Source organism: Arthrobacter sp. SLBN-112 (assembly GCF_006715225.1).
Taxonomy (GTDB): domain Bacteria; phylum Actinomycetota; class Actinomycetes; order Actinomycetales; family Micrococcaceae; genus Arthrobacter.
Map to the genome: position 1 here is coordinate 3034288 of NZ_VFMU01000001.1, position 115343 is coordinate 3149630.

Genomic DNA, 115343 nt, shown 5'->3' on the forward strand with positions numbered 1-115343 from the left:
CAGGATCCTGTCGGTCGGGCCGATCGGCCAGCTATTGACCGCCGGGCATCCCGTGAGGAACATGAGGATTCTGGCAGGTATGGCCGATTCCCCCGCGCAAATGCCGGCAGGCACAAAAGGATCTGATGCCATGGTGGGATTACGGCTTCAGGCACCGTTCCTGCGGCTGGTGGCATTCACGGCCGCAGCGGCGATGATCGTTGGTGCTGAAGGCTGCACACCGGCTCCGAATCCGCCCGAGCAGCCATCTGCATCCCCCAACCCCTACTTGGAACTTGAAATATTCGGCAAGGCGATGATCGAACGCGGCGCACCAGCCGTTCTGATCCACGTCAGGAAAGACGGCCAGGAATGGTCCCAGGCGATCGGTGTCCGAAACCTGGAGAGCAAAGAACCCGTGCAACTCTCAGATCCTGTAGAGATCGCCAGCGTCACGAAGTCCATGGTTGCCGTGACTGTCCTAAAACTTGCTGAGGAAGGCAAAATCAAACTAGATGACCCGGTCGGCAAACATTTGGCCGACTTCGATGGCCTCATGCGTCCTCCCGGGCCCATCACCATCCGCCAACTCCTGAACCACACATCAGGGATGCCGGAGTACACCCCGGACGTGTTCGCATCCAAGCCCCTGAACGAGGTACTTGGCACGAGGCTAAGCCTCACTGAACGGCTTTCCGCGGCTGCAAAAACGCCGTGGACGAACGGCCCTGTCCCGGAGACCGATTACTCGCACTCGAACTACGTTGCGCTGGGAATGCTGGTGGAAAAGCTTCGGGGGCGACCCATCGGCGACGTCATTAAGACGGATATCATCGAGCCACTGGGATTGAAGGGGACGTCCATGACATTGGATGGACCGCCACCCCCGAACATGGCCCACGGTTACCTACTCATAGACGCCAAGCTAGTGGATGTTACATACCCCGCGTACCAGATTGGCTCACCGTCGGGCGGTATCGTTTCCACCGTTTCGGACCTCAACACGTTCTACAGGGCACTAATGCAGGGCGAACTCCTGAAGCCAGCCACCGTTGACGAGATGAAAGGAGCCGACGCTTCCTTCTACGGATTGGGCCTGTGGCGCTGGAACGACGCCTGCACGAACGGCTTCGCCTTCGGCCACCCGGGCGACATCCTCGGATACGGCACCGCCTCCATGACCAGCACCGACGGCAACCGCCAAGTGAGTATAGCCATCACCTATCCGCCCGCCCCGTACGTCGAAGGCGGAGAAAACCGGTTGGACGCGGAAATCGTGGATATCGCGCAAATGACCCTCCGCGACATGTGCTGATCCGCTGGTCGGAGGGCACTTACAGGACAACAGGACCAGGGTCTCGACCGATTCGTGCTCAACGTCGACCATGGTCGACGGAAAGAACTGCACGTTAAGGTTCCTCAAACTGACATCCGCCCCCCAAGTCAGAAACGATCCTTGAATCCAATTGACCAAGAGAAGATCGCCGGATCCACGCGCGCTGTGGCCTGATGCTCGTTCTGAACCAAACAGGTCCGAAAACGACCGATATCTTTAGTCCCTCTTCGTCGGTGCCTCGATGCGCGGCACATCCGATGTGGAAAGTGTCCACGACACATCTCTCACAGGCCCGCGTGTCCGAGGAGCAAACTGAAAATCGTGACACGTCCGATGCTTGATTGCTGAACGGCTGCAGCCTCAGCGTCGTTTTTTGAAGTCGTTTGCAGTGGCAATTGCGGTCTCTCCGCCAGTAAACGGTTCCTTTGCGGCTGGAAGCGTCTAATGGCCCGACTGCTCCACTATTCCCAGGTATTCGGTGACGCGACGGCCGCACAACATCCTGATCAGTTCGGGTCGTCGGATCCAGTGGGGGACGTGGAGGTGAGGAACAAGCCGGTTTGGTGGAACTGGCGGGCCGTAAGACTTGAGAGCACAACCATGGCCAGCAGCAGCACGATCATCATGACGTCTAGGAAGGAGTGGATGCCTCGAGACAGGGATTGCCCGGCGAAGTAAATCAAGAGACCGGGCGACCAGAGCAATTGCTTGGCCAGACCCACCCGGATCTGAACTGCCGCACCTCTGAGGACCGATATGTGGTTGATGTCGATCGGCTCTTTGCCCAGAACCTGGCGTCGGACGTGCTTCACTTCCTCTGCCGTCAAGCCCAACGTGACTCCGATTGGGTGGTCCCGGACCATGGGGGACACCTTCTTGCTTCCATAGACCCAGCCAACAACAAGAACGCCGAGGCCTCCCAGTAGCGAGCCTAGATACAACCCGGACCGAAGGAAACCCTCGGCGACGTCCGGCCAAAGGGAGGCCAGGGCGAATCCGACGACAAGTCCAGCCAAAACCGTCAATGGGAAATGCACCAAAAAGTACCGGCGGACCGCTCCACCTATCCCAAGGTCAGTCAAGCCCTCCGCCCTCGACGCTGCTTTAGTCCAGCGTGACTCCGCCCCCGCATCCGCTTCTTGCATTTTGAGTCCCCCGCTCACTTTTGTCTCTGATGCAGAAAATACACGTCCAGCAGAACCAGGTACAGCGTTCGACACCGGGTTCCCTTAGGGTCCGCTGGTGTTCCGACTCCGCGAGTGTCCCAGTGCAAGCGCCAACTGGTGTCTGAGGTGCTCGATTTCTGTGGAGAGCTCGCGGTTCCGTTCCAGCGATGCGCTGAGTCGGGCGCGCAGGGAGTCCGTGCTGGCACTGCTTCGGCGTGCGCGCGGTTGTTGTGGGCGGTCATCAGCGCGTAGACCGATAATGACGGCGCGGAGGTCGGGCTGGGTGTAGAGCCAGGAGCGGGATACGCCGGCGGCGGCGGCGACGGCTTCGAAGGTGACGGGGCCGCCCTGGTTTTGGAAATCGCGGAGTGCGGCGACGGCTTTGGAACGGGTGAGTTCGTGCCGACGCTCCGCCGCCAGCCGGATGTGGCGGCTGTTATCTGCCCGCACGGTTGTCCTCCTCGAGTAAGTGGCTGGGGCCTTCTCGCGTTCCGTTGTCGAGTGTTTGGATGATCCGGTCCAGGTTGCCGAGGACTCGTGTGTTCATTTCGGCCAGGCGCTGTTGCCCGCGGGCTTCGGCTGCGGAAATGATTTGAACGACCTGGGTGCGGTGTTCGCGGTGTTGCGGGAGGAAGTCGGCGGTGGTGATGAACATGGGACAGGTGAGGCAAGCGTTGGCGTGTGGGCAGGTCTTCTGCACCGGCAGCCCGCAGTAGCCGTTGGGGAGTGCCTGGGTTGTCCTGCCCAGTCGCTGTTTGGACCAGGCGGCCTCGGCCAGGGGGCCGTCGGGATCAAGCTCGACGACACTGCCCGATGCGTTGACTTTCCGTGCGGCTTCCCAGTGCCGCCGGATGGTGGTGTCGCTGAGTCTGGCGTAGTGGGCGGTCATCTGGTGTGAGTCGTGGTCCAGGATCCGGCGCACTATCTCCTGCGGGACATCGAGGTTGATCAGTCTGGTGCCCAAGGTGTGACGGAAACGGTGCGGGCTGACCACGGCAGGGTTGCCGCTTTCATCGGTGATGTTGCAGTCCCTGACCCATCGCCGAAGAGCGTTAGTGTATGAGCTTGCGCTGATGTGTCCGGCGCCGTAAACGTCCACCCGGTCATGGGCGAAAAGCGGGTTTGTCCCGGAATTGCCCGTGCCGTTGACGTAGCTGATCTGCTCCGCGATGGCCCGTTCGAGTTCTTCATCGATGGGGACGAGGGCCTCGCGTTTCATCTTGTGGTTCAGATAGCGCAGGTACGGGGCGCCGTCCTTGTCGCGCGCGATGCAGTCCTGGGTCAAGGCCACCGTGTCACTGATCCGCAGCCCGCACCGGATCAGAATCAGAGTGATCAGTCGGTGATCCGGACTGGCCATTTTGGCAAGATTTTCCGGGTTTTCCAGCTGGGCCATGACGTATTCGCTCAGCGCCCGGGGTTGCCGGACCGTCTCTTTGGGATAGTCCTCGGTGTAGATCTGGGCCGTACTGGGCAGATCGGTCACCCATCCGTGACGGCGCATGGTGAGGAGAAACGTGTTGAACTGGCCGATCCGCATCCGGCGCGTCGTCGTCCCGGCCGTATGGGTGTGCAGGTATGCCAGGAACCCTTCGATCACCTCCCGGTCTATATCGGCGGTGCCGGTGACCGGGATCCTCGTTGAATCCAGAAAGGCATTGAAGCTTTCCACGGCTTTGGTTCCCAGCACCGCGGATTCCACTGTTAGTCCGGTCGTCAGCCGCCAGCGGGCCCATCGTTTGGGCCAGCTGCTTCAACCAGGGCCGGGTGATGTTTTCGAAGTGGACCGTGACCTGGCTACGGGCGTTGATACCGAGGTCTCTCGCATGCCAGACGTCCTTGGGAAACTCGGTCTCCCAAGGCGCGGCATCCAGGTAAGCCTTCCCCCGGGGGCCCGTCCGGACCGGCAGTAGGTCGTTTCGTGCGGGCACGGGATGCAGGGTCGTCATAACGTCACCTTATTGGAGGCGAACCAGCCCGCATCGGCCAGCGCGCGGCGGGCGTCATGGCTGGAGATATGGGCGTAGGTGTTGACCGTCGTCGTCAGGCTCGCATGGCCCAGCAGCTTAGAGACCACTTCGATCGGGACGTTCTCCCGGAGCATCCGAGTGGCATAGGTGTGCCGGAACCAGTGCGGATCAAAGGCGATGCCCGTCTGCCGCCGGAGCCGCCGCACCCGTGGACGGCGGCATATGTCATTGCCTGCCCGTAGGGCCGGCCCCACAGGTTGACGAAGACGTAGTCGGAATCCAGGTCACCGTATTCGACGTCGAGGTAGTCGGCATACAGCCGGATCAGTTCGGCGGTGACGGGGACGGTTCGCGAATGGGGCGACTTTGCGCGCGCACCGTTGGTGTTGTTGCGCCGGCAGACAGTGACTTCCCGTTCGGCTACGGCGATGTCCTCATGTCGGAGCCCCAAAGCCTCACCGATCCGGATACCGGCGTCATGGAGCAGCGCGAACAGCAACCGGTCCCGGAGATGCTCACACGAATCCAGAATGCTTTGGACCTCGTCGTGGGCCAGCAGGCGGGGAATCCTTGCCGTCACGGGAAGCTTCACCACCCGGCGCTGTTTCGCGGCACCCTTGCTCATGTGGTGCAGGAAGGGTTTCCAGCCACCCTGGCGGGCGGACGGATCCCAGCACGTGATCAACTCGCCGAGGTCAAGGCCATGGCGGGCGGCATGCTGATAGAAGATCGATACGGTGGAAAGCTTGCGGTTCACCGTCGCCTCACCGCAATGGTGCCCGATCGTGGGAAGCGCCGAGAAGACCTGGCCACGCATGTCCGGCGGACGTCGCAGCCACCGGATGAACGCCCCCACGTCTTCCAGCTTCACCGACTGCCAGTCGAGCCCGTATTCGTCCAGGAAAACGAACCAGTCCTTCAAATCGTGGGCGTGGGCCTTGATCGTGTTCGGTGACCGCTCCGTCTCGGCCAAATACCGGAGGTAACGCTCCACCGGTTCTACAACACCGGCCACGCCGACCACTGTGTACGACACCGCATTGCTTGCCGGATCCAACACCTTCGATACCCGCATCGCCGCTCCTGTCAGCTGCCTCGTGGACGGACAAGACGCTAACCCATCCACAACGAAGCAACCAGAGCTCCAAACCCACGTGAAATACATGACGGACGGCCCGCAGACGACTAAAGATATCGGTGGTTTTTGACTCCCTCAAAAGGCCCCTAACGACATGCAGAGGTATGTTGAGTCAATGTCAGCCCAAGCCCCCGATCTACTTCTTCTAGTTCAGCGCATCCTGGAGCAGCAAGGAGCAACTGTCGCGATAGCCGCGACGTCCGAGCAACGGTTTCCAACGGGGGAATCGTCCCACGGCGTGAGCTTACGCAGACGGCTTGGGGCTGGACGAGGTTCAACGGTGGGAGCCATTCGTCTCGCAGTCGAACTTCCAGGGCGTGTGCTTCTTCTGGGCCTTCGAAAGCGATCCATCCCAGCTCACAGGAAGGAAGCCACTGATTGACAACTGCTATCTGGTCGGCATTCACCAGGCTCGGGCCCTGACGGGCGACCGAACGGCCGATGCCCAGTTGCGCCACTGCAACGCTCGCTCTGAGAGTACTGCGACTCAGGTCAGCGCCTTTACTGAAGTGAGAGCTCAGTCGACGGCGCAGCCCCTTTGCCCCAAGTCCTTCACCTACATATATGGGCTGGCCGTCGCGGAACCAGATATAGATTCCAGGGTCGGTCGGGATTTCGGCACGTGGGACAGGTAATGGAAGGGGTTTTACTTGCGATAAAACCAGTTTCCACTCATCCCCATATGAGGTTTCTCCCCGCAGCGTTTCCATTTCTCATGTTAGGCCGACCGAGCTCCAGGTTGCGCGGCCTTTCGCAGCAGCCTGGCGACCTCCGGCGTCATGGAGTATCGCTCACCATCCCAATCCCAAATGTAATGCCAGAAGCATCCTCACCATCGAGGAAATTGTGTTTGTGAACCTAAACAGCGAGGTAGGCCCGAGCCGCACGGCTACACGGAAATAACCTACGACAGAGGCAGAATTCCCACGCACCACCTGACGGAAACGCCATATCGTCTAGGGACGGCGAACTCGGCCTTTAAAAGGTGCACGGCAAGCCCCCTGGTAACAGGGTCTTCTTCCGTCCCTTGTAGGCTCTGTGCTGCTCCGCCAAGGCAATTCCCGCTCCGTTCCCTGATCAGGGAACGTTCGAACTCTGCGAAGGCACCCATGACGGAGGGCATCAGAATGGACATGGGGGAGTCCTCGCCGGTGGAGACCAGGCTTTGCTTCACAAACTCGGCACGTACCCCTGGCCTGAACTCACTCCGCGGCGGCGACCCCGAGGTCCGCTGCGTGGCGGCTGATAGTGCGGGCCAGGTCGATGTCGCGGCTGGTGATCCCGCCGACATCGTGACTTGAGAGCGTGACGCCGACCTCGGGGTAGGTGAGCGTGAGGTCGGGGTGGTGGTTGGCCTCCTCGGCGGAGGCGCCGATGCGGTTCACAAGCTCCAGCCCGGTGGAGAACTTCCGGGTCCTGAAGGTGGCGGTGAGGGCCTCTCCGGTCAGACGCCAGCCGGTGAGCCCGGCCTGGGTGAGCTCGGCGGTGGACAGCTTCCGTTGGGGATCAGTCATGGTGCCATCATGGCTCCGGAGGGCAGCCGTGGGCTACCCCTCCAGGCACCACGCCTTCAAAAGTGATGGCGCCGCCGCCGGCGACTGCGGGTAAACGTCCGCGCTGCGCGGGGATAACGCTGTCACGCCCTGGCGGATGAGGGAAAGGCCCAGCCACGATGCCAGCGCTTCCTTCTCCTAGCTCCCCCCGGGACCAAATTCAAGGGGCGGATAGGGCGCAGAGTTGGTTCTGCAGCAGCACGCGCGCCGGCGCGAAATCAGCCAAGGCCTTTATTTTGTGATGAGTCATGACGCTGATCTGCTGAAGCGACTTGAGGACGCGTGACAGCGTACCTGGACTCTGAGGATGCACTTCAGGTAGTTGACCGTACGGCTTCGTGATGTCGGGTTGTTGGGCCTCAACATTGGCCAGGCCGGGTACCAATGTCATGGGCGCGGGAGCTTATCCGGAACTAGCCGTGAAGGCGGCAGCCTTGTTGGAGTCGGTCGCCCGGTTCCATCCACACATTGATGGCAACAAACGGATCGCCTGGACGCTCATGATGCTGCTGCCGTGGATCATCGGATACCGCCATGGCTTCAGCACGGATGAAGGCTTCGACCTCGTGTCGGAGTCGCCGCGGGCACTATCGACTTGCTGAGCGCTGCCCCCGAAATTCCAGGCATCTCGCGGAAAATGGCCTCAGGTGTCGACTCCCGCTGTCCGCTGCTCAAGGCTCACCATCAGCTGCTCTGGACACCGGATGTTCGAGCAGACCCCGGCAAAAGGTTGACGTTCGGCAGTGACGCCATCACGAACTCCTACGCCGAGTGGGGGAAGCCGAGGGCCTTGGAGGCTAAGGCTGAGTTGAGCGAGGAGCAGAAGCACCGCTATTTGAACCCGCCGTTCAGGATCGGCAGTGCCGTGATCTGGCCCGTCAGGAAAATACGCCGGCCCACCTTAAACACCGCCAGGGGAATGAGATTACCGATCGCGGACCGGTTGGACCTGACCCTGGAATGCAGCCGACGCCACTACGCCGAGGAGCCAGGCAGTTCCCTCGCCGATGTCACCACTAACTACCGGTTACCCGTACATTCCCTCTTCAGCTGATTACCCCTGTGGCAAATCATGGGGTGTCACCGGGTTGTGTGGGTCCCAGCGATAAAGGCCCGGCATCGGCCTCCATTGGTGGTGATACGAAGCATTCATTCAAATAACGAAGTCGAAAATGCAGCCATAGCTGTGACTTTCGACGCTATTTGGCGGGGTTCGGGGATCGCTAAATTGCGTGGAGAGCCACCGACGATTCCCTTGGCTTCAGCACGTCTTCTTCGCGAACGTCCACCGTTGCTTACGTTGCGGCTTTCGCGGGACTTCGGACTCTGCCTGCCCAAATTACGCCGCTCCTATCCTGTAATGAGACTGACAACCCGGACTCTTCAAGGAGCGTGTCGATGATCAGGCCCAGTGAGCATGCGTGATGAAGGGATCCGTCGGCTGACTGGATGGGCTGCTGCGGGCATGGTGGTGTTCTCGCTTGCCCAGTTTCCGCTTTATCTCCTTCAGGATGCCTCGGTGGGGATCTACGACGGGGCCGCCGGGGCTGCCGAGGCTTTGCGCATTCACGATGCGATCTTCACTCGGGTTCTGCTGGACTTGTGCCTCTACGCGGCCGGGATGGTCTTCGCGGCAGGATTGGGGCACTTGATCCGCCGTGCGGATCCGGACTACGGATGGGCCTCTTCCCTGGTCGTGTCCTCCATGGCGGTGTGGCTGGGAGTGACGCTGGTCGCGAACGGGTTCGAGGGCGGTCTGGCCCTTGACGCCCAGGCCCCGGTCCCTGACCCGTCTGTGAACCGGGCACTGACGTTGGGTTACCTGTTGATCTACAACAGCTCCATTGCCTTCGCCGTCACCGCGCTGTTCGTCGGCGCGGCCGGCTATGCAGCCGCGGCCACGGGGGTTCTGCCGTCCTGGACCCGGTGGGTCGCCTACGCCGCGGTGGCTCTTTGCGTGGCCGCTGTGCCGTCCATGTACGGCGGGCCGGCGGACCCAAGTGGCTTCTACAATGCTGCCGGCTGGGGACCGATCATCGCCGCGAACTTCCCGCCCCTGATGTGGATCGTGCTCCCAGCAGTGCTACTACTCCGCCGTCGAGCGCGCCAGCCAAGCCGGCGCCCGTCCTCGGAAGGGCGTCCCGGCAGAAATATGCCCTCGTGAATGCTCCTACGGCTGCCGTTCAGTCCTGGTGCGGTCGCTTCTGGGAGGGGGACCGTGGAAGCAGGACCGGAGGGGGTTCCCGAGAGGACCAGGAGTGGCTGTATCTGCCGGATCATGCAGGCATGTCTGACGATTCCTCGCCGCGGGTGCCGGGGCTGCTCCTCGTGTCCTCTTCGTGTGGGTGATGGCCCTGACCCTCGCGTCGGGCCTGTAGACCCGGCAGGGGCCAGGACCAGCCGGTCGCCGACGTCCCGTCTGCGTCGATGAACGTCACGCAGATCTTTGGCAAGGCCCTCGCACGCTTCGTCGATTGGCCTTGCTTGCCGCTGAGACGACGGGCGGGCTCGGGGCGACGGTCTGCTCAGGCCGCAAGGGGCACTTTGAGGAAGTCATCGAGTGCGGCACGAGTAAATGCGCTTTGTCCGAGGCCGAGGTGGCCGCCGGACTCCTGTGCGGCCAGGACGCATCCGGGGATGCGATGGGCCGCCTGCTCGGCGGGGGCGAACGCGCACATTGGGTCGTCTTTGGCTTGAACGATGATTGTCGGGACGGCGATCTTTTCGATGGGAAGGTCGTTCACCGCCGGGTTTGAGATGTAGGCGTCATACACGGCACCCGCTGCCCGCGGGCCAATTGGGAAGATGCTCTCCATCATCTCGTCCATCTCTTGCGCTTGCTCGGGCGTCTTCGGGAATCCCGGCGGGACCCCCATTAAGCGCGTGAATTGTGCTGGTGCGGCCTTCTTCATGACCCATAGCGGCAGGTCGGCGTAGAGCAGCCTGGCCCAGGCCGGTGGGGCGACTGCTGTCGGATCGCCGGGGAAGCTGCCGGAGAGGACAATGAGGTGTTTCGTTCGGTCCGGATGGCGCAAGGCGAATTCGAGCGCGGCGGTGGTACCGGCGGAGATTCCGATGATGTCCACTTGGGGGACATCGAGGTGGTCGAGCAGTGCGGCGAAGGCGTCGGCCTGGTCCCGCGGAGTTGCCCCGGCCGGAAGCGCGGAGCCGAGATAGCCGAAGCGCGATGGGGCGATGATCCGGTGTCCGTGCAGGATCGAACGGACGGAGAGCAGGCCTCCGTCGCAGCCGTGGAAGATGCCGTGGCTGACGAGGACGGGCTCACCGGCACCGGACTCGGCGTACTCCACAGTCCCGAAGTCCGTGCTGTCGTAGTGGCGCGGGACGGCCGACAACCGGATCTGGGCGTTCATGAAGTCCCGCCGGTAGGCTCGGATAACCCATGTGGCGAGCCCCGCTACTGTAGAGGTCATCGCTGAGACGAGTATCCGGGTGGTCAAGGTTGTCATGACTTCAATGATGTTTGCGGGAGGAAGGGTACTCCCAGAGCCAAAGGTCCCCATGGGCGACGGCAGACCGCTGAGCCCATCCACTCCTGCCTTGGGCTGGACCACGTGATTTCCGTCTTTGACCACGTTGATCGCTCGTGCGTCACTGCTGGATTCGATCCTTACGGGGATCAATCGGGGTGAAGATGCCCAGGCGTTCTTCAAGCGCCGCTGCTGCATCGAGGCAGAGGTCCTCCCGGTAGCGGGGCCCGATGAGCTGGATCACCTGGGGGAGACCGCCGGCAACACCGACGGGAACCGCCACCGCGGGCAGGCCAAGGGCATTGACGGCTAGGGTCATGCGCAGGTTGCGGATCGTCCTGGCCACCTGATCGTGATCCAGATCGGAGTCGTCGGCTTTGAACGGGATGTCTGTTGAGATTGGGGCGAGGATGAGGCTGTGCGTCTCCTGGAACTCGCCCCATGCCCGGAGGACTGTCTGCCGGGTTACGAATGCCGAAAGTGCGGCCACGGGGTCCGGTCCGCCTGCCAGGCCGTAAAAGGCGGAAAGAAACTGGCGGGTGTCTGCGGGCAGCATGTTAAGCATTGGCAGGATGACGGCCCGGCACTCCGGAGTGTTGAGCATGGCCAGGGCGGCACGGGCCGCCTCCTCGATCGAGGGCGGCTCCGCTTCCTGGACGCTGTACCCGGCGTCGTCCAGGGCCGCCGCCGCCTTCCGTAGGCCGTCGGCTACCTGAGGGGCGACACCCCTGGCGGCGGGGTCGACGACGAGCGCGACGCGGACCGGCTTGTCCGGCTCTGGCCCTTGAAGGGGCGCAGGCACGCACCACGGGTCCCGCCAAGTGGGTCCGGCCGTCACTTCGAACGCGGCGCGGAGGTCGGCCACCCGGCGGGCCATCGGGCCGACGGCGACCAGCAGTTGCGCACCAATCGGCTCACCCGCCGGCTCGACTGTGCTGGCGTTGGGAATGCGGCCCAAGGTGGGTTTGAGCGCACTGACGCCGCAGCACTGGGCCGGCCACCGGAGCGAGCCGAGCCCGTCCGCCCCGATGCCCAGCGGGGTCATCCCGCTGGCCAGTGCCGCCGCCTCGCCACCGGTGGAGGCGCCGGGGGTCAGGTTACGGTCCCAGGGGTTGATCGTCGCACCCCACACTTCGCTGACGCAGTGCCAACGCACGGCCAGGTTGGCCAGGTTTGTATGGCCGAGGGGGATCGCTCCCGCGGCCCGGAGCCGCTCAACAGTGGGGGCGTCCCGGGTGGGATAAGCGTCGGTGGATACCTTGAGCCCCTGGGTGGTCGGAGCATGCAGGAGGTCGATGTTTCCCTTGACTGTGAAGGGCACACCGAGGAGCGGCGGGAGTTCTCCGCCGGCGGCCAGCAGCCGGTCCGCAGCGTCCGCTGCATCAAGTGCCTCCTCAGCCAGAAGGATCGTGACGGCGTTGATTACGGGGTTGACCGCCTCGATACGGCGAAGATGGACCTCGATGACCTCCCGGCTGGACGTCCTTCGCGAGCGAATGGCCTGAGCCAACTGTGTAGCCCCCATGCGCCAGAGACCCGTTGCAGTCTCCATGCCCGCCCCGGCGATTACTGGTGGCACGTCCGCCGGTTTATGCCAGACCATGACGCAGACGACGACGGGCGGCGGGCTGGGAGGGCGGGCGGCGTTCCGCGCGCAGCAGCAGCGCAAGAGCCGCGAGCATGACGGCCGCATAGCCGGTGAGGAACCACGAGAAGAACAGCGCGAGGGCAACATGGAACACGATGGCGCAGGCAAGCCCGACCTGGGCCAGCCTTCCACCCCAGAGGATCAGCAAACCGACGACCGCCTCGAAGGTGATCAGAAGACCGATGAGCAGCATGTAGCTGGCGGGCATGACCGCTTGCCAAGTCTGGGTCACCCACCCGAACTTCGCATCGTTGGCGAAATCACCGTAGTCGTAGCCTGAGGCAAGGAACGATGCGTTCACTCCTGCCCCTCCAAGCAGCATCGTCAACCCTGTTCCGATGCGCCCGATATACCTGGCCCGCCTGCTCAGCCCCGCGAGCACGTCCCCAATGAACGCCGGGACAGCCAGGACGAAGAAAACAATCATCGAAACTTGGACAAGCGTGTTCATGACGACTCTTCCCTGAAGCTGCGGTCAGTCACTCGTCATTCAGGCTCCATCGCCACTTCTTGGGCGGGTAGAGCCATAAGTCCCGCCGGAGGGACGTCTCCCGGCGCAGGTCTTTCGGCACTGGAGGGGTGTCCGGTCCGGGACAGATTATGGAGCCGAGCCCAGGAGGCGACGGCCATGCGTACCCTTGGAATTGTTGAATCAGGTGGGTTGAGCGGATCAACGCTTGTGCCTGCTTTCCGTAGCTCATCGTGCTCGCCGAGATGGTGACGCGCACCCCCGGGGAACTCGGGCCCATCGACGAGGATGCCTTGCATGCGAAGGTCGCCGCGGTGCTGGACACCTGGCCCTCCGCTGGTCTGGCGGTCGCCGTTGTGCGTGAGGGGAGGTTGGCGTCGTTCCACGCGCATGGTGTTGCAGACGTGGCCACCGGGGAACCGGTCACCGAAGACACTGTGTTCCGGGTCGGCTCGCTCACGAAGACAGTCACGGCGGTCGCGGTCATGCAGCTGTGGGAGCGGGGGCTGGTTGATCTGGACGCGCCGGTGAACGATTACCTCACCACCTTCCGGCTCGCGCCGGTTCGACAGGGCCTCCAACCCGCGACAATCCGGCACCTGCTCACGCACACGGCCGGAGTGGGCTACTGGCGCCGGCTCTCGGATCTGCTCCGTCCGGCAGTCGGATCGGGTGTTCGCGGAACCCATGTGTTGCCTCTGGGCGAGTATTACCGCCGGGGGTTGCCGCAGGAGATCCAGCCCGGCACCAAGTGGGCTTACAGCAACCACGGCTTCGCTGCGCTGGGCCAGATTGTCGAGGATGTCACCGGCCAGATGCTGGCGGATTACATGCGCGGGCACGTGTTTGACCCGCTGGGAATGGACCGCACGGACCTGGTCCGCTCCGACCGCGTGCGTTCCGGCCTGGCCACCGGCTACGTCGTGCGTGCCCGCGGGCTCATTCCTGTCGGCGACTATGAGGTGCCGACGCCTGGCGGTGGCGGCTTGTACTCCACGGCGGCCGACATGGGCCGCTTTGCCGCCTCGCTGCTCCGGGAAGGAGCAGCGGACCGGAGTCCGCTGTTGAAGCGTACGACGGTGGCGATGATGTTCCAGCCACACTTCCAACCCGACCCGCGGGTGCCTGGAGCTGGGCTGGGATTCAGCCTCGGTTCCGAAGGGGGACACCGCACGGTCGACAAAGACGGCATTGTGAGCGGGTTCCTGTCAGACCTGGCCATCGCACCCGACGAAGGCATCGGCGTCGTGGTCCTGACCAACACCGGCGCCTTGAGCGGCCAGGGAGCAGCCGTCCCGCTTGGCAGGGCGGTGCTCCGCCAGCTGCTCCGCCTTCCCGATGAAGCGGTGCGGACCGACCTCGCACCGCATGCAGAGGTGTGGGCTGATCTTTGCGGTTGGTACGCCCCTGCCCCGGGCCCCGTCACAAACCTGTTCACTCGACTGCTCCTGGGCGCCGGCGCTGAAATCGTCGTCCACCGCAACCAGCTGTTCATGAAGCCCCTCACGCCGCTCCCCGCCATGCGCAAAGGCATGCGCCTGCACCCGGACGACCCGGACGACCCGTACGTTTTCCGCGTCGACATGTCCGACGTCGGCTTGGGCACCCTGCCAGTCGTGTTCACCGGCACGCCGGACACTGGCAGGAGGCAGCTCCTGATGGACGTGATGGCATTCGAGAAGCGCCCTGACGTACGAAATCCCAGGCGGCTGGCCGCCGGGGGCCTCGCCGCAGGTGCGGCCACGCTCGCGGTCCGCCGCGGCTTGCGCCGTGCACACTCCTGCAGCCGGACCCCAGCTCGCACTGAGTACCCCTACAACTGATGTCACCTGCAAACTCAAGGAGATCCGCAAAATGGCTAGAGTTCTGATTCCGTACGGGACAACCGAAGGACAAACGGCAAAGATCGCCGATGTCATCGCGGACGTTATCCGGGACAGAGGCCATACGGCCGACGCCGTTGACATCAACGGAGCATCCCACACCGTGCCCGCCGGATATGACGCTGTGATCGTGGGTGCATCCATTCACATGGGCAAGCATGACAAGCACGTGGTCGAGTTCGTACAGAAGAACCACGACACTTTGGAACGCCTCCCTTCGGCCTTCTTCTCCGTCAGCCTCGCCGCCCACGGCGACACCGGGCAGGCCGAGACATATGTGGACGAGTTCGAAGAAGAGACCGGGTGGCGGCCCGACCAGGTCGCCTCGTTCGGCGGTGCGCTCCTGTACACCGACTACGGCTTCATCAAGCGGCACATGATGAAGAAGATCGCGCAGGACAAACCAGGCAACCTTGGACTCGACCTGTCACGGGACTACGTCTACACCGAGTGGGACGCGGTCAAACGGTTCGCAGAGCACTTCGCGGACAGGCTCAAGTCCACCTCTCCGTGACTGCGCGGCCACGCCGCGCCCGAAAGGGGCGAAGATGCCGGACAGACTGACGGCGGATGACCAGCTGGTCCTGTGGTCAGACGACACATGGCCGCAGGACATTGGTGCACTCATGTTCCTGGACGGCAGCAAGCTGCTCGACGCCGACGGGCAGCTGAGGATGCAGGCGATGCGGGAAGGAATCGAGGGCCGCCTGCACCTTCTGCCCCGGCTTCGCCAAGTGCTCTACTTCCCCGGCCGCGGTCGGGGTCGGCCACTGTGGCTCGACGCGCCCGCGTTCAACCTTGACGAGCATGTCCACGTTATGGCGGTGCCTGCTCCTGGTGATGACCGGCAGGTCCTGGACACGGTTGCGAGGATGCGCCGCCGCCGTCTGCAATTGTCCCGGCCGTTGTGGGAGATGTGGTTCCTCACCGGGATTACCGGCGGGCGGGTCGGCCTGTTCATCCGCCTGCATCACGTCATGGGAGATGGCATGGCCAGCGTGACCAGTCTGGGGGCGTTATTGGACACCACTCCCGAGGCTGATGAGGGAATGCCGGCGCCTGAGTGGGTTCCATCCCCATGGCCATCCAGCGCTGCCCTGCTGGTGGACAACCTGCAGCACATTGGCCACGAGCTCGCCCAGATGCTGGTGGCGCTCACACATCCCGTGCGGACGGTCCGTGGCGCTGTCAACGCCTGGCCCACTCTTCAAGGCTTACTCGCGGCCGAGCCCGGACCGAGCACCAGCCTGAACCGGCTGCTGGGACCGGACCGGAAACTGGACCTGATCCGCGCCCGGCTCGATCCAGTGCATCAGGCCGCCCAGGAGCACGGTGCCACCGTGAACGACGTTCTGCTGGCGGTGATCGCCGGCGGGCTGCGTGGGCTGTTGATGGGTCGAGGAGAGCCGGTCGACGGCGTGTCCGTGCCGGTCTACGTTCCGATGTCGCTCCGGGCAACAAACCCCACCGCGGGCGATCACCAGGGAGGGAACTTCATCAGCCAGATCGCCGTGCCAGTTCCTTTGGGGGACATGGACCCTGCCTCCAGGCTCAGGCGAATAGTCGGGGAGACCACAAAGCGCAAAGCAATGCCCCACACCCCTCTGGGCGCCATGTTCGGTAACAGGTTCATCAGCAGCATCATGATCAAGTTCGTTGCGGGACGACGCGTCAACGTTCTCAGCGCCGACCTGCCAGGGTCAAGGCAACCCTTGTACTTTTGCGGCGCGCGGATCCTGGAGGTGTTCCCGCTGTTGAACCTCATCGGTAACGTCTCTCTCGGGGTAGGAGCAATGTCCTACGCAGGAAGTCTTGGCATGTTGGTGGTCTCCGACGCAGACGCTTATCCCGACCTCGATGTCTTTACCGACAGTGCACGCCGAGACCTCGAGGCGCTCCTCCGGGTCACCCAGAAACGACAGGTCAGGTTCAATACGCTGGAGGAGGAGTAACAGAAGTCAGATTCTCGGCCCGTTGCCGGATTCCCTGGAGCATCTTGCGCTCCATCATGAACCAGCACACGTCGATCAGCGGCGCCAGAATCCAGAGGGCAGCCCGTGAGTAATTCCGGATGCGCACCCGGCTCACGAGCCGCGTGGTGTTCCCGTCCGGGTATAGGCCGAAGCACCAACTGACGCGGCCGGACACGGGCTCCAGTACCATGGCTTGTTCGGGTTGGAGGACCGCAACTGGCCAGTCCGGGCCTTTGCCCAGCGGTATTACGTCCCCCAAGGCCAGCCCCTGGAACTCGGGAAGCACCATATCGCTGCTTGGGCCGCTGAGGATCCCGAAAGCCTGATCCAGGAAGTCGTAGCTGTAGAGGCCCCCGCGACCGTCACCCATTTGCACAAGCCATGGCCAGATGCTGCCCGGGCCCGCCGTGATGGACACGGCACGCGTCGTTGTCAGATAGGGAGCGTCCACGATCCCGTCACCCGGCATTGTACGGTTCGCCTCCTCCCTGCTGGCTCCCCAATGGAGATGGAGCGGTCGCAAGAAGCGGTGGTAGGCAGCCACCGCAGCGAGGACACCTGCGGCAGCCCGGAGGATGCCCCGAGGCCAGCGGGCCCCATGGACCGCACCATGGGTGGCCGTCATGGAACACCTGCCCTTCTGTTAAAAACTGCTTACCAGCATCCGGCGGCAGGGCAGGTCGCTGTCAGAGGCAAAGGTCCCTTCGCTTGAACCAGCGGGTACGGGGTCAGGGGCGGTCATCCACAGACAGGTTCCCCTGCACTGAGTGGATGGTCCGCAGTGGTTCCCCATCGATTCTTTCGCCGGCCTGGCAATGGAAACAGGGACAAGGAAGGACTACCGGGTCAGCGCGAACTTCCTAGGGGGGTGGAGTGTGCTCCAGTATCGATGGGTCTTGAGCGCGTCGGCAGTTGGCCGTGCGGCCGCCGCCTTCGGGGTAGCTGCGAGCCGGTGCGCGGGTGTATTGGGGCGGCGCCAGGCTGCGGGAAAGGGTGCAGCCGCTGCTTAGAGACGGCCTCCTTCCGGCAGCTCAGTCCATGTCCACCCAGACAATCACCACCTCGCTCGTATCCAGGACGTATGGCCTTGGCTGGCTCAAATGGGTCACGGCCGCCCTGCCGCATTCTACAAATCGTGGGCAGTTGATCAGGCGGCTTGTGCCGAGTGACGTTTACTGCTGGCGAGGAACTGTTCGTGTTCCACAGGGGTGATGTAGCCCATTGCGGAGTGGAGCCGGGAGTGGCTGTCGAACTCCTCGATCCAGCGTCCGGTTTCCCGGATCGCGTCCTGCCTGGTGACCCACCGGCGGCGGTCGTAGAACTCGGTCTTCAGCGTCGACCAGAGGGACTCCTGTATCGCGTTGTTCCAGCACACGCCGGTCCGCGCGACCGACTGCATGATGCCCAGCCCGACGCAGACATCGTTGAGCTGAGCGGAGGTGTACTGGGTGCCGCGGTCTGCATGGAACACGACACCCGCCGGTCCGCCGCCGCGCAGGACGTAGGCCATGCGCAGCGCCCGCTCGACCAGGCTGCTGGTCTGGACCGAGTCCATTGCCCACCCGATCACGCGGCACGAGCAGACATCCCTGACAGCACACAGATACACCCAGCCCTCGCCGGTGCGCGCAGGTATGTGATGTCCGAGATCCAGACCGCGTCCAGCGCCGCGGTGTCCCACTTCCTGGCCACCAGATCCGGGGTGGAAAGCACCCGCACCTCACCGATCGGCGCTAGGGGCCGGAAACGCCGCGGCGGGATCACCTACAGGCCCTGCCGGCACATCGAAGACAACCGCTCCAGCTCAGACGTTTCCATCTCCACCGCCGCGAACTCCTCGGGAGCCGCCAAACGGGCCCGTTCCTGAGCAACACACCGGCCCAGCAACTGCTCACCCAGCCCCAACTCCCAGGCCACCCGCAGTACTGGCCTGCCCGTATCGATGACAAGACGCGCGGCCTTCCGCCGATACTCGGGAGTGAATTTACGTCGTGTCGTGCTCACAAGAACAACTTCCCGCAGAATCCAAGGATCCCGCTACTTCAGGTGTCCACCAACAGAGGTTAACCCCAGCTGTATGAGCTCAGCGGCTGGGAGATAGTAGAACACCGCCGCAGCCAGGATGACCGCAGCCGTGGGGCACATCCACCCGTCCGTCTGAATACAGACCACCGCGGCGAAGCCGGCGGCCGCCCCAGAGGTCACCGTGCCTTGGTCCGTACGAATCTAGTCAACATAAGGCCAGTAGAAGTTGGAGTAGCAGTTGCCGAGCTCCGGCGTCGCGTTGGCCGCCACGCCCGTCCTAGGACAAGGCCTAGGGCAACCATTATGGCTAATAGAGGTTTCTCATATTCCGAGGTTGGCACCGGGGGATGCGGGGGCAAATAAATGCATGAGGGGCAGAACCTAAAACGATTCTGGCCCTGATTTGTCCATTTGTTGGGTGAGATGAGAGTCACCTATCATCAAGAGAGCCGGTACCAGTCGATGTCCCCCCATGTCTGGCTGGTACCGGTCTTAGTGTGCCGCTTGGTACTTCTCCAGGATGTCCTGCTGGATTCGACCGCGGGTGTTCACCTTGAACCCGTTATCCAAGGCCCACATCCGGACGGCCCTGGTATCAATACCGGAACCGCCGGATTTCCGACCCGACGGATGACCGCGGCCGCCGGAGGTCTTACGAGCAGCATTGGTAAAACGCTCTAGAGCGCCACGAAGTTCATTGGCGTGGTCGTTATTCAAATCGATTTCGTACTCAGTTCCATCGAGGCCAAACTTGATGGTTTCATTAGCTTCCGAGCCGTCGAGGTCGTCGGAAAGAATTACTATTGTTTTCTGGGCCATGCAAAAAGGTTAGCAGCTAAGTAGTCTTAGCAAGTTACTCCCGGATTAGGGAGCTTCGCCGGCCAGGAAGCGTTGTACCTCGATAGAACTGAGCCATGAAGTTAGGCCAAGAGAGACAATGCAGCAAACCAAACACCAGCTTGCCCAGGAAACTTACGGGCGCAACAAGCACTGCTATCAAGGACGCTCCAAACAGCAGAAGGTCGACGACCATTAGTCGCACTGTCATGCTGGTGGCGCCGGGATCGAGATCTGTCGGGACTGGCAGGGGGATTGCTGACTTCATCACTTGCCCTCCGCTAAGGCGACTCCCCAGCCGTTCCGCGGTGTCTTTCAACGTTACGGAAAGCTCGGCAGTGCGTTCTAGTGGGTTTTGGGCAGAAATTGGGTGGAAGCTCTGGCGCGATTACTTTATGGCCGAAATCTCGATCCCCATCATGTTCTTCCAGGCAGCTTCCACCGCTATACCGACCCTCCTGATTGCAGTGGCAGTGGGCATCAAACAGGGAGCAACGTTCGCGGGCTTTTACGAGCGCGCTAAGACCGGTGGGCATAAGCGGCATCTAGTGTTGATGACCGTTGGCTTGCCAGTTGTGACCGTCCTCGGCCAGATGGCCCCCTCCCGCTGTGCCGCGCGGCTCCGGCAACATACTTGAGGCATTCATGACATGGAGAGAGCTTTGATGAATTACCTGCTGCTCATATTCGTAGAGTTCATACTTCCCATCGCCTACAAGTTGAGCTTCAGAGGCTTTAACCAGTTGTTCAAAGGGGTTTCATATGGAGGAATGGCACTTGTGCCGTCTACGTTCTGCTTATCGTCGCGGGTGTTGTACCGCTGTAAGGATGAGCTGTCTGCGAGGATTACCGAATGACCTCAGTTCCTCTCGCATTCTTCCAAGTTGCCGCAGCTGCCATTCCCACGCTCTTGGTATGCGAAGTAAGACGCTCAATGCGCGCAGAATCATTACGCCCTGTCGAGTGAAAGTGCTGTTTAAGAGCGGCGGCACCTGGCAGCATGGGCCATCGGACCGCGGGTCCGCGACCAGCGCAGCTTGCTGAGCTATGGCGCTGCGCCTGCCCGCAACGGGGAAATAGTCCTGGATCTTTATAGCCAGCACCAGGGAGACACACACGCAATACGGCAGGCGCCATGGATCGAGGTACACCAGCTGTCCATAGCTCTCCCAGAAGTGAGCTTGCGCTAAACAGGGCGACTCTCGAAACTCGAGACTAGGCAGCTTTGGAACCGATATTCGAAGTCGAGGTCATCAATGAACATGAAACCGGAAGTCGGCAAACTTGATGCGGGACCGTGGCAAGCGGAGTCGTTGGAAGGGTTGGTGGGGCGGCTGCTGCCGGCAGCAGGTCAACGTCCGAACCGTCCCTGGATTGTAGCGGTAGATGGAAGGAGCGGGGCAGGCAAAACCAGCTTGGTCGATCGTCTACTGGCCCAAGTGCCGGACTCAGGTGTCGTTCACACGGACGATGTAGCGTGGCATCTCTCGTTCTTTGACTGGGCGGATGAACTCCGTGACGGTGTCCTCGAACCCTTGCTTAAGGGCGAGGAAGTCCATTATCGTCCGCCGGGCTGGGTGACCCGAGAACGTCCAGGTGCCATAGCTCTACCCGCGGGGCGTTCCGTGGTGTGGGTAGAAGGGAGCGGATCATCACGCCAAGCGCTCTCGAATCCAATCGATGCTTCGATCTGGGTGCAGTGCGACAACACTGAAGCCCGACGTCGCCTCCGGGCACGGGATGGCCAGGAAGAAGAAGACTTGCACAGGGAATGGGAAGAACAAGAAATTCCCTTCCTACTTGAAGACCGGCCATGGGAGCGGGCCACAGTGATCCTGGCCGGAAGGCCCGCCCTGGAGCACGATCCGAATACGCAGGTAGTAACCACTCAGCCGGCGCCAGCACGCGCGGAGATCACCTAACGCACGAACTCACTATTCCGGCCTCCACTGCCGATGCGACAAGATTGAGCCACTGACACTGCTGGCCGGCCCAGTAGTTTCAAATAGATTCAAGCAGTGCCGTCGCCCCCCGGCGGGGCGCATCTGGGCGCGAGAGAAGGCTTCATAGAGAGAAGCCTTCGGCGCTGGTGTGTAACTTGCAGCCCCGGAATGGGTAGGAAGGGATCAGATCGCCTCTGGGCCAGCGGTACTCGGTAAATCCGGGTACGGGTGTCGGGCAGAGATTCATGCAATAGGCGAAAGAAGGGGTGTGGACGTTGTCCACACCCTTGGCGTCGGATCGGGCTTTACAGCCCTCGAACTGCTTCGGATTCCTTATGTTCCCGCGGGTTCCCAGTCTTTGCAAGGCCTGGAATGCAGTTCGAGTCCCACCTCGGGCACGACGTATTCCCTCGTCAGGAGCGATTTTGCTTTGACGTGTTGACAAAGCTTGTGCTCGCGTCGCTCTGACGGGTTGGTTCGCGGGCTGTGGCCTGGCCGCCGCGGTGGCCTATTCAGATGTGGGGTGACGGGTTCAGGACCTCGGCTGGTGGGTCCTCCGCCTGCTGTGACTGGCTTCTTACGGTTCCTCGTTCCGGTTTTCGCGATAGGACCGGGTGTGGCCTACACATATTCATGAGCCGGGGGCGGGGGACGACATGAAGAAACCTCTGTGACTCGGAACGCTCTTGGGAGGCCGCTATTGTTGCCCGGGGGAGTTGCGGTGAGGAGTTTGTCCTGCCAAATGAGGTGTGAAAAGTGACCACACTTATGTCTTCCTTATTGGAGCGGCTGTAGGCCCCGGTGAATTGTCAGGTTGGGGCATACGACCTTCTGCCACCCTTGTCAGAAAAGAAAGAAACCGTGCCCAGTCCGCACCCCTCACACCACTGTCTGTCGTTAGGTCCGTCACCGACAGGTGTACCTCTGGCCCGCGCACCTCCACCCCCGGACGCGGGGTGCCCTATGCCAGGCGGGCGTTATGGGCGGAACGCGAAGACCTCTTAGTCGCTGGCTGTGTGTAGTAGCCACCAAACTAAGAGGTCTTCACGTATTCACGATGTAACGAACGTCCTGACCCGTACAGCTAGTTCGCGATCAGCTCGGGGGCGATTACCCGTCACTTCTGCATCCCAGGCTAACCAGCGAGACCGCGCACAGCCGTGCCCGGGGACACGGTCGCGGCCGTGAGGACGGCCGTCTCCCGCTCGCTCTGCTGCACCTCGTCGAGTTCCTTGAGGGTGTACTTTTTGGTTTCCTTGGCGGTGAGGGCTGAGATTCCTGCCAGGACCATGAACCCGAGCGCGACCATGGACGGGCCGACCCAATCTTTCAGATCGGGGCCAGCGAGTGCTGTTGAGAGAACGGGGCCGATGACGCCCGAGATGGCGAAGCCGATCTGGGTGCCCAGGGCGAGTCCGGAGACGCGCAGTCGGCCGGGGAACATCTCTGCGAAGAACGAGGGCCAGGACGCGTTCACCATTGAGTAGAAGAGGGAGTAGTTGATGATGCCAAACAGGAAGATCAGCGACCAGTTGCCGGTCGTGATTGACCACAGGTATGGCACCATTGTGATTCCTGCGCCGCCCGTTGCGATGAGGAACATCGTTTTGCGGCCGATCTTGTCCACAAGGAATCCTGCCAGGGGCGTGATTCCGAGGGCGATCACTGCCGAGACTGTGGTCGTCAGGAGCATGGTCGGCTTATCCAGCTTGTATCCGGCGGTCCCGAATGCCACGGAGAAGGTTTGCATCATGTAGCTTGTGCCCGCGATGAGCGCACAGAATACGATCCGCAGCACCGCGCGCCAGTGGAAGCGCAGAAGGTGCCTGAGGGGGGCGACGTTCACCTTGGCGGCCTGGACCTTTACGAACTCGGGTGGCTCCTGGATGTGACGGCGGATCAGGTATGCAGCGACGACCACGACGGCGGAGGCCCAGAACGGAAGCCGCCAACCCCATGTCAGCAACTGCTCCGAGGGCATAGCGGCGATCGGGATGAAGACCAGCAGTGTGAGCAGCGTGCCGGAGGAGGATCCCAACGTGGTGAAGCTCGCAAGGAACCCGCGTCGACCCTCGGAAGCATGCTCCAGGCTCATGGTGATGGCACTGGGCTGCTCGCCGGAAAGGCACAGTCCTTGGATGACGCGGATCAGCACGAGCAGGATCGGAGCAAGAGGGCCGATTTGGGCGTACGTGGGCAGGCACCCGATCAGGAAGGTACAGCCGCCGATGCCGAACAGTGTGATCATCATGACGAACTTGCGGCCGCGGCGGTCACCCAGCGGCCCCAGGATGAGGGAGCCGAGCGGGCGTACCGCGTAGCCGACCGCGAAGGTGATCATGGCGAGCAGTACGCTGATGCCCTGGGGCAGCTCGGGCGAGAAGAAGAGGACGTTCAGAATCAACGCGGACGAGGTGCCGTACACGGCGAAGTCGTAGTACTCCAGCGTCGTGCCGATCCAGGCCGCGACTGCGGCCCTGACCGGGGTCTTCTTCGGAAGTAAGGTTTCAGTCATTTCGTCTCCGTTGGTGATTGGGTGAACACCGGCTGCCGCTACACCTGGGCTCTGGGAAAGAGATTTCGAGTGGAATATCCGGTTGGTCCTGCTGTGAGCTCTCTCGCAAGTCGTGTTTACGACTTTGCGGACCGGCCCCAGACATCAAGTTAACGTTTGCGGTGTGGGTCACACAAAGTCCGCTTTTATGTACCTACATAACGATTCGTTATGGCATAGAGGCGAAGAACGGGGGCCTTGGACAACAGGAAGCTCGACGTAGTTCCCTAACCAAGAAGGTTTTACGTGGGGCGACTATTTCCACGACGCCGGACCGCTTCCTCAACCAGTTCGGACATCCACGGTCGGTGTCCCCGGTGAAGGGCCATCTCCGGGGGTAGTCCTTGGATGGACGGGACGGAGCCGGCGATGTCGATGGTGATGCGGCCATTGCCAAGCGGGGCGTTGGAGATGTGCAGGTCCCCGAAGGACTGGGGGAGGACGGGATCGAGCCACACGCCGCCGGCAGACACGACCGGGTCGTAGCGCATCAGGCTGGACACGATCTGGATGGGTGCGGTGGCTGCCCACGCCTGAGGCGAGCAGGCGGTGGGGTACGGAACGGGAGTGGCGAGGTGGTCCCGGCTGAAGCCGCAGAACAGTTCCGGGAGGCGGCCGTCGGAGAACTCTGCCGCGTCCATCATCCCGGTGGCGATTTTCTGCGCTTCGGCGACGAAGCCGTACCGGAGGAGCCCGGCCGTGATGATGGCGTTGTCGTGGGGCCAGACGGACCCGTTGTGGTAGCTGGCCGGGTTGTAGGCGCCCATGTTGCTGGCCAGGGTGCGTACGCCCCAGCCGCTGAACATTTCCGGTGACATCAGGTGCGCGGCGACTTGCGGGGCTTTGTCTTCGTCGATCAGACCTTGAAGCAGGCAGTGCCCCATGTTCGAGGCACAGGCATCAACCTGCCGTTTCCTGCCGTCGAGCGCGATGGCGTAGTACCCGCGCTCCGGGATCCAGAATTGTTCGTTGAACTGCTTCTTCAGCCGGGCAGCGCGATCGGTGAGGTCGTTGCCCAATGCCCTGTCACCGGCCTCGTAGGCCAGCCATGCCCGTGACAGGTAGGCGACGTAGACGTAGGCCTGTACCTCGCAGAGCGCGATTGGTGGCTCGGCCAGGGTGCCGTCGGCAAAGTTGATGCCGTCCCAGGAGTCTTTCCAGCCTTGATTGATCAGCCCCTGGTCGTTGAGCCGTTGGTACTCGACGAAGCCGTCGCCGTCCTTGTCGCCGTAGTTCACAATCCAGTCCAGTGCGCGGTCGGCGTGGGGCAGCAGGGCCTTGATGGTGTCCGCGGCGAATCCCCAACGGCTCACCGCCCCAAGCACCATCAGGAACAGGGGAGTGGCATCCACGCTGCCGTAGTAGTTCGACTTGCCGCCCAGGGACAGGCCGCTGGAGACGTCAAGCCGGACCTCGTGGAGGATCTTGCCCGGTTCCTCTTCCGTCATGGGGTCCACCACGGTGCCCTGGCGGTCGGCGAGGGTCTGGAGTGTGCCCAAGGCGAGCGAGGGGTCCACCGGCATCGCCATCACCGAAGCCCACAAGGAGTCCCTTCCGAACAGGGTCATGAACCAGGGCGCACCGGCGGCGACGACGACGCGCTCCGGATGGTCGGGGTCCTCGATCCGAAGAGCGCCCAGGTCGTCGTAACTGCGGCGCAGGGTCCGTTCCACGGAGCGGTTGGCTACCTGCAGTTCGGGAATCTTCGCAACCCACTCCCGGCGGCGACGGTCTCGGGGGGACAGGCTATCCCCCTCGGAATGGGCGAAAGCCGGTGCGTGGGCTCCATCGTTGGTGGGCAGAACGGTCAGGACTGTGCTCCATTGCCCATGAGCGGGGACGGACACCCGATATTGGACGGTGTTACCGGAAATGTCGGCACCAGGTACATGGATAGAAGTGCCTTTGCGGACGTCCTGCCAACTGCCTCGAATGGTGAGCATCCCGTCGTCGGCTTCTCGTGTTTCCTCCCACCGTCGCCGGACACGTGCCTCCTTCACCTCGAAGAGGTCCGCGTAGTCGGCCCCCGTTTCCAGAACGATGAGGCACTCAGCCGGCTCCTGGGAGTAGTTGTGGACGGTGAGCTGCTCCTGGAGGCCGGCCCCGACTTCCCGCAGCCGTTCCACGATAAGTGGGCTGTCCGCGTAGCCATCGGACCGGGGGATCCTTGCAACAAATGCGGCACGGAACGGCTCCTTTGTCTCCGCTGTGAGTGGTTCAAGCCCCTGTCCATCCACTGTGAGCCGCCAGGTTGAAAGGATCCTGACGTCGGCCACGAAGAGGCCGTGCGGACGGTCGGCCTGAATATCCCCGTTGGACGACGAAATACAGAAGGATGAGCCCTCGACCAACGTCACAGAGCCAGCCCCTAGTGGACCGGCCGCCGTATCCGCATTCCACCCCGCCATTCTGGCCTCCTCGACGACTTATTGGAGCGCCGTACAAGCAGACACCGTGCTTGCCGCGGCCTCTTCGAAAAGACGCTACGCTTGGTTGCCAGTCGCCGCCAGAGCGGAGGCGTGAGCTAAGGCGGAACTCGTCTACGCCGGCGTCCGCAAGGGACAACGGGGCGAAAGACGGCGGGCAGCGGATCAGCCGGGATGATCATTGTGGCTAGGCCACGCGCAAGCCCACGCCCCTGGTCACTTTGCGGATCTCGTCGGACTTCAGCCCGCTTGCCCCGGCAAGTTGGTAGTCGTCAAGCAGTCGGGATTTCCTGGCCAGGGCCAGTACCTGCGTGCGTTCTTCTTCTGCGGCACTCCGGGTGCCCTCGGCTGCCGCCAACTCCGCGGCCAATCCTGCAATGAGGTCCAGATGGCGGTTTCGGGTTTGGCCCGACGGGTACAGCTCGCCGCGTGCCAGCGCGGCAGACCTGATACTGGCGGCAGGCAGGCCCGCGGCCTTTGCGACGGCGGCAACCTGCACGCCGTCGCACACGGCCTGGGCAACGCAGTCACCCAGCTCGGCGGTCAGGGCACGCACCCGGCTGGACCGGAGCGCGATAGTCGTCCGCAGCTGGGCCAGCATGGCCAGGGCTTGTTGGGCGCGGGCAGTGGCGGGGTCCGGCTTCGGCACGCCCCGGTACCGGTAAGCGGCCACGCCGGCCCCGCCCGTCCCGGTGCCGGCCGTACGCGCAAGTATCCGTTCCTGAATCTCTCTACCGGGCACCTTTGCTCCCTGTCTTTCGTTGGTGTTTCCATGTCAACGCGGCTTCCCAGCGGCAGGGGCACCTTTCCCGCGGTTCGTCCCGGCGGCCTGGAAGGAACGTGCCGGGGGCCGGCGCTGTGCCTTCCTCAGGTCTGTCCATCCTGCAGGTTACGCCGCGGGCAAGCCCGGGGGGCAATACCGAAAGTGCGTGGAGCAATACGCGAAAGTTCTGGCCTGCTCCGTCATAAGTGCTGCTTATCTGTCCACGCACTTTAGGTCTTATCCAAGAGCACGGCTCCTTCCCTAGGCTCGAATGAACCACCCTCATCCGTACCGGAAGCCTGGAAGAGAACATGCCTGAGTTCGTGCCCGCATCACGCGTTACCCGTATCAAATCCTCACCCAGCGTCGCCGCGGCAGCCCGCGTGCGGGAGCTCAAGGCCGAGGGGCGCCGGATCCTGGACCTGACGGTCGGCGAGCCGGATTTTGATACACTACAGCACATCAAGGACGCTGCCATCGCAGCCATAGGCCGGGGTGAAACCAAATACACGTCGGTGACCGGGACGCCCGAATTGCAAAAGGCCATCCTGCAGACGCTGCAGCGTAAAACCGGCCTGCAGTACACGCCGGGTGAGATCACCATCGGCGGAGGCGGCAAGCAGGTCATCTTCACCGCATTCATGGCAACACTGAACCAGGGCGACGAGGTTGTCATCCCCGCACCGTACTGGGTCTCCTACCCGGACATGGTGCTCGCCAACGAAGGAACCCCCGTCGTTGTCTCCTGCGGCGAGGATACTGGCTTCAAACTCACCCCTGGCGCCCTGGCTGGGGCACTGACGGAGCGCACCAAGTGGGTCATCCTCAACACCCCCTCCAACCCCACAGGAGCGGTGTACTCCCGTGAGGAACTGGCCGGACTGGCCGCCGTCCTCAAGGACCATCCGGCCGTCTACGTCCTCACGGATGAAATCTACGACGAGATCCACTTCGGCGAAGAGCCCATCACCAGCCTGGTGGCCGTTGCCCCTGAGCTCAAGGACCGTGTGCTGGTTACGAATGGCGTCTCCAAGGCCTATGCCATGACGGGCTGGCGCTTGGGCTATGCCGGTGGGCCGGGGCCCCTGGTGGCTGCCATCAACAAGCTGCAGTCCCAGATGTCCTCCTGCCCGTCTTCCATCAGCCAGGCAGCTGCTGCCGCGGCACTTATCGGAGACCAGGCATTCGTCCACGAAAGCGTGGACGTGTACCGCGAACGGCGCGATGCGGCAATCACCGGGCTGAACGCCGTCAAGGGCCTGCAATGCGCGACGCCGGATGGCGCCTTTTACGCCTACGTCAACTGCGCCGGGGTCATCGGCAAGACGACGCCCGACGGTAGGCAGATCACCAACGACGAGGACTTCACGCTGTACCTGCTTGAAGCAGCGTCTGTTGCCGTCATCCAGGGTTCGGCCTATGGACTGAGCCCTTACTTCCGGATCTCCTACGCCACCGGGCTGCCGGTGATCGAGGAATCCATTGCCGCCATCGAAAAGGCCGTCACGGCGCTGGCCTGACCCAACCATCCCTTCCAACAACAGGAGCACCCCATGATCCACGTCAAAACGAAATTCGACCGGCCCTCGGAGGACGCCATTCAGCGCCTTTCCAAGTTCTCCTCCGCCACAGTGCATGAAGCACAGGGCCGCAAGGGCGCCTTGAGCTCCAGGATTAAGCCCATCGACCGCAGCATGTCCTTCTGCGGACCCGCCGTCACCGTGGTTTGTGCACCACGGGACAACCTGATGCTCCAAGTGGCCATCCACTACGCCCAGAAGGGCGACGTTGTCCTGGTCTCCGCCGGTGAGTACGAGGAAGCCGGGACGTTCGGCGACGTGCTGGGCAACGCCATGAAGGCGAAAGGCCTGGCGGGTATGGTCACGGATTCAGGTGTCCGCGACACCAAGGACCTGATCGAACTCGGCCTGCCCGTGTTCTCCGGCAACGTCTGCATCAAGGGGACCGTCAAGGAAACCATTGGCCCCATCAACCATCCCCTGGTGTTCGGTGACGAGATTGTCTACCCGGGCGATGTCCTGCTGGGCGACGCCGACGGCGTCGTGGTTGTCCGCAAGGACGAGATTGAGGAAGTCATCAAGCTGTCCCAAGCACGCGTCGACGCGGAGGACGACCTCATCCGCCGTTACAAGGACGGCGGCACTACCATCGAGCTGTGCAAGCTCACCGATGTGCTGAAGGCCAAGGGCCTGCTGGTCGAGGATGCTGAACTGCAGCCTGCGATGTAGCTCCTTCGTTGCTGCCTAACTGCCGTCATGACTCCTTCGTTGTGACGGCAGCTACGCAGCAACTCTCTGTTAAAACCAAGAGGCCCGGGTTCCTTTCGGAACTCCGGGCTTTGCCTCTTGCTGCCCTCGTGCGGCTTAGTTCATGCCGGGCAGGAGGTAGGCCGGCGGACCCACCTGGGAGTCGTCCAGGTACCACATGGTGGAGCCGCTCTTGCCCGGCGGCATCATGCTTCCCTCGAACACGAACACCGGCTCCGCGGAGGGGCCGTCCTCCGGCCGCCAGAAGCCGTTGGTGGGGCAGTGCGAACCGGTGCTTGCTTTGAGCTGGATTCTTCTTTCCGCAGTTTTCCGGTATTGCAGGCTGGTGATCTTTTTCATGGTGGGCTCCGGGAAATTTATTGCCGAGGTGAACGCTGTTTGAGCGGACCTTTATGGCTTTTATCCTAGGACTTCGGTTGTGCCCTGAATAAGACAAAACAAAAGTGCCCTGATAAGCCTCCCTTATGATGCCGTCCGGTCACTGACCGGGAATGGGCGGGTATTTGCTGCGGAGCATTTCCTGGAGCATTTCCTTCAGTACCAGCAGGACCGCTGAACCGGCTTCGGACAGGGGTTCATGGTCGGGGGTGCACAGTGCGATTTTGCACTGCAGGGCGGGTTCGACGATCCGCAGGACCCGGAAGTCCTCCTCGTGGAACAGGGCATCCGCGGCCGACTTCGGCAGGATGGTTGCCCCAAGGTCCGTGCGCAGCAGCCGGGTGAGGGAGGGGACCGATTCCACTTCGCCTACCAGCTTCAGTTTCATGCCCTTGTTTTCGATGCCTGCCTGCACCACCTGCCGCAGCGTGTGGTTCTGTTCCGGCAGAAACAGGCCCAGAGTTGCCACCTCCCCAAGGGTGATGGATTCAGCGTCCGCCGCTACCGGAAGTTCCCGGCGGGCATTCACGATCAGGTACAGGTCCTCCACGATCAAAGTGGTGAACTGCACCCCACGGATGGGTCCGGGCTCGTAGATGAGCGCCATGTCCAGGCGCCCGTTCTTGATGGCCTCGCTGAGCACGCCGCCATAGATTTCGGTGACGTGGAGGACGATGTCCGGGTAGCGCCGGCCCACCTCGCTGATGATCCGCGGGGTAAGGCTGGACGCCATGCTATATGGCGCAATGGCAATGGAGACGCGGCCCGAGGGGGCAGCACCGGAGGCTGCAACGTCGATTCTGGCCTGCTCTACCAGCCGCAAGATAGTCTGCGCGTGCCGGTACAGGGTATGGCCGGCCGCCGTGGGCTCCACGCCCTGCTTGCTCCGGATCAGGAGCCGCTGCTTCAGTTCCGTTTCCAGGGCCGACACCTGCTGGCTCAGCGCCGGCTGGGCCACGTGGAGGGCGGCGGCCGCCTTGGTGATGCTTCCTGAGTCGACAATCTTGACGAAGTACGCCAGCTTCCGGGTGTCCATAGCGCTCCTCTTTCAGCGGGGACGGCACAACATGCGGGGTCATACGTTGGCGCTATGGCGGGACAGGCATTACGTCTTTGTGTGATCCGAGTCTCGGGCATAGGTTAATTGCAGATGACTTTCCAATGACCAGAACATTCTATCCCGCCAAGCCATCGCCCTTTTTGATGACGGCATATGCTTTCTGCATAAGTAGGGAAAGAGCTTATTGGCCGCACGATTTTTACAGCTACGAAACAAGGGCGTAGATTCTTTGGGCAAGCGCCAATAGCGCCGACGAAGGTCATAACTGTTCCCTATCCCATGACATCGGATTCGTCTTTGTGTGAGGCAAATCCCAGTGCCACACTCATTTACACCACGCGTTACCCAGCACCAGCAGAGGAAGGCCCGTAATGCCCACAGTCGATCTCGTAGCGGATCTTGGTGAAGGTTTTGGCGCCTACTCGATTGGCGATGACAAAGCCCTGCTGGAGATCGTGTCCAGCGCCAACATCGCCTGCGGCTTCCACGCAGGGGATCCGGACATCATGGATGCCACTGTGGCCGAATGTATCCGAAGAGGAGTCAGCATCGGTGCGCATCCCAGCTTCCCGGACCTCCGCGGCTTCGGCCGCCGGGCCATGGACCTGACAGCTGACGAAGTCCGCACCGACGTCATCTACCAGCTGGGAGCCCTGTCAGCGTTTGCCGCCTACCATGGCGGTTCCGTCTCCCACCTCGCCCCGCATGGCCGCCTGGGCAACCTGGTGGCAACACGCGCCGATTATGCGGGAGCCGTAGCGGATGCCGCCGTGCGCGTGGATCCCGCCCTGATCATCTTGGCGCAGGACGGTGAACTCGCCACCGCTGCGGCGCATCGCGGCCTGCGGGTGGCCATCGTCGGCATCGCGGACCGCGCCTACCAGGATGACGGCACACTGGTGCCGCGCAGCCAGCCCGGCGCCGTGATCCACGACCCCTCCGTCGTCGTCGAGCGCACCGTCCGGATGGTCTGTGAAGGACTGATCGAGACTGCCTCCGGCAGGGACATCGCCATCCAGGCAGACACGGTGCTGCTGCATGGTGACAACCCTGGCGCCGTCGACCTGGCCCGCCTGATCCACCGCGAACTCATTGCCGCGGGCGTCACCATCGCCCCGTTGGCAGAGGTGCTCGACGCAAAGCAGAAGGTTTCCTGACGATGGCCGCAACGACAACGCCAACAGCGCTGGATATTTTCGAATCCGGAGACGCCGCCCTGCGGGTGGTGGCACGGTCCGGTGATGCGGAAGCGAACTGGGCCACTGTCCACTCCCTGGCTGGCTGGCTGGCCACGGCCGGCGTCGACGGCATTTACGGCGCCGTTCCCACCTACGACTCGGTCCTGGTGGAATTCGACCCCTACGTCACCTCAGCGCGGCAGGTCCGGGCGTTCGTCCTCCTGGGAATGCGCCAGCTGGACTTCACCGGCCCCGCTATGCGGGAACCGCGCCGCTTCGAGGTTCCCGTGGTTTACGGCGGGGAATACGGGCCCGACCTGGAACGCGTGGCGGACCACCAGGGCCTGGACGTTGAGGACGTGATTGCCAGGCACACCGCAAAGACCTACGTCATCCGTTGCCTCGGGGCGCCGGCAGGTTCTCCGATGATGGATGGGCCGGACTTCCCGGTCCCGGTGCCGCGTCTCAAGGACCCGCGGCTGTCCGTTCCCGCGGGCGCGGTGTCAGTTGCCGGACGCCAGGCAGTGATCGCGCCCGCAGTGGCTCCGGGTGGCTGGTGCGTCATCGGGCGGACCCCTTTAACAGTCCTGGACGCGGCACGCGAACCTCTGGTGCCCTATGTTCCGGGTGACGAACTGCGCTTCTATAGGATCCCTGCAGGGGACTTCGAAAACTTCACGGGGAAGTTCCTGGAGGCCCGGCCATGACCGGCTCGCTGATTATCCTGCAGCCTGGCCACTCCGTGGTCACCGACCTCGGCCGGACTAAAGGCCCGGCGTTCGGACTGCCCGTTAACGGGGCCCTGGACCAATTCTCGGCCAAGGCCGCGAACATCCTTGCCGGCAACGAAGACAACGACCCCCTGCTGGAACTCACTGCCCTGGACTTCCGGATGCGCGCCACCACCGACCTGCTGATCGCCGTCACCGGAGCGCCCATGGACCTCACGGTGGGTGGACGCGACTGCCCCCAGTGGGAACCGGTATCCGTCCGGGCCGGCGAAGTCGTGGCCGTACGGGGAATCCGGACCGGACTGCGCGCCTACATCGCCGTCCACGGATCCTTCACAGTCCCCAGCCTGCTCGGCAGCTGCGCCCCGGACACTGTGGTGGGCTTCGGGTTGAAGCTCGTGGAGGGCTTCCGCCTGGAAACCCGGAAGACCACAGCGCCCATCACCCAGCCGCACTTTGGCCTGCCGCTGTTCCGGCTGGGCCTCACCGAACCCGCCTTCACTACCAACCCGGTCGTCGACGTCACCGACGGGCCGGACGTAGCGGAATTCGGGGAAACGGCAGGCCTGCTGTTCAGCACGCAGTACACCGTGAGCCCCCGCAGCAACCACATCGGGCTCCGGCTCGGTGGTGCCCTGCCCGAACGCCAGCTCACGTCCGAAGTGCTCTCCCGCGGTGTCCCGGTCGGGGCCATCGAGATCCCGTCCCGGGAGGAGTTGCTGGTCCTGCACCGGGGACGCGGCGTGACGGCGGGCTATCCGGTCCTGGCGGTGGTCACGAGCCGCTCACTGGACGTCCTGGCGCAAGCCAGGCCTGGACACACCGTCACCTTCAGAAAGACAACCGTGGCTGAAGCAACAGCCATGCACCGGACAGCCTGCCTTGAACTGGACAGGCTCCGGAACACAATCAACACTGTCTTCGGACTCCTCGGCATCGGCGCCGGCCAGCGCTGGCATGAACTCAGCCCAGCGTCAGGAGCCTGAACATCATGAATGCTTTTCCCGCCGCCAAGGACCGCGCGCACGAACCGCTGCGCGATCCCTAACCCCTGCCAACCCGGGGCTCTGACGTCCGACCCATTGCCGGACGCAAGAGCCCGCCCGAATTCCACCACTTTGGAGTACCAATGCCTTTTTCCGACTACACCACCGCCCTCGTCACCGGTGCATCCACCGGCATGGGCGCCGCCATCGCCGAGCGGCTGGCCAAACGCGGCCTCACCGTCCACGCGGTGGCCCGCAATGAGGAACGCCTCGCTGAACTGGCGGACCGTACGGGAGTAGTCCCGCACGTGGTGGACCTGACCGACACCGCCGCCCTGGCCGCCGTCGTCAATGACCTGAAAGTGGACGTCCTGGTCAACTGCGCGGGCGTCTCCCGGCCGGGCAACATCCTGGATTCCTCCGAGCAGGACATCGACGAACTTATCGACGTGAACCTCCGCGGTCTGCTGCAGCTCACCCGGCTGGTCCTGCCCGGCATGGTGGAACGGGACCTCGGCCACGTGGTCAACATCAGTTCCATCGCCGGTATCTACAACTTCTACGGCCACACCGTCTACCACGCGACCAAGGCCGCCGTGCACCAAATTTCCCGGCAGCTCCGCAACGACACGGTGGGCAAGCGGATCCGTGTCACCGAAATCTGCCCCGGACGCGTGGAAACTGAGATCTTTGGCCGCAACATGGGCGGCAGCCCCGAGGCCATGGAAGAAGCCTGGCAAACGTACTACGAGGGCTACGAGTCGCTGACCACCGACGACATCGTCAACGCCCTGGACTACGCCATCGAAACCCCGCGCCACGTCAACGTTGGCATGCTGGAACTCATGCCTACCTTCCAGGTCCCCGGCGGCCTCACCTTCGACCGTCGCGGGGACTCCGACTAAAGCCGCCCCCGCGGCGCCCAAACCCGGAACTACCTTTCCACCGCCCAACCGATAGGCCCTCAAGATGCAGTTAGTACGAACCGTTAGTTTCCCCGAACCCCAGCTCCTGGCTGACCTCTCGCCACTCCCCGAAGGGCTACGGGGCGTCGTGTGGGACATGAAGGACGAACCGGGGGAGGAGCTGGGTGGCATCGACGGCGTCATCCTGCCCTACATCGACGCCGGGGCAGTGCTGGGTTCCCTGGCCAAGGTCCCGGACCTTAAATTCGTGCAGACGCAGTCAACAGGGTACGACGGCGTCCGCGAGGCTGCCGGGCCGGGCGCCGCAGTGGCAAACGCCTCAGGCGTCCACGCAGCTGCCACGGCCGAACTGGCCGTGGGGCTCATCCTGGCCAAGCTGCGCGGCATTGACCAGGCCGTCAAGGACCAGCAGATTGAAAGCTGGAAGCCGCAGCGCCGTCAGTCTCTGGCAGACCGGAACGTCCTGCTGCTGGGCATCGGGGGCATCGGCAAGGAACTCGCCCGCCGGCTCGAGCCCTTCGAAGTCACCGTGACCCGGGTGGGAAGCTCAGCCCGGACGGACGCGGACGGACAGGTCCACGGCCCGGACGAACTGGTGGAGCTCGCCGCCGGCCACAACATCCTGGTCTCGGTCCTCCCTCTGAACGACAAGACCCAGCACCTGGTGGGCCGGGACGTCCTGGCAGCCCTGCCAAACGGGGCCCTCGTGGTGAACGTGGGCCGCGGCGCCGTGGTGGACACCGACGCCCTGACCCGGGAAGTGGTGTCCGGCCGCCTGCAGTGCGCCATCGACGTCGTCGATCCCGAACCGCTGCCCGCAGGCCACCCGCTGTGGTCCGCGGAAAACGCACTCATCACCCCTCACATTGGCGGTAATGCCTCAGCCTTCGAACCACGGATCCTCAAACTCCTGAAGCGCCAGCTCGAGGCCCTCGCCGCCGGGCAAACCCCGGCCAACCTCGTGCAGCAGGGGCCGTTCGCATGAGCGCGCTTTTTGATTTGACCGGCAGGGTTGCCTTGGTGACGGGTTCCAGCAGGGGCATTGGTTCGTCGTTGGCACGGGCGTTGGCCGACGCCGGAGCAACGGTAGTGCTCAACGGCGTCAACGAGGAACGGCTGAAGGACGCAGCCGCTGCCATGGCAGCGGATTTCCCGCCTGGCCGGATCCACAGCATTGCCTTCGACGTGACCGACGACGGCGCTGCCGCCCGCAGCATCCGCTGGATTGAAGAGAACGTCGGCCCGCTGGAGATCCTGGTCAACAACGCCGGGATCCAGCACCGGGTCCCGATGCTGGAGCTGGACGTGGCTGACTGGGAACGGGTCCTCTCCACGGACCTGACCAGCGCCTTCCTGGTGGGCCGCGAAGCTGCCCGGCACATGATCGAACGGGGCAGGGGGAAGATCATCAATATCTGCTCGGTCCAGACCGACCTGGCGCGACCCACCATCGCCCCCTACATCGCGGCAAAGGGAGGCCTGCGGAACCTCACCCGCGCCATGACCGCCGAATGGGCGGCCTCAGGGCTGCAGATCAACGCCATTGCGCCGGGCTACATCCACACCGAAATGACGCAGAACCTGGTGGATGATGAGGAGTTCAACTCGTGGATCCTGGGCAGGACACCCGCGCACCGCTGGGGCACCGCCCAGGACCTCGCCGGACCCGTGGTGTGGCTGGCATCTGACGGCTCCAACTTCGTGAACGGGCAGACCATCTTCATCGATGGCGGAATGACGGTGGTGGTCTGATGGCTTCAACATCCCTTGGCGTGGCGGAGCTCCCGGCGTCCGGCCCGGCGCTGGTGGCCCACGGGGCCGGTGACCTGCGCATCGACGAGGTCCCGCTGCCCCGGCCTGCCGCGGATGAAGCGGTGGTGGAGGTCCGATACGGGGGCATCTGCGGCTCGGACCTGCACTACTGGCTGCACGGCGCGGCGGGGGAGTCCATCCTGAAGGCCCCGCTGGTGCTGGGCCACGAAATTTCCGGGGTCGTGGTGCGCGCCGCAGCCGACGGGTCCGGCCCGCAGGTGGGCAGCGCCGTCGCGGTCCACCCGGCCACACCCGGCCCCGGCGCGGCGAAGTATCCGGCGGACCGGCCCAACCTGTCGCCGGGGTGCACCTACCTGGGCAGCGCGGCCCGCTACCCGCACACGGACGGGGCGTTCAGCCGGTACGTGAACCTGCCGGTGCGGATGCTGCGGCCCCTGCCGGCTGGCGTGGACCTGCGCACCGCGGCCCTGATCGAACCCGCGTCGGTCGCGTGGCACGCCGTGTCGCGGGCAGGGGATGTCCGTGGAAAGACCGCGCTGGTGATCGGCTCGGGGCCCATTGGAGCCCTGGCCGTCGCGGTCCTCAAGCGTGCGGGCGCAGCTCGGATCACCGCCGTCGACCTGCACCCCAAGCCGCTGGAGATCGCCCGGGCCGTCGGTGCCGACGCGGTGATCAACGCGGCGGGCACCGCGGCCATCGCCGCCGTGGAGGCCGACGTCGTGATCGAGTCCTCCGGGAACCACCACGGCCTCGCTTCCGCCATCAACGGCGCGGTACGCGGCGGAACAGTGGTGATGGTGGGCCTGCTGCCCACCGGCATGCAGCCGGTGCCCATCTCACTGGCCATCACCCGCGAACTGGACCTCAAAGGCTCCTTCCGCTTCAACGACGAAATAGACCAGGTGGTCGCCGCCCTCGCGGACGGCTCCCTGCACATCGAGCCCGTCATCACTCACGAATACCCCCTCGCCCAGGCATTGCACGCCTTCGAAATTGCCAAGGATTCCACCATCTCCGGCAAAGTCCTCCTCAGTTTCGGGGCAACGGGGGAAGACCAGTGAGCGGGAAGCTGCCACCACTGGTGGTGATGGGCGTTTCCGGGTGCGGCAAATCCACTGTCGGGACTTTGCTGGGCCAGCAGCTGGGGATGCCGTTCTACGACGGGGATGATTTCCACCCTGCAGCCAACAAGCAAAAGATGGCCGCCGGGGTTCCGTTGACGGATATGGACCGGGAGCCGTGGCTTGCCCGGCTGGGGGAGTTGCTTGCAGGAAAGGACGACGGCGGCGCGGGAGTCCCGCCGATAGTGGCCTGCTCCGCGCTGAAGCGCCGGTACCGGGACCTCCTTCGCAGTTATGCACCGGACGTTGTCTTCGTCCACCTCGCCGGCACTGCGGCAACAATCGGCGCACGGATGGACGCCCGTTCCCACGAGTTCATGCCGCGCACGCTGCTGGACTCCCAGTTCGCCGCGCTGGAGGACCTGGAGGCGGACGAGGCCCATGTGCTGGGCGACGTCAGGCAGCCCCTGGACGTCCTGGTGGAGTCGCTCGAGCTGAAGCTGAAGTCTGCGGATGCAGTCATGACTGGGGCCGAAGGTGACGCTTCCGGAAGTGCCCCAACTGCGTGAAGTAGGAGAGGGGCTCCTCCCCGGCTCAAGCCGCGGAATCCGCGCCTCACTTCGCGCCGCTACCCCCTCTCGAGCCTCGCTGGACCTGGAGGCCGATTTTCCGGGGTCCGAGGTCCACCAGGTGAACGCCCAGCGTGCAAATGCTTCATCCTCGTCTTCGTGGCCATCGCCTGCCATGAACGAGGGCCAGTGGTGTGGAGCATGAGGCCAGCTGAGTTGGTACTCGCCTTCTGTGTGCTCTTGACGCCCGAACGACTCCGTTCGTTGCGTGAAGAGCAGTGGCGGGCTGACCTGCGGGATGGGCCCGGTCTGGGTATCTCTCAGTTCTCACTCCTGGTAGGGGCACTTTGTCGGGTTGGTTGGGGTGGCCAAAACCTGTTCATGGTTCGGGATTACGGATACGACATGACGGTGACGTCTTTGGTGCGGAACTTGTTCGGAATGCTTCCTTCGGTGGTCAGGTGGAGCTTTGGGTCTGCGTTTGTCCTGCCAAAGGAAGTGTGGACACCGTCCACACTTTACGTCTGCTTTAGGTGTGCCCATGCTGGGCACCGGCGACGGGTATCTCCGTAATGCGCGGCGCGTAACTTCCGGGTTGGACAGGGCCGCGGGACCCTTGAGGCAGCACGACAAACAGTGCACGTGCGCCGTTGCGATCAAGCGTAGGGGAGCGCGGCACGATGACGGGCGGGAGCCTCAAGTACTGTATTGATCGCACAAATCAAAAAGCGACTGGGCCCAGATTGACATTCTCAACCCAGATAGAGCCTTGCGTTTGCGCTAGCGGTCGGCCGAGTCGATTAAGAGTATTCGCAAGCCATTGTCAGAAAAGAAGAATCAATTTCTACTCCGACCACCCCTTTGAACCTGACTGACGTCAGGTTGGGGTGTGGTTTAACTGGACAATTTCGCTTGAGTTGGCTCCGGACCTGCGTCCGGTCACATAGGGGGTCGCGTACCTGTGGACGTAGTTGCCCTGCACTGCGCTCACTGGGAGGGGGAGCCTACTGGCCGCCGACCTGGTGCGGCGGTGGACTCTCTTTCCAAAAGCTGGGGTCGGACGGTTGAGTCAGCAATTTCCTCCGCTCCGGACAGCTGCTGTTGGAGCAAACGGAAGGCTCTAACACCGAGGTCCTTGAAGTCGGGGGCGACTGTGCTCAGGGCGGGCCATGTGAACTCGCTGAAGGGCTGGTTGTCCCAGCCGATTATGGATACTTGGTCCGGAACCGCCACTCCCTTCTCGGTGAGTGCGCGGAGGGCTGCGAGAGCGAGTCCGTCATTTGAGCAAAAGACTGCTGTTATTCCTGGATCGGCGGCGATCCGAAGTCCTTGTTCGTAGCCCGATCTCGGAGCGCGAGAGGCTTCAAGTACAGGGGGCGGCTTAATGCCGGCATCAGAGAGCGCATCGAGCCATCCTTGGTATCGCCCCGAGAACTGGGTCAGAGGATAAAGGCCCAGGTGATGGACGGTTGAGTGTCCCAGGTCGAGCAGGTGTTGCGTGGCCTCGCGTCCGGCTGCGTACTCATCAATGAACGCGTAGGGAAAGCCGGGCTGGCCAGCTGAGAACCCGGATGCGGCGACAGTGGGTATGCTCTTCGGCAGTTGCTTGAGCACTTCTGCGCCTGATGGATCGAAGTCGAGGACGATGATCCCCGCAAGCTGCTGTTGCAGGGCTATTTCGAGCGCGGCTTTCACATCTTGGTCTTCCGAAGATTTCACAGCCGATATCACCACGGAGTAGCCTGCTCCCTGCGCCACCTCCTCGATGCCGGCCAGAGTGTTGGCGTAGCCATAGGTGGAGGTGCTGGCCGCAAAGATCGCGATCATCGATCGTTCGCCGCTTTTCAGCGCTCTGGCTAGTGAGCTCGGTCGGTAATTCAGCTCTTCGATTGCAGCCAGCACTCTTTGCCGACGCTCCTCGCTGACCGGGATGTTTCCGGTTAAAACGCGCGAGACTGTTGGCACGGAGACACCCGCGAGGCGGGCCACGTCGGCGATCACCGGTTGGCGGGAATCTTTCGTAATTCTCATGTCAGTCCTTGCCGTTCCAATTTGAGCTCTATGGGGAAGGTTATCCCGAAGCGCTGTTGCGGGCGCCCATTTGTTGGCGGACGAGCAGCCAGGCGAGAAAGGCAGGGACTAATCCGCTACCTAGCGGAATCAAGGTCGGCAGGCGGAAGGCCAGAAGCAGCCAGGTGCTCAAGACAACCACGCAGCCGGCAAGGGGTAGGGACTTAGCCAGCATTAGACCCCGAACCGATCTCACAAGCTCCGGGCCGGTGACGTCATCCTCGGCAACCATGGACACGGCCAACAGTGCCACGTAAGCCGCGCCCCCTATGCCACAGATCGGGATGATTATGCACAGTGCCAGCACGCCCGCAGCCCCTGGTGTTGCGAGCCAGAACAGGATGGAAAAGACAGCTGCAGCCATGGCCACCGGCACGGCCAAGCCCAGATAGCCAACACGGGACCAGGCCCAGGAGAACTCCCCGAAGAAAGATCGGGCCACCCCGGGACGCTCTTCGATGACCGTTTTGCGCAACGCGCGCTGTAAAGCGACGGCCGCAGGAACAATAGTAAACAGCGGAAGGCTGACGAGCAGGAACAGGACCTGCAGCAGGAGGGTGTCTCCGACAGTTTCCAAAGCAGCCATGACTGCCGCACTTCGGGGCCTGCGCCTTTGCTGTTCCATAACTTCCATTCACTGTCTGCAGCATCATTTCCGGGGAGCGGAGCCGCTTCACGTCTCATCATCCTATGGAATGACGGTTGTGACTTGCGCCTCTGATATCGATATCATACACTCGATGCAGCGCCACCCAACGCCGGGTGGCTACATCAGGAGGATTTGATATGGCACGTCGACGTGCAGGATTTCTCGCGCTGGCAGTCGCCGGCACCTTGGCTCTGGGAGCCTGCGGCTCCGGCGGTGCATCTACTGCCCCCGCTTCGAACCCCGCGGAACTGACAGGAACGCTTCGGGTCCTGGTTCCGAGCTACCCCGCCAGCAACGAAGGTAAAGCCGAGCTTGAGAAGGTAGTGGCTTCCTTCAAGACCAAATATCCGCAGGTGACTGTCGAACCTGACTTCGCAACCTTCGACACCCTCAACCAAAAGATCTCCACTTCCATTGCTGGAGGCCAGGGTTACGACGTCCTGGTGACCGGGATCGGCTGGGTGCCTCCGTTCGCCGCCAAGAACGTCTTTGAGGACCTCTCAACGTTCGGCGCCACCGCCGAATCGCTTGGCACATCGACGAACCCCGCCCTCGTCCCGGCTTCGGAATACAAGGGCAAGGTTTACGCCGTTCCGTTGATCGCAGGGCCCAAGCCTTTGGCCCTGCGCAAATCACTCTTCGAGAAGGCGGGTCTTGATCCGTCAAAGCCGCCGACAACCATGGCCGAAATCAAGACCGCTGCTGAGAAGCTCACCGTCAAGGATGCCGCCGGGAACATCACCCAGGCAGGCTTTGACTTCTGGGCGGCGCCGGGTGGCTACCGCCAGGACTTCGTTGCCCTGCTCGGGTCACTGGGCAAGCCCCTGTACAACACCGACGGCGAAGCAGAGTTCTCCGGTTCCGAGGGCGTGCAGACCCTTGAATGGATGAAGAGCATGGTGAACAACGTGCAGAAGTACGGTGCACAGAACGCCGCGAAATCCCCCCTGGTCAACACGGGCGAAGCTGCCCTGGGATTCACCGGCGGATACATTGACTGCTCCGATAAGGGCGTAGGCAAGGCCGTCTGCGATGACCTCGTCTACTTCAACGTCAAAGACAAGGAAGGCTCCATGTTCACCGGCGGCCAGCTTGCCTCAGTAGGTAAGAGCAGCAAGCTTAAGGCAGCGGCGTGGGACTTCATCCAGGAGCTCAACAAGCCGGAGGCTGAGGCCGGCATCGCGACCCTGAACTTCGCGGTCCCGGCAGGCAAGGACGCCGCGGATTCGCCGGTCGTAAAGTCCAACCCCGCGAGCACGTTCGTGGCCGCAAACCTTGGCGACGCCAAGTTTGAGGGCGGAGCCGCGAACTGGCTCGAATTGCGTGGGACGTTTGGAACAAGCCTTGACGATGCCCTTCTGGGTAAGAAGTCAGTCGAGGAAACCCTCAAGGCTCTGGAGCAGCAGTCAAAGTGAGCACTCTCAAAGAGGCCAAACCAGCGGTGCGTGCGGCGGGGGCGGCTAACACCCGCGCCGCACGCCCTGCGGGGCGGAAGTCACGTCTTACCCGACAGCAGTCCCGCGCCGGTTGGCTGCTCCTGGCACCGGCCCTGCTGCACTCGACATTCTTTCTCGCCGTGCCCGCCCTCGCCGCAATCTTCCTGAGCTTCACGAACTACGATTTTTCCGGCGCCTGGCAGATGATCGGCACGGAAAACTACGTCGAGCTGTTCCAGGACGCCCGCTTCCAAGCGGCGTTCCGCAACACCATCCTTTACACCCTCGCCGTCGTTCCCCTGTCCATGGTTTTGGCCCTTATCATCGCGCTGGGACTAAACCAAAAGATCCGAGGCCTCGGTTTCTTCAGGACGGTCTACTACCTGCCCGTCGTGACCGCGACCGTGGCGGTCGCCTCGGTATGGCTCTGGATCTACCATCCCAGCGCCGGCCTGGCCAACGCCGTAGGGAGCCTCTTCGGGCTGACCCGCTCCGAGTGGCTGAATGACCCCGCCACAGCCCTGCCTGCTCTGATGGCCGTCGGCATCTGGCAAGGACTGGGTGCCAAGATGATCGTCTATTTGGCGGCTCTTCAGGGCGTCTCCAACGAACTGCTGGAGGCGGCGAACCTGGATGGCGCCAATCGCTGGCAGGTTTTCCGCAACGTCATCTGGCCCGCCCTCGGCCCGGCCCACTATTTCGTGCTGATCACCGCCATCGTTCAGACGTTCCAGGTCTTCGACCTTGTCTTCGTCATGACCAAGGGCGGTCCGGTCAATTCCACCACCGTGCTGACCTTCGACATCTACAACAACGCCTTTGAAGGCCTCCGCCTCGGTTATGCCTCGGCCGAAACGGTGATCATGCTCGTACTCGTCGCTGCCTTCATCTACCTGGGTGGTCGTTCGCAAAGGAAAAACCAGGATGCGCATTAAGAATCTCACGCCGGGGCGCGTAGTCCTCTATGTCGTACTCTCACTGGGCAGTCTGCTCATGGTCGGCCCGTTCATCTGGATGATCCTCACCGCGCTCAAATCAAACAGCGAAGTTGGCACGTTCTCCTGGCTGCCCACGGAATTCCACTGGTCCAACTTCGTGGAGGCAATGGACGCAGCACCATTCCTCCGCTATTTCTGGAACAGCCTGGTCCTTACCCTTGGGGAAACCGCGCTGACGCTGGTTTTCTGCACCATGGCCGGATATGCGTTGGCAAAAGCTCCGATCCGCGGTGCAAACGGAATCCTGAACTATTTCATCGCCTTGATGATGGTTCCCTTCCAGATCATTCTGGTGCCGTTGTTCCTGCTGGTGAAGTCCATTCCCCTCTTTGGCGGCAATGACATCCTCGGGATGGGCGGGACCGGGTGGCTCAACACCTGGTGGGCTCTGATCATTCCCTTGGCGATCGCACCGCTCTATACCTTCCTGGCCCGCCAGTTCTACGTCACGCTTCCTTCCGAGCTGGCCGACGCAGCGCGGGTGGACGGACTTGGAGAGTTCGGGATCTTCTTCCGGATCATGACGCCCCTGGTCAAGCCGGCCCTGGTCACCATCGGTGTCTTCCAGATTGAAGCGGCGTGGAACAGCTTCCTGTGGCCCCTCATCGTCACCAACTCAGATGAGCTTCGACCCCTGCAGGTGGGACTCGCGATCTTCTCGCAGGATCCTCTGAACGTGCAATGGCCGTACCTCATGGCCGGCGCTACGCTCGCCACGCTGCCCATGATCATCCTGTTCATCTTTGCCCAGAAACGTTTCGTTGAAGGCATGGCCAGTGCAGGCCTCAAGGGCTGACCCTTCCAAACAAGAGGAACAACATGATCACGCCGTCAGCCTCAACGCTGGGCGCACCCGGAGTACCCCTGGACGTCGTACTCTCATGGTTGCAGCAGCACCGCATCCACGGCATCGAACTGCGGCTCGCACCGGGGGAAATCGCCGACCCGGGCTTGGGTACTGCGGCCCGGAATGACCTCCGGCGCCGAATTCAGGCAGCAGGTGTGCAGGTTACAGGCATCGCTAGCTACGTGAAAGTGGCGGCCCCAGGTGCCAATGTATCCGTCGTCGCCGAGCTTATCCAGGCAATCGACTTCGCCAGGGACCTCGGGGCACCAATGGTCCGGGTATTCCCCGGCGCAGACACCCGGCCTGCCGCCTTCACCGAGGTCCCACCCCTGGTGGAATCACGTGCAGAGGTGGATGAACGAGCGGCACGAAGGCTCAGTGCCATCACCCCCTACGCGGCTGACCTCGGCGTCCTGCCGGTGCTGGAAACCCACGATTCCCACCCCACGGGAACGGACGTCGCAGGGATCCTGAACCAGGTGGACGGACCCGTGGGAGTGGTGTGGGATGTACTGCATCCCTGGCGCGTCGGCGAACCGCTGGACGAGACGTGGAAAACGCTCGAGCCCTGGCTGACAACCGGCCGCGGCTGGGTCCAGATCAAAGACGCCAACATGCCCGCCAGCAGTACGCCCCTGCCCATCGGCAAGGGTTCATTGCCAACCGAGGAGTTTGGCCAACTGTTGGTCCGCAACGGATACCGCGGCCCGGTCACTCTTGAATGGGAAAAGGCCTGGTATCCGCAGGCGGCGCAACTGGACGTCGCACTGGGTTCCGTCCGGACATGGTTCGACAGACATTGGGAAAAGGACATCAATTGAGTGCAGCACTGCACAGCACCACCGCGTCAGGAACGCCTGTGTTCCGGCCCAAAGCGGCCCTGGCAATGCAGGACGCCGACCTGCGGGACGCCCTGTTTTCCAAACGCCTCCGCAGGCGGTTCGAATCGATCTGCGACTGCGACTTCAGCATGGTCATCCAGGACTTCGGCACGACGACCGACGAAGCCATCCGGGACATCGATGTTCTCCTCACCGGCTGGTTCTCCCCTCGCATCGACGCAACGGTTCTTGCCCGGATGCCACGGCTCAGGCTCATTGCCCACGCAGGCGGAAGCGTCAAGGGCCATATCCTGCCCGAGTGCTGGGAGCAAGGCATCATCGTGACAACGGCTGCAGAAGCCAACGCCTTGCCCGTGGCCGAATACACCCTCGGGCTCATCCTTCTGGCGGGGAAGTCAGCGATCACTGCCAGCCACCTCTACAGGCAGCGCCAAACCAAAATTGACCGGGAGCAGGAGTTCCCGGACACCGGCAACTACGAGCGCGCCATCGGAATCGTCGGAGCCTCCACCATTGGAAGGCTGGTCCTTGAACGTCTCCGGCCCTTTGATTTTGATGTCACCGTCTATGACCCAACGATCAGCGACGCGGAGGCGCTGCGGCTGGGCGCCCGCCGGGTTAGCCTGGATGAGCTTATGAGCTGCAGCGACATCGTGTCCCTGCACGCGCCGGTTCTGCCAGAGACCCTGCACATGATCGGCCCCGCCCGGCTTGCCGCCATGAAGGACGGCTCGACCCTGATCAACACAGCCCGAGGGGAACTCGTGGACCAGAAGGCACTGGTTGCTGAGCTGGAAGCAGGCCGGCTCAATGCCTTCCTTGACGTCACCAGCCCGGAGCCCTTACCCGCCGGCCACCCGTTGTTTACCCTCCCCAACGTCCTGCTGACACCCCATATTGCCGGTTCGATGGGTACCGAGCTGCACCGCCTGGCAGCTTACGCGGTAGATGAAATTGAACGCTACGCCGCAGCTGCCCCCCAGAGGTTCCCGGTCAGCCTGAACGACCTGGTGAGGATGGCATAGCAATGGAAAACAACAGCTACATGGAATGGTCAAACGGCGCCCTGCACGTGGCCCTGCGCATCGGCAGGGACAGCCCGGTCGGCGTCGCATACCTGCATCCTGCCGAAGCCCCTTCGGCACCGCTGGCATCCGGTGGTGCGCTGGTGGAAATCCTCACCGTTGAGGAGGGCAGGGCCAGAACGAGCCAGCGGTACGCTGAATCCGCCATTGGTAAACGCCTCAGGTATGTCGGGCACACAACCACAAGAGATGGCCAATGGCACATCCTCACCGTGCTCCAGCGTGACGAGGAAACCGGATTGGAAGCAGAAGTTGTCCTTCGTGCCGCCACCGGTGCCGCGACCGTCCAGGCCGTGACGACCCTCCGTAACAGCGGAAGAAAACCCGTCTGGCTCCAGGCCGTCTCGACACTGGCCCTCCCGCTTCTGGCCGGACACCACTCCGTGGACGCCGCCACCTTGCAACTGGCCTCGGCTACCTCGCAATGGCTGGGTGAAAACCAATGGACCCTGGAAGAATTACGCCGAAACCTGCCTGATTTGAACCTGAGCCTTCACGCGCAGGACCAACGGGGGCACCTGCTGCGCTCTTCGACCTCATCCTGGTCCACGGGGGGGCCTCTGCCTACCGCTGCCCTTGTAGATGCCGATGCCCAGTGGTGCTGGATGTGGCAGGTCGAACACAACGGGGGATGGGCCTGGGAGCTGAGCGAGACCCGCGGCGCCCTCGGCCTCGCCCTGCTCGGTCCTACAGATGATCAACACAGCTGGCTGCATTCCCTGCAGCCCGGCGAGGAGTTCTCCACGGTGCCGGCCGCCCTGGCCATCAGCCAAAAAGGTCTGCACGGGGCGCTTGCTCAGATGACCTCACACCGCCGGGCGCTCCGCGCTCAAGCTCTCCAGGGCCGACCGCCCGTGATCTACAACGACTTCATGAACACGCTGATGGGGGACCCCAGCACCCATAGGCTCCTTCCGCTGGTCACAGCTGCCGCTGACGCCGGTGCTGACATCTTCTGCATCGATGCTGGCTGGTACGACGACACAACCGACTGGTGGGACGCTGTGGGGGAGTGGCAACCCTCAACTGCACGGTTCCCCAACGGTCTCTCAGAGGTCACCGACGCTATCAGCTCCTCCGGCATGGGCGTCGGGCTCTGGCTTGAACCGGAAGTGGTGGGCGTCCGAAGCCCCATGGCCGCATCTCTGCCCGAAGAGGCATTCCTTCAGCGCCGAGGCGTCCGTGTAGTAGAACACGGCCGGTACCACTTGGACTTCAGGCATCCGGCAGCGAGAGACCACCTCGATGAGACCGTGGACAGACTCGTGGAGGACTTCAACACGGGCTATTTCAAGCTCGACTACAACATCACCGCCGGTACCGGAACTGATCTCGGCACCAGCTCCTCCGGCGACGGCCTGCTCGGACATAACCGGGCCTACCTTGACTGGCTGGACGGCGTGAAAGCCCGCCATCCCCAGGTAATCATTGAAAACTGCGCCTCCGGCGCGATGCGCCAGGACTACGCGCTTCTGGCACGCCTTGACCTTCAGTCGACCTCCGACCAGCAGGATCCGATGCTGTACCCGCCCATCGCCGCCAACGCCTTCCTCAGCGTCCTCCCCGAGCAGGCAGCCAACTGGGCCTACCCCCAGCCCGAAATGGACGACGAGGAAATACGGTTCACCATGGCCACCGGGATGCTCGGCCGGATGTGCCTCTCGGGCTTCCTCGACAGGATGACAACCAGCCAGCTGGCATTGGTACGCGAAGCCGTATCAGCACACAAGGAAGTACTGCCGGAGATCCAAGCCTCCACCGCGTTCTATCCGTCAGGAATACCTCTGTGGAATGACCAGTGGTTATCCGTAGGACTCCGGGCTTCCGAAAGGGACCTGGTAACCGTCTGGCAGCGCGGTCATGCACAGAACGAACTGACCCTGCACCTACCCCGTTGGACGGGACAGGAAATCACACTTCGCTGGCTGGGATCCGGCAAAGGCTTCGAGACAAAGTGGGACCCCTCCGGGTACTTGTTCCTCTCCGCCACACCACGGAACGGACACCCTTACGCAGCGACCTTCACCGTACAAGCTGCGTAGGGCACGACTGAACGGGTGAAACCCAATAGTTGACGACTCCCTCCCACCGCTGATATGTCCGAGCCATTTGCGGTTCCTGGTTCCGAGAGAAGAAGCCATGTACAAACTGAACAACCCGATCAGGGATTACGCCTGGGGTTCCACGACACTCATCGCTGACTACCTTGGCCGCACACCCTCAGGTGCCCCTGAGGCGGAGATGTGGATCGGCGCCCATCCAGGAGCGCCGTCAGTGGCAGTCCTGGACACCGGCCGCGAACGCCTGAATGAGTTGATTGGTGCTGATCCGGAAGGCCTGCTGGGGCCGGACAGCCACGCCGCCTTCGGGAGCACACTGCCGTTCCTGATGAAGGTGCTGGCTGCTGACTCTCCACTGTCACTTCAGGTACACCCGACACGGGAACAGGCCGTGTCCGGCTTCGCAGCCGAAGATGCTCTCGGCGTCCCGAAAGATGCCCAGGCACGCAACTACAAGGACCCTAACCACAAGCCCGAGATGATTCTGGCCCTCACGGACTTCGAGGCTTTGTGCGGGTTTCGCCCTGCAACTGAGACCAAAGCGATTTTCGACGCGCTCGTGACCTCTTTCAGGGAGACAGGGGCCGGAATCCCCGAGGTCCTGCAACAGGCCAGCTCCACTCTTGCCGGCGCCGACGACCCAACTGTTATCCGGCAAACCTTCGCCGGACTGATCAGGGGCGGCGATGAAGTCTCCCGTGCCGTTGACGCCGTGGCGGCGCTGCTGGGCTCGACGATCCCCGAAGGTCCCCATACCGCCGCTTTGAAAACCGCACTGGAGCTCGGCGAAGCGTATCCAGGGGACCCTGGGGTTTTGATATCCCTGATGCTGAACAGGGTTTCCCTTCGTCCCAACGAGGCCGTGTACCTGCCTGCCGGGAACATTCACGCCTATCTGCACGGTTTGGGCATCGAAGTCATGGCTTCCTCCGATAACGTGCTGCGCGGCGGACTCACCGCCAAGCACATTGACGTTGAAGAACTGTTGAGAACAGTTGACTTCACGCCCCTGCCCGTTCCAAGACTTGCCGCCACGTCTCCCGCAGGAGGCCACCTGATCTGGCAACCTCTCCCTTCGAGGAGTTCCAATTGCAGCGGATCGAGCTGGAACCCGGAGCCCCGAACATGGAGCTTCCGGCTCGTGTTCCAGTGCTTGTCTTGGCGGCCTCCGGCAGTGGCGTGGTTGACACCGGACTGCAGACATTGGAACTGGGGAAAGGCAACACTGCTTTTGCCGGAGCCAATGAAAACCCTGTGACGTTGCGGGCAGGCACCACGGAGCCGCTGGTCGCCATTGTCGCCACCACGGGGGTCCAAGAACCCAGGCCACGTTGACGACTTGGCTTACCTTTTGACCGTTTCCTTTACGACCACGTCAGGCGCGATATGACCAACTCAACAAACTCCGTGTTCACAGCCGAGGGGATCCATACGGCCAGTGGCGCAACGGGAGCCTTGATCGGTTTGGATATTGGTGGGACCAAGACCCACGGCGTACGGTTCGAAAATGGCGTGCCTGTCGCTGACAGTATCGCCGGCAGTGCCAACGTCCAGAACGTCAGCCGGGAAGGTGCCCACGCCCACCTCGCAGAGCTTTTCGCGGATATTGGCTACGGAAACGTTGTACAGGTATACGCCGGCGCCGGAGGAATCGACACGGAAGCCGATGCCGAAGCCCTAAAAGCTCTCATTGCCCCTTTCGCACCGAAAGCCCTGACCACCGTCGTCCACGACTCGCGGCTGCTGTTGGCAGCAGGCCGAGTCAGCAGCGGAGTCGCCGTCATCGCCGGGACGGGGTCGGCGGCCTGGGGACGCAATCCGCGCGGAGTCGAGGCACGGGCAGGGGGCTGGGGATACCTGCTGGGAGACGAAGGAAGCGGATACTGGCTCGGCCGGGAAGCCGTCCGCCACAGCCTGCGCAGAATGAACCAAGGCTACGAAGCGGACGCCCTCACCCGGAATCTCCTCCGCGCATGCGATCTGGATCATCCGAATCAACTGATGGCGCTGTTCCATTCGGCGGGCACAGGACGCCGGTACTGGGCGCAGCAGGCACGTCTGGTAGTAGAGGCCGCCGACGCTGGACACCTTCCCAGTCAGAAGATGCTTGACCGTGCCGGGCAGGATCTCGCTGATATGACAGCGCAGACACTGTCTCAATTGGGCATCGCGGGACCCGTCGTCCTGGGAGGAGGGCTCGGCATGCACGTACTGCGGCTTCAATCAGCCTTCCGTGAAGCCTTGGCCAAAGACGGAATAACTGATGTCCGCCCGGTCACCCAAGACCCCGTCTACGGTGTCACCCAGCTCGCCGCGGAACAGCTGGCGCGACCGGCCTAGCCATACCGAAGTTTCTCTCTCCTCAAATATTGTCGAAAATCCCGCCCGCCGCCTTGCGGCGGCATATGGAGGCCCCATGAAATCCGTTTACGTCCCCGCAGCAAAAACTCTCCCAGTCGCCCCCTCGAGAGGTGCTCTTTCGCCACTGCCCCTGCCGGCTGTATCGCTGTCGGGAGGCTTCTGGGGGGAACGCCAGGAACTAAACCGCGCCGCCATCATTCCCCATGCCGTCTCCTGGGTCACCCGGCTTGACTGGTTGGGCAACCTTGAGAAGGCTGCCGGAAAGGACAAGTACGAGCACCGAGGACGGGAATTCGCCGACTCGGAAATCTACAAGCTGATCGAAGCCATGTCTTGGGAACACGCCCGCTCCGGCGAAACGGAACTCAGTGAGGTCATGGAAGCCTTCATCGACGAGTTGGCTGCAGCCCAGGAGCCGGACGGCTACCTGCACACGCTGTTTGGCCGGCCCTGGCAGCAGCCCCGCTACTCCGATTTCAAGTGGGGCCATGAGCTGTACTGTTTCGGCCACCTGATCCAGGCTGCAGTAGCCAACCACCGCGCCACCGGGGCGGTAAAGCTCCTGGACGTTGCCCGAAAACTTGCTGACCACGTCTGCATCATGTTCGGGCCAGGCGGGCTGGATAAAGTATGCGGGCACGCCGAGATCGAGGTAGCCCTTGTGGAGCTGTACCGGGTCACCGACGAACGGCGCTACCTGGACCAGGCCAGGACCTTCATCGAGCGCAGAGGCACCGGAACGCTGCCCCTCTTTGAATTCGGCCAGGCCTACTGGCAGGACGACATGCCCGTCCGCGCGGCCACGGTCCTGCGCGGCCATGCCGTTCGCGCCCTGTACCTTGCCGCCGGCGCCGTCGACGTTGCGGTTGAAACCAACGACACCGAACTCCTCGATGCCCTGAAGCTCCAATGGCGAAACACCGTCGCCCGCCGCACCTACATCACCGGCGGAATGGGCTCACATCACATGGACGAAGCCTACGGCGAAGACTTCGTGCTCCCGCCGGATCGATCGTACTGTGAAACATGCGCCGGAGTCGCTTCCAACATGTTCAGCTGGCGCCTGCTGCTGGCCACGGGGGACCCACAATACGCGGACCTGATCGAGCGGACGCTCTACAACATTGTGGCCACATCGCCCTCCGCCGACGGAAAGTCCTTTTTCTACGCCAACACCCTGCATGAGCGCACCACCGCCGGGGAGGCGCCACTGAACGAAGACGGCGTCTGCATCCGGGGAGGCTCCAGCGGCCGTGAGGCGTGGTTCGAAGTGTCCTGCTGCCCGCCCAACGTCGCCCGGACCCTGGCAAGCCTCAGCTCCTATGTAGCAACCACGGACGCAGACGGAGTACAGATTCACCAGTATGCGGCTGGACGCATCCGCGCCGAACTGGCCACCGGCGCCCTGATCCTGGACGTCGAAACCGACTACCCAGCCACAGGACGGATCAAGCTGACCGTGGCCGAAGCGCCCGGTACGCCCGTCAGCATCAGTCTGCGGGTCCCCGCCTGGGCCACCGGCGCGACGCTGAATGCCGGCGAAGGGGCGAGGCCTGCCGGCCCCGGAACAACCACACACACCGAGGCTTTCCGGCCCGGCCAGGAAATTATCCTCGAGTTTCCCATGACCCCAAGATTCTCCTGGCCCGATGACCGCATTGACGCTGTCCGCGGCTGCGTTGCCGTCGAGCGCGGCCCCGAAGTCTTCGCCCTGGAATCCGTTGACCTCCCGGCCGGGTGGGAGCTCTCCGACGCCCACATAGACACAGCGGCCGGCCTCCGCGAGAAGGATGGCACCGTCACCGTACAGCTGGTCGGACTGAACCGAGGACCGACCGGGCCCGCCTGGCCCTTCACAAACAAAAATGACACGGTGACCGCCGACAGGGCCCAAGCGGCGCTGGTCCCTTACCACTCCTGGGCCGAACGCGGCAGCTCGACCATGAGGATCTGGATTCCGGTCCGTACCCCGCACCTCCCGTAGCACTTCAAAGCCCCGGTTGTGACTTGCATCGTCGCCGCAACGAACGGGCACCGGTCCGGACTACCGTCTCAGCCCGTGCCCTGTCAGGCCCTGCCCAGCGGGACATGGTCCCGTTTCTTCGGGGTCGACTCCGGCGGCCGGCTGGTCCTGCGCACCCGCACCCTGGACACCCGCGAGGATTTCGGCGCAGGCAACCCGGGTGACGATGCCGGTGGAGGCCAGACCCGCAGCCCGTACCTGCGGGACCTCAGCCAGGTGGACATCGGAGACCGGCCTTGGTTGCGCCTGCAGCGTGACGCCAGAAGCCACCTCAGCACGGCTCTGGTTTCCGCTGACGGCAGGGCATGGCAGTCGGTGGCGCGGGATATCGTCCCATTGCCGGAGACCGTGCACGCCGGTGTCTGCACCACCGGCGCCTGCGCCTTTGAGGACGTCGACGCGAAAAGTCTGGACCCGGATATTCCAATGCTGTCGATTCGCTATCAGGGGGCACGCGCGGAACTCGCCCGCACCAAACCGAGGACCGTGACCGTTTTCGACGTCCTTGACGTCAGCGAAGATGCCGACGGTGTCGTCGTCGCGGAGGACCTCTTTCAAACCAGGTTTACGTTGCCCGAACCATCCGGCGACCGGACGTACAAGGTGGTGGGCAAGCGCCCCGACGGCGGCACGGTCAGCAGCGCCGAAATCGATGTGGAAATCCCGGCGGCATAGTCCGGCCGAAGGGAAGCGGTCAGCCAACTGGCGACCTGACCGGGCTGGCCCTGGTTTGCCGCCGGGCGCCGGAAGGGCCGGTGGTGATGGCGCGTATAGCCATTGCCACCGGCCCTTTCCATGCCCTGAATGCCGGGTGCCATCATGCAGACGGCTGAGACGGACCGGCAGGCCCGCCTCAGCCGTCATGGGACCGAGCGTTCCTTTTACGGGGTCTTCATGAGCACCAGCGCCTGATGGGCGCTTACGCTGACGCTGGCCCCATTGACCGACCCATTCCCGGAGGGCGTCGCAGCACTCCACGAACCGGCCAGGCCGAGGTCAGTCTCCGCAGGGGCATCACCGCTGTTGAGGACGATCATTGCTCGCTCTCCGCTGGCGGTGACGAGCTCGAAGGCCTTCAGGGAAGTCGACCCTGTGGCGTGCTCGATGGTTTCAAGCGGCTTCGCATCCTTGGCCCTGGGCTGGAGCAAAACCGTGTGGTCTGTTCCGGCAGGTTGGCCAAGCTGCAGCCACTGCTGGTTCTCCTGCGGCCAATCACCGGAGACCCTGCCCTTGTCCAGGGCAATTGAGGGTTGTGCCGATCCGAGGAGGTGTACATCCAGGTCCACTCCCTGATAGCCGTGGGCTACGAGCAGCCCGGGCGTCTGGTCCATTGAGGTGGTCAAGGTATGAAGGTTGAACCTGCTGGGGTTGGTTGATTTGATGCGGTCCCAGACAAGGTAGGCGTTAAATCCGCCCTTGAGCTGGATCATGTTGCGCTGGTAATCGGTAGCGCCCGGCGTGGCCCCGCCGGTCTGAACCAGGTCGAGTTTTTCGGAATAGTAGCGGACGGGCGTCTGCACGAAGGGGGCTGTGCCCTGCCAGGAGCCGTCGGACTGGAATTGGACGACGTTGTGAGCCGCGGCGCTGTTAAACCAGACGTTGTCACCGTTGAAGTAGCCTCCTGTTCCGGAGTCAAGCGCCAACGGAACAGACTTCCCCCAGAGCGAGAATCCGGAGCGGTCGTCGTGATTATGGCCCAGGGTGCGGGGTGTGTCAGACATGATGAGGTAGTTCTCGTCGGGGGTGCCAACTTTGTTCCGCAGGATGTCATAGCCAACGCTGGTCACTGCTGATGAGGTCAGGCCAGGGTCCTTGGCAGGCAGCGCAGGGTCAGTGTTCAGAAGCGGTGGAAGCGTCCAGGGATTCGCCCCGGTATCCGTGATCGGAGAACCTGCCCGCTGCCAGGTCCATTCCATTTCCCCGGAAAGTGCCGGGTCGGAGTCCTTGTAGAGAGCGGCATTCCATCCCAGGATCCGGTAGGGCTTTTCGTTGTAGTCGGCATCGCCGATGGCCGGCATCAGGACCGTTCCGGGCGCTTTGGTGTTCGTTGAATCCACTGGTGTTTGAATGTCCACCAGGAACGTGAACATTTTCTTCAGCTTGGGGTCGTTGACCAGGTCCGCGCCGCCTGCCCGTTTGAGGGCTTGAACGAACGGGACGAGCCGCACGAGGGGAGCCGCGTGATACCGCACGGTCTCGGGGAACGCGCCGTCGTCGCCGACGACGTTCTGAAGGGTCCATTCCACTTCACCTTGAGCGTGGGCTCTGTAGGTTTCAGCGGAGGTTAGGTTGGGCAGCGCCATGCTGACCAGCCCGACACCGATAGCCCTGTCGAGGTTCCAGTTGGAAATCCGTCCGGCCTCGGTTGAGCGGTCGTAGTAGGTTTGATTCATTTGGGTGTCCTGCATCCAGCCGAGGCGGTCCGTGAGCCAGGCGCGGTCGGTGTCACCCATCGACTTGGAGTTCATGACGAGGTCAAGTGCCTGGGCGAATCCGCCCATGGCCCGGCCGAAGTGCACCGCGCCGTAGCCGTCTTCACCGTTAGGCTTTCCACCAGTGCTGAGGGCGTAGTCCATGCCCCAGATTGATTCACCGATGAGGTATTTCAGACCCAGGATTGCCTTCTGCGCGGCGGTCTCGTCTCCGGTTACGAGGTAAACGTTGGCGTTGGCTTGGGTGGCTTCAAACAGCGGGGAGTCCCAACGGGTGTGCGTGTCCCAGTTATAGGCAGGCGTCTTGAATGCCGCTCCAACCGGCGCCCCGGCGTCGTTCGTGAAACTGACGGTCCAGGTGAGGCCGGTGCCTTCGATCAGGCCCCGCTGGCTGATGGTTGCTCCGAGTGAGTAGCGTGCACCTGCCGTTGCGGGCAGGTCCTGATTCAAAACGATGGTTGCCTTGTCTGATGGTGCAGCCCCTGCATACCTCAGGGAAACGGTATCGGCTGCCGCCCATTCCGTGGAGGTGGCTACAGCGGCGCCGGGAGTGGCCGAGGTGACCGACCATGGGCTCGCCGGGGTTCCAAAAGCCTCAAAACTGTTGTCGGAAATGGTCACCGGCTGGCCGTTGGCCAGCGAGGTAAGTGTCAGCGCATCCGCCATTGTTGACCCTTTGCCGGCCAGCTCGGCTGTGAGGCGCATCTTGGTGGCACCGGTCGGTACCGTATAAATGTTGCTTTGCGCGCGGTAGGGGTTGGCCAGGTAAGTGGGGTCCTTAAGCTGTTCAACGCTCCACTTCTTGGACAGTGCGAGTTGCCTTTGATATTCGTCACCGACAACTCCTGTCTTCACCCTCTCTCGGAGCGCCGCCACATCGGAGCTGCCGAGCAACAGCGATGGCCGGGATGTGACCGCCTTCGCTGCAGGGTCGATCACCGTGCTTCGGACCAGCGACAAATCATCGAACCAGGCCTGGCCCCGACCCTTCAGGCGGACAAACGCCTGCGCCTCCGTTGCGGCCGCGGGAGGGAAGGCCTGGAGACCCGCGGCATGCCAGTCAGTCGTGCCCTGAACACTGTCCACGACTTGTTCGCTGAGGGTCTTCCCATTTGCATCCAGGTATTTCACGCCAGCGGTGGCAGTGCCGCCGTCCAGGGCTGCCTTGATCATCGCCGAGAAATCGTAGCCGGCGAGGCGTTCCACGGGGAAGGCGGCAGACTCCAACACTGACTGATCGCCGTCGGACTTGTTGGCCAACGTCAGTGAATTCTCCCCGCTCTTGGCCGTTGCCGTGTCGACACCGGCGGTGTTACCAGCCGCCACACCAGGCAATGTCACCTGCCGAGCGATGGAAACATCATCAAACCAGGCTGTTCCACCGTTGTAGAGCCGGTAGTCGATGCGGACAGAGACCGCCCCTGCCGGGGCCGTGAGTGTGGATTCCACGTACGTCCAATCAGCAGTGGTGATGGTGTTGCTGATGACACGGTCACCACCGACGGTTTGGCCATTGGCGTTGCGGAAAATTACGAGTGGGCGGATATCACCTGCGGCGGCGTTCTGACCCTTGACCCAGAATCCGAATTTGTAAATGCCGGGAGTCACCGGCACGTAGTTGGTTTGCTGCCAGTCAGCAATTCCTCCCGGGACGCCATCGATCCGCAGTGATTTGGAACCCGTGTGTGCGACGGAAGGATCCCAGACCATCGTGGATTTCGGGGTGGCGTAATTAAAGGTTTTCCAGTTGTCAGGGGAGGTGGAACCCTGTTCTGCAGACGAGTTGGGCACAGCCACGGGTTCCCACTGGGTGGAAGCCGCAGCCCAACCTGCCGGAGCCAGCGGGGTCCCTATCGTTGACTCAGCCCCACCATTAGGGACCGTTTCCTGCTGCTGGCGGACGTTCGGGGCGATATCGTCAACATCCACGGCACCGTTGCCCAGGACATGGACGGAGACTTGAACGTTTTTCGCGTCTGCAGGAGTTGCTGCGGTCAGGCTGATTTCGGACCAGGATCCCGCCTTCAATGAAGTGGGGGCAGAAACCTCCTGGCCGACCTCCCGTCCATCTGCGGCGGTAAACCGCACCCGCAGTTCGGCCTTGGGCGTCCCGGCGCCCTGGCGAACCATAACCCGGTAGAAGACTACGTCGGTGGACTTTTTGAGCTTCACTTCCGGTAAACCCCGATGAAAGATCGACTCCAGGAGCTTGCTGGAGCGCCGCGCCAGCGCTGAGCGCCGTTGCGGGCGCCATGAATAAACAAAGCGCCAAGGCGCCGCCAAGTGGACGGCAAATTGCTGGATAGTTCAAAGGTGAACCCCTTCGTTCGTAACTGGTTGCGACATCAGAGCCCTAACGAGGGCAGACCAATCCCACGGCTCAAACATGATGTCCATCACTGATATCGATTTCATGAGTCTAGAAGGAGGTTCTCTGCCAGTGCAAGGGCCTGTTTGGTATGGGCTCATCAATGAACCGGCCCGCACGGATCCTCGGTCCCCGCAAGCGGGCTCTGATGGCCACAGCCTTGGGAAGATCAGTCGCTGCCTTCTGGACGTTCTCATAGGTTTGGAGATGAGGTCACCGTTCAAGGCGGACTGGCAATGAAAAGCACCCGCCCGTGTGACTCCCCGGACGGGTGCTTCAGTTTCCCACGTTAATTGGAGCCGAACTCCAGGAGGCTTATGCCGATGTCTTTGCCGATTTTTCGCAGCAGCAACACGGAGAGTTCGGGATCCTTTGATGAGTCCCGGTCGGTGTATTCAGCCAGGGTGACCACGCGGGTCAGATCCAGGTCTGGCCAGCGCTCTTTGGGGAGCATGGAGCGGCCGGAAACGGCGATAATGGGGCGATTTCCGGACCGTCGGGCCACCGCCACCGGTAGTTTCCCGGCAAGGGTTTGCTCGTCAATGCTGCCTTCGCCGGTGATCACAACGTCGCAGTTGTCCTTGCGGGTGTTGAAGTCGAGCAGGTCCAGGAAGTAGTCCGCGCCGGAGACTTGCCGGGCCCCGAGCAGGAGGCAGGCGTAGCCGATGCCGCCTGCGCTGCCTGCTCCGTCGTTTTCTGCCAGCGCCGCGGCGTCCTTGAATCCTGCTTCGGACATTTTCGCCACGAAGTTCGCCAGGGCCGCATCGAGCCCGGCAATATCAGCGGGCGTGGCACCCTTCTGCGGTGCAAATACCGCTGGTGCGCCCTGCTGGCCGCGGAGCGGGTTGTGGACATCCCTGGCTACTATCAGTTCAATCTCGCCCAGCTCGGGAAGGGCAGTCCGTTCCACGGTATGAATCTGGGCCAGCGCCCGTCCGCTACCGTAAAGTGGCCGGCCCTCTGCGTCGCGGAAGCGGTAGCCAAGGGCCGTGAGCATTCCCATCCCGCCGTCGGTGCTGGCGCTGCCGCCCAGGGCCAGGATGATGCGGGCCGGGTTGAGGGTAAGGGCGAAAAGGACTGCTTCGCCGAAGCCGTGACTGGAGGCCTCCAGCGGTTCGAGCTTTCCGTCGGGGAGCAGCCCGAGCCCGCAGGTGTTCGCCACCTCAACCACTGCCGTGGTGCCGTCGAACGCGATGCTTGCCTGCACCGGTTGGCCGGTGGGTCCTGCGACGGTGCAGCTGCGGCGACCGAAGCCGGAGGCGACGGCGGCATCGACACTGCCGTCACCTCCGTCCGCCAGCGGCAGCAGTTCGCAGTGGACCTGGCCGCCAGGGAAAGCGACTGAGCGGAGCCCTGAGGCCAGGGCGTCAGCCACTTCGCCGGCGGTGAGGCTGCCTTTGAACTTGTCCGGCGCGATAAGGGCGCGGACGCTTTGCTGGGCGGTTTCTGCCGTCATGTCAGACAGTTTCCGAGTAGGCAGGGCGGCGGCCGGTGGAGGGTTCGACGACGGCGGGTCCTCCGGGTGCCAGCCCTTCGGTTCCAGCGTGCTTGGGGGCGTGTAGGCCGTACCCGGCGATATCGTCGTCGATGTCGGTAGCGTCGTCCGCGTGGACCAGGTCCTCGGCAGGAATGGGCTCCACCGTTTCACCGGCAAAGACGCGGCGGGCGCGGTCCACGTCCAGGGTACGGTCCCACCAGGCGATGAAGAGGGTGGCCACGGCGTTGCCGGTGAAGTTCACCAGGGCCCGGCATTCGGACATGAACTTGTCGATGCCGAAGATGAGCATGATGCCGGCGGCCGGGATGGTGCCGATGGTGGTGAGCGTGGCGGTCAGGGCGATGAAGCCGCCGCCGGCCACTCCTGCTGCGCCCTTGGAGGTCAGCAGCATTACGGCGAGCAGGCCCAACTGCTGCCCGATGGTCAGGTCCGTGTTGGTGGCCTGAGCGATGTAGAGGGCGGCGAGGGAGAGGTAGATCGCGGCACCGTCGAGGTTGAAGCTGTAGCCGGTCGGGACCACCAGGCCCACGGTTTCCTTCTTGACGCCGGCGTGCTCGAGCTTGCGCATCAGCCCGGGCAGGGCGGGTTCGGCGGTGGAGGTACCCAGGATGAGCATGTACTCCTCCTTGAGGTGCCGGATCATCCGGAAGATGTTCAGCTTCAGGAAGGCCATCACTGAACCGAGGACCACCACCACAAACAGGATGGAGGTGACGTAGAAGAGGGCGATGAGCCCGCCCATGCTGGTCAGTGATGAGACGCCGTACTTGCCAACAGCGAAGGCCATGGCACCGAAGGCACCCAGCGGGGCTGCCTTCATGATGAAGCTGAGGATCTTGAACATGACCCCGGTGAGCCGCTGCACGCCATCCAGCACGGGAGCGCCTACTTTGCCCATGGAGTTCAGGGCGATGCCGAAGACCACGGCGATGAAGATGATCTGCAGGATGTCGCCTTCAACGAAGGGGCCTACGATGCTGTTCGGGATGATGTGGGTGAGGAACTGCCACCATTCCTGGTGCTGGCCGGCGTCGATAAGTTTGGCGGCCGAGTCGGAGGTCTTGATGGCACCGGGGTCGGCGTTCACGCCTTCACCGAGGCGGAAGATGTTGATGGCCACCAGTCCGAACACCATGGCGAAGATGGTGCCGACCTGGAAGTAGGTCAGGGCTTTCAAGCCGGTCATGCCGACTTTCTTCAGGTCCGCGACGCTGGCGATGCCGCCCACAATGGTCAGGAACACGATGGGGCCGATGAGCATCTTCATCGAGTTCACGAAGGTGGTGCCGATGGGCTCCATGGCGATGCCGGCGGTTGGGGCCAGCCAGCCGACAAGGATGCCGATGACAATTGCTGTCAGTACCCAGAAGTAGAGCTGGCGGTACCAGCGGGTTTTGGTGGCCGGTGTCGCTTTGCCGGCGGTGGTGATGTGGTCCATGATTCCTACCTCATTGTGGAATGTCGCTGGAATAACGCTGAAGTGTGTAAGGGGACGCTCGACGGCGGCCTTTCCGCCGCCCGCGGAGGTCCCTTCCCAACGCTCGCAAGCTCGCGTCGGGGCCCTCGGGACACCGCTTGGCTTGGGACCTCCCGGGAGAGACGTGCTAGACGGCGGCGGGTGCCAGGGTCAGTGCCTTGATGATCGCCTCGGTGACGTCGTCGGTTTTCGCGTCCCCGCCGACGTCGCGGGTCAGGTGGCCGGAGCCGGTGGCGGCTTCGATGGCGGCTTCGACCCGGCGTGCTTCCTCGTGCAGGCCGAAGTGGTCCAGCATCAGGGCGGCGCTGGCGATGGCGCCGATCGGGTTGCTGATGCCCTGGCCCGCGATGTCCGGAGCGGATCCATGGACCGGTTCGAACATGGACGGGAAGCGCCGTTCCGGGTTCAGGTTGGCGCTGGCGGCCAGGCCCAGGCTGCCGGCCAGTGCCGAGCCGAGGTCGGAGAGGATGTCCGCGTTCAGGTTGGAGGCGACCACGACGGAGAGGTCCTCGGGCTTGAGGATGAACTTGGCGCTCATCGCATCCACCAGAACGCTTTCGGTCTGCACGTCCGGGTAGTCCTGGGCCACGCGGTTGAAGACTTCGTCCCACAGGACCATGCCGTACTGCTGGGCGTTGGACTTCGTCACCGAGGAGACCTTCTTGACGGTGCGGGTCCGGGCCAGATCGAAGGCGAAGCGCATGATGCGTTCGCAGCCCTTTTCGGTGAACAACGCCGTCTGCAGGGCCACCTCGTTGCCGGGGCCGCGGCCGCTGAGATTGCGTCCGCCCAGGCCGGCGTATTCACCTTCGCTGTTTTCGCGGACTACAACCCAGTCGAGTTCGGTGTTGTCAGCCTTGCGAAGCGGGGATTGCACGCCCGGGAGGAACTTGACGGGGCGGATGTTGGCCCACTGGTCGAAGTTCTGGGTGATGTTCAGGCGCAGGCCCCACAGGCTGATGTGGTCCGGGACGTTTTCCCAGCCGACTGCGCCGAAGTAGATGGCGTCGAAGTCCTTCAGGGCGTCCAGGCCCTTGGGGTCCATCATCTGGCCGGTCTTGTCGTAGTACTCGGAGCCCCAAGGGAACTCGGTCCAGTCGAAGGCGAATTTCCCGTTGGAGTTTTCGGCCAGGGCGTCCAGGACGCGGCGGCCGGCGGCAACGACTTCCTTGCCCACGCCGTCGGCGGGGATTGAAGCGATGCTGAACTTCTGCGTGCTGCTCATGTTGATGTGTCTCCTCGTTGAGTGTGAGGTGCTTGCCTGGGAGCAGGGTCACACCGTTCCTTCCTCTTCAAGTAGACGGGCTCCAGTCCAACTGCGTCCAAGACCAAGATTCAATGCGCTAGATAGGATTAACCTATGAATGGTCGTGGGTCGGCTTTGATCGGTTCACGTGGAGTTTCGCAATCTCCAGAAACGCCTTTGCAGCCGGCGTGAGGTCTTGTTTCCGGCTCACGATTGCCACGTTGAGATCGGATACCGGCTCGATGAGAAGGGTGCGAAGCCCGGACCTGTGCGCCAGCGGGCCCCAGGACGAAGGCATAACGGCGTGCCCGACGCCTGCCAATACCAGGGGCAGAATGGAGGTCCGGTGCGCCACCTCAACCACGATCTCAAGATCCACACCGCGGGCCAGAGCATCATCTACGAGCCACCGCATCAATGATCCGCGCTGGCTTGCAATCAGCCGGTGTCCGGCCAGATCTTCCCGTTGGACCGCGACGCCAGGCTGAAAGGTATCCGCCTGCGGGTTCACAATCAGGATCAGTGGCTGGCGCTCCAGCTCGAGCACCTCGACGCCGGGGACCCGGATGGGATTGGGGGATCCAGCCAGTCCAATCTCCGTGCTGCCGCTGCGGACAGATTCGATGACGTCCTCCGGGGTGAAGGCGGCTACCACGTTCAATCGAACCGACGGGTGCGAGCGGGTGAACCCGGCGATCATCGAAGTCAAAGGTTCAATCCCCGGGGACGGCATCGTAATGATGTCCAACTGGCCGCTGCGGACACCTCGAAGAGCCTGTACCGCAGATTGGGCCGCATCAAGGTCCCGCATGACCAGCCGGGCAGGACCAACCAGCTCCTGACCGGCTTCGCTCAGAACAGCACGTCGACCGATCCTATGGAACAGTGGAACCCCCAAATCCTTTTCAAGACTGGCAATGGTTTGGGACAACGAAGGCTGCGCTATCAGCAAATGCTCTGCAGCGCGATTGAAGCCATCATGATCCACAACGGCCAGGAAATACTTCAGCTTTCGCGTATCCACGCAGTTTTCCTTAGGGAATTGATCGAGAGGCGGCTCGGACAGTGACCGCTCAAAGGTTCAGGAACGACAAGAGCTCACATGGCTCCCGCCTATCAACCATATTGATCCCTGGTCGTGGGCGCACCCCGCAAAGCAGCCGCTTTCATGCAATTCCAACGATGGCCGGAAACCATGAACGTCTCCAATTCCAACCTTTCCGCTCGGCATTTTCCATTTGCCTTCACAAGGCGGTTGTTGGCGTCTGCTGGATGCGGTTCATTGCACGGTGGGATTAGAAGCTGAATTCCTCCTGGTGGAGTTGTCTTCGTGGCAGGCCCGCCTGGATCAGGGCCGCTGTCACGGCGGCGGAAAATCTTGGGGACGCGCAGATGTAGACGTCACGGGATGCAATATCCGGAACCATTTGCTGGAGGCTTTGGGCGGTTATCGCGTTCCGGGGGGCTGAGGAACTCCCGGTCAGGAAGATCAGCTGGGCGCCCCGGTGGTGGGCGATGTGTTCAAGCTCGTCGCGGAAAAGTATCTCCTCTGGAGAGGACGCCCGGTAGAGCAGGGTCAGGGTTCTTTCGGGGACCGGCAGTGTTTCGAAGAGTGCACGCATGGGGGTGATGCCTACCCCGCCGCCGATCAGGAGGACTCCTCGTCCTTGGCGCCGTTCGTTCGTCATGGCGCCGTACGGGCCGGCGGCGAGGACTCTTGTGCCGGGTTTCACGGCGTGGATCAGCCGCGTGCCGTCACCGATCGCTTTGACGGTTATCCGCAGGAACTGCTCGTGGGGTGGTGCTGAGAGTGAGAAGGGGTGGGACGATAACCAGAGGGTTCCGGTCAGGAATCGCCAGCGGAAGAATTGTCCGGATTCGGCGTGGAGTTCGTCGAGGTGGCGGCCGCGAAGGATGAGGCTGGCCGCTCCGCCTCCTTCATCGATCACGTGATCAACGCGCAGCCCATGGCGCCATAGTTGCGTGAGCGGTGCCAGGACCCGGTACCGGAGTACCAGCCCGAAGCTGAAGGTGTAGAGCAGGCTCCACGCGACCTGTACAAGGGGAAGTCCTGCCAGGTCGGGGCCTGCCAGTTCGTGGGAGAAGGACAGTGCGATCGCCAGGTAGGTCAGCAGGTGGAGGAAGTGCCAGGTCTCGTACTTCAGTCTGCGGCGCACGTTCCGTGCAGAAACGTAGCCAACCGCCAGGAAGAGCACTGTTCCGGCCGTGGCAGCGACAAGTCCTGGCATGTGGAGAACTTCCGCGGTGGCAGCCCATATCGGGATGCGTTGACCCATTGACCATGCCACGGTCGCGGCGACGCCATGGATGAGGATGAGTGCGAAGATTGCCCTGCCGCCCAAACCGTGCCATCGGGCCAGACGGTCAGCACCGATTCCGCGTTCCAGGGCAGGTGCGCGTGACATCAGTGCCACCATGACGGTTACACCGTAGCCGGCAAGCAGACCGGATGTGTGTGCCAGGAGGGGAAGATTGAACAACACCGGGTGGGGAGCCTTTATGACCGCGAGGGCAACGACGGCGACTGCACCTGCCATGACCAGCCAGAGCACCACAGCGGGCGAAATACTTCCTCCTGCGGTCCCTCCCGGTGAATCGGACCGTGCAAATCCGGAACGGTCGGCTGTTGCAGTCATGGTCTTCTTTCTTTGACGCGCGGCTAAAGCGGCGCAGTCGGGTTCTTGGATTGTTTAAAAGCGGTCTTAGTGCCTTCCCCGGCCGTCGGCCCGTGCAGGCCCGCCGCCTGCAGGCGCGGGACGAACCTGTTGATTCGGGGCGGCCCCTGCACCTGAGCCGACGGTATCCGCGCCCGCGATTATTGAGGGTTGAACAGGAGAAACGGCTGGACCGTCCAGGCCCAGCTGCACACCAACGATGACGGCAGCTGCGACGACCGTGACGGATAACGCCCTCCGGAACCAAGCCCACGCAAGAGCGCGGTCCCGTGCCGGACGCCGTGCTATGACGTGTCGGGGACCAGCCGGCGCGGTGGTGCTCATGGCCTGCTCCCGCCAACGGGGTGTGCGTTCCCCGGATTCTTTACGCTTTCGCAAAATGCCGCTGACGGCACTTTGTCCGTCCAGGAGTCGGTTTCCTGCAACACGGCAACTCGCATAGCGGCCAGGGCAGAGATGGATTGGGGACGGTCTGCAACCGGCAGGACCGGGGGGCAGTAGACGATGGTCATCAGCGTCTTTCTTGAGCGGTGGTTCATCAGGATGACCTGAGTCAGGGGCGGCCGGCAACCGGGCCTTGAAGGTCGCTTGACCACATGAAGTGGGAAGGGAAAGCCGGGCGGACGCCGATGGTGGCGTCCGCCCGGAGATCCAGGGGCGTGGGCTCAGTGCCCGCCGGTTTCGGTGGCGGTGATGGTGAAGTCGGTGTCGAGCTTGACGGTGGCGTGGGTGTTGTCGGATGTGGTGATGTGGGCTTCGTAGGCGGCGGATCCGTCGTCTTCGTTGGTCATGGCATCGATGGTGGCGCCTGCGTTGGCGGCCAGGACGGCGGCCTTGACCTTGTCAGCGGTATCACCCGTGAGGGCCGTTTCGTTTCCATGGTCCGCACCGGCCTTGCCCGTACTGGACGGGCTGGGTGTTGTGGTGGCGGCGTTTGCGGGCAGTGCGGCGGCGGTGAGGGCTCCGCCTCCGATGAGTGCTCCGATCAGAGTGGCACCTGCAGCGATTTTCCGGACGCTATTCACAGTTTGTTCTCCTTGTTGGTTCCACTCCGGATTTCGAAGCTGTTCTTATCCTGGGTGGGGTCGCTGTCCGGGCGCTTTGGCCCTGCTGTGGAGGAACTGTGACTGATTCGGCTGGACATGGAGCCACAAACAAGAGCGGCCCCTCCCGGGATGGATGCTTCGCTGACGGAATCCAGACGTACGGGCAGTTGGGCCGGGTCTGACCCAACTGCCGATCACGCGCTGAACGCAGGCGGCAGTGGCACCGGCGTTGTGGAACAAGTTGGTGCACAATTACCCGGACGTCCCGCACGACCTCATAAGCCTGGCCGCTGCTGTCCGGGTTCAGATCTAAGACAGGCGGTCGGTGGTGTGTATGAACTGCCCTAATCACCCTATTTTGAGCGTCCTGCCGCCTGACGTCAGGTTGGGGTGTGACCAAACCTGGTCTTCAGGGCAGGGAACCTAAGGGAGCAGCCTCGTCAAGGACTGCAGGTTTAAGGAGCGCGCTGGGAGCTTCCGGCAACGCCCTTTCTTAATGGGGTGTGAATCTGTTGGGAGCCCTAGGCTACATGCAAGGCTTCAGGACGAATTTGGCATTCGGGTGTAACGGGCCTAGGCGTGTCCGGCGGGCAGGATGGTGCTGGCACCGACCGCGCCTCTTGGCGTAGCTGCTCATCGCCTCGACGATCTGTTCCCCCGGTGCCCGACGGCGCGGGCTCACTCCGCGGCGGCGACTCCGAGGTCCGCGGCGTGGCCGCTGATGGTGCGGGCCATGTCGATGTCGCGGCTGGTGATTCCCCCGACATCGTGGCTCGAGAGCGTGACGCCGACCTCGGGGTAGGTGAGCGTGAGGTCGGGGTGGTGGTTGGCCTCCTCGGCGGAGGCGCCGATGCGGTTCACGAACTCCAGCCCGGTGGAGAACTTCCGGGTCCTGAAGGTGGCGGCGAGGGCGTCGCCGGCCACGCGCCAGCCGGTGAGCCCGGCCTCGGCGAGCTCGGCGGCGGACAACTTCCGTTGGGGATCAGTCATAGAGCCATCATGGCTCCGGATGGCCGCCTTGGGCTACCCCTGGAGGCGCCACCGGCGCCGGCGACTGAGGGTAAAACGTCCGCACCGCGGCATAACGCGGGTACGCCCTGGCAGGTGAGAGAAAAGGCCCAGTTCGTGGTGCCAGTCGCGTCCTTCTCCGAGCTCCCCCGGCCAAATTCGAAGGCCGGTAATGGACGTTCTGTGAGGGTGGCAGTGATGTTCCAATTTCGGGCACCTGACCATCTCAAGATACAGGCGAACCTACCTGTGCTGTGGCAAAGGGACCTGACATCATCGTCCCACGACAGGTCCGTTACCCGGCGGGATCATCGACAGTTTCAAGAGGGGATGGTTCGTAAGTCTGGGCGCCAGGGGCTTGGGTTTGGTCGGTGCACGCGAAAGAGCCCCGGCCGGTGGCCAAGGCTCTTCGCATGATCGGAAAGAGGAAAGACGGCTACGTGTGCTGTGGCTCGTTCCTCATCGCTCGCGCGTACTAGTTGTTGATAATGCGAACTGGACCGGTGGCGGCATCGCAGACGGTTACCGCGTTGCCGGTGGCATCCACTGCTTCGCCGAGAACTGCTATCGATCCGATGTCCGCGACATCGCAGAGATTTGCTGCGACACTGGCGGCTACATTGACGTCAACAGCATCCTCGACGGTGATGTCGCCGACAGTGACACTCACGAGGCCATCATTCAATGTGTTGTTGTTTGCGGCCTGGGAAGGTCCGGCAACGGCGCCCATCAGGAACAGGCTTCCAGCGGCTGCGACGGTGGCTTTCTTCAGAACTGACATGTTTCGCTCCCTTGATATCGGCCCTCGTACCCCATCCGGCAGTCCAGTATTAGTTCTTGGGCTGCTGAAGGCCGTGCTGATGCATGGCGCAGGGGACCGGGCGTCTCTGTGGTTGCTTCTTTTGGCATCCGCCGGTTCGGCGGGGGAAGGCGGTTCAACCGGCTCGGCGCCCAAATGTCGCTTTAGTCGAGATGGGCATTAGGCCTTGGGAAGGCCCCGGGTTAAACATCTGTATTGCGCTTCCATTAACGAGCCTAAAGCTAAGTATGCTTAGCAGTCAAGGGGAAGTCGCGCCATAAATTAGATTGCCGGTTCTTGCGGCCTCCCAGGAACCTCGGGCACGGTGTATTCCCTCGTCAGGGGCGATTTTGCTTTGACATGTCTAAAAAGCTGGTGTTCGCGGCATCTAAAGAGTTGGGTCGCGGGCTGTGGCCGGGCTGCCGCGGCCTATTCAGGTGCGTGGCTGGCGGGTTCAAGTCCCTGGCTGAAGGCCTTCCGCCTGCTGTGGTCGGGTCTGTGCAGTCCTCGTTCCGGTTCTTTCGGGTAGGCCGGGGGGCCTACACCTGTTCATGGTTCCGGACTGGGGTTACAACATGACTTCCTGATTTCGGTGCGGACCCGTACTTGAACCTTGCCTCGGTGCCCACATAGAAGCTGGGGTGTACTGTTGTCCTGCCAAAGAGGGTGTGGACAGCGCCCTTTGTGAACAGCCGACGAACTCGAGTCCATTGCCCGCGGCACCCCTTTGCCGACATTGCCCGCGGCAACTGGTGACCCCACGACTGGTGGACCGCAGGACCACGGCGCCCCGACCGGCTTGAGGACGTCAAAGGCACCCATCGAACGTTCTGCTGCCAGCGGCAGGGGTGCGAAGGGCGTCAAGGCCGAAGGTGACTATTCCAGGCCATCAACCGACCAGTGACACTGCACTGCGCGAGACCCCTGCCCGTCGTGCCACATCCAGTGCCGCTGCTTTGCGTTTGGCCATGCTGATTCATCCCCTGCCTTTGGGCTTGGCATACCTAACTCATGTGAGGGCTAGGTGTACTGCCTTGGTTTGAACCAGGATGAGGTGGCGCCTGCAGGGTACACGGAACGTTCTAATGCTCTGTCCGTTGACGCCGGGCAATCAGGGGAACGTTCGGCGCTCGTCGGTCGCCTATTTCGCCGTCGTCTCAGCGTGTCCGAACCGCTCCCGGGCAATTTTGACGGACGTGCCGAGGGCAGCACCGATAACCTCCCAGGAGTCCCCGTTTGCGCGGGCGGCGCTGACGGCGGCGTCCAGCTCGGCCTCGGCCTTCACGGCGGCCGAACGGGCAACGGTGATCCGGCGAAAGCCGGCGGCGTCCCTGTCCACGCGGGGCGCCGGACTCAGGCGAAGGAGCGTACCATTTACCCGCAACGGCGCGGCTAAGTGCTCGACGTGCAGGACGTACTCTTCTTCGGGCCCGCGCTGAACGTAGAGGGTGAAGACGACCTTTCCCTCGCCGTCGTCAAAGTCCACTTTCCCGTGGCTCTCACTCGGGCCAACGGGCCACGGGCGCGGCTTCAACCGCCCTCCCGCTTCGTACTGCGTCGGCTCGTGGAGATGCCCCCCGTGCCGGAAGTCGGGGGCCTGTGCGTCACGAGGTGTCATGCTGACCGTTCTCCTTCAAGTTAATCTTGCCGCTGCGCCCCGACGGTGTTCGCAGTGGCATGTGGGCAGCGCTTTGGTACAGATACCAGTAGAAGTTACTGCGGGTTCAGGCACACGAGTACCGGGTACTCGATCCTCCCGCCAAGTGCTGGAAGACTTTCCCCGTGTATTGGGCCTACCCCGCGCGAGGTATTTAGTCGTACTGCTTGCGCAGCGCTGCCCAGGCCTGGAAACCGCCGATCAGGTCGGTGGCACGTTTTAGCCCCAGCCGCTGCAGGGTGTGCGCGGCGAGGCTGGAGCTGTAGCCCTCGTTGCAGACAACTATGATCCGGCGGCCAGGGTCGTCAGCGATTGGGAGCCTGTGGGGGCTGGAGGGATCGAGCCGCCACTCGAGAACGTTTCGGTCGATGATGACCGCGCCGGGAAGGTCACCGTCGCGGTCCCGCTGATCGACCGGGCGTGTGTCAACAACAAGGGCGCCCGCTGCCATCTCCCTGTCGAGATCCGCCGGGTGAACGCGTTCAAGTCCGACGCGGCTCTCCAGCAGTAACTCGTTGATCGTCATAGTCCCAAGGGAATCACTCGAATCTGAACTCCGCTGACAGACTGCGACCCCATCGTCGGGAATGTCAGACTGATTCACTGTTTGGCTCGCTTTCTGCTTATCATTCCGTGCTTCCACCCTGAGGCGAACGAGGAGCTGCTCTTTGTAGCCAATTACAAGGGTGTGGGGGAGTCCGGTCAACAGGCGTCAGCCAGGCGATAAGCATCGTGGCCGGCCCTGTTGTTCCTCCCATTGAACTGCAGACCTCGCCCAGAACCGGCTCGTCAGCGGAAAGGGGGTAATGCACATGGCTACCTAACGTGCCCCCTTCAACCTCCCCTTTTTTGCTCCGCTGCGATTCAGGGTATCCCGAGCGGACGAATGGCGGACGTACAGTGTTCCTGCCTGGAGGTGATGAAATAGCCTCCGCGTCGTATTCCACACATGGCATTCCCATCGCCACTAACTGGGCATCGGCAAATTCATTGTTACGGCCGTTGCACCTGAAGGAATTTATCAGCAAAAGAATAAGTCCACCGACATAACTCTGAGGGGACCGTTATGCGTCTGCTACGCCTTTTCATCGCTCTGTTAGTCGCGGCGGCCGGCACTGTCGCACTTCCCGTGCCGGCCCAGGCCGCCGACGTCGGAATTCCCGGGCCGTCCTATGCGGGCGACGGCGTGAAAACCCCGACGGCGGACAAGGCCCAAAGCAAGCTTTGGTTTCAGGATGGGAGCTGGTGGGGACTGTTGTGGAGCCCGTCTGCACATGCCACGACGATTCACAGGCTCGACGTCGCAACACAGGCGTGGCAGAACAAGGATACGGTTGTTGACGCACGGCCCAACGCGCGCGGTGACGCACTCTGGGACGCAAAGGACGGCAAGCTCTACGTCGTGTCGGGCACCACGGTGCGCTCGGAGTGGAGTTCGCCGCCTTCCCAGCAGGCAGTGACCTCCGGGTCCGCACTGCTTCACCGCTTCAGCTACAACGCATCGACGAAGACCTACTCAGAGGACGCCGGGTTCCCCGTCACCCTCCACAAGGGGAGTACGGAATCGATAACGGTGGCCAAGGACTCCCTCGGCAAGCTGTGGGTCACCTACACCACCGTTTCGTCCGACAACAGCAACCGTGTCTACGTCAACCACTCGACCACCAGCGACACGGAGTGGGCCACTCCCTTCGTCCTGCCCACAACCAACGCCCAGGTGCACTACGACGACATCTCCGCAGTCACGTCCTTCCAGGGCGACAAGATCGGCATCATGTGGAGTAACCAGAAGCCGGGGCAAAAGAAGTTCTACTTTGCCGTTCATCAGGACGGCCAGCCGGACAAGTCGTGGCAGACGGAGGTGGCCTACGGCGGAGGAAAGAACTGCACGGGGGGATGCGCGAACGACCATCTGAACCTCAGGCAGCTGACAAGCGACGGCAGCGGCCGTCTTTACGCTGCGATCAAGACAGCCAATCGAAATGCAGGCCAGACGTTGGTGGCGCTCCTGGTGCGCGACGGCAAAGGCGACTGGACCAGCGCTGAGTTCGGTGAGGTGCAGGACCTCCATACCCGGCCCATGGTCATGATCGACGAGGAACACGGCCAGGTCTGGATGTTCGCGGTCGCGCCCGAGGTAGGCGGCACCATCTATTACAAGAAATCGCCGCTTAACAACGTTTCCTTCGCACCCGGCGCCGGCACGCCGATCATCAGCAGCAGTACCGACACAGACATCAACGACCCCACCTCAACCAAACAAAGCGTCAACAGCCAGACCGGCCTGGTGGTGTTGGCCTCTGCGAGAAACAACGCCCGCTACTGGCACGCCAATATAGACCTCAGGGGCTGAAGCAGAACGGGAATCTCTGGGGGTGCGGCCAAAGTCTGTCATGAGGAACCATGCGTCTTTGGCCTGCCCGTGCCGCCTAGCTGTTTCCAACGTCACCGTGGTGGGCCGAGGCGACGAAATGCTCCACGCGCCGGTCCGGCACCAGCCAGATCAACGCCACGACTGTATAGACGGCAATCCCGAGCAGGGGCTGGGCAAGGGTAAGCGCGATGCCCAGAAGGTAGATCAGCGGGGACGCTTTGCCCTTCCAGTCCCGGCCGACAGCCTTGGCGAGCGCCCCGTCCCTGCCCTGCACGGCGATCAGCCGGCGTTCGAGGATGAAGTAGGCGATCGCGGCTAACAGCAGATTGATGCCGTAAAGCAGGACAGGGACCTGGATGAAGCCGGATTCATCCATCCACCGTGTCGTAAACGGGAACAGCGACAGCCAGAACAAAAGGTGAAGGTTGGCCCACAGGATCCCGCCGTTCACCCGGCTCGCCAGGTGGATCATGTGGTGGTGGTTGTTCCAGTAGATGCCCACGTACACGAAACTCAGCAAGTAACTGAACAAGGTGGGCAGAATGCCGGCCACACCTGCCCAAGTTGGTTCCTCGGGGACGTGAAGTTCCAGCACCATGATGGTGATGATGATCGCCAGGACGCCGTCGCTGAATGCTTCGAGCCGGTTCTTGTTCATGACGTGGGGTCCCTTCGGAAGGCTCACTGATGCTGTTTCTCAGTGTGCGATCGAGCGTTGCGGCGCCCTGGGCCCGGCAATGACGAGCTTGCTGCCCAGCCAGCCTAACGCGAGGCCGGCCAAGGCCATTCCCTCACGTGTTCCCCTGGGCATCCTTCCTGCTTCCGGGGGCATTCCGGGTTCAGCCAGTGGCCCTGCGAGGATGCCTTCACCGATGGCGAAGGCAACGGGCGAAGGACACCGGGTAAAGCGCCATGGGAGCCTCCTTTGCAGCTCACTCCACGATGCCCTCACGGTTGCAGGCGGAGTAGAGGCGTTAGCCCTCTACTCAAGTGCAGGCGCCTTCTTACATATGCCGTCCACGACGCCGCCGCTCATGACGCATGCACTCCATGGCGGGAGCACTCCGCCGTCCAGCCCAGCGGTGTTACCTGGACCTTCATCCGGCGCCCGCATGCCGCGCAGTAGCGCGGCGGTTCCATCGTGAGGCGCTCGCCGCAGCGGTGGTGAACGTCCGACGGCGGCCCGTCGCCGCCGTCGTACGCCTCGCCGCAGTGCCCGCAAAAGTTTCCCGCGGCTGAACGTGCGGGGAGTGAAACGCTGTTCACAGCGTCTTCTGGAGTTCCTTGATGGGCATGTTGAGGTCCACGAGCAGGTTCAGGTCTGCGGTGGCGGGGCGGCCCAGCGTGGTGAGGTAATTGCCCACGATCACGGCGTTGATGCCGCCGAGCAGGCCGTCGCGGGTACCGAGGTCGCCCAGGGTGAGTTCACGGCCGCCCGCGTACCGGAGCACGGTGCGGGGCATGGCCAGGCGGAAGGCGGCGATGGCGCGGAGGGCATCTTTGCCGTCCATGATGCCCTGGTTTTCCAGGGGTGTTCCCGGCCGGGGGTTGAGGAAGTTGAGCGGTACCTCGTGCGGTTCCAGTGCCGCAAGCTGGGCGGCGAGTTCGGCCCGCTGCTCCAGGCTTTCGCCCATGCCGATCAGGGCGCCGCAGCACAGTTCCATCCCGGCCTCCTTGACCATGGCGCACGTCTCCAGCCGTTCGTCATAAGTGTGGGTGGTGACCACTTCCGGGAAGTAGCTGCGGGCTGTTTCCAGGTTGTGGTTGTAGCGGTGCACGCCCCAGTCCTTGAGCTGGTCCACCTGGCGCTGGGTGAGCATGCCCAGGGAGCAGGCGATGTTGATGTCCACCTCTGCTGTGATGCGGTCGATGGCGAACTTGATCTGGTTCATCAGCTTGATGTCGGGTCCCCGGACGGCGGCGACGATGCAGAATTCGGTGGCTCCGGTGGCGGCTGTTTCCTTGGCGGCCTTGACCAGTTCCGGTATATCCAGCCAGACGCCCCGGACGGGGGAGTCGAAGAGGCCGGACTGGCTGCAGAAGTGGCAGTCCTCCGGGCAGCCGCCGGTCTTGATGGAAATGATGCCTTCCACCTCCACGTCCTCGCCGCAGTGCCGGAGCCGGACCTGGTGTGCCAGCTCCAGCGCCGCGGGAAGCGCCTCGTCCGGAAGGCGAAGGACCTCTTCGACCTGGGCCTGGGTCAGGCCGATGCCGTCCTTGAGGACCTGCACGCGGGCGGTCTCGAGGATCTTATACCCGGTGCCGGTGCCGCGGCTCGGTGCGGTGGGAAGGTTTGGCTGGATCGTCATTAAGTCGTCCTTCACGTCTGCTTGGAATATCCCTTAGAGCAGACGCTAGTTCTCCTTTGATGAGCCTATTTTGGAGGGGTTCAACAAAGAATGGGGTGATTGGGCCAACGAAGGCCTCCACTGCAGGACCGGCTCAGGACTTTCCTGGGTCTCCCGGAAGAAGCAGGCGGACCTGGGTCCTGATGTCCTGCACAATGTCCTCGATGCGGGTGGCGGGATCCGGGCTTCCTGCCATGCCGAGGAACATGATTGCCGAGACGACGTGCGCCGTGGTGGCGGCATCAGCGGCGCTGAGCCTGCCCTTGCGCGCCAGGACGGCGGCGATGGCCTCCTCGGTTTGCGCGACGATGTGCAGGGCTTCCCGATGGCGCGGCTCCGAGGAATCGCCGAAGACCATCTCCTTCAGGTAGGTGCGCCCGTTTTCGACCTGGACCCGGTTGCACTCCACGATCGGCTGCAGGATGGCCATCACGGCATCGAGTTCATCCGGAATGGTTTCAGCAGCGGCGCGGCCCCGCTCCAGCGCTTCGGCGTAGTGGGCATTCTGCACCAGCAGAAGGAGCTCGCCCTTGGACTTCGCGTAAAGGAACAGGGTCCCGGTGCCGATATCGGCCTTGTCCGCGATCTGCTGTGTCGTCACTTCCTCAACGCCATGTTCGGTGAACAGCTCACTGGCTGCGGCGGTGATGCGGTCCAGCTTCTGTTGCTTGTTCCGCTCGCGCCGCCCGGGAGGCTGGGAAGGGACAGGCACAGGGACTCCTTGGATTAACTGATTGGACTCAGTTATGAGTATAACGGCGCGGCTGCACCTGGATCAGTCGCCAAGGAATGCGACGGCGGCACGCGCGAACGCAGCATGGTGCTGGAAGATGCCCCCGTGTCCGGAGTCGGGGTAGATGATCAGCTCGGAAGCTTTGATCCGGCGGTGCAGGTCACTGGAGAGGGCGGAGGGCACCATGCGGTCGTTGTCACCGTTGGCGATAAGGGTGGGAATGGCAAGCGTGGACAGGTCCGACGGCGCGGAGCGGCCAAACTTTTGGATTGCCTTCAGCTGGGTCTGGAATGCGCTGGTGCTGACCGTCTTGTCACGGTCCTCCGTGCGTTCCTTTAGCCGGTCAATGAAGGCCTTCGCGGCGGCCTTGCCGGTGGCGTTGCGGTTGAAGAACAGGAACTCCTTGGGGTCTGACCGCGTCAGGGTGGCGCGGAAGATGTCCCAGTAGGTGGTGAAGACCACCTTGTCCATATCCTTGCCGCCGCGTGGGCCCGTCCCCGCCAGCACAAGCCTGCGGACCAGGTGGGGATGCTTGAGGGCCAGGTCCTGGGCGATCATGCCACCCATCGAAAACGAGAAGGCGTCGATCCTGCTCAAACCAAGCGCGGTGACAAAGCTGTAGGCGTCGTCCGCCATTGCCTCGATGCTGTCCGGAACCCGCCCGCTCGAGGCGCCGACACCGGGTTGGTCAAAGGTTATGACGTGGCGGTTCCGGGCAATGGGGTCGATGATTCGCGGATCCCAGTTGTCCATCGTCGCCGCGAGGTGCACGAAGAACACGACAGGGATGCCGCCCTTTGGTCCCAACTCCCGGTAGGAGTAGGTGTTGCCGCCTGCGGAAAGGGATTTGGCTGGTGCTTTAGCGTACGAGGTGACAGTTGGGTCGTGCGGGGTGCTGGTGCTGTCCATGGCAGTTTTCTCCTGAATGGTCTGGGGTGGCTGGTTGACGGCGGTCAGCCGGCGATGGCGATCACTGCTTTGCCGCGGGTTCCGCCCTTGGCCAGGGATTCCAGTGCCTGCGGGGTGTGGTCGAAATCGAAGACTTTTCCCACCACGGGGCGCAGCACGCCGTCGTCCACTAAGGCGCTGATCGTGCGCAGTTGGTCACCGCTGGCATGCATGAAAAGGAACTCATAGCTGACGCCGAGCTTCCTGGCCTGCCTCCGCACCTTGCTGCTGAGCATGGTTATCGCCAGCCGGAGCACCGGGTTCAGGCCGGCTTTGCGGGCAAACGCCGGGTCCGGCGGTCCGGAGATCCCGATGGCCTTGCCCCCGGGTTTGAGGATGCGGAGCGACTTCTCCAGGTTCTCCCCGCCGAGGCTGTCCAGCACCAGGTCGTAGCCGGTCAGGAGCTTCCCGAAGTCCTGGTTGCGGTAATCGATCGCGATGTCCGCTCCGAGATCGCGGACGAAGTCGGCGTTGGAGCCGCTGGCTGTGGTCGCGACGGTGGCGCCAAGGTACTTTGCGAGTTGGATGGCGATCGACCCCACGCCACCGGCGCCGGCATGAATGAGCACTTTCTGCCCGGGCTGCACGTTGCCTTGCTCGACGAGGGCCTGCCACGCCGTGAGCGCAACGAGTGGCAGGGAGCCGGCCTCCTGCATGCTGGCCGTCGCTGGTTTCAGTGCCAGGTCATCCTCAGCCACGGCGATACGCTGGGCGAAAGTGCCGATCCTGTCCGTTGCGGGGCGGGCATAGACCTGGTCGCCGGGCTTGAAATCCCGCACCTTGGACCCGGTGCGGATAACGGTACCGGCGAGGTCGTGGCCGAGGACCAGCGGGAGCTTATAAGGGAGGATCTGCTTGAACTCGCCCAATCGGATCTTGTCGTCCAACTGGTTCAAGCCCGCCGCCTCCACCCGGACCAGGACATCCCGGTCCCCGACGACCGGTTCAGCGATGTCCGCTTCGCGCAGCGGTTCCCTGTACTTGTTGATGATGAATGCGCGCATGCCTTACTGCTCCTCTTGTTCGGGTTGTTGATTAGGTAGTTGCTGCCGTTGGCGCAGCAATATCCGGAAGTCCTACGCCCCGGTGTTCGCCAGCTGTGGGTACATCCCCTCAATGGGGGCGCTAAGCTGCGCCTTGAGCTGCATGGAGGTTTCGTCGGCAAGAACCTCGTATGCGCCGGCTTCGACCCCATCCATGACGGTCCGGACGAAATCGGCTGGATCCATTTTGGGATCAGTGGTGTTGCCAGCCATCGCTGTGTCGACGTATCCCACGTGGGCGCCCACGACATGGACCCCCTTGGGGGCGAGCTCCAGGCGAAGCGAGTTGGTGGCCGACCAGAGCGCAGCCTTGGTTGCGCTGTAGATGCCACCCACCGCGTACCAGCTCATTGCCGAGTGGATGTCGATGATCACAGGTTTGGCTTTTGCGGACAGGATCGGCGCGAATGCGCGGGCGAGGAACAGCGGGCCGAGGAAGTTTGTCGCCACGTTGTTCCGGATTTCCGCGTCGGTGTGGCTGAGGATGCCCGGAGTTGCCACGCCGGCTCCGGCATTGTTGATCAACACCGTCACATCGCCGGCTGCCTGGGCCGCGGCCTCGATGGAAGCGGGATCTGTGACGTCGAGTGCAAGCGAAACGATGCGGTCGTCCTCCCAGTCACGGGGGTTACGGGCGGTGGCGTAGACCTTGCCCGCGCCCCTCTCGAGGGCCTCGTGGACGAAGTGCGTGCCGATACCGCCGTTTGCACCGGTGACCAGGACGACTGCTTGGTTGAATGAGGACATTGCGTAAACCTTCTTCTGATGGGGCAGCAAAGACTGATACTGCTCATAACTGAGCGTACTCAGGTAATATTCCCGCCGGAAGCTGACACTGGCTCTGCGACCGGGAGGCACGCCTCAACCGGTCACGCGTACTCCGCCCACTGCACCTGTCCACGGTGTATCGCCCGGGGCCGGCAGCACCAAATGAGCGAAAACGTACCCCTGCTCAAATGCGATCACCCGCGAGGTAACCCGCGTGCAATCCAGCACCAGCTCCACGGGCTGAAAGGGGGCACCTGGATGCTCCTGGCCAATGGAGACTCTCGCACCGGAAGCGCCGACGCAGGCTGAGGTGACGGTGTACTGCCCGCCTGCAGGCACTTTCGCCATCGCCCCGAAGCCCCTCACTGGGCCGTCGAGGGGTCCTTCCTCAAGAAGGACTACTGGCCCCTGGGCAGCCCCAAGGAGCCGATCCAGCTCGGCGTAGTTCTCTACCTCGCGCTCCAGCACCAGCGGGTCAATGTAGGGAACAGCGGACACCGCCGACGGCGCTGGGCCGGTTGCGGGACTGCGAACGGGCTCGTTGTATTCATAAGAGCACCCCGCGGCTCCGCCCAGGGCAATCAGCAGGCACACGGCATAGGCAAGACCGGGTTGTTGCCTTTCCTTCCTTCCCACATTTCCATGGTGGCGATGCCCGCGGCCGGAGGCAATGGTGCGGCGATTGACAGCACCCGCGGGCCGGAGTAACACAGCCAATGGCGGTTCCAATTTCGGACCGTCGCAGACAATCGTGCATGCACCGGCAGGGCAGGGGTGCCGCTCCCATTGAGGGACCGGGCCAGCCAACGGTGCGGCATGCTTCAAAGGAGAAGCGCCATGACCGTTGCCCATATCCTTCACCGTGTTGCCGACTACGACGCGTGGCGCAGGGTCTACGACTCCGTCGGCGACATGCAGCAAGACGGCGGGGTAACCCAGGAATCGGTCCACCGTATGATCGACGATCCGAACAATGTCCTCGTCATTCATCATTTCGACACCCTGGAAACCGCCAAAGCGTTCCTCGGCAGAAGTGACCTCAGGGACGCCATGCACCGCAGCGGCGTCCAGGGCGAACCACGAATTGAACTTTTCGAATAGCGTCAACCTTGAGGTCCTGCCAGGGCCTATGCCCGTCGCTCAGGCCTTGGTGATGGCCGGTCAACTGTCGACAACAAGGCCAACCTCAAGATTGAAGCAATAAATCCCCATGCTGGACAAAATACCTTCCCTCTGCCCGTGGTGGTTTTTAGAGTGTCCGTACATGCATTACCTCGGGGTATCCCCCCGAAAGAGCAGGTCAAGGGGAGGCCATGAGCACAAGCAAGCCGGTGACACCCAAGGAAGCACGTCCTGCGGCCCCGGTATCGGGCGGATTTCCTGTGCCCGCACCACCCAAACAGCCCCTGGCAACACCCGGTGCCGTTCAGCAAAGTTCGACGTCGAGCGGACGGGAACATGAGGTGCGGCGCCTGATCCGTGATCTCGCCGTCCTTGCTGCCAGGAATCGCCGGCAGGCCTCGTGAGGGGTCTGCCGCTGGACCGCGTCGCGGTGCAGGACGCGCCCAACTTGGTTCTGTCACTGCCGCTGTCCTTTGGGATATGCTCCTGAAATGGCACCGCGAAGTTTTCTTCAATGGCCGGTCGTCCGTCAACTGACCACGGGCGACCTACTGGGGCGCGGGCCATCTGTCACCTCGCCCCGCACGCAGGCAATAGCTCCACGGACGGCCACCGCGGACCGCGTGGTGCAAAGTGTGTGCCCCTACTGTGCTGTTGGATGCGGGCAGCGGGTTTACGTCAAAGACGAAAAAGTTGTCCAGATCGAGGGAGATCCGGATTCACCCATTTCCCGCGGTCGGCTCTGCCCCAAGGGCTCTGCCAGCGAGCAGTTGGTGAACTCGCCCGGCCGGCAGACCCGGGTGCTCTACCGTGCACCGCGCTCCAGTGAGTGGGAATATCTGGACCTGGCTACGGCAGTTGAGATGGTGGCGGACCGCTTCATCGAAACCCGGCGCAGGACGTGGCAGCAGGAAGATGACCAAGGCAGGCTTCTGCGCCGCACCATGGGCATAGCCTCGCTGGGCGGGGCCACCCTGGACAACGAAGAAAACTACCTGATCAAGAAACTCTTCACAGCTGCAGGGGCGGTGCAGACCGAGAACCAGGCCCGCATATGACACTCCGCCACGGTTCCCAGTTTGGGAGCCTCGTTTGGACGCGGTGGTGCAACGCAATCACTGCAGGACATGGCTAACGCTGACTGCATCATCATTCAGGGTTCCAACATGGCCGAGTGCCACCCGGTGGGGTACCAGTGGGTGGCGGAAGCGAAGGCCCGTGGTGCGAAGGTTATCCACATTGATCCGCGGTTCACGCGCACGTCGGCGGTTTCGGATAAGCACATTCCCATCCGTGCAGGTTCTGATGTTGTGCTCCTGGGCGCCCTGATTAACTACGTCATCACCAACGACCTCTGGTTCAAGGAGTACGTCGGCGCGTACACCAACGCAGCCACACTGGTTCACGAGGACTACCGTGATGCCGAGGACCTGGGCGGCCTCTTCTCCGGCTTCGATCCCGAGAAGCGGGCGTACGACACGTCGTCGTGGTCTTATGCAGAACAAGGGGAGGGAAGTATTGACGATCCCGGGCCCGGCTCGGAACACGGCGAGGATGCCACGGCCCGTGCTGCCGGCCATGCCTACGGCAGCGGCGGCCCGCCCTTGGAGCATGCCGAAGTGCAGCGTGACGATACCCTGCAGGACCCCCGGACGGTCTTCCAGATCGTAAAGCGGCACTACGCCCGCTACACCGCGGAGATGGTCAGGGACATGTGCGGTATCGACGTCGCTGACTTCGAGTACCTGGCCCGTGCCATTACGGAAAACTCAGGACGCGACCGGACCACCTGTTTCGCCTATGCTGTCGGCTGGACCCAGCACTCCCTGGGAGCCCAGTTCATCAGGGCCGCAGCCATCCTGCAGCTTCTGCTGGGAAACATGGGACGCCCGGGCGGCGGAATCATGGCCCTGCGCGGCCATGCCAGTATCCAGGGTTCCACCGACATCCCCACCCTGTTCAACCTGCTGCCCGGATACCTGCCGATGCCCAGTGCCGGCCGCCATGACAGCCTTGGCGAATACCTGGAAGCGGTGGGGTCGAAACAGCAGAAGGGCTACTGGGCTGATGCCGACGCCTACACAATCAGCCTGCTCAAGGCCTGGTGGGGCGACGCCGCCAACGAGGACAACGATTGGGCCTACGACTACCTGCCCAGGCTCACCGGTGCCCACGGTACCTACGAGACGGTCATGGGCATGCTCGAGGACGAAGTGGAGGGCTACTTCCTGCTCGGGCAGAACCCTGCTGTGGGCTCTGCCCACGGCCGCATGCAACGGCTGGGCATGTCGCATTTGAAGTGGCTCGTGGTGCGCGACCTGAATCTCATTGAGTCGGCAACCTGGTGGAAGGACGGCCCGGAAATCGAATCCGGCGAGCTGCGCACCGAGGACATCGAGACTGAGGTGTTCTTCCTGCCCGCAGCAACCCATGTGGAGAAAGCCGGCTCGTTCACGCAAACCCAGCGGCTGCTGCAGTGGCGGCACCAGGCGGTGGCACCGCCGGGGGAGTGCCAAAGCGAACTGCAGTTCTTCTTTGAGCTGGGCCAACGGATCCGGGAGAAGCTGGCCGATTCACAGGACGAGCGCGACCGTCCGCTGCTGGACCTGACCTGGGACTATCCCGTGGACGAACATGGAGATCCGGACGCCGAGGCGGTGCTTGCCGAAATCAACGGCCGTCACTTGGCGGGCCCGGAGGCCGGAAAACCCCTCTCCGCATACACCGAACTCCGCGCCGACGGTTCCACGTCGGCCGGCTGCTGGATCTACACCGGGGTATACGCCGACGGCTTCAACCACGCCGCAAACCGCAAGCCGGGCCAGGAACAGGGGCCCGCGGCGTCGGAATGGGGCTGGGCATGGCCGGCCAACCGCAGGATCCTCTACAACCGGGCGTCGGCCGACCCCGCGGGTAAACCCTGGAGCGAACGGAAGAAGTACATCTGGTGGGACCAGGAGCAGGGTAAATGGATCGGGGACGACGTGCCCGACTTCCCGGTGGACCGGGCACCAGGCAGCCACCCGGACCCCTCCGTTGGTGGGGCAGCCGCCCTGAGCGGTGATGATCCCTTCATCATGCAGGCGGACGGCAAGGGCTGGCTGTTCGCGCCGAAGGGACTCATGGACGGGCCCCTTCCCACCCACTACGAGGCTCAGGAATCGCCAGTGGCCAACGCGCTCTACCCGCAACAGCAGAGCCCGGCGCGGCTGGTGTTCCCCCGCACTGATAACCTCAGTGCGCCAAGCGCCGGCACCCCCGGTGCAGACGTGTACCCGTACGTCTTCACCACCTACCGCCTCACCGAGCACCATACGGCGGGCGGGATGAGCCGCTGGCTGCCGTATCTGTCGGAGCTGCAACCGGAGATGTTCTGCGAGGTCTCGCCCGAACTGGCCGCTGAGCGCGGACTTGAGCCCTATGGGTGGGCCACCATCATTTCACCCCGCTCCGCCATCGAGGCGAAGGTGCTTGTCACCGACCGGATGAGGCCCCTGGCCGTCGGCGGGCATACCGTGCATCAGATCGGGCTGCCTTACCACTGGGGTGTCGGCAGCAATGCCGTGGTCAGCGGTGACGCGGCCAACGATCTGCTGGGTGTGACGCTGGATCCCAACGTCCAGATCCAGGAATCCAAGGTGGCCTCCTGCGACATCCGGCCGGGCCGCCGGCCCCGCGGAAGGGAGCTGCTTGCCTTGGTTGCCGAGTACCAGACGCGCGCCGGACTGACCACCGAGACCGGTAACCGGGCCGTCACCGACCAGCCCGGCAGTGTTCCGGGTACCGAACCGACGTTGGAGGACTAGATGGGCCAGTTGTCCGGACCGACCGACCCTACCGCCGATGCCCATTGGGAGCACAACCACCCGCGCAAGGGGTTTTTCACCGACACCTCAATCTGCATTGGCTGCAAGGCCTGTGAGGTTGCCTGCAAGGAGTGGAACCACAACCCGCAGGACGGCAACCTGGAACTGCTCGGGTCCTCCTATGACAACACCGGCTCCCTGGGGGCCAGCACCTGGCGGCATGTGGCGTTCATTGAACAGGGCCAGGAACGCATCGAGGAGGCGCGGGAATCAGGACGGGCCCTGGTCAGCCTTGGCATGCCGCGCATCGGTCCGCCCCAGGCGGCGCCTGCTGGGACCGATTTGGCGGGCGCGGACACCACACCCCCGGACACGGCAGACTTCCGGTGGCTGATGTCCTCTGATGTCTGCAAGCATTGCACGCACGCCGGATGCCTGGACGTCTGCCCCACCGGAGCGCTGTTCCGCACCGAATTCGGCACCGTGGTGGTCCAGGACGATGTCTGCAACGGCTGCGGAACCTGCGTGGCCGGGTGCCCCTTCGGCGTGATCGAGCGTCGCAGTAACGGCACGGTCAAGGTCGCCGCCAGCAGGGAGGAACAGCACGCCAAGCATCCCACGGTGCCGAACGAGGGCATCGCCCAGAAGTGCACGCTGTGCTACGACCGGCTGGTGGCAGACGAGACGCCTGCCTGCGCCAAGGCATGCCCGACGACGTCCATCAAGTTTGGCGATCACGACGACATGGTGGACACGGCCCGGGAACGCGTCGCCGCGCTGCATGCGCAGGGCATGACCGAAGCGAGGCTTTACGGCGCGAACGAGAACGACGGGGTCGGCGGAACCGGATCAGTCTTCCTGCTGCTGGACGAACCCGAAGTCTATGGACTGCCGCCGGACCCGCGGGTGCCCACCGCGGATCTGCCCCGGATGTACCGCCGGGCCGGCATGGCAGTAGCGGGCATGGCCGCGGCAGCTGCCCTGGCTTTCCTGGGAGGACGTGCGTGACCCTCTCAGAGTTCGACAGCTTCCGGCCATCCGAGCCTGCCCGCCGCGGCCGGCAGGGCGTCAAGCGCGGCACGGGCCGGCGACGGGACAACAGTGACGGCTCCCGGGAAATGCCCATGGTGCCGGAGCCGGACTTCACCTCGTACTACGGCCGTCCGGTGGTCAAGCCGGCGCCATGGGGCGATGACGTCGCCATCTACCTGTTCCTGGGCGGCGTTGCAGCCGGGTCAGCCCTGCTAGGCCTCGGCGGTCAACTGACCGGACGGCCAATCCTCTGCCGCAATGCCAGGCTAAGCGCGCTGACGGCGGTGAGCGCCGGCGCCGTTGCTTTGGTGAAGGACCTGGGCAGGCCGGAGCGTTTCCTGCACATGTTGCGGACCTTCAAGGTGACCTCGCCCATGAGTGTGGGCTCGTGGATTCTCAGCGCCTTCAGCGCCGGCACTGCCGTCACTGCCGTGGCGGAAATCGACCGGCTCAGCGGAACGCGGCTTCCGTTGGGTTTGTTGCGAAAAGTGCTGCAGGCTGTTGAGGGACCGGCCGGGTTTGAAGCTGCCGTGTTCGCGGGGCCGTTGGCGGCCTACACCGCGGTCCTGCTTGGCGATACCGCCACACCCACATGGAACGCCGCCCACGAAGAACTGCCTTTTGTCTTCGTGAGTTCGGCCTGCCTCGCGTCTGCCGGGCTCGCCATGGTCACCACACCCGTACGGGAGACCGGGCCTGCACGCAAACTCGCCGTGCTGGGCGTCCTGGGTGACGTCGCTGCCATGAAGGTGATGGAACGCCGGATGGATCCGATAGCAGCCGAGCCCCTTCACCAGGGCAAGGCGGGCGTCATGCTGAAGTGGAGCGAGCGGTTGGCGGTGGCCGGTGGCTTGGGGACTCTGCTGGGCGGACGTAACCGTGTGGTGGCCGCGGCTTCGGGACTGGCGCTGCTTTCCGCGTCGGCCCTGACCCGCTTCGGGGTATTCGAAGCGGGGCTGGCCTCTGCCAGGGATCCCCGCTACACGATAGAACCGCAAAAGAACCGGCTTGCGGCCCGCCGTGCCGCGGGCGTTACCGGCGACGCGATCACTACTGCCGGCTGAGCGCGTTGCCCGGCTTCAGCGGACCTGGATGCCCTGGCCCGCGGTGGTGTGGCCAATCACGGGGTGACCCGGCAGCTCACCGACCACCAGCAGGCCGCCGGAGGTCTGGGCATCGGCCAGTACCAGCAGATCGTCCTCGGTGACGCCGGGACCGGCCTCCAAGTGCGGCCGCACCCAATCGAGATTGCGCCGGGTCCCACCGGAGACGAAGCCATCCCGCAGCGCCTCACGCGCTCCTTCGATCAGCGGTACCGCTGATCGGTCAATCACGGCGCCCACTTCCGAGGCACGGACCATCTTGTACAGGTGTCCAAGCAGGCCAAAACCCGTCACGTCTGTCGCTGCCCGGACCCCGGCGGCCACCGCGGCCTCGGCTGCGTCGCGGTTCAACGCCGCCATCGTCTCGACGGCTTCGGCGAACACCTCGCCGGTCTGCTTGTGCCGGTTGTTGAGAAGCCCGACGCCGAGTGGTTTGGTCAGCGTGATCGGCATCCCGGGCTGGGCGGCATCATTGCGAAGCAGGCGGTCGGGGTGGGCGACCCCGGTTACGGCCATTCCGTACTTTGGCTCCGGATCGTCGATGGAGTGCCCGCCGAGCACCGGACACCCTGCTTCTGATGCGACGCTCAGGCCGCCCCGGAGTACCTCCGTCATCAACTCCAGCGGCAGGACTCCGCGGGGCCAGCCAACCAGGTTGATCGCGGTGACCGGCCGGCCGCCCATCGCGTAAATGTCCGAGAGGGCATTGGCGGCAGCGATGCGGCCCCAGTCAAACGCATCGTTGACAACGGGAGTGAAGAAATCGGCGGTGGTAAGGACCGCAAGGTCATCGCGGACCAGGACCGCCGCCGCGTCGTCACCGCTGTCAAGGCCAACCAGGACCTCCGCGCCCTGTTGGCCGATCAGCCCCCGCACCGCATCTTCGAGCTCGCCGGGCGGAATTTTGCAGGCACAGCCCCCGCCGTGGGCGTATTCGGTGAGCCGGAGCGTTCCGACGGCGGCATGATCGAGTTGCTGAACTGACATCTGAGCCTCATTCACCCGCCCAGCCTACCCCGCAGGACAACCTGCTATATTGAGGCGCGGTGGCGTCCGGGTCCTGGTGGGCCCCCCGGTCTTCAAAACCGGTGCGGCTGAGCATCTCGGCCTGGCGGGTTCGATTCCCGTCCGCCACCGCCAACTTTCGGCAGTGAATGCCGCGACATGAGGAGGGCTGTGGACCAGGTCGATCCCCGGCGCCTGATTCCCCGCACGAACGACCTGCTGGCACTGCCGGCCGTTCACGAGGCCCGGACAAGGCTGCACGAGCGCGTCATCCGCGAACTGGTCCGGCAAGTCCAGGAGCAGGCCCGGTGCGGCGATCTCCCTCCGGGCGATGTGGAACCAGCCCTGCTCGCCGCTCTGGGTTCACGAACCGCAACGACCCTGCGCCCGGTGCTCAACGCCACCGGCGTCATCGTCCACACGAACCTGGGGCGTGCGCCCCTTTCGACAGCCGCGGTGGAGGCCCTTCTGACGGCCAGCGGCTACGTCGACGTGGAGCTGGACCTGGCAGACGGCAGCCGCTCCCGACGCGGCGCGGGCGCCCGGGCTGCATTGCTCGCCGCCTGTCCCGCCGCCGAGGACGCCCTGGTGGTCAACAATGGAGCTGCGGCGCTGGTGTTGGCCACCACAGCCCTGGCCGCCGACCGGGAAGTAGTGGTGAGTCGGGGCGAACTCGTCGAGATCGGTGCAGGCTTTCGGTTGACCGATTTGATGGAGTCGACCGGTGCCAGGCTGCACGAAGTGGGCACCACCAACCGAACGCACCTGCATGACTACGCCGGCGCCCTCGGGCCGGACACCGGTTGCGTCCTGAAGGTCCACCCCAGCAACTTCCGAGTGGACGGATTCACGTCCGCTGTTCCGCTCGACGAACTGAGCCGGCTGACGGTGGCGCACGGCGTACCACTCGTGGCCGACCTGGGCAGCGGGCTGCTGGCCCCCGACCCGTACCTGCCCGATGAACCCGATGCTGCCACCGCTTTGGCAAGCGGGGCCGACGTCGTCATAGCCAGTGGTGACAAACTGCTGGGCGGCCCCCAAGCGGGCCTGTTGCTTGGCCGCAAGGAGATCATCACCCGCCTGGCCCGCCACCCGCTCGCCCGTGCGGTCCGTGCCGACAAACTTGCCCTCGCCGCCCTGGAAGCGACCCTCGCGGGGCCAGCGGCGCCGGTTGTCCAGGCCCTGCACGCCGACGTCGAACAGTTGCGCCAACGTACGGAGCGGCTCGCCCAGGCCCTGGGTGTAGCCGTTGTGGCCCATGACGGCAGGGTAGGGGGCGGCGGCGCCCCCGGAGTTCCCCTGCCGGGATGGGCCCTCCGGCTCCCTGAGAATATCGCAGGCCACCTGCGCACAGGCAACCCGGCCGTCCTGCCTCGGGTCAATGACGGTTCCTGCCTGATCGACCTGCGCTGCGTGCCGGCAGCGGACGACGACAGGATTCTCAATGCGGTACGGCAGGCATTGGCAACCCGCGAGGGCGCCGATGCAGGCAGGGCAGGCTGATCAGTGCACGTCGTTGCCACCTCCGGACATGTCGATTCCGGTAAAAGCACCCTGGTTCGCGCGCTCACCGGCATGGAGCCGGACCGTTGGGAGGAAGAACGGCGCCGCGGGCTGACCATTGACCTGGGCTATGCCTGGACAACCCTCCCGTCCGGACAAGATGTTGCGTTCGTTGATGTACCGGGCCACGAACGGTTCCTCGGCAACATGCTTGCAGGAATCGGGCCGGCGCCGGTGGTCTGCTTCGTCGTAGCCGCGGATGAGGGCTGGCAGGCGCAGTCAAGCGATCACCGGGACGCCGTCGCTGCGCTCGGCATCGAACACGGCGTCGTGGTCCTCAGCCGCGCGGACCGGGCATCCCGGGAGCGGGTTGCAGACGTACTCGCCCGGACCCGCAGTGAGTTGGCCGGAACCGGTTTGAAGGACGCGCCCGCCGTAGCTGTGTCGGCCATCGACGGAACAGGCCTTGCTGACCTGCGGACAGCGCTCGACGACGTCCTGTCCCAGGTGCCGGCCCCCGCCACCACCGGGCGGGTCAGGTTGTGGGTGGACCGCTCGTTCACCATCACCGGTTCCGGAACGGTGGTGACCGGAACACTGGCAGCAGGCGCACTCGCCCAGGGCGACCGGCTTCAGCTGCTGGGCCACGCCGGTTCCCGCACCGTCACAGTCCGCGGCCTGCAAAGCCGGGACACCTCCTACGCCTCAGTGGAGCCTGTCAGCAGGGTTGCGTTGAACGTGCGCGACGTTGCCCCAACGGATATCCGCCGCGGGGATGCGCTGGTGACTCCCGATGCGTGGCCCGCCACCGGCGTGGTCGGCATCCAGCGGATCACCGGCGTCGCCTATATGGACGTGCCGGAACAACTCATGGTGCATGTTGGCACTGCCTCCGTGCCTGCCCGGCTGCGACCGTTCGGAACCGATCATGCCCGGCTCGTCCTGGACAGGCCCCTGCCGCTTGTTCTCGGAGACCGGATGGTGCTGCGTGACCCCGGAAGCCGCTCCGTGCTGGGCGGCGCACGCGTCCTCGATGCCGACCCTCCGGCCTTGGAGCGGCGCGGCGATGGCGCCCGCTGGGCGGAACGGCTTGCAGGCATGGACCCCGCCGGAGATCTACTGGGAGAAGTAGCAGCCCGCGGAGCCGTCCAGGTGCAGCATCTGCGCAGGCTCGGGCTGCTGCCCGGGCAGGACGCGGACGCGGATGCGCCGTCGGGCGTACGGACATTGGGCGATTGGTGGGTGCATGCCCCCGTCCTCGAGGCATGGCAGGATCGGCTGCGCAATGCGGTCCAGGCGCTGCAGGAGCGCGATCCCTTGGCGCCCGGCCTTTCCATGGGCGCGGCGCGGGACCTGCTGAGGCTGCCCGACGAGAGGCTTCTGCCCCACGTCATCCATGGGGCAGCCCTTGATCAGGACAGCGGCCACATCCGGCTGCCAGGCAGCCAAGGCAACCTCGGCCCCGTGGAGCCCGCCATCGCCGAGTTGGAGCGCAGGCTCGGCGCAAACGCGTTCCATGCCCCGGAAGCCGATGAGCTGGCTGCACTGGGCCTCGGTGCCCGGGAACTCGCCGCCGCCGAACGCACGGGGCGTTTGCTGCGGCTGCGCGACGGCGTGGTGTTGCTGCCTACGGCGCCGGCCCTGGCCATGCGCACCCTGGCGCGCCTGGACCAGCCCTTCACCACAAGCGAGGCACGCCAGGCACTCGACACAACACGCCGGATCGCCGTTCCGCTGCTGGAACATCTCGATTCCCGGGGCTGGACCCGGCGGCTCGATGCCGGTCACCGCTCGGTGGTGCGCTGACCGCGGACCGGGTCAACGGGTGATCATGCCGGCCCGGCGGGAGACTACGCCGGGCCGGCCCTGTGGACACGGCTTAGGATGTCGTCCACAACGCGCGGGAGCGGCGCCGTGGCGTCGATCGTAATGCCACCGGGTGGGATTTCTTCCCGTGTTTGATGCAGGCGCTCGATCAACTCCCGTTCCTCTTGGCGTCTTCCCCATTCATCCTCCGGGCGCCCGTCAAGCCGTTGATGCAGCGTGGCGAGGTCCACCTCAAGAACGAATACCGCGTCAAACAGGCGAATGAACTTCGAGAGGTTTCTGGAGCCGCCACAGAAGAACGTCAGCGCCTCCCGTTGGTCCGCGATCAGGGCCTTCACCTTGTCCACCCGCCAGATGTGGTGGTGGTGCACGGAGACGCCTGTAATGCCGGCCAACGGTTCACCGGTTTCCGGATCGCCTTGATAGGCCAGTTCGCGGTCACCATTGATGGCCTGATAGCCCCGCCGCCGCAATTCGTTGCAGACCGCGGTCTTGCCGGTTCCGGAGCCACCCTCGATGAGGTAGTTCTTTCTGCCCATGCCTGATGGTAACGATTCCAGGTGCCGTGGAATCAGTCATGTCCTTGGACCCCAGGTGGGGTGTTGGAAACCGTTCCGGTCACCGGGCGTGGAAGCTTGATGGTTTGATTAGTCAGTGCTCCGTGTAAAACGCTTTGTGGTCTTTGGCCTGTTCGTGGTTTGCGTCAGCACGGCATTCTCCTTCTGGTTCCTGCGGCAGCCCGGTGCGGACGCCCGGATCGCCTTCTCCGCACCGCCGCAGGCCCGGGTGATCTTCGAGGCCCGGCCCACCGGCATGGATACCGCCGTGAACGTAGCGCGGAGCCCGGACGCCGAGTGGCTGATGCGGTCCACGGCACAGACAGGGATCCCTGCCCGGGCGCTGCGGGCCTACGTGGCTGCCGCCGACACGGCCAATCGTTCCACTCCGGGGTGCGGAATCGGCTGGAATACGCTCGCGGCGGTGGGCTTCGTCGAATCAGCCCACGGAACTTATGGCGGCGGCAGACTTAGCGCCGACGGGCAGGCGAGCGGGCCCATCGTGGGTCCAAGCCTCAACGGCGATGGATTCGCGGCCATCGCGGACACCGATGGGGGTGCGTTGGACGACGACGCCCTTTGGGACCACGCCGTGGGGCCGATGCAGTTCATTCCCTCCACGTGGCGGCTTGCAGGAAGGGACGGGAACGGCGACGGAACCGCGGATCCCTCCAACATTGACGACGCAGCCCTCAGCGCCGCCACGTATTTGTGCGGCCACGGCCGAAACCTGACAACCCCGCGGGGTTGGACAGAGGCCGTCCACTCCTACAACCAGTCCGATGCCTATATGCGCCAGGTGCGGGCCCAGGCCGCCGACTATGCCGCAAAAACGGACACTCCGGAATAGGTCGGGCGGCCCCACCTGCCGGTCAGGCGGGCTGCCACCTGACGGGAAGTGCCTTCAGCCCGTAAACAATGGTGCTTTCCATTCGTTCCAGCTGTGCTTCGTGTGCCAGGGAAAGCCCGGGCAAGCGGGCGAGTAGTGCCTCCAGGGCAATCCTGGCCTCCAGCCGGGCCAGTGGTGCGCCGAGGCAAAAGTGGATTCCGTGCCCAAAGGCCAGATGCCGGTTCGGGGTGCGGTCAATGTCGAACTCGGCCGGCCGCTGGAATTGCTGCTCATCGCGGTTTGCGGAGCCGATCCAGGCCACGATCGGTGCCCCTGCCGGAATACGCTGATCACCCAGGACTGTCTCCGCCACGCTCACCCGGTACATCGACTGGACCGGCGACCGGAAGCGCAGCACCTCTTCGAGGGTCTGGGGAAGCAATGCGGGCTCTTCAAGGACACGCTCGAGTGTGCCAGGCGACTCTGTCAAACATAGAACGGCGTTGCCGATCAGGTTGGTGGTGGTCTCATTGCCGGCGACGAGCAGCAGGCTGCAGAAGCCGAGCAGTTCAGGCACCGTCAGTTTTTGGCCATCTATTTCGGCGGCCAGCAAGGTGCTGATCAGGTCCTTGCCGGGCCGGCTCCGGCGTTCGTCGATGAGGGCCAGGAAGTACCCGATCATCTCTGCGGCGGTGGCATCATCTCCGCTGCCGGCAGGACCAGTCCGGGTCTGGCTGACGATCACGTCCGACCATTGTTTGAAACGCTCGCGGTCCTCCGCCGGGATGCCCATGAGCTCGGAAATCACGATGACCGGCAGCGGATATGCAAGTTCCCTGATCAGGTCGGCGCTCCCGCGAACGGCGATCCCATCCAGAAGCTCCTCTGTTAATTCGGCAATGCGCGGCGCCAGCGCGTCCACGGCTTTCGGGGTGAACGCCTGCGTGACCAGGGAGCGCAGCTGCCGGTGCCTTGGGGGATCGGTGGTGATGAGGCTTGCGGCGAAGAGCTGTCCGGAGCCGGATGGACTATCACCGCCCATGCGGGACGAGAACGTGGCGTGCTCGGACAGCACGCGCTGGACATCGTCGTACCGCAAGACATGCCAGCTCCCCGACCGGTCATCCTGAAAGACCGGGGCTGCCGCCCGCATCCGTTCATAGAGGGGAAATGGGTCAAGCGAATATTCGGCGAGCTGTGTGACGTCCATGATGGACTCTGCCTCCCTGGCGCTCTGCCGGCACGACGGGCCGCCATACCCTTAAATGACTGAGCGTGGAACCTTGATCGTAACCAAAGCCTGCGCGTGGGTCATTAGTCCCGGCGTCGAACGTCCTGGTAATTTGCGGCCGAAAGTATCTGCAGGCCTGAAGCATCTACTGCAGCGGGATCAGACCGCTCCCGTGCAGGACCTGAGCGTCGGTTTTGTGCTAGGGATTTCCAAGCCTCTAAGGTTGATGCTCGATGAAAGCCCCTGAGAAGACATCCGATCAGCCGCGCCCCGTACCGGCGCGCGGGCCCATCTTCGTTGATGCCTCAGGACGGCGCTTCCGGCGGGTCCGGCTTATGGGTTTGGCTGTTCTGGGACTCGTGGGAGGCTACGTGGTCCTGCTGATGGCCGCCTTCATTGGCGGTTCCGGCGTCTCCGCACCGTTCCTGCCCCTGCCGGCCGCGGCCGGGCCGCCCCCGGAGCCGTCCCGGACTGCTGCGCCGGTGCCCGGTGCCGTCAGCTCCCAAAGTGCCGCACCGCCGTCGGCTGCCGCCGTGCCCGTTGTTGCGCAGTCGCCGGCGTCTGTGCCCCAGCTAGCGCCCGCCGTGCCGCCCGCGCCAGAGGCCGCGCCGGCACCAGCGGCACCTCCTGTCCCCGCCGCGGTGCCGGCGCCCGTTCCCGTTCCTTCGGGACCGGGAATGGGCGGGACTGCACCGGGCTCAAGCGGCACGGCACCCGGCTCAAGTGCAACGGCGCCAGGCGTGAACGGCGCAGCGCCGGGCCAAGCAACGAAGCCGACCGCCCCCGCACACCCTTAGTATGCATCGCCGGAACAAGGGCTTGGCGCCCGCCAAAAGCAATGTCCCCACCAATGTCAAAGCGCATTGGTTGGTCCTTATGGCCACCTTGATCGCCTTGGGCCTCGCCCTGGCCGTGCAGGGGTATATGCATCACCTGGGCGGAATCGGTGTGGACTCCGTGCCGGTCGGCGCATCTGCCAGCCAGGTCCCGGAGGCGGTATCCCACGGCGGGCCGGTAGTCGACTCACGCGCCGGGACGGTGCGTACGGTCAGTCCCCCCGACCATACCGTCGCGCTCACCTTCGATGACGGCCCGGACCCGGCGTGGACGCCCCGCATCCTCGATATCCTTCGGGAACACCACGTCCACGCAACGTTCTTCGTCGTCGGTTCGGCCGCGGTGGATCATCCGGATCTGTTGAGGCGCATAGCGGCCGAAGGTCACGAAATAGGAGTCCATACGCTGACCCATGCCGATCTCGGCGCTGCCGGCGAATGGCGCCGCGAACTCGAGGTGCAGGGCGGCCAGGACGCGATCGTGGGAATCACCGGCCAGACGGCCTCCCTGCTGCGTCCGCCTTACACGGCCGGCAACGGCGCGCTCACCAACGGCATGTGGTCTGCAATGCAAGGACTGGCGGATGAGGGCTATCTCACCGTTTTGAGCAGCATGGACAGCAAGGACTGGCAGTTGCCGGGCGTCGGGGCAATCGAGAAGAACCTCACCCCCGCGGGGTCGCAGGGCCGGGTAGTCCTGATGCATGACGGCGGCGGCGACAGGGAACAGACAGCCGCCGCGCTGGATTCCGCCCTGTCGCGTTTCTCCGAGCAGGGCTACCGCGTGACCACGGTCGGTGACGCAGTCGGCGTCGAGAGCATGCGCCCCGCCTCCACCATCGAACAGGTCCGCGGCGGAGCGTTGGTATGGGGCATCCGCCTCAGCGACCTTGTGGTCACCGGTATCTCGTGGGCGCTCGTTGCGGCCGGCGTCGTGACTTTCGTCCGTGCCATCCTGGTGATGTTTTTCGCCGCGCGGCACAGCCGCGCCGCCCGGCGCCTTGGGAGCCACGGGCGTGGCCGGCGGCGGGTTGACGTGGCACCCCGGCCCGGGGTTACGGAGCCGGCCACCGTGATTGTCCCCGCGTACAACGAGTCCGCCGGCATCGAAGCCGCCGTCCGGTCCATCGTGGCTTCCTCACATCCGGTTGAGGTCATCGTGGTCGACGACGGCTCGTCAGACGGGACAGCGGACATCGTGGAAGCCCTCGACCTGCCCGGGGTGACAGTTATCCGGAAAGAAAACGGCGGAAAGCCGTCCGCGCTGAACGCCGGCATCGAGGCCGCGAGCCACGATCTTGTGGTCATGGTTGACGGTGACACCGTCTTCGAACCGGACACCGCACGTGCCCTCATCCAGCCCTTCGCTGACCCGCGGGTGGGGGCAATCTCGGGAAACACCAAGGTGGCCAACCGCGGCGGCATCCTGGGTGCGTGGCAGCACATTGAGTACGTCGTCGGCTTCAACCTCGACCGCCGGCTGTTCGACGTGGCCGAGTGCATGCCTACCGTCCCCGGCGCAATTGGTGCCTTCCGCCTCGGTGCCCTCCAAAAGGTCGGGGGTGTCAGTGATGACACGCTTGCCGAGGATACGGACCTGACGATGGCCCTGTGCAGGGACGGCTGGCGCGTGGTGTACCAGGAGGATGCCAGGGCCTGGACGGAGGCGCCGGCAAGCCTCGGTGCCCTGTGGCGCCAGCGGTACCGCTGGTGCTACGGCACGTTGCAGGCCATGTGGAAACACCGGGGCGCGGTGGTGCAGGGAGGACAGGCCGGCAAGCTCGGCCGGCGCGGGCTCGGTTACCTGATGGTACTGCAGGTGCTGCTTCCGCTCTTCGCGCCCATCGTCGATGTCTTCGCTGTCTACGGCCTGGTCTTCCTTGATCCACTCCGGATCGCGGCGCTCTGGCTTGTTTTCCTTCTGGTTCAGTTCCTCATGGCTGCTTACGCCTTCCGGCTCGACAAGGAACGGCTTGGCCCGCTGTGGACGTTGCCCCTCCAGCAGTTCGTCTACCGGCAGCTGATGTATCTGGTGGTCATCCAGGCAGTTGTCACGGCAGTGGCAGGGGTGCACCTGCGGTGGCACCGGATGGAAAGGTACGGCAGCCTGCGCGTCCCGCAGACCCAAAACCAGGCCTAGGGTAAGTTCGGACCCATGGAACTGACGACCGCCGGCCTGGAGTGCCTTTTTACGGGCTCCGTATGGGCGGAGGGACCTTTGTGGGTACCGTCGTCGCATACAGTGCGATGGAGTGACATCCCCAACAACCGCATCCTCGAGTTTGACCCGGCCACCGGGACCACCCGGGAATACGCAGTTGGCGTCGAGTTCACCAACGGCCGCACCCTGGATGATGACGGCAGCGTGGTGCAGTGCAGCCACGGCCTCCGCCGCGTGGAGCGCGACCGTGAAGGAACAGTAACCGGCCTGGTGGATTCCTTCCAGGGACGCAGGCTGAATTCACCCAACGACGTGGTGATTGCCCGTGACGGCAGCATCTGGTTCACCGACCCGCCGTACGGGATTCTTCCGGGGACAAAAGAAGGCCACGAAGGCGAGCAGGAATACGGCGGGTGCCATGTGTTCCGCTATGAGCCCGCCTCGGGATCAATGACGGCGGAAGTCACCGACCTGGTGCACCCCAACGGGCTCGCCTTCTCGCCTGACGAATCCGTCCTCTATGTCGCCGATACCGCCGGTTCCCGTTATGGCGTACCCCTGCGGATCGCCACCTACAGCGTGCATGAGGGCCGCTGCAGCCGCAGGACAGGGGCGCTGGAGTTGGAAGAGGGTTTTCCGGCTGACGGACTGCGGGTCGACGTCGAGGGCAGGATCTGGACCTCCGCCGGTCCGTCCATAAGGATCTACTCACCGTCCTTTGAGCTCCTGGACGCCGTTGCCGTGCCCGAAACCGTTTCGAACCTGTGCTTCGGCGGGTCTGACGGCCAGGACCTCTATGTCACGGCAACCACCAGCCTGTACCGGATCCGCACCACCACCAGGGACGCGGCCGGCCGAAGCTTTCCGCCTATCCACCACTGATTGCGAGGACAACCATGCAATATCGAACCCTGGGCCACAGCGGCACTGTCGTCACCAGCTATGCACTGGGCACCATGACCTTCGGCGCGGAGGCCACGGAGGAAGCTTCCCACGCCATCCTGGACAGCTACTTTGAAGCCGGCGGGAACTTCATCGACACCGCTGATGTCTACAGTGCTGGAGTCTCGGAAGAAATCATCGGCCGCTGGCTGGCCAACCGGCCCGAGGTGAGGGATAAAGCGGTGATCGCCACCAAGGGACGCTTTCCCATGGGGACGGCACCGAACGACGTCGGAACGTCCCGGCGGCGCCTGACCCGCGCCCTGGATAATTCCCTCCGCCGCCTTGGCGTGGAACAGATCGACCTGTACCAGATGCACGCGTGGGATCCGATCACGCCCCTGGAGGAAACGCTCCGTTTCCTGGATGACGCGGTGACCCGCGGAAAGATCGCCTACTACGGCTTCTCGAACTTCCTGGGTTGGCAACTCACCAAGGCCGTGCATGTGGCACGCAACCAGGGGTGGAACCCGCCCGTCAGCCTGCAGCCCCAGTACAGCCTGCTGGTCCGGGACATCGAATTCGAGATCGTCCCGGCGGCGCTTGATGCCGGCATCGGCCTGCTGCCATGGTCGCCCCTGGGCGGGGGCTGGCTGTCCGGCAAGTACAAGCGCGACCAGCACCCTTCCGGGGCAACACGCCTCGGCGAAAACCCCGAACGTGGCATGGAGGCCTGGAAGGCGCGCAACGGGAACCCGCGGACGTGGGCTGTCATCGACGCTGTCCAGGACATCGCGGACGCCCACGGCGTGAGCCCGTCCCAGGTGGCCCTGGCCTGGCTGGCGGACCGCCCTGCCGTGACGTCCGTGATCCTGGGGGCCCGGACCACGCAACAGCTCGCCGACAACCTCGCCGCCGCTGAACTGCAGCTCGATGCCGATGAAGTTGACAGGCTCACCTTGGCCAGCCAGCCGGAGACGGGCGTTTATCCCTATGGGCCGATGGCGCAGGAGCAGCGCAGCCGCAAAATGGAGGGCGGCCGGTAGCTCCTTCCAAGAAGGGGGGAGGGCCTACTCCGGGTGCTTCAGCACGTCCGGAAGCTCGTCCACATACACCGTTTGTGGCGGCTCGAAGTAGATCACCAGCACCTCAGTACCCGCCGGGAACACGCTGGTTTTGTCGTACGGGTGGGCATGGAATGCCATGATGCCGCCCAGGTAGGGCAACATGACTTCGCCGATGGTGCCCGGGCCGATGCGCCCGGTCACCCGGCCGATCTTCCCGGTCAGGCTCCGGTCAACGTCCTTGTGCACCGGCAGCCCTACGCACCCGGTGCCTTGGATGGATGCTTGGTGTCCTCGCCTTTTCGGAGCGCGGACGCGAGGGCAGGCAGGTAGTCGCCCGCCTGCGCCAGGATGCCGCCCAGCATCTTGTTGACGCCCTCGCCGCCGTTGAGGACGGTCATGTTGCCCACGTGGGAGAAAGGCTCAGCTGCTGCGGCGATGATGGCGGGCATGTTCTCGGCAAGCTGCTGGGAGATGACCGCGTCCTGGTTGGTGCCCAGCGCCTCGGCCCGGGCCTTGATGCCGTCCGCCTCGGCCAGGGCCTTGGCCTTGATGGCGGACGCCGCGGCGTCGCCCTTGGCCCTGGTTGCTGCGGCTTCGGCCTCGCCGGTCACCTTCGTCGCGCCAGCCGCCGCGGCAGCGGCGGTGGCATTCGCCTGGGCCTGCAGTTCCGTGCGCCGGGCGTTCGCCTGGGCCTCAAGCTCGGTGCGGCGCGCCAGCGCCTCGGCGGCGCTGATGTCCGCCGCCTTTTGGCCTTCAGCGTCGGTGCGCTTGGCGTACGCTTTCGCGTCAGCAGGCTTCCGGATGCTCGTCTGCAGCTTTTGCTCCTCACGGTCCGCCTCAAGCTTGGCAACTTCGGTTTCCTGGACCACCACCTGCTGCCGTGCTGTGGCCTCGGCCAGAGGCCCGGCCTGGGCGGCGTTTGCCCTGGCGCGTTCGGCGTTGGCCTGCGCCACAGACTGCCGGATTGCCGAAACGCTCTGGGCGTCCGCGATCAGGGCCGCCGCTTCCGCCTCCTTCTCCGCCGCTTCCCGGTTGCGGGTGGCCTCGGCAATCCGCGCCTCCATCTTCACCTGGGCAATATGCGGCTTTGCGATGTTCTGGATGTAGCCGGTGGGGTCCTGCAGGTCCTTGATCTGGAGCGAATCCACCACCAGGCCCAGCTTTTCCATTTCCACGCCGCTGGCGCTGCGGACCTGCGACCCCAGCTTGTCCCGTTCCCGGATGATCTCCTCCACGGTCATGCTGCCGATAATGGAGCGGAGGTGACCTTCAAAGACGTTGTATACCTGGCTCTGCATTTTGGGCTGCTGGCCCAGGAACCGGCGGGCGGCATTGGCAATGAAGGGAGGGGCATCGCCGATCTTGTAAATGACGACCCCCTCGACAATGACCTGGATGCCCTGCGAGGTGACGCAGGAAACCTTGAGTTCGGTTTCATTCAATGTGAGTGACAATGGCCGCACGGTCTGGAGGCCGGGGAGGACCAGGGCGCCTTTGCCGGTCACAATCTTGAAGTCCATTCCTGCCCTGGTTTCCAGGGTTCCCCTGGTCAGTCCGGAGATGATCAGTGCCTCGTTGGGTTCTGCCACCTTCCACATCAGCTTTGTTGCCACCCAGATAAAAACAATGGCAACCAGCACGCCCAAGATAATGGCAATCAGCGGGAAGAACGGTGCAAAGTCCGGCATGGCCAGGTCCTTTCAATGCCGTGAAGAATGCCTCACGGTAAAACCCCAATAAATGCAGCCGTCCATTTACGCGGGCATTGAAAGCGCAGACAATTCGGGCGCGGTGGCCAACTGTTGTAGACAGTCTGATGTGCCCCCGGCCAAGAGTCCAGAGCGGGACAGATATTTGCCTGCAGCAACGAAAAAGGACTGATCAGCGGCGGTTCAGAAAGCCCGAACCCATAGCAAGGAGTGCTTCCACTTCCGCCAAGCGGTGGGCCTCAAAGACGCGGTCTGCATTGGAACGTGTGCTGGCAAGGAATGGTATTGGCAGGCTGGCGTTGCACCCCCTGCAGCGGATCTCATCGGTCCAGACCCAGTTGTAGGCCACGTGACGTTCCAGGACGCTTTGCATGGTGGCGGCTATGGCGGTGGCGATAACGTCGGCTGCGGGCCCGAAACGCGCCGAATCCCCGGTGCTGCAGATGGACCCAACCTCAATATCGATGCTCATGGTGCCTCTTCCCGCGATCCGGATGGTGCTGTCGAGCATAGTGTGTTCCGCGTCACAACCCTGCATCGACAAGGTCTCGGTTACCTAACGGAGGCCGGTGGAGGGTCGCCCCCATCAGGGCTGCGGGTCCGGATGCACCACGGTGACCTGCAGCGGCATCCTGTTTGTCCTGCGCAGGCGTCCGCCCAGTATGTTCCGTAACCCGTGGGTCACCAGGCGCCTTTTAGTCAGGAACCGGAATTCCCCGGCGTCGGATGTCACAAGATCCACGATGGGCCGTGCCGCCTGCCCGGCGCTCTGTCCCCACAGTCCCACCACCACCTGCAGGGCCCCGAGGCGGTGCTCGAACCCCGCCTGGGATGCCACCCGCCCCAGGAGGTCCGTCTCCACCAGTCCGGGATTCATAGCGTGCACCCGGACTCCTGTACCTTTGGTTTCCAGCCGCAGCGTTTCCGTGAACTGGCGGACCCACCGCTTGCTTGATGCATACGCGTTCTGCAGCGCCACGGGTCCCCGGTCACCCTGGCCATAGAGGTTCACCAGGTCACCGTGGCCTTGTGCCAGGAACACCGGCAGGGCCACCCTGGCCCCGTGGAATGTGCCCAGGATGTTGGTCCGCACCACACGTGTGAAGTCATCCACGGGCGTTGACGCGGTGGGCCCGTAGACCCCCGATGTGCCGGCGTTGTTGATCCAGATGTCCAGCGTCCCGCGGCTGATGGCCTCGTCCCGGAGTGCTTCCACGTCGGCGAGGTCGCCGGTGTCGCAGCGCCTCCCGGACGCCGCGATGCCCTCAGCACGCAGACGTTCGACGGCGGCAGCAACGGCGTCGTCCGATCTTGCTCCCAGCACTACGGCCGCACCGCGCAGGCCCAGCTCCCGGGCCATGGCGAACCCAAGGCCACGGCTTGAGCCGGTCACCACCGCCACGCGGCCGCTAAGCACGTCGTGTGGAAGCACCGTCCGGGGGGAACGCATTCCTCTGTCCTACGCCCGCGCACGAGCGGGGGCAAGAGCCCAAAGCCGCTACCCTTCCGCCCCGGCGTAACGGTCCCGGAGGGCGGCGGCCAGGTAGGGGGCGGTGCGGCTGCTGCGGGAACCCGCGACGGCGGCCGGGCTGCCGGCGGCGACGAGCTTACCGCCGGCGTCGCCACCGGCGGGCCCCAGGTCCATCACCCAGTCCGCCCCGGCCACCACGTCCATGGCGTGTTCCACGACGATCACCGTGTTGCCGGCGTCCACCAGGCGGTTGAGCTGGGCCATCAACAGTTCGACGTCGGCCGGGTGGAGTCCCGTGGTGGGTTCGTCCAGCAGGTAGAGCGTGTGGCCGCGCCGGGCCCGCTGCAGTTCAGTGGCCAGCTTGATCCGCTGCGCCTCACCGCCGGAAAGCTCGGTGGCCGGCTGGCCCAGCCGGAGGTAGCCCAGGCCCACTTCCTGGAGGGTCTGCAGGGAACGCGCCGCGGCGGGAACCCCTGCCAGGAAACCGGCTGCGGCATCGACCGTCATTCCCAGCACCTCCGCAATGTTCCTGCCCTGGTAGGTGACCTCCAGGGTGTCCGGGTTGTAGCGCGATCCGTTGCATTCCGGGCAGGGACCGTAGCTTCCGGGAAGGAAGAGCAGCTCCACGGCCACGAAGCCCTCGCCCTGGCACGTCTCGCACCGTCCGCCGGCCACGTTGAAGGAAAAGCGCCCGGGGCCGAAACCCCGGCTCCTGGCGGCATCGGTGGCAGCGAACTCCTTGCGGACCGCATCGAAGAGCCCCGTATATGTGGCCAGGTTGGAGCGGGGTGTGCGCCCGATCGGTTTCTGGTCCACCGTGACTGCGCGGTCGATCCGCTCCAGGCCGGCAATGTGCCCCACACTGCCCGGGCCGCCGTCCTCGTCGATCCCAACGCCCGGCTCTTCACGTGGCTCCCGGCTGTCATCGCTGGCCCGCCGGGAGGTGCCGGCAACGTCCGCGAGGACCTTGCTCACCAGCGTGGACTTACCGGACCCTGATACGCCCGTGACGGCCGTCAGGACACCGAGCGGAAAGGCCACGTCCAGGTTCCGCAGGTTGTGGCGGCTGATGCCGCGCAGTTCCAGCCACCCGGCGGCCTCCCGCGCCGCACCCATGCCGCTCCCGCCGTCGGCCATGACCCCTGCTGAATCCCTGGGGAACAGGAACGGCCGTGTCACTGACCCTGGCACAGCGTCGAGGCCCTGGACGGGCCCGCTGTACAGCACCTGCCCGCCGTCCTCGCCGGCGCGGGGACCCACATCCACGAGCCAGTCGGCGCGGCGGACCACGTCCATGTTGTGCTCCACCACGAACACGGAATTTCCTGATGCCTTCAACTGGTCCAGGACCGCAAGGAGGGGTTCGGCATCCGCGGGGTGCAGGCCGGCTGACGGTTCGTCCAGCACGTAGATCACGCCGAACAGCCCGGACCGGAGCTGGGTGGCAATCCGGAGGCGCTGCATTTCGCCCGGCGAGAGTGTCGGCGTGGCCCGGCCTAGCGCCAGGTACCCAAGGCCAAGGTCAAGCAGGACGTTGATGCGGTGCAGCAGGTCGCGGGTAATGGCCACGGCCACTTTATTGGATTCGGAGGACTGCTTCCGCGACGCGGTGCCTGCCGTGGCCAGCAGGGTTGTGGGGCGGATGATCTCCGCCAGTTCTGTCATGGGCACGGCATTGAGTCCGGCAATGGTCTGCCCGGCGAAGGTCACCGCAAGGGCCTCGGGCCGAAGCCCGGTACCATCGCACCGCGGGCACGGTCCCGTCTCCATGAAGCGCAGCACCTTCTCCCGCATGGCAGGGCTTTTGGAGTCAAGGAGGGTGTGCATGACGTAGCTCCTGGCGCTCCAGAACCGGCCCTTGTACGGTTTGGCCACGCGGTCCCGCTGCGGCGTCACTTCCACCACGGGCTGGTCCTCGGTAAAAAGGATCCAGTCCCGCTGTTCGCGGGGCAACTGCTGCCAGGGAACGTCGACGTCGTAGCCCAGGTGGGTCAGGATGTCGCGCAGGTTCTTGCCTTGCCAGGCGCCGGGCCAGGCGGCGATCGCGCCGTCACGAATGCTGAGGGACGTGTCCGGCACCAGTGATGCTTCGGTGACCGCGTGGGCCGTTCCCAGGCCGTGGCATTCGGGGCAGGCGCCTGCCGCGGTGTTGGGGGAGAAGGCATCCGAATCCAGTGGGGCAGCGCCGTCCGGGTAGCTGCCTGCGCGGGAGAACAGCATGCGCAGCGAATTGGAGAGCGTGGTCACGGTCCCCACGGTGGACCTTGAGGTGGCGGTGCCGCGCCGCTGTTGGAGTGCGACGGCGGGCGGCAAACCGCTGATCTGCTCCACCTTGGGGTTGTGGCCCTGCTGGATCAGCCGGCGGGCATAGGGCGCCACCGATTCGAAAAAGCGGCGCTGCGCCTCGGCGTAGATGGTGCCAAAGGCCAGCGACGACTTGCCCGAGCCCGAGACTCCGGTGAACGCCACAATCGCGTCCCGCGGCACGTCGACGCTGACGTTGCGCAGGTTGTTCTCACGGGCACCGCGCACCCGGACGAAGCCGTCTTCGCCCTGGCCGGCCAACTCTGCGGGCAGGCTCAACATGTCTGGGTTCAGGGCGGTCAGCTGGTCAACGTTCTGTTCGGCATGCACCGCTTCGACTCTAGTGGTGATCCGTCCGTGGCCCGAACTTTGCGGGATCTGTCGGGACGGCGCGGACGGATTTACACTGAATCATCCGGCGGGGCCGGCAGGCACGAGACCCCGCCTGGGGGACCGAGAGATCAACTGCATAAAGTGGAAGGGCCGGCCATGGGCAACGCGTCGCAGGGAGCGAACAGGGCAGTATCCGAGGCCGCATCGGCGAGCCGCAGCCCTGCGGTCCGTGTTCTGGCCCGTGCCGGATTTGTCTTCATCGGCCTGGTCCACATCCTGATCGGCGTCATCGCATTGCAGCTGGACAGGGGCCAGGGCGGTGAAGCCGACCAGTCCGGAGCAATCGGAACCCTGGCGTCCAAACCTGGCGGCGGGATCCTGCTCTGGGTGGGAGCTGTTGCCTGCGCTGCGCTTGCCCTGTGGATGCTAAGCGAGGCCGTTTTTGGGGCCCGCTCCGAGACTGATTCCAAGAAGAAGCTGAAAAAGGCTGCCAGTGCCGTGGGCAAAGCTGTTGTCTTCGGTGTCCTGGCCTTCACCTTTGCCGTCTTTGCCTCCGGCGGCAGCAAGAACTCCAGCCAGTCCGCCAGCGATTTCACGGCAAAGCTCATGGGAGCGCCCTCAGGGGTGGTGCTTTTGATCGCGGTGGGGCTGGCGATCATCGGCGCCGGCGGCTATTACGCCTATCGCGGCATCACACGGAAATTCATGAAAGACCTGCAGGACCCCGGCAATGCCCGCACAGCCGTGGAGTGGATTGGAACCATCGGCTACGCCGCCAAGGGCGTGGTGCTCGCCGTCGTCGGTGTGCTGATTATCGTGGCCGCCGCAACCGCCGATCCGTCCAAGTCCTCCGGCCTGGATGGCGGGCTGAAGACCCTCGGCGCGCAGCCGTATGGAGTGTTTCTCCTGGGCGCCATTGCCGCAGGGCTTATTTGTTACGGCGTGTATTCCATGGCCCGGGCACGCTACGGAAAGTTTTAGCCTGCACCCTTGAGCCCGGTGCGGCGGGTTCGCCGGGATGCGCGTGAACCTGTTCGCGGCTGGCCGGTCACACTGCTTGCCGCCTGGGCCAGCGGGATGCGCAAGGCAGGCCCATGGCCCGGCAGGACAACGGCGGCGTCGACGCCGGCAAGGTTCCGCAGGGCAGCATGCGCTGCGTCCGGATCTGAGTGATACATGGAATGCAGCATCTGCGGACCGGAGGTGCGGCTGATCGGGTGGCCGCTGACAAACGAATCACCGACGGCGATGGCGCCGGCTTCCGGAAGCAGGATTGCCGCATTGCCGGGCGTATGTCCCGGCAGGGAGATGGCCACAGGCCGGCCGGGCAGGGCCCGGAGTGTGGCAGCGTCCCACGCCTCCGCGCGCGTGGCGGGCCTTGACGCCAAGGCGCCCGCCCTGATGGCGTGCACCATCCAGCGGAACACACGCGGCCGCCAGGCCCGGATGAGGACCTGTCCCAGGGTGACCTGGTGCTTTTCCTTCCCCTGGACGTGTGCCAACTCGCCGCGGGCGCACAGGACCGGGGTTCCAAAGGACTCGGAGAAGAAGGCCGCGGAGCCCGTATGGTCCACGTGGCCGTGCGTAACCAGCAGGGCCATGGCGTGCGCGGGTTCCAGGCCCAGGTAGCGGAGTGAGGCAAGGACGTGTCGGCGGTCACCGGGATAACCGCTGTCAATGAGGATGAACCCCTTTCCGTCCCGGACCACCATCCAGTTGGAGGCCGGCCCTTCAGCGAAATAGACGCCGGGTGCCTGCTCGGAAAGGCTGGTTGCGGGGTCCCACCCGATGGTTTGCGGCCGCACAGGTTAAGCGTAGCCCGCAGGCAACCGCGTAAAGCGGATGCCGGATCGCACGCGCACCGGGTACCTAACGCCCCTAAAGTTCCTGTGCAGTGGCTGTGCATCCTTTGATCCTGGTCACCTTGGCCCTACAGTATTCCCACCATTGCCTACGATGGGACACGGACAGAGGACGGATAGGCGGCGCGCAGCCGCCGCCGGCCCGCGACGATTTGCAGGCAGGAGGTGGACCGATGCATCACGGCGTGCTGCCGCAGGGCCATCCCGTGCACCGGCATCCCGGCCGGGTAATGGCTGCGGGTGCGGTTGGCCTGGTCCTGGCCGTAACGTCAGGGAGTACGGCCCAGACACAGCCACCGGTCACGGCGGCACCTCCGGTCCGCGTTGTGGTTGTGGGGGACTCGTTGAGTACCGGCCACGGCACGTCGCCGCAGCAGGCGTGGCCGGCGTTATTGCGCAAAGACCCGCTGGGCGCAGGCCTGGAGGTGGTTAATGCCGCCGAGAACGGCAGCGGTTACCTCAGCACCGGTGACCTTGACGGTACTTTCGGCACCGAGGTTGAAAGCTTCGTGACCCCGGATACTGGCATCGTTGTCTTTTTCGGGTCGGAGAATGACCTGGGCCGTGCGCCCGCAGATATTGGTGACGCTGCCTTGGCGGCGATGGACCGTGCCGAGGCCCTGGCCCCGGCAGCGAAGCTCATTGTGGTGGGGCCGCCGTCGTACTCTGAAATCCCCGATCCCGCCCTGGTGGACATCAGCGACCAGCTCAGGGCCGCTGCCCGGCAGGCGGGCGGTGAGTTCGTCGACCCCATCGCCGAGGGCTGGATCAGCAATGATTTTGACGATCTCATCGGCCCGGACGGTGACCACCCCACCGTGCTGGGACAGCACTACCTGCTGGAGCACATCGGCGCCCACCTAGAACAGGCGGCCCCTGCGGCAGCCGCAGCGCAAGGACGTCCGGACGCCCAGTGAGGGTGCCGGTGCACGCTGCTTGGACCAAAATGATTCACACCAAGGGCCAGGGGTAGCGCATGCCGGTGTGGTCAACCGGAAGTACTTTGTCCTGAAGCACCCGCTGGACGCGGCGCTGGAGTGCTGCCACTTCGGCATGGTCGAGCAGTGCACCTACATCGGCGGGCACCGTGGTGGCCAGCGGACTGATGTCCTCGAGCAGGTTGTCCGGAATGGGGTCACCCGCGAAGTCCCAGATCACGGTGCGCAGTTTGAACGCGGCGGAAAAGCACAGTCCGTGGTCGATGCCCCAGATGCGGGCGTCAGTGCCACGCAGCACATGCCCGCTTTTCCGGTCCGTATTGTTCGCCACGTAGTCGAACAGTGCGATGCGGGCGAGTTCGGCGTGGGTCCCGGGGGAGTCCGCGTACAGCGTGAAGTAATGCTCCTGGAGGTCCCCCTCGATGAACCACTGCAGCGATCCCACCCCAAGCGGCGCGTCTGTGCGGACCACCGTAGGCGGTACCATTCCCCACCCCAATCCTTCGCTGAGCAGGTAGGCGGCGCGCTCCCGGCGGTACAGGCCGGCGTCGAAATCAGCGAGTGGGCGTTCCCCGGCTTCCGGCTTGTAGACCGCCCAAGCGGAATCGTCCGCGGAGGTAACATCCACCAGGAACGTGGCGTTGCTGCCGCTCATGATCCGGCCCAACAGCTCGACGCCGCCCTCATTAAGGAGGGTCAGCTCCCGCCCGGACACCGGATGCCCCGCGCGGCCGCGTTCCGTGGCCATCCACTCCATGCCAAGCCGTTAACTGTCACGCCCGCCTCCGTCCGCTCAGGGTTCCGACGTCGAAGCTGCAGTCATTAGCAACCAGCCTATGCCGGACAATGGCCGAACAGAGGAATCTGGAGGAAACTCTCGATTAGCTGCAGGGCGGGGCTTACCGTAGAGGGGTGACTGATCGCCCCGATATTTTTACCGTTGGTGAACTGCGTGCCGCAGGGTATGTCCACAAGGACCTGCGCCACGAGATCCGCGACAATCTCCTCGCCGCCCTGGCCGCGGGGCAGGACCCTTGGCCCGGTTTGTTCGGCTTCAGCCGGACGGTGATTCCACAGCTCGAGCGGGCCCTCATCGCTGGGCACGACATCGTCCTGCTCGGTGAGCGGGGACAGGGCAAGACCCGCCTGCTGCGAACCTTGGCCGGGCTGCTGGATGAGTGGTCTCCGGTCATCGAGGGCTCTGAGCTGAACGAGCACCCCTTCGAACCGATTACCGAACAGTCCCGTGCCCGGGTCCTGACCGAGGGCGACCGGCTGCGGGTTGCCTGGCGGCACCGGTCGGAGCGGTACGTGGAAAAGCTGGCCACGCCGGATACGTCGGTGGCCGACCTGGTGGGGGACGTGGATCCGATGCGGGTGGCCGAGGGCCGCCGCCTGGGGGACCCCGAGACCATCCACTACGGGCTCATTCCCCGCTCCAACCGCGGCATCATCGCCATCAACGAGCTGCCGGATCTTGCCGAGCGCATCCAGGTGGCGATGCTCAACGTCATGGAGGAACGGGACATCCAGATCCGCGGCTACGTGCTGCGGCTGCCGCTTGACGTGCTGGTTGTCGCGTCCGCCAACCCCGAGGACTACACCAACCGCGGCCGCATCATCACACCGCTGAAAGACCGCTTTGGTGCGGAGATCCGGACCCACTACCCGATTGAACTGGAGGACGAGGTCTCCGTCATCCTGCAGGAGGGCCGGCTGGTGGCGGACGTCCCGCCCTTCATCCTGGAGATCCTGGCCCGCTACACCCGCGCGTTGCGGCAGTCCCCGGCCATTAACCAGACTTCCGGCGTTTCCGCCCGGTTCGCCATCGCCGGGGCTGAGACCGTGGCCGCCGCCGCACTGCGCCGGGCAAGCCTGCGGGGCGAGGACCAGGCGGTGGCACGGATTATCGACCTCGAACCGGCCGTGGAAGTCCTGACAGGCAAAATCGAGTTCGAATCGGGCGAGGAAGGACGCGAACAGGGGGTCCTCGACCACCTCCTGCGCACCGCCACCGCCGAAGCTGTCAGGGCGCACTTCCAGGGCCTGGACATGGGTCCCCTCGTGGCCGCCCTCGACGGGCACCGGACCGTCACCACCGGGGAACAGGTGACCGCGCAGGAGTTCCTGGGCAACCTCCCGTCCCTGAACGGCTCGGGCCTCTACGACGAAATCGGCCGGCGCCTGGGCGCCACAAATGACGGACAGCTCGCAGCCGCCGTCGAACTGGCGCTGGAAGGCCTGTACCTCGGCCGGCGGATCTCCAAGGAATCCGACGACGAGGAAACCATCTACGGCTAGGCACAGGAGGCACCATGGCCATCCACAAGCGGTCCGCCAGGTACGGCCGGTACACCGGCGGCCCGGACCCGCTCGCCCCGCCGGTTGACCTGGCCGAGGCGCTCGACGCCGTCGCCGAAGACGTGATGGCAGGCTACTCGCCGCGCCATGCCCTCCAGGAGTTCCTGCGGCGCGGCGGGCAGAACCGCGACGGGCTGGACGACCTCGCCCGGCGCGTCCAGGAGCGGCGGCGCGACCTGCTCAGCCGCCACCGGCTGGACGGCACCCTGGATGAAGTGAAGAAACTCCTGGACACCGCCGTGCTGGAGGAACGCAAGCAGCTGGCCCGGGACGCCATGATGAATGACACCGACCGTGCCTTCCGGGAGATGCAGCTGCAGAACCTGCCGCCCTCCACGGCGGCCGCCGTCAATGAGCTTGCGTCCTACGACTGGCAGTCAAGCGCGGCCAGGGAAGCGTACGACCGGATCAAGGACCTGCTGGGCCGGGAGGTCCTTGAACAGCGGTTCGCCGGCATGAAGCAGGCGCTGGAGAGCGCCACCGACGAGGACCGCGAAGCAGTAAGTGCCGTGCTCCGGGACCTCAATGAGCTGCTGGGCAAACACCGGCGGGGCGAAGACACGGACGCCGATTTCCAGGAGTTCATGGCCAGGCACGGCCAATACTTTCCGGAGAATCCGCAATCCGTGGAGGAATTGGTGGATGCCCTGGCCCAGCGAGCGGCGGCGGCCCAACGGCTCCTGCAGTCCATGTCCCCTGAGCAGCGTGACGAGCTGATGCGGTTGTCTGCGCAGGCATTCGGCTCGCCGGAACTGATGGCGCAGCTCAGCGAGCTGGACGCCGCCCTGCAGGCTCTGCGTCCCGGCGAAGACTGGACGGGATCGGAACGCTTCGAGGGGCAGGAGGGCCTGGGGCTGGGTGACGGGACCGGTGTGCTGCAGGACATCGCAGAGCTCGACGAACTGTCCGAGCAACTGTCGCAGTCCTACAACGGCTCCCGGCTTGATGACCTGGACCTCGATGCCCTGGCACGCCAGCTCGGCGAGAATGCCGCCGTGAGCGCCCGCACCCTCGCCGAAATCGAGCGGGCCATGCAGGACGGCGGCTACCTGCGGCGCGGCACCGATGGCGACCTGCGGCTGTCTCCGCAGGCCATGCGGCGGCTGGGGAAATCGCTGCTCCGGGACACTGCAAGGCAGCTCTCCGGGCGGCAGGGAAACCGGGACACCAGGATGGCGGGGGCCGCCGGGGAACAGACAGGCTCCAGCCGACAGTGGGAGTTCGGTGACCGCGAGCCCTGGGACGTCACCCGCACCATGACCAACGCCATCCGGCGCATCATGGCCGACGGCGGTGACCCGGGCCGCGGACTGCGCCTCGCCGTCGGCGACATCGAAGTGGCGGAGACGGAGGCACGGACCCAGGCGGCGGTTGCCCTGCTGGTGGACGTCTCCTTCTCCATGGCTGCCGAAGGGCGGTGGGTTCCAATGAAGCGGACCGCGCTCGCACTGCACCACCTGGTCTCCACCCGCTTCCGCGGCGACAGACTGCAACTGATCACGTTCGGCCGTTACGCGCAGTCCATGGACATCGCCGAACTTACTGCCCTCCCGGCGCTCCGCGAGCAGGGCACCAACCTGCACCACGGCTTGCTGCTGGCGGGACGCTTCTTCCGAAGCCACCCATCCATGCAGCCCGTCCTGCTGGTAGTCACCGATGGCGAGCCCACCGCGCACCTGCTGCCGGACGGGGACTCCTGGTTCAACTGGCCGCCGGATGCGGAGACCATCCGTGCCACCGTTGCCGAACTGGACCGCCTGGGCCGCTCCGGTGTCCAGACCACATTCTTCCGCCTGGGCACCGACCCCGGCCTGGAGCGGTTCATCCAGCGGATGGCGCGGCGCGTGGACGGCCGGGTGGTGGCGCCGGAGGTGGGCGACCTGGGCGCAGCCGTGGTGGGGGAGTACCTGCGGGCCCATGTCCGCAGCGCCTACGCCGACGGCGACTGGTTCTGACCGGTCCCTTGCCGGGTTTCCGGGCCGGGAATAGCATGGCGCCATGAGCCAGCTGATGGTGGATCTGATCATCACCCTGGACGGCTTCGCGTCCGGTGATGGGTGGCCGGGCTGGTGGGGCCTGGAGGGTCCGGAATACCTGGCCTGGCTCCAGCAGGAGGCCGGAAAGGACTATACGTTCCTGCTGGGGGCGAACACCTACCGCCTCATGTCAGGGATGTCGGAGGATGCTGCAGCCGGAGGAACCGGATATTCGCAGGACGAAAGCTCAACCCTGACGGGCCTTGCCGCCGTTCCCAAGATGGTGTTCTCCTCCACCCTGAAAGCACCCCTCCGGTGGCCAAACTCCGAACTGGTGGCCGGGGACGCGGTCCAGGCCGTGAGGCGGATGAAACAGACCCATCCCGGGCCCTTGAGTACCCTCGGCAGCCTCAGCCTCTGCCGTTCCCTGATGGCAGCAAACCTCGTGGACCGGTTCCGCCTGGTGGTCTTCCCCCTGATCACCGGGCGCACGGGACGCGAACGGATCTACGACGGCTACCCTGACGTCGCCCTGGACCTGGTGGACAGCAGGATCTTCGACGGACGCCTCCAGCTGCTCGAGTACATCCCCCGCGTGATAGACCGTCCGCCGCTCAGCGGCCAGCCCTGACACCCCGTGGTGACTGCCCGGATCGGCAGTATTCCGGCCCGTGGGTCAGCGCAGCACCACCACTTCCGTTTCATACGCCTGGGACGAGCGCATGGTGCCCCGGAACCAGCAGACGGCGTGGACGGAAGGATTCCCCGGCGCAACGATGGGGCGGAGGTTGTCCACGTGGGAGTTCCCGGTTATTGCCTCCCACTCCCACGACCCGCCTTCGTCAACGGTCCTTCCGCGGTAAATCTCGTAGTGTGCCGTGGAGCGGCCGGTCCGGGGATCCACCGGAGTGGAAATGTACACCCGGTCCAAATCGTAGGGGTCCACCGCCCCGAGCCCGGTGTAGTCCTGCTCGTGGGGCAGCAGGCCGGGGCCCGCGACGGCTAAACGGTGCAGCCGCCAGCGCGTTCCGTCGAAGCGCGCGTACAGCAGGCGGTGATCATCGACGTCGAGCATCTGCTCACGTTCAAGGGCGCCGTTGGCGTCGTTCGCCCGGCAACTGATGATGGCGGCGAGGTGCCCGTCCCGGCCCCGCAGGTCAACCGTCCAGCCGTGGGTGAGGACGTCCCCGTCCAGTTCGGTACCGGCCTCGAAGACGGTGGTCAGGGAGGCCTGGTCGACGCCGGGTGAGCCGATCAGCGGCTTTCCCACCACCCGCCCTTGGGTGTCGTGCAGCGCATCGTCCCTGATGTAGCCGTGATAAATCCTGTTGTTGAAGTCACGCGGGTGGTGGTCGGTGGTGATGAGGTCAATGCGGTCCGTGCCGTTGCCGTAGTAGCGGGTGTAGCCGTTCACATAGCCCACTTTGGGCCGGGTGAAGAGCTTGCCGCCGAAAGTCCAGCTGCTGCCGTCGTCCCCGGACACCATCAGGGTGGGGTCGTCGTTGATGGCGCGGACAAAGTTGTACACCCGCGACTCCGCGTCCAGCCGGTGCAGGTTGGAGTAGGTGGCGCCGCGTCCTGCGGCCAGTTCCGTCCAGTCGAAGCGCTGCTCGGGGCCCCATTCGGAGGCATCGTGGGGACGGACGGAGATCCGCCAGCGGGAGTAGTTGTCTGTTTTGTGCCTGGCGTACATGGCAAGGTACCGGCCGTCCGGCCTGACCAGCAGCGCCGGGGCGTCATGGTCGTCAGGCTCCAGCCTCTGGTGCAGGACGTGGACCGTGCTGGTCCCGGAAGCCAGGTCCAGGACGGCGACTTCGATGTTGCCGCCCCGGCGCTCGCCGTCCGGGCCCTCCGGAGCGGCTACCGAACCCACCAGCAGGGTGTTGTTGACGGGGTCCACCAGGGCCCGCTCGTCCTGGAACCAGCACCACGCGCCGTTGTCGTTGATGGTTTCCGGCGCGCCATGCCCGAATTCCCTGCCTTCGATACTGGATGTCATCCCGTCATCGTTACGTATTGGATTCGGAGGGTCAACGACAACACGGCCGTCGATCGTGGTCGGTCAGCAACCCGATCAAGGGGCTGTGCCAGGGGCAGTCTGCATGACCTTGGAAGAGCCCGGCCGTGGCCTGCTGGGCATGAAATTCACCATGCGGTCCTTCCAGCTGCCACGGCGCCGGGTCCGGCTGCTGCCCCGCCGGCCATTTCCATGTCAGGATCAAGGTATGCCCCAGCGCCTCATGCTGCTCGACACTGCCTCCCTGTACTTCCGTGCCTTCTATGGCCTGCCGGACACCATCCGGCGCCCCGACGGAACGCCGGTGAATGCCGTTCGCGGCCTGCTGGACATGATCGCCCGGCTCAGCACCGACTACCACGCCACCCACTTGGTGGCCTGCTGGGACGATGACTGGCGGCCGCAATGGCGGGTGGACCTGCTCCCCACCTACAAGGCCCACCGGGTGGCCGAAGCAGTTCCGGGCGGGGCCGACGTCGAAGTGGTGCCCGAGGGCCTCCAGGCGCAGCTGCCCATGATCCGCCGCGTACTGGAGTTGGCCGGCATCGCCATTGTGGGCGCGGCACACCACGAGGCCGACGACGTAGTGGGCACCTACGCCAGCCATGCCGGCTTCCCGGTGGACGTGGTCACGGGCGACCGCGACCTGTTCCAGGTATGCGACGACGAACGGGCGGTCCGGGTGATCTACACCGCCCGCGGCATGAAGAACCTCGAAGTCATCACGGAAGAAACCGTGGTAACCAAATACAAGGTCCTGCCCCAGCAGTACGCGGACTATGCCACCCTCCGGGGGGACGCCTCAGACGGCTTGCCCGGCGTGGCCGGGATCGGCGAGAAGACGGCCGCGTCCCTGCTGCTGAAATACGGGACTCTCGAACGCCTGCTGGCGGCCGCGGAGGAGCCGGGCGCGGGCGTGTCCGCGCCTGTCCGGGCCAAACTCTCAGCCGCCGCTGCCTACCTGGAAGCAGCCCCCGCCGTCGTCCGGCTGGTGCGTAACCTGGAGCTGCCCACCCTTGAGGAGGCGGGCGCCCGCCTGCAGCCCGTCACAGGTGACCGGCGCGCAGAGCTGGAGCAACTGGCTGCCGACTGGAACCTGGGCGGCTCGGTCCGCCGCCTGCTCGCCGCCCTGGACCTGCAGCAGCAGCCTGCGGCGTCGTCCTGATCACCAGGCACCTCATTCTGTTGCGATAAAGGACGGTGTTCCGGCGCCGGCAGCGAGGCGCCGATGACGCCGAAAGTACGGACATGACAATTCGTTGCGCCCCGGGTCGGCGCGTTTCAGGCGGCTTGAATGAGCTGAATCGCTGATGGTTTGGTGAGGTAACGATCCAGATGAGAGGCCATTTTCCATGTCAGTCAGTTCAGATCTTGCCCCGCGCCGGCTTCGGGATATTTTTGGAACATTTGCCAGCGGCCTGACCGTCATCACCGGGACCACCCCGGGCGGGCCCGCCGGCTTCACCTGCCAGTCCTTCGCGTCCCTGTCGCTGGAGCCGGCGCTGGTCACGTTCAGCCCGGCCCGGACGTCAACCACCTGGCCCGCGCTGCGAAGGGCAGGCTCGTTCACCGTGAACATCCTCCCTGCGGAACACCAGCATCTGGCGGGGCAGTTCGCCCGCTCGGGGACGGATAAATTCGCCGGCGTCAGCCATGCATCCTCGCCGCTGGGAAACCCCGTGCTGGATGACGCCCTCGCCTGGATCGACTGCGAGCTCCATGAAGAGTACGACGGCGGCGACCACACCATCGTGGTGGCAGCGGTACGGCACCTCGATGCCCGGAATGACGCCGAGCCGCTGGTGTTCTTCAAAGGCCGGTACGCCGGTCTCACCCCGCTGGAACGCCTGCTCGAAGCGGCGGGCTGAGCCGGGACAGGAGAAGCCGGTCATTTCCCATGCAGCGGGCATGACCGGCTTCAGAATGTATCCAGGCGGAGGACTCAGTAGGAGATGAATGCCACGAGTTCGCCCACCCGGTCCTCGGGGTAGTTCCGGGCAATGTCGGCCTGGCTGATCACGCCAACCAGCTTGTGCCCGTCAATCACGGGAAGCCTGCGCACCTGGTGGTCCTGCATGGTGCGGATCGCTTCCTCAATTGAGTCGTCGGCTCCAATGGTGACCGGCTTGCCTTCAGCCAGGTCGCCCGCCTTGGCACTGCGCGGGTCGCCGCCTTCGGCCAGGCACTTCACCACGATGTCACGGTCCGTCAGCATCCCCTTGAGCCGGTCGTCCTCGCCGCAAATGGGGAGGGAACCAACGTCAAGTTCCTTCATTTTGCGGGCAGCTGCTTCCAGGCTCTCGTTTTCACCGACGCACTCCACGCCGCCAGTCATGATTTCGCGCGCCTTTGCCATGTTCGTCTCCTTCATTCCTGCTGGTGTGCCGTATCTGCGGCCGGATCGGATGGCCCTTCTGGTGTCATTCGTGAGGCGGATGGCTCCGGAGAGCTGCCGATGAAAAAATGCTAAGACTACTTATTATCAGTGTCCAGACTCTTCGAAAGGCGCAGTGCGCTGCACTTGCTGAATTCGTCGAACGCTTGCCATGGGCCCATCAAGTAGTAAGCTTGCTGAGCATTACTAGTAAGCTTGCTGATTAAATGGGATTGGAGCAGGAGCTATGGGCGCAATTTTCGGGACGGCCCTGTCACTGATGTTGACCGTTGGGGGAGCGGCGGTGGCCGCCGACCGGGGCGCCGGAGCCGCACAGCACTATCTCGCCGGACACGTGCTCCTCGGAGTGGGCATCGGCCTGCTGATCGCCACCGTCCTGCGCACCGGCCTCCGGCTTCTCCTGGCACGGCCCGCCTCGCCAGCGCGGACCGCTCCCGTGGCGCCCCCGGAAGCTGGGTACGCCCCCGTGACTGTCCTCCCTGTCCGGACCGCCTCCGCTGCCCCGCTTCGGGGCCGGCATGCCGCTTAAGGTGCGGCCACGCATGGAGCCGGTGCGGCCTGCTATGGCCGGACCGGCGCAGTCCGTACCGCAGGGCCGTCGCGGAGCCCGCGCGCTGATCGTCCTATGCTGCGCCGTTGTTGCGGCCGCCCTGGTTGCCGGCGCGGCCGGCATCCGTTCGGGCGATGCCGACGAAAACGTCCTGCGGGGTTTCCAAATCCGGGTGCTGAGCATCAGCCAGGCCGCAGCCGAGAACAGGATGGACGGGGCGCTGGCCGCCCTGCATGCCCTGGAGAAAGACCTGGGGGATGCGGCAGCCAATGGACGGCTCTCCGCGTCGCGGTACCGCAGCATCGAGAACGCGCTGTCGGCCGTCCGGACTGATCTCGCCACACAGGTAGCGGCAGCCTCCGCGGCGGCACCCCCTGACACAGTGGCGGACGCCGTCGCGCCCGCCCCTGCCCTCGCCGGCACCGGGCAGGACCAGCCCGCTCCCGTCGAACCGGCCGTCCCCGCCGTCGCGCCGGCGCCGGCTGCCCCCGCGCCCGAAGAGACCGCGCCGGAAGCTCCCGCCCAGGAGCGGTCGGAGGCCGCGAAGGAAGCCAAAGGCAAGGGCAAAGGTCCGGGCAAGCCCTGACCACAGCAATGAACAGCCTCTTGGTCAGGGCAGAATGGACGGATGGTTTCTCCCGACGTCCGCCCCGGAGCCGGCGCCTTCGACCTTGGCGCCATCGGTGCCGGACTTGCCTTCGAAGGATCCCTTTCCATACTGCGGAATGCGCTGGAAAGCGCTGGTGCACCCGGCGCCGCCGTGGTGCAGGCACCGCCGGGGACGGGCAAAACCACGCTCGTGCCGCCGCTGCTGGCAAACCTTTACGGCCGGCGGGGCCGGGTGGTGGTCACCCAGCCGCGGCGGGTTGCGGCCCGGGCCGCCGCGCGGCGTCTCTCCGCACTCGATGGCAGCCGGCCGGCCGGGCGCGTGGGCTATACGGTTCGGGGGGAACGACAGGCCGGCCCGGACACCCTGATCGAATTTGTCACCCCGGGTATCCTGTTGCGCCGCCTGCTGGCTGACCCCGGGCTGGAAGGCACTGCCGCCGTCGTCCTGGATGAGGTGCACGAGCGCGGCCTGGAAACGGACCTCCTGCTCGGCATGATCGCGGAGGTCCGTGCGCTGCGGGGGGACCTCGCCGTCGTCGCCATGTCCGCAACCCTGGACGCACCCCGGTTCGCCGCCCTGCTGGGCGATGCCGACGGCGGCGGGCCGGCACCCGTCGTCGACTGCCCTTCCGTGAACCATCCACTGGAAGTGCAGTGGCTCCCCGCGCCCGCCCCGCGGCTGGATGCGAGGGGTGTGGCGCGCGCCTTCCTGGACCACGTCGCCGCGAGCGCCGCGGATGCCCATGTCCATGCTGTTGCCGCTGACAGGTCCGTGGACGCACTCGTGTTCCTGCCGGGTGCCAGGGAGGTTTCGCAGGTTGCAGCCTCCCTGCGCAGCAGGCTGGGCAGCCGGGTGGACGTGCTGGAGCTTCACGGCCAGGTGGGCCCGGCGGAGCAGGACAGGGCAGTGTCGGGGCGCGGTCCCGGGGATCTCCCGCGGA

At 64.1% G+C, this 115343-nt stretch carries 100 protein-coding genes, 1 tRNA gene and 4 pseudogenes (2 of these 105 only partly in view); 51 read left to right on the forward strand and 54 right to left on the reverse strand.

Features of this window, described 5'->3' with window-relative positions:
• Positions 1-1294, forward strand: partial view of a serine hydrolase domain-containing protein gene (locus FBY33_RS13985; RefSeq protein ID WP_160141961.1) — the 3' portion only. 1046 nt of this gene lie to the left of the window's left edge; 1294 of the gene's 2340 nt are visible here — the last part of the coding sequence; its start codon lies off the left edge, out of view; its stop codon occupies positions 1292-1294.
• A gap of 527 nt (positions 1295-1821) precedes the next feature.
• Here the strand turns inward: FBY33_RS13985 and FBY33_RS13990 are convergent.
• The 6 genes and pseudogenes from FBY33_RS13990 to FBY33_RS20875 form a co-directional block, all read right to left on the reverse strand.
• On the reverse strand, positions 1822-2397 hold the full coding sequence (locus FBY33_RS13990) for a hypothetical protein (protein WP_142031083.1): 576 nt from the start codon (positions 2395-2397) through the stop codon (positions 1822-1824).
• 147 nt (positions 2398-2544) lie between these two features.
• Positions 2545-2931, reverse strand: coding sequence for a DUF6262 family protein (locus tag FBY33_RS13995; RefSeq protein WP_142031084.1), 387 nt, complete (start codon positions 2929-2931; stop codon positions 2545-2547).
• The gene (locus FBY33_RS14000; RefSeq protein WP_235010570.1) at positions 2918-4171 is read right to left on the reverse strand and encodes a tyrosine-type recombinase/integrase; all 1254 of its coding nucleotides are present in this window, start codon (positions 4169-4171) and stop codon (positions 2918-2920) included. The genes FBY33_RS13995 and FBY33_RS14000 overlap by 14 nt, the downstream gene beginning before the upstream one ends.
• Positions 4172-4426: 255 nt before the next feature.
• Positions 4427-4705, reverse strand: a complete 279-nt coding sequence (locus tag FBY33_RS20840) for a tyrosine-type recombinase/integrase (protein WP_327436753.1) — start codon at positions 4703-4705, stop codon at positions 4427-4429.
• A gap of 20 nt (positions 4706-4725) precedes the next feature.
• Positions 4726-5616 (reverse strand): annotated as a pseudogene (locus tag FBY33_RS14005) (site-specific integrase); the annotation flags it as partial.
• A 59-nt stretch (positions 5617-5675) separates the two neighbouring features.
• A complete protein-coding gene (locus FBY33_RS20875; protein WP_327436754.1) occupies positions 5676-6299 on the reverse strand; it encodes a GIY-YIG nuclease family protein in 624 nt (207 codons plus the stop codon).
• A gap of 109 nt (positions 6300-6408) precedes the next feature.
• Between FBY33_RS20875 and FBY33_RS20735 the strand changes: the two are divergent.
• Positions 6409-6536: pseudogene (locus FBY33_RS20735) on the forward strand (acyl-CoA thioesterase); the annotation flags it as partial.
• 55 nt (positions 6537-6591) lie between these two features.
• On the opposite strand, the pseudogene FBY33_RS20740 reads toward FBY33_RS20735, so the two are convergent.
• From FBY33_RS20740 to FBY33_RS20540, 3 genes and pseudogenes are all read right to left on the reverse strand, one after another.
• Positions 6592-6787, reverse strand: a pseudogene (locus FBY33_RS20740) (recombinase family protein); the annotation flags it as partial.
• 4 nt (positions 6788-6791) lie between these two features.
• The gene (locus tag FBY33_RS14025; protein WP_142031086.1) at positions 6792-7103 is read right to left on the reverse strand and encodes a 4a-hydroxytetrahydrobiopterin dehydratase; all 312 of its coding nucleotides are present in this window, start codon (positions 7101-7103) and stop codon (positions 6792-6794) included.
• A gap of 199 nt (positions 7104-7302) precedes the next feature.
• Positions 7303-7533, reverse strand: a complete 231-nt coding sequence (locus tag FBY33_RS20540; protein WP_200831480.1) for a hypothetical protein — start codon at positions 7531-7533, stop codon at positions 7303-7305.
• A 28-nt stretch (positions 7534-7561) separates the two neighbouring features.
• Between FBY33_RS20540 and FBY33_RS14030 the strand changes: the two genes are divergently transcribed.
• The 3 genes from FBY33_RS14030 to FBY33_RS14040 all read left to right on the forward strand — a co-directional run bounded on the left by FBY33_RS14030 (position 7562) and on the right by FBY33_RS14040 (position 9306).
• Positions 7562-7744: a Fic family protein gene (locus tag FBY33_RS14030; protein ID WP_235010572.1), complete on the forward strand. Its 183-nt coding sequence runs from the start codon at positions 7562-7564 to the stop codon at positions 7742-7744.
• A gap of 35 nt (positions 7745-7779) precedes the next feature.
• The gene (locus tag FBY33_RS20950) at positions 7780-8196 is read left to right on the forward strand and encodes a DUF6994 family protein (protein WP_442858350.1); all 417 of its coding nucleotides are present in this window, start codon (positions 7780-7782) and stop codon (positions 8194-8196) included.
• A gap of 357 nt (positions 8197-8553) precedes the next feature.
• On the forward strand, positions 8554-9306 hold the full coding sequence (locus tag FBY33_RS14040) for a hypothetical protein (RefSeq protein WP_142031087.1): 753 nt from the start codon (positions 8554-8556) through the stop codon (positions 9304-9306).
• Positions 9307-9667: 361 nt separating this feature from the next.
• Here the strand turns inward: FBY33_RS14040 and FBY33_RS14045 are convergent, their stop codons facing one another.
• The 3 genes from FBY33_RS14045 to FBY33_RS20370 form a co-directional block, all read right to left on the reverse strand.
• Positions 9668-10516: an alpha/beta fold hydrolase gene (locus tag FBY33_RS14045; RefSeq protein ID WP_235010573.1), complete on the reverse strand. Its 849-nt coding sequence runs from the start codon at positions 10514-10516 to the stop codon at positions 9668-9670.
• Between the two features lie 238 nt (positions 10517-10754).
• The gene (locus FBY33_RS14050) at positions 10755-12212 is read right to left on the reverse strand and encodes an amidase (RefSeq protein WP_160141962.1); all 1458 of its coding nucleotides are present in this window, start codon (positions 12210-12212) and stop codon (positions 10755-10757) included.
• Between the two features lie 10 nt (positions 12213-12222).
• Entirely contained in the window at positions 12223-12732 is a 510-nt protein-coding gene (locus FBY33_RS20370; RefSeq protein WP_160141963.1) for a hypothetical protein, read from the reverse strand.
• Between the two features lie 251 nt (positions 12733-12983).
• Between FBY33_RS20370 and FBY33_RS14055 the strand changes: the two genes are divergently transcribed.
• From FBY33_RS14055 to FBY33_RS14065, 3 genes are read left to right on the forward strand one after another with little or no spacing between them, the layout of a single operon-like run.
• Entirely contained in the window at positions 12984-14573 is a 1590-nt protein-coding gene (locus FBY33_RS14055) for a serine hydrolase domain-containing protein (RefSeq protein ID WP_142031090.1), read from the forward strand.
• A 31-nt stretch (positions 14574-14604) separates the two neighbouring features.
• Complete coding sequence (locus tag FBY33_RS14060; protein ID WP_142031091.1) at positions 14605-15147, forward strand: flavodoxin domain-containing protein; 543 nt, start codon at positions 14605-14607, stop codon at positions 15145-15147.
• A gap of 34 nt (positions 15148-15181) precedes the next feature.
• The gene (locus tag FBY33_RS14065) at positions 15182-16585 is read left to right on the forward strand and encodes a wax ester/triacylglycerol synthase domain-containing protein (RefSeq protein WP_142031092.1); all 1404 of its coding nucleotides are present in this window, start codon (positions 15182-15184) and stop codon (positions 16583-16585) included.
• Here FBY33_RS14065 and FBY33_RS14070 read toward each other — a convergent pair.
• The 3 genes and pseudogenes from FBY33_RS14070 to FBY33_RS14080 all read right to left on the reverse strand — a co-directional run bounded on the left by FBY33_RS14070 (position 16563) and on the right by FBY33_RS14080 (position 19450).
• A complete protein-coding gene (locus tag FBY33_RS14070; RefSeq protein WP_200831387.1) occupies positions 16563-17075 on the reverse strand; it encodes an SRPBCC family protein in 513 nt (170 codons plus the stop codon). The two genes, FBY33_RS14065 and FBY33_RS14070, sit on opposite strands and share 23 nt — an antisense overlap.
• A gap of 678 nt (positions 17076-17753) precedes the next feature.
• A pseudogene (locus tag FBY33_RS14075) lies at positions 17754-18610 on the reverse strand (IS3 family transposase).
• A 513-nt stretch (positions 18611-19123) separates the two neighbouring features.
• Positions 19124-19450 carry a histone-like nucleoid-structuring protein Lsr2 gene (locus FBY33_RS14080; RefSeq protein WP_142031093.1) on the reverse strand — a complete coding sequence of 109 codons (327 nt, stop codon included), beginning with the start codon at positions 19448-19450 and terminating at the stop codon, positions 19124-19126.
• A 1274-nt stretch (positions 19451-20724) separates the two neighbouring features.
• Between FBY33_RS14080 and FBY33_RS14085 the strand changes: the two genes are divergently transcribed.
• The gene (locus FBY33_RS14085; protein ID WP_200831388.1) at positions 20725-21390 is read left to right on the forward strand and encodes a uridine kinase family protein; all 666 of its coding nucleotides are present in this window, start codon (positions 20725-20727) and stop codon (positions 21388-21390) included.
• A gap of 1156 nt (positions 21391-22546) precedes the next feature.
• On the opposite strand, the gene FBY33_RS14090 is transcribed toward FBY33_RS14085, so the two are convergent.
• The 3 genes from FBY33_RS14090 to FBY33_RS14100 form a co-directional block, all read right to left on the reverse strand.
• Entirely contained in the window at positions 22547-23926 is a 1380-nt protein-coding gene (locus FBY33_RS14090; RefSeq protein ID WP_142031094.1) for an MFS transporter, read from the reverse strand.
• A 281-nt stretch (positions 23927-24207) separates the two neighbouring features.
• Positions 24208-26373, reverse strand: a complete 2166-nt coding sequence (locus FBY33_RS14095; RefSeq protein ID WP_142031095.1) for an amylo-alpha-1,6-glucosidase — start codon at positions 26371-26373, stop codon at positions 24208-24210.
• Between the two features lie 205 nt (positions 26374-26578).
• A complete protein-coding gene (locus FBY33_RS14100) occupies positions 26579-27133 on the reverse strand; it encodes a hypothetical protein (protein WP_235010574.1) in 555 nt (184 codons plus the stop codon).
• A gap of 332 nt (positions 27134-27465) precedes the next feature.
• Between FBY33_RS14100 and FBY33_RS14105 the strand changes: the two genes are divergently transcribed.
• Complete coding sequence (locus FBY33_RS14105) at positions 27466-28674, forward strand: aspartate transaminase (RefSeq protein ID WP_142031096.1); 1209 nt, start codon at positions 27466-27468, stop codon at positions 28672-28674.
• A gap of 33 nt (positions 28675-28707) precedes the next feature.
• On the forward strand, positions 28708-29403 hold the full coding sequence (locus tag FBY33_RS14110) for a 4-carboxy-4-hydroxy-2-oxoadipate aldolase/oxaloacetate decarboxylase (protein WP_142031097.1): 696 nt from the start codon (positions 28708-28710) through the stop codon (positions 29401-29403).
• 135 nt (positions 29404-29538) lie between these two features.
• Here the strand turns inward: FBY33_RS14110 and FBY33_RS14115 are convergent, their stop codons facing one another.
• Entirely contained in the window at positions 29539-29781 is a 243-nt protein-coding gene (locus FBY33_RS14115) for a hypothetical protein (protein WP_142031098.1), read from the reverse strand.
• Positions 29782-29920: 139 nt separating this feature from the next.
• The gene (gene nac, locus FBY33_RS14120; protein WP_142031099.1) at positions 29921-30856 is read right to left on the reverse strand and encodes a nitrogen assimilation transcriptional regulator NAC; all 936 of its coding nucleotides are present in this window, start codon (positions 30854-30856) and stop codon (positions 29921-29923) included.
• A gap of 395 nt (positions 30857-31251) precedes the next feature.
• Between nac and FBY33_RS14125 the strand changes: the two genes are divergently transcribed.
• The 8 genes from FBY33_RS14125 to FBY33_RS14160 all read left to right on the forward strand — a co-directional run bounded on the left by FBY33_RS14125 (position 31252) and on the right by FBY33_RS14160 (position 38104).
• Entirely contained in the window at positions 31252-32037 is a 786-nt protein-coding gene (locus FBY33_RS14125) for a LamB/YcsF family protein (protein ID WP_142031100.1), read from the forward strand.
• A gap of 2 nt (positions 32038-32039) precedes the next feature.
• Positions 32040-32765, forward strand: a complete 726-nt coding sequence (locus FBY33_RS14130; RefSeq protein WP_142031101.1) for a 5-oxoprolinase subunit B family protein — start codon at positions 32040-32042, stop codon at positions 32763-32765.
• Positions 32762-33775: a biotin-dependent carboxyltransferase family protein gene (locus tag FBY33_RS14135; RefSeq protein ID WP_142031102.1), complete on the forward strand. Its 1014-nt coding sequence runs from the start codon at positions 32762-32764 to the stop codon at positions 33773-33775. Before FBY33_RS14130 ends, FBY33_RS14135 begins: the two co-directional genes overlap by 4 nt.
• A gap of 143 nt (positions 33776-33918) precedes the next feature.
• Positions 33919-34680: an SDR family oxidoreductase gene (locus tag FBY33_RS14140; RefSeq protein ID WP_142031103.1), complete on the forward strand. Its 762-nt coding sequence runs from the start codon at positions 33919-33921 to the stop codon at positions 34678-34680.
• A gap of 64 nt (positions 34681-34744) precedes the next feature.
• The gene (locus tag FBY33_RS14145) at positions 34745-35686 is read left to right on the forward strand and encodes a 2-hydroxyacid dehydrogenase (RefSeq protein WP_142031104.1); all 942 of its coding nucleotides are present in this window, start codon (positions 34745-34747) and stop codon (positions 35684-35686) included.
• Positions 35683-36453, forward strand: a complete 771-nt coding sequence (locus FBY33_RS14150; RefSeq protein ID WP_142031105.1) for an SDR family oxidoreductase — start codon at positions 35683-35685, stop codon at positions 36451-36453. Before FBY33_RS14145 ends, FBY33_RS14150 begins: the two co-directional genes overlap by 4 nt.
• Positions 36453-37535: an L-idonate 5-dehydrogenase gene (locus tag FBY33_RS14155; protein ID WP_142031106.1), complete on the forward strand. Its 1083-nt coding sequence runs from the start codon at positions 36453-36455 to the stop codon at positions 37533-37535. The genes FBY33_RS14150 and FBY33_RS14155 overlap by 1 nt, the downstream gene beginning before the upstream one ends.
• Positions 37532-38104: a gluconokinase gene (locus tag FBY33_RS14160; protein WP_142031107.1), complete on the forward strand. Its 573-nt coding sequence runs from the start codon at positions 37532-37534 to the stop codon at positions 38102-38104. Before FBY33_RS14155 ends, FBY33_RS14160 begins: the two co-directional genes overlap by 4 nt.
• 987 nt (positions 38105-39091) lie before the next feature.
• Here FBY33_RS14160 and FBY33_RS14165 read toward each other — a convergent pair.
• Positions 39092-40135, reverse strand: a complete 1044-nt coding sequence (locus tag FBY33_RS14165; protein WP_142031108.1) for a LacI family DNA-binding transcriptional regulator — start codon at positions 40133-40135, stop codon at positions 39092-39094.
• 40 nt (positions 40136-40175) lie between these two features.
• Entirely contained in the window at positions 40176-40760 is a 585-nt protein-coding gene (locus tag FBY33_RS14170; RefSeq protein WP_160141964.1) for a DUF624 domain-containing protein, read from the reverse strand.
• 200 nt (positions 40761-40960) lie between these two features.
• Here FBY33_RS14170 and FBY33_RS14175 point away from each other — a divergent pair, with 200 nt between their 5' ends.
• The 10 genes from FBY33_RS14175 to FBY33_RS14220 all read left to right on the forward strand — a co-directional run bounded on the left by FBY33_RS14175 (position 40961) and on the right by FBY33_RS14220 (position 53150).
• On the forward strand, positions 40961-42238 hold the full coding sequence (locus FBY33_RS14175) for an extracellular solute-binding protein (RefSeq protein WP_142031110.1): 1278 nt from the start codon (positions 40961-40963) through the stop codon (positions 42236-42238).
• Positions 42239-42399: 161 nt separating this feature from the next.
• Positions 42400-43194 (forward strand): carbohydrate ABC transporter permease, encoded by a 795-nt coding sequence (locus FBY33_RS14180; RefSeq protein ID WP_200831389.1) that lies wholly within the window; start codon positions 42400-42402, stop codon positions 43192-43194.
• Complete coding sequence (locus FBY33_RS14185) at positions 43184-44053, forward strand: carbohydrate ABC transporter permease (protein WP_142031111.1); 870 nt, start codon at positions 43184-43186, stop codon at positions 44051-44053. The genes FBY33_RS14180 and FBY33_RS14185 overlap by 11 nt, the downstream gene beginning before the upstream one ends.
• A 23-nt stretch (positions 44054-44076) precedes the next feature.
• The gene (locus tag FBY33_RS14190) at positions 44077-44925 is read left to right on the forward strand and encodes a sugar phosphate isomerase/epimerase family protein (RefSeq protein WP_142031112.1); all 849 of its coding nucleotides are present in this window, start codon (positions 44077-44079) and stop codon (positions 44923-44925) included.
• Complete coding sequence (locus tag FBY33_RS14195; protein ID WP_235010575.1) at positions 44922-45971, forward strand: hydroxyacid dehydrogenase; 1050 nt, start codon at positions 44922-44924, stop codon at positions 45969-45971. The genes FBY33_RS14190 and FBY33_RS14195 overlap by 4 nt, the downstream gene beginning before the upstream one ends.
• Before the next feature lie 2 nt (positions 45972-45973).
• Complete coding sequence (locus FBY33_RS14200; RefSeq protein WP_142031114.1) at positions 45974-48073, forward strand: glycoside hydrolase family 36 protein; 2100 nt, start codon at positions 45974-45976, stop codon at positions 48071-48073.
• A gap of 97 nt (positions 48074-48170) precedes the next feature.
• The gene (manA, locus tag FBY33_RS14205) at positions 48171-49349 is read left to right on the forward strand and encodes a mannose-6-phosphate isomerase, class I (protein WP_327436755.1); all 1179 of its coding nucleotides are present in this window, start codon (positions 48171-48173) and stop codon (positions 49347-49349) included.
• Positions 49350-49477: 128 nt separating this feature from the next.
• A complete protein-coding gene (locus FBY33_RS14210) occupies positions 49478-50431 on the forward strand; it encodes an N-acetylglucosamine kinase (protein ID WP_142031115.1) in 954 nt (317 codons plus the stop codon).
• Positions 50432-50507: 76 nt separating this feature from the next.
• On the forward strand, positions 50508-52436 hold the full coding sequence (locus tag FBY33_RS14215; RefSeq protein ID WP_142031116.1) for a glycoside hydrolase family 127 protein: 1929 nt from the start codon (positions 50508-50510) through the stop codon (positions 52434-52436).
• A 75-nt stretch (positions 52437-52511) separates the two neighbouring features.
• Entirely contained in the window at positions 52512-53150 is a 639-nt protein-coding gene (locus tag FBY33_RS14220) for a hypothetical protein (RefSeq protein WP_142031117.1), read from the forward strand.
• A 206-nt stretch (positions 53151-53356) separates the two neighbouring features.
• Here the strand turns inward: FBY33_RS14220 and FBY33_RS14225 are convergent, their stop codons facing one another.
• The 11 genes from FBY33_RS14225 to FBY33_RS14280 all read right to left on the reverse strand — a co-directional run bounded on the left by FBY33_RS14225 (position 53357) and on the right by FBY33_RS14280 (position 69228).
• Positions 53357-57079, reverse strand: coding sequence for a heparinase II/III domain-containing protein (locus tag FBY33_RS14225; protein WP_142031118.1), 3723 nt, complete (start codon positions 57077-57079; stop codon positions 53357-53359).
• Positions 57080-57564: 485 nt separating this feature from the next.
• On the reverse strand, positions 57565-58731 hold the full coding sequence (locus FBY33_RS14230) for a glycerate kinase (RefSeq protein ID WP_142031119.1): 1167 nt from the start codon (positions 58729-58731) through the stop codon (positions 57565-57567).
• A 1-nt stretch (position 58732) separates the two neighbouring features.
• Positions 58733-60211: a C4-dicarboxylate transporter DctA gene (gene dctA / locus FBY33_RS14235; RefSeq protein ID WP_142031120.1), complete on the reverse strand. Its 1479-nt coding sequence runs from the start codon at positions 60209-60211 to the stop codon at positions 58733-58735.
• A 166-nt stretch (positions 60212-60377) separates the two neighbouring features.
• On the reverse strand, positions 60378-61475 hold the full coding sequence (locus FBY33_RS14240; protein ID WP_142031121.1) for a tartrate dehydrogenase: 1098 nt from the start codon (positions 61473-61475) through the stop codon (positions 60378-60380).
• Positions 61476-61608: 133 nt separating this feature from the next.
• Entirely contained in the window at positions 61609-62520 is a 912-nt protein-coding gene (locus tag FBY33_RS14245) for a LysR family transcriptional regulator (RefSeq protein WP_142031122.1), read from the reverse strand.
• A gap of 271 nt (positions 62521-62791) precedes the next feature.
• The gene (locus FBY33_RS14250; RefSeq protein WP_200831390.1) at positions 62792-64153 is read right to left on the reverse strand and encodes a ferredoxin reductase family protein; all 1362 of its coding nucleotides are present in this window, start codon (positions 64151-64153) and stop codon (positions 62792-62794) included.
• A gap of 704 nt (positions 64154-64857) precedes the next feature.
• Positions 64858-65217, reverse strand: coding sequence for a hypothetical protein (locus FBY33_RS14255; protein WP_142031123.1), 360 nt, complete (start codon positions 65215-65217; stop codon positions 64858-64860).
• A 699-nt stretch (positions 65218-65916) separates the two neighbouring features.
• Entirely contained in the window at positions 65917-66228 is a 312-nt protein-coding gene (locus tag FBY33_RS14260) for a 4a-hydroxytetrahydrobiopterin dehydratase (protein WP_142031124.1), read from the reverse strand.
• A gap of 493 nt (positions 66229-66721) precedes the next feature.
• The gene (locus FBY33_RS14265; protein WP_142031125.1) at positions 66722-67027 is read right to left on the reverse strand and encodes a hypothetical protein; all 306 of its coding nucleotides are present in this window, start codon (positions 67025-67027) and stop codon (positions 66722-66724) included.
• 1159 nt (positions 67028-68186) lie between these two features.
• Positions 68187-68663 (reverse strand): hypothetical protein, encoded by a 477-nt coding sequence (locus FBY33_RS14275; protein ID WP_142031126.1) that lies wholly within the window; start codon positions 68661-68663, stop codon positions 68187-68189.
• Between the two features lie 193 nt (positions 68664-68856).
• A complete protein-coding gene (locus FBY33_RS14280; RefSeq protein WP_142031127.1) occupies positions 68857-69228 on the reverse strand; it encodes a rhodanese-like domain-containing protein in 372 nt (123 codons plus the stop codon).
• A gap of 540 nt (positions 69229-69768) precedes the next feature.
• Here FBY33_RS14280 and FBY33_RS14285 point away from each other — a divergent pair.
• Entirely contained in the window at positions 69769-71055 is a 1287-nt protein-coding gene (locus tag FBY33_RS14285; RefSeq protein WP_142031128.1) for a hypothetical protein, read from the forward strand.
• Between the two features lie 76 nt (positions 71056-71131).
• Here the strand turns inward: FBY33_RS14285 and FBY33_RS14290 are convergent, their stop codons facing one another.
• The 8 genes from FBY33_RS14290 to FBY33_RS14325 all read right to left on the reverse strand — a co-directional run bounded on the left by FBY33_RS14290 (position 71132) and on the right by FBY33_RS14325 (position 77552).
• On the reverse strand, positions 71132-71761 hold the full coding sequence (locus tag FBY33_RS14290; protein WP_235010576.1) for a TMEM175 family protein: 630 nt from the start codon (positions 71759-71761) through the stop codon (positions 71132-71134).
• A 347-nt stretch (positions 71762-72108) separates the two neighbouring features.
• Positions 72109-72342 carry a biotin synthase auxiliary protein BsaP gene (gene bsaP, locus FBY33_RS20955; RefSeq protein WP_142031129.1) on the reverse strand — a complete coding sequence of 78 codons (234 nt, stop codon included), beginning with the start codon at positions 72340-72342 and terminating at the stop codon, positions 72109-72111.
• The gene (gene bioB, locus FBY33_RS14300) at positions 72339-73385 is read right to left on the reverse strand and encodes a biotin synthase BioB (protein ID WP_142031130.1); all 1047 of its coding nucleotides are present in this window, start codon (positions 73383-73385) and stop codon (positions 72339-72341) included. The genes bsaP and bioB overlap by 4 nt, the downstream gene beginning before the upstream one ends.
• A gap of 133 nt (positions 73386-73518) precedes the next feature.
• On the reverse strand, positions 73519-74136 hold the full coding sequence (locus tag FBY33_RS14305; protein WP_142031131.1) for a TetR/AcrR family transcriptional regulator: 618 nt from the start codon (positions 74134-74136) through the stop codon (positions 73519-73521).
• Positions 74137-74199: 63 nt separating this feature from the next.
• A complete protein-coding gene (locus tag FBY33_RS14310; protein ID WP_142031132.1) occupies positions 74200-75066 on the reverse strand; it encodes an alpha/beta fold hydrolase in 867 nt (288 codons plus the stop codon).
• 44 nt (positions 75067-75110) lie between these two features.
• Entirely contained in the window at positions 75111-76109 is a 999-nt protein-coding gene (locus FBY33_RS14315) for an NADP-dependent oxidoreductase (protein ID WP_142031133.1), read from the reverse strand.
• 72 nt (positions 76110-76181) lie between these two features.
• Positions 76182-76895, reverse strand: coding sequence for an SDR family oxidoreductase (locus FBY33_RS14320; protein WP_142031134.1), 714 nt, complete (start codon positions 76893-76895; stop codon positions 76182-76184).
• 114 nt (positions 76896-77009) lie between these two features.
• Positions 77010-77552 carry a hypothetical protein gene (locus FBY33_RS14325; protein WP_235010577.1) on the reverse strand — a complete coding sequence of 181 codons (543 nt, stop codon included), beginning with the start codon at positions 77550-77552 and terminating at the stop codon, positions 77010-77012.
• A gap of 201 nt (positions 77553-77753) precedes the next feature.
• Here FBY33_RS14325 and FBY33_RS14330 point away from each other — a divergent pair, with 201 nt between their 5' ends.
• The 4 genes from FBY33_RS14330 (at position 77754) to nrfD (ending at position 83940) form a co-directional block, all read left to right on the forward strand.
• Entirely contained in the window at positions 77754-78017 is a 264-nt protein-coding gene (locus FBY33_RS14330; RefSeq protein WP_142031135.1) for a cyclase, read from the forward strand.
• 512 nt (positions 78018-78529) lie between these two features.
• Positions 78530-81844 carry a formate dehydrogenase gene (fdh, locus tag FBY33_RS14340; protein WP_235010578.1) on the forward strand — a complete coding sequence of 1105 codons (3315 nt, stop codon included), beginning with the start codon at positions 78530-78532 and terminating at the stop codon, positions 81842-81844.
• On the forward strand, positions 81845-82852 hold the full coding sequence (locus FBY33_RS14345) for a 4Fe-4S dicluster domain-containing protein (RefSeq protein WP_142031138.1): 1008 nt from the start codon (positions 81845-81847) through the stop codon (positions 82850-82852).
• Positions 82849-83940, forward strand: coding sequence for an NrfD/PsrC family molybdoenzyme membrane anchor subunit (gene nrfD / locus FBY33_RS14350; protein WP_142031139.1), 1092 nt, complete (start codon positions 82849-82851; stop codon positions 83938-83940). The genes FBY33_RS14345 and nrfD overlap by 4 nt, the downstream gene beginning before the upstream one ends.
• Positions 83941-83955: 15 nt before the next feature.
• Here the strand turns inward: nrfD and selD are convergent, their stop codons facing one another.
• Positions 83956-84966 carry a selenide, water dikinase SelD gene (gene selD, locus FBY33_RS14355; protein WP_142031140.1) on the reverse strand — a complete coding sequence of 337 codons (1011 nt, stop codon included), beginning with the start codon at positions 84964-84966 and terminating at the stop codon, positions 83956-83958.
• Positions 84967-85024: 58 nt separating this feature from the next.
• Between selD and FBY33_RS14360 the strand changes: the two genes are divergently transcribed.
• From FBY33_RS14360 to selB, 3 genes are all read left to right on the forward strand, one after another.
• Positions 85025-85119, forward strand: a tRNA-Sec gene (locus FBY33_RS14360).
• Positions 85120-85155: 36 nt separating this feature from the next.
• Complete coding sequence (selA, locus tag FBY33_RS14365) at positions 85156-86487, forward strand: L-seryl-tRNA(Sec) selenium transferase (protein ID WP_142031141.1); 1332 nt, start codon at positions 85156-85158, stop codon at positions 86485-86487.
• Positions 86488-86490: 3 nt separating this feature from the next.
• Positions 86491-88293 carry a selenocysteine-specific translation elongation factor gene (gene selB, locus FBY33_RS14370; RefSeq protein WP_142031142.1) on the forward strand — a complete coding sequence of 601 codons (1803 nt, stop codon included), beginning with the start codon at positions 86491-86493 and terminating at the stop codon, positions 88291-88293.
• A 44-nt stretch (positions 88294-88337) separates the two neighbouring features.
• Here the strand turns inward: selB and FBY33_RS14375 are convergent, their stop codons facing one another.
• Entirely contained in the window at positions 88338-88853 is a 516-nt protein-coding gene (locus FBY33_RS14375; RefSeq protein WP_142031143.1) for a nucleoside kinase, read from the reverse strand.
• Positions 88854-88968: 115 nt separating this feature from the next.
• On the opposite strand from FBY33_RS14375, the gene FBY33_RS14380 reads away from it, so the two are divergent.
• Complete coding sequence (locus FBY33_RS14380) at positions 88969-89721, forward strand: lytic transglycosylase domain-containing protein (protein ID WP_142031144.1); 753 nt, start codon at positions 88969-88971, stop codon at positions 89719-89721.
• A 22-nt stretch (positions 89722-89743) separates the two neighbouring features.
• On the opposite strand, the gene FBY33_RS14385 is transcribed toward FBY33_RS14380, so the two are convergent.
• Together FBY33_RS14385 and FBY33_RS14390 are read right to left on the reverse strand one after the other, a co-directional pair.
• The gene (locus FBY33_RS14385; RefSeq protein WP_142031145.1) at positions 89744-90910 is read right to left on the reverse strand and encodes a cytochrome P450; all 1167 of its coding nucleotides are present in this window, start codon (positions 90908-90910) and stop codon (positions 89744-89746) included.
• A 388-nt stretch (positions 90911-91298) separates the two neighbouring features.
• On the reverse strand, positions 91299-91640 hold the full coding sequence (locus tag FBY33_RS14390; RefSeq protein ID WP_142031146.1) for a hypothetical protein: 342 nt from the start codon (positions 91638-91640) through the stop codon (positions 91299-91301).
• 167 nt (positions 91641-91807) lie between these two features.
• On the opposite strand from FBY33_RS14390, the gene FBY33_RS14395 reads away from it, so the two are divergent.
• From FBY33_RS14395 to FBY33_RS14405, 3 genes are read left to right on the forward strand one after another with little or no spacing between them, the layout of a single operon-like run.
• Positions 91808-93907 (forward strand): bifunctional polysaccharide deacetylase/glycosyltransferase family 2 protein, encoded by a 2100-nt coding sequence (locus FBY33_RS14395; protein ID WP_235010579.1) that lies wholly within the window; start codon positions 91808-91810, stop codon positions 93905-93907.
• A 15-nt stretch (positions 93908-93922) separates the two neighbouring features.
• Positions 93923-94810: an SMP-30/gluconolactonase/LRE family protein gene (locus FBY33_RS14400; RefSeq protein WP_142031148.1), complete on the forward strand. Its 888-nt coding sequence runs from the start codon at positions 93923-93925 to the stop codon at positions 94808-94810.
• Between the two features lie 14 nt (positions 94811-94824).
• The gene (locus FBY33_RS14405; protein ID WP_142031149.1) at positions 94825-95856 is read left to right on the forward strand and encodes an aldo/keto reductase; all 1032 of its coding nucleotides are present in this window, start codon (positions 94825-94827) and stop codon (positions 95854-95856) included.
• 24 nt (positions 95857-95880) lie between these two features.
• Here FBY33_RS14405 and FBY33_RS14410 read toward each other — a convergent pair whose 3' ends face one another.
• From FBY33_RS14410 to FBY33_RS14430, 5 genes are all read right to left on the reverse strand, one after another.
• A complete protein-coding gene (locus FBY33_RS14410) occupies positions 95881-96123 on the reverse strand; it encodes a hypothetical protein (protein WP_142031150.1) in 243 nt (80 codons plus the stop codon).
• 8 nt (positions 96124-96131) lie between these two features.
• Positions 96132-97565, reverse strand: a complete 1434-nt coding sequence (locus FBY33_RS14415; RefSeq protein WP_142031151.1) for a flotillin family protein — start codon at positions 97563-97565, stop codon at positions 96132-96134.
• Between the two features lie 193 nt (positions 97566-97758).
• A complete protein-coding gene (locus FBY33_RS14420; protein ID WP_235010580.1) occupies positions 97759-98058 on the reverse strand; it encodes a hypothetical protein in 300 nt (99 codons plus the stop codon).
• 114 nt (positions 98059-98172) lie between these two features.
• Complete coding sequence (locus tag FBY33_RS14425; protein WP_142031153.1) at positions 98173-99036, reverse strand: SDR family NAD(P)-dependent oxidoreductase; 864 nt, start codon at positions 99034-99036, stop codon at positions 98173-98175.
• 48 nt (positions 99037-99084) lie between these two features.
• Entirely contained in the window at positions 99085-101643 is a 2559-nt protein-coding gene (locus tag FBY33_RS14430; protein ID WP_142032893.1) for an excinuclease ABC subunit UvrA, read from the reverse strand.
• A gap of 207 nt (positions 101644-101850) precedes the next feature.
• On the opposite strand from FBY33_RS14430, the gene FBY33_RS14435 reads away from it, so the two are divergent.
• Positions 101851-102675, forward strand: a complete 825-nt coding sequence (locus tag FBY33_RS14435) for a DUF1206 domain-containing protein (protein WP_142031154.1) — start codon at positions 101851-101853, stop codon at positions 102673-102675.
• Here the strand turns inward: FBY33_RS14435 and FBY33_RS14440 are convergent.
• Positions 102672-103499, reverse strand: a complete 828-nt coding sequence (locus FBY33_RS14440) for an MBL fold metallo-hydrolase (RefSeq protein WP_235010581.1) — start codon at positions 103497-103499, stop codon at positions 102672-102674. The two genes, FBY33_RS14435 and FBY33_RS14440, sit on opposite strands and share 4 nt — an antisense overlap.
• A 230-nt stretch (positions 103500-103729) precedes the next feature.
• On the opposite strand from FBY33_RS14440, the gene FBY33_RS14445 reads away from it, so the two are divergent.
• A complete protein-coding gene (locus FBY33_RS14445; protein ID WP_142031155.1) occupies positions 103730-104473 on the forward strand; it encodes an SGNH/GDSL hydrolase family protein in 744 nt (247 codons plus the stop codon).
• A gap of 34 nt (positions 104474-104507) precedes the next feature.
• Here FBY33_RS14445 and FBY33_RS14450 read toward each other — a convergent pair whose 3' ends face one another.
• Positions 104508-105242: an SCO1664 family protein gene (locus FBY33_RS14450; RefSeq protein ID WP_235010582.1), complete on the reverse strand. Its 735-nt coding sequence runs from the start codon at positions 105240-105242 to the stop codon at positions 104508-104510.
• 164 nt (positions 105243-105406) lie between these two features.
• Here FBY33_RS14450 and FBY33_RS14455 point away from each other — a divergent pair, with 164 nt between their 5' ends.
• Genes FBY33_RS14455 through FBY33_RS14465 form a run of 3 tightly spaced genes read left to right on the forward strand, consistent with a single transcriptional unit; the run spans position 105407 to position 109462 of the window.
• A complete protein-coding gene (locus tag FBY33_RS14455) occupies positions 105407-106795 on the forward strand; it encodes a sigma 54-interacting transcriptional regulator (protein WP_142031156.1) in 1389 nt (462 codons plus the stop codon).
• Positions 106796-106809: 14 nt separating this feature from the next.
• Complete coding sequence (locus FBY33_RS14460; RefSeq protein WP_142031157.1) at positions 106810-108810, forward strand: vWA domain-containing protein; 2001 nt, start codon at positions 106810-106812, stop codon at positions 108808-108810.
• Positions 108811-108853: 43 nt separating this feature from the next.
• A complete protein-coding gene (locus FBY33_RS14465) occupies positions 108854-109462 on the forward strand; it encodes a dihydrofolate reductase family protein (protein WP_142031158.1) in 609 nt (202 codons plus the stop codon).
• Between the two features lie 45 nt (positions 109463-109507).
• Here the strand turns inward: FBY33_RS14465 and FBY33_RS14470 are convergent, their stop codons facing one another.
• Positions 109508-110830, reverse strand: a complete 1323-nt coding sequence (locus FBY33_RS14470; RefSeq protein WP_142031159.1) for a BNR-4 repeat-containing protein — start codon at positions 110828-110830, stop codon at positions 109508-109510.
• 226 nt (positions 110831-111056) lie between these two features.
• On the opposite strand from FBY33_RS14470, the gene FBY33_RS14475 reads away from it, so the two are divergent.
• Both FBY33_RS14475 and FBY33_RS14480 read left to right on the forward strand, forming a co-directional pair.
• Positions 111057-112013 carry a 5'-3' exonuclease gene (locus FBY33_RS14475; protein ID WP_142031160.1) on the forward strand — a complete coding sequence of 319 codons (957 nt, stop codon included), beginning with the start codon at positions 111057-111059 and terminating at the stop codon, positions 112011-112013.
• 187 nt (positions 112014-112200) lie between these two features.
• Positions 112201-112716: a flavin reductase family protein gene (locus FBY33_RS14480; protein ID WP_142031161.1), complete on the forward strand. Its 516-nt coding sequence runs from the start codon at positions 112201-112203 to the stop codon at positions 112714-112716.
• 74 nt (positions 112717-112790) lie between these two features.
• On the opposite strand, the gene FBY33_RS14485 is transcribed toward FBY33_RS14480, so the two are convergent.
• The gene (locus tag FBY33_RS14485; RefSeq protein WP_142031162.1) at positions 112791-113204 is read right to left on the reverse strand and encodes a CBS domain-containing protein; all 414 of its coding nucleotides are present in this window, start codon (positions 113202-113204) and stop codon (positions 112791-112793) included.
• A 265-nt stretch (positions 113205-113469) separates the two neighbouring features.
• Between FBY33_RS14485 and FBY33_RS14490 the strand changes: the two genes are divergently transcribed.
• The 3 genes in view from FBY33_RS14490 to hrpB are tightly spaced (at most 42 nt apart) and all read left to right on the forward strand, a layout consistent with a single transcriptional unit that may run on beyond the window.
• Entirely contained in the window at positions 113470-113772 is a 303-nt protein-coding gene (locus FBY33_RS14490; protein WP_142031163.1) for a hypothetical protein, read from the forward strand.
• Between the two features lie 13 nt (positions 113773-113785).
• Positions 113786-114379, forward strand: coding sequence for a hypothetical protein (locus FBY33_RS14495; RefSeq protein WP_142032899.1), 594 nt, complete (start codon positions 113786-113788; stop codon positions 114377-114379).
• A 42-nt stretch (positions 114380-114421) separates the two neighbouring features.
• Positions 114422-115343, forward strand: partial view of an ATP-dependent helicase HrpB gene (gene hrpB, locus FBY33_RS14500; protein WP_142031164.1) — the 5' portion only. It continues 1700 nt past the right edge of the window; 922 of the gene's 2622 nt are visible here — the first part of the coding sequence; it begins with the start codon at positions 114422-114424; its stop codon lies beyond the right edge, outside the window.

What these genes read in the sequence shown, in the direction of transcription:
- FBY33_RS20875 (WP_327436754.1), bottom strand. Translation starts at nt 6,299, where the DNA reads ATGGAAACGCTGCGGGGAGAAACCTCATATGGGGATGAGTGGAAACTG.
- FBY33_RS14025 (WP_142031086.1), bottom strand. Translation starts at nt 7,103, where the DNA reads ATGACTGATCCCCAACGGAAGCTGTCCACCGCCGAGCTCACCCAGGCC.
- FBY33_RS20540 (WP_200831480.1), bottom strand. Translation starts at nt 7,533, where the DNA reads ATGACATTGGTACCCGGCCTGGCCAATGTTGAGGCCCAACAACCCGAC.
- FBY33_RS20950 (WP_442858350.1), top strand. Translation starts at nt 7,780, where the DNA reads ATGGCCTCAGGTGTCGACTCCCGCTGTCCGCTGCTCAAGGCTCACCAT.
- FBY33_RS14045 (WP_235010573.1), bottom strand. Translation starts at nt 10,516, where the DNA reads ATGAACGCCCAGATCCGGTTGTCGGCCGTCCCGCGCCACTACGACAGC.
- FBY33_RS20370 (WP_160141963.1), bottom strand. Translation starts at nt 12,732, where the DNA reads ATGAACACGCTTGTCCAAGTTTCGATGATTGTTTTCTTCGTCCTGGCT.
- FBY33_RS14060 (WP_142031091.1), top strand. Translation starts at nt 14,605, where the DNA reads ATGGCTAGAGTTCTGATTCCGTACGGGACAACCGAAGGACAAACGGCA.
- FBY33_RS14065 (WP_142031092.1), top strand. Translation starts at nt 15,182, where the DNA reads ATGCCGGACAGACTGACGGCGGATGACCAGCTGGTCCTGTGGTCAGAC.
- FBY33_RS14070 (WP_200831387.1), bottom strand. Translation starts at nt 17,075, where the DNA reads ATGCCGGGTGACGGGATCGTGGACGCTCCCTATCTGACAACGACGCGT.
- FBY33_RS14080 (WP_142031093.1), bottom strand. Translation starts at nt 19,450, where the DNA reads ATGGCCCAGAAAACAATAGTAATTCTTTCCGACGACCTCGACGGCTCG.
- FBY33_RS14085 (WP_200831388.1), top strand. Translation starts at nt 20,725, where the DNA reads ATGAACATGAAACCGGAAGTCGGCAAACTTGATGCGGGACCGTGGCAA.
- FBY33_RS14090 (WP_142031094.1), bottom strand. Translation starts at nt 23,926, where the DNA reads ATGACTGAAACCTTACTTCCGAAGAAGACCCCGGTCAGGGCCGCAGTC.
- FBY33_RS14095 (WP_142031095.1), bottom strand. Translation starts at nt 26,373, where the DNA reads ATGGCGGGGTGGAATGCGGATACGGCGGCCGGTCCACTAGGGGCTGGC.
- FBY33_RS14105 (WP_142031096.1), top strand. Translation starts at nt 27,466, where the DNA reads ATGCCTGAGTTCGTGCCCGCATCACGCGTTACCCGTATCAAATCCTCA.
- FBY33_RS14110 (WP_142031097.1), top strand. Translation starts at nt 28,708, where the DNA reads ATGATCCACGTCAAAACGAAATTCGACCGGCCCTCGGAGGACGCCATT.
- FBY33_RS14115 (WP_142031098.1), bottom strand. Translation starts at nt 29,781, where the DNA reads ATGAAAAAGATCACCAGCCTGCAATACCGGAAAACTGCGGAAAGAAGA.
- nac (WP_142031099.1), bottom strand. Translation starts at nt 30,856, where the DNA reads ATGGACACCCGGAAGCTGGCGTACTTCGTCAAGATTGTCGACTCAGGA.
- FBY33_RS14125 (WP_142031100.1), top strand. Translation starts at nt 31,252, where the DNA reads ATGCCCACAGTCGATCTCGTAGCGGATCTTGGTGAAGGTTTTGGCGCC.
- FBY33_RS14130 (WP_142031101.1), top strand. Translation starts at nt 32,040, where the DNA reads ATGGCCGCAACGACAACGCCAACAGCGCTGGATATTTTCGAATCCGGA.
- FBY33_RS14135 (WP_142031102.1), top strand. Translation starts at nt 32,762, where the DNA reads ATGACCGGCTCGCTGATTATCCTGCAGCCTGGCCACTCCGTGGTCACC.
- FBY33_RS14140 (WP_142031103.1), top strand. Translation starts at nt 33,919, where the DNA reads ATGCCTTTTTCCGACTACACCACCGCCCTCGTCACCGGTGCATCCACC.
- FBY33_RS14145 (WP_142031104.1), top strand. Translation starts at nt 34,745, where the DNA reads ATGCAGTTAGTACGAACCGTTAGTTTCCCCGAACCCCAGCTCCTGGCT.
- FBY33_RS14150 (WP_142031105.1), top strand. Translation starts at nt 35,683, where the DNA reads ATGAGCGCGCTTTTTGATTTGACCGGCAGGGTTGCCTTGGTGACGGGT.
- FBY33_RS14155 (WP_142031106.1), top strand. Translation starts at nt 36,453, where the DNA reads ATGGCTTCAACATCCCTTGGCGTGGCGGAGCTCCCGGCGTCCGGCCCG.
- FBY33_RS14165 (WP_142031108.1), bottom strand. Translation starts at nt 40,135, where the DNA reads ATGAGAATTACGAAAGATTCCCGCCAACCGGTGATCGCCGACGTGGCC.
- FBY33_RS14170 (WP_160141964.1), bottom strand. Translation starts at nt 40,760, where the DNA reads ATGGCTGCTTTGGAAACTGTCGGAGACACCCTCCTGCTGCAGGTCCTG.
- FBY33_RS14175 (WP_142031110.1), top strand. Translation starts at nt 40,961, where the DNA reads ATGGCACGTCGACGTGCAGGATTTCTCGCGCTGGCAGTCGCCGGCACC.
- FBY33_RS14185 (WP_142031111.1), top strand. Translation starts at nt 43,184, where the DNA reads ATGCGCATTAAGAATCTCACGCCGGGGCGCGTAGTCCTCTATGTCGTA.
- FBY33_RS14190 (WP_142031112.1), top strand. Translation starts at nt 44,077, where the DNA reads ATGATCACGCCGTCAGCCTCAACGCTGGGCGCACCCGGAGTACCCCTG.
- FBY33_RS14200 (WP_142031114.1), top strand. Translation starts at nt 45,974, where the DNA reads ATGGAAAACAACAGCTACATGGAATGGTCAAACGGCGCCCTGCACGTG.
- manA (WP_327436755.1), top strand. Translation starts at nt 48,171, where the DNA reads ATGTACAAACTGAACAACCCGATCAGGGATTACGCCTGGGGTTCCACG.
- FBY33_RS14210 (WP_142031115.1), top strand. Translation starts at nt 49,478, where the DNA reads ATGACCAACTCAACAAACTCCGTGTTCACAGCCGAGGGGATCCATACG.
- FBY33_RS14215 (WP_142031116.1), top strand. Translation starts at nt 50,508, where the DNA reads ATGAAATCCGTTTACGTCCCCGCAGCAAAAACTCTCCCAGTCGCCCCC.
- FBY33_RS14230 (WP_142031119.1), bottom strand. Translation starts at nt 58,731, where the DNA reads ATGACGGCAGAAACCGCCCAGCAAAGCGTCCGCGCCCTTATCGCGCCG.
- dctA (WP_142031120.1), bottom strand. Translation starts at nt 60,211, where the DNA reads ATGGACCACATCACCACCGCCGGCAAAGCGACACCGGCCACCAAAACC.
- FBY33_RS14240 (WP_142031121.1), bottom strand. Translation starts at nt 61,475, where the DNA reads ATGAGCAGCACGCAGAAGTTCAGCATCGCTTCAATCCCCGCCGACGGC.
- FBY33_RS14250 (WP_200831390.1), bottom strand. Translation starts at nt 64,153, where the DNA reads ATGACTGCAACAGCCGACCGTTCCGGATTTGCACGGTCCGATTCACCG.
- FBY33_RS14260 (WP_142031124.1), bottom strand. Translation starts at nt 66,228, where the DNA reads ATGACTGATCCCCAACGGAAGTTGTCCGCCGCCGAGCTCGCCGAGGCC.
- FBY33_RS14265 (WP_142031125.1), bottom strand. Translation starts at nt 67,027, where the DNA reads ATGTCAGTTCTGAAGAAAGCCACCGTCGCAGCCGCTGGAAGCCTGTTC.
- FBY33_RS14275 (WP_142031126.1), bottom strand. Translation starts at nt 68,663, where the DNA reads ATGACACCTCGTGACGCACAGGCCCCCGACTTCCGGCACGGGGGGCAT.
- FBY33_RS14280 (WP_142031127.1), bottom strand. Translation starts at nt 69,228, where the DNA reads ATGACGATCAACGAGTTACTGCTGGAGAGCCGCGTCGGACTTGAACGC.
- FBY33_RS14285 (WP_142031128.1), top strand. Translation starts at nt 69,769, where the DNA reads ATGCGTCTGCTACGCCTTTTCATCGCTCTGTTAGTCGCGGCGGCCGGC.
- bioB (WP_142031130.1), bottom strand. Translation starts at nt 73,385, where the DNA reads ATGACGATCCAGCCAAACCTTCCCACCGCACCGAGCCGCGGCACCGGC.
- FBY33_RS14310 (WP_142031132.1), bottom strand. Translation starts at nt 75,066, where the DNA reads ATGGACAGCACCAGCACCCCGCACGACCCAACTGTCACCTCGTACGCT.
- FBY33_RS14315 (WP_142031133.1), bottom strand. Translation starts at nt 76,109, where the DNA reads ATGCGCGCATTCATCATCAACAAGTACAGGGAACCGCTGCGCGAAGCG.
- FBY33_RS14320 (WP_142031134.1), bottom strand. Translation starts at nt 76,895, where the DNA reads ATGTCCTCATTCAACCAAGCAGTCGTCCTGGTCACCGGTGCAAACGGC.
- FBY33_RS14330 (WP_142031135.1), top strand. Translation starts at nt 77,754, where the DNA reads ATGACCGTTGCCCATATCCTTCACCGTGTTGCCGACTACGACGCGTGG.
- FBY33_RS14345 (WP_142031138.1), top strand. Translation starts at nt 81,845, where the DNA reads ATGGGCCAGTTGTCCGGACCGACCGACCCTACCGCCGATGCCCATTGG.
- selD (WP_142031140.1), bottom strand. Translation starts at nt 84,966, where the DNA reads ATGTCAGTTCAGCAACTCGATCATGCCGCCGTCGGAACGCTCCGGCTC.
- FBY33_RS14375 (WP_142031143.1), bottom strand. Translation starts at nt 88,853, where the DNA reads ATGGGCAGAAAGAACTACCTCATCGAGGGTGGCTCCGGAACCGGCAAG.
- FBY33_RS14385 (WP_142031145.1), bottom strand. Translation starts at nt 90,910, where the DNA reads ATGGACGTCACACAGCTCGCCGAATATTCGCTTGACCCATTTCCCCTC.
- FBY33_RS14395 (WP_235010579.1), top strand. Translation starts at nt 91,808, where the DNA reads ATGGCCACCTTGATCGCCTTGGGCCTCGCCCTGGCCGTGCAGGGGTAT.
- FBY33_RS14400 (WP_142031148.1), top strand. Translation starts at nt 93,923, where the DNA reads ATGGAACTGACGACCGCCGGCCTGGAGTGCCTTTTTACGGGCTCCGTA.
- FBY33_RS14405 (WP_142031149.1), top strand. Translation starts at nt 94,825, where the DNA reads ATGCAATATCGAACCCTGGGCCACAGCGGCACTGTCGTCACCAGCTAT.
- FBY33_RS14415 (WP_142031151.1), bottom strand. Translation starts at nt 97,565, where the DNA reads ATGCCGGACTTTGCACCGTTCTTCCCGCTGATTGCCATTATCTTGGGC.
- FBY33_RS14420 (WP_235010580.1), bottom strand. Translation starts at nt 98,058, where the DNA reads ATGAGCATCGATATTGAGGTTGGGTCCATCTGCAGCACCGGGGATTCG.
- FBY33_RS14425 (WP_142031153.1), bottom strand. Translation starts at nt 99,036, where the DNA reads ATGCGTTCCCCCCGGACGGTGCTTCCACACGACGTGCTTAGCGGCCGC.
- FBY33_RS14430 (WP_142032893.1), bottom strand. Translation starts at nt 101,643, where the DNA reads ATGTTGAGCCTGCCCGCAGAGTTGGCCGGCCAGGGCGAAGACGGCTTC.
- FBY33_RS14435 (WP_142031154.1), top strand. Translation starts at nt 101,851, where the DNA reads ATGGGCAACGCGTCGCAGGGAGCGAACAGGGCAGTATCCGAGGCCGCA.
- FBY33_RS14445 (WP_142031155.1), top strand. Translation starts at nt 103,730, where the DNA reads ATGCATCACGGCGTGCTGCCGCAGGGCCATCCCGTGCACCGGCATCCC.
- FBY33_RS14450 (WP_235010582.1), bottom strand. Translation starts at nt 105,242, where the DNA reads ATGGCCACGGAACGCGGCCGCGCGGGGCATCCGGTGTCCGGGCGGGAG.
- FBY33_RS14460 (WP_142031157.1), top strand. Translation starts at nt 106,810, where the DNA reads ATGGCCATCCACAAGCGGTCCGCCAGGTACGGCCGGTACACCGGCGGC.
- FBY33_RS14465 (WP_142031158.1), top strand. Translation starts at nt 108,854, where the DNA reads ATGAGCCAGCTGATGGTGGATCTGATCATCACCCTGGACGGCTTCGCG.
- FBY33_RS14470 (WP_142031159.1), bottom strand. Translation starts at nt 110,830, where the DNA reads ATGACATCCAGTATCGAAGGCAGGGAATTCGGGCATGGCGCGCCGGAA.
- FBY33_RS14475 (WP_142031160.1), top strand. Translation starts at nt 111,057, where the DNA reads ATGCCCCAGCGCCTCATGCTGCTCGACACTGCCTCCCTGTACTTCCGT.
- FBY33_RS14480 (WP_142031161.1), top strand. Translation starts at nt 112,201, where the DNA reads ATGTCAGTCAGTTCAGATCTTGCCCCGCGCCGGCTTCGGGATATTTTT.
- FBY33_RS14485 (WP_142031162.1), bottom strand. Translation starts at nt 113,204, where the DNA reads ATGGCAAAGGCGCGCGAAATCATGACTGGCGGCGTGGAGTGCGTCGGT.
- FBY33_RS14490 (WP_142031163.1), top strand. Translation starts at nt 113,470, where the DNA reads ATGGGCGCAATTTTCGGGACGGCCCTGTCACTGATGTTGACCGTTGGG.
- FBY33_RS14495 (WP_142032899.1), top strand. Translation starts at nt 113,786, where the DNA reads ATGGAGCCGGTGCGGCCTGCTATGGCCGGACCGGCGCAGTCCGTACCG.